The organism is Paraburkholderia sp. MM5384-R2 (assembly GCF_014201025.1).
Taxonomy (GTDB): Bacteria; Pseudomonadota; Gammaproteobacteria; order Burkholderiales; family Burkholderiaceae; genus Paraburkholderia; species Paraburkholderia tuberum.
Genome location: NZ_JACHDI010000009.1, coordinates 55,515 through 169,123, shown reverse-complemented (window position 1 = coordinate 169,123; position 113,609 = coordinate 55,515). Strand labels below are relative to the sequence as shown.

General features: G+C 63.8%; 107 protein-coding genes and 12 pseudogenes (2 of these 119 cut by a window edge). 61 read left to right on the top strand and 58 right to left on the bottom strand.

Annotated elements, in window-relative coordinates; all coding sequences use genetic code 11:
* Positions 1-329: the 5' portion of an IS91 family transposase gene (locus HDG37_RS17120; protein ID WP_184049641.1), read on the bottom strand. It extends 919 nt beyond the left edge of the window; the window shows 329 of its 1,248 coding nt (coding positions 1-329); it begins with the start codon at positions 327-329; its stop codon lies beyond the left edge, outside the window.
* A gap of 25 nt (positions 330-354) precedes the next feature.
* Between HDG37_RS17120 and HDG37_RS17115 the strand changes: the two are divergent.
* The 5 genes and pseudogenes from HDG37_RS17115 to tnpB (HDG37_RS17100) form a co-directional block, all read left to right on the top strand.
* Positions 355-574, top strand: a pseudogene (locus HDG37_RS17115) (IS110 family transposase); the annotation flags it as partial.
* Between the two features lie 35 nt (positions 575-609).
* A complete protein-coding gene (locus HDG37_RS39325) occupies positions 610-921 on the top strand; it encodes a reverse transcriptase domain-containing protein (RefSeq protein ID WP_260334907.1) in 312 nt (103 codons plus the stop codon).
* On the top strand, positions 921-1,178 hold the full coding sequence (locus HDG37_RS17110; protein ID WP_184049797.1) for a hypothetical protein: 258 nt from the start codon (positions 921-923) through the stop codon (positions 1,176-1,178). The genes HDG37_RS39325 and HDG37_RS17110 overlap by 1 nt, the downstream gene beginning before the upstream one ends.
* 29 nt (positions 1,179-1,207) lie before the next feature.
* Positions 1,208-1,723, top strand: a complete 516-nt coding sequence (locus HDG37_RS17105) for a transposase (protein WP_184049639.1) — start codon at positions 1,208-1,210, stop codon at positions 1,721-1,723.
* Positions 1,699-1,908 (top strand): IS66 family insertion sequence element accessory protein TnpB, encoded by a 210-nt coding sequence (gene tnpB, locus HDG37_RS17100; RefSeq protein WP_184049637.1) that lies wholly within the window; start codon positions 1,699-1,701, stop codon positions 1,906-1,908. Before HDG37_RS17105 ends, tnpB (HDG37_RS17100) begins: the two co-directional genes overlap by 25 nt.
* Positions 1,909-1,939: 31 nt before the next feature.
* On the opposite strand, the gene HDG37_RS17095 is transcribed toward tnpB (HDG37_RS17100), so the two are convergent.
* From HDG37_RS17095 to HDG37_RS40360, 3 genes are all read right to left on the bottom strand, one after another.
* Positions 1,940-4,033, bottom strand: coding sequence for a recombinase family protein (locus HDG37_RS17095; RefSeq protein ID WP_184049635.1), 2,094 nt, complete (start codon positions 4,031-4,033; stop codon positions 1,940-1,942).
* A 286-nt stretch (positions 4,034-4,319) separates the two neighbouring features.
* Positions 4,320-4,784: a helix-turn-helix domain-containing protein gene (locus HDG37_RS17090; RefSeq protein WP_120296684.1), complete on the bottom strand. Its 465-nt coding sequence runs from the start codon at positions 4,782-4,784 to the stop codon at positions 4,320-4,322.
* A 181-nt stretch (positions 4,785-4,965) separates the two neighbouring features.
* Positions 4,966-5,274 carry a DUF5372 family protein gene (locus HDG37_RS40360; RefSeq protein ID WP_409260161.1) on the bottom strand — a complete coding sequence of 103 codons (309 nt, stop codon included), beginning with the start codon at positions 5,272-5,274 and terminating at the stop codon, positions 4,966-4,968.
* On the opposite strand from HDG37_RS40360, the gene tnpB (HDG37_RS17080) reads away from it, so the two are divergent.
* From tnpB (HDG37_RS17080) to HDG37_RS40350, 4 genes and pseudogenes are all read left to right on the top strand, one after another.
* Positions 5,241-5,429: an IS66 family insertion sequence element accessory protein TnpB gene (gene tnpB / locus HDG37_RS17080; RefSeq protein ID WP_311541490.1), complete on the top strand. Its 189-nt coding sequence runs from the start codon at positions 5,241-5,243 to the stop codon at positions 5,427-5,429. The two genes, HDG37_RS40360 and tnpB (HDG37_RS17080), sit on opposite strands and share 34 nt — an antisense overlap.
* Positions 5,430-5,460: 31 nt before the next feature.
* Positions 5,461-7,041, top strand: a complete 1,581-nt coding sequence (tnpC, locus tag HDG37_RS17075; protein ID WP_184049631.1) for an IS66 family transposase — start codon at positions 5,461-5,463, stop codon at positions 7,039-7,041.
* Positions 7,042-7,098: 57 nt separating this feature from the next.
* Positions 7,099-7,271: pseudogene (locus HDG37_RS40355) on the top strand (group II intron maturase-specific domain-containing protein); the annotation flags it as partial.
* Between the two features lie 204 nt (positions 7,272-7,475).
* Positions 7,476-7,901 (top strand): HNH endonuclease signature motif containing protein, encoded by a 426-nt coding sequence (locus HDG37_RS40350; protein ID WP_409260160.1) that lies wholly within the window; start codon positions 7,476-7,478, stop codon positions 7,899-7,901.
* Positions 7,902-7,914: 13 nt separating this feature from the next.
* Here the strand turns inward: HDG37_RS40350 and HDG37_RS40345 are convergent, their stop codons facing one another.
* The 11 genes from HDG37_RS40345 to HDG37_RS17020 all read right to left on the bottom strand — a co-directional run bounded on the left by HDG37_RS40345 (position 7,915) and on the right by HDG37_RS17020 (position 14,408).
* The gene (locus HDG37_RS40345; RefSeq protein WP_409260159.1) at positions 7,915-8,226 is read right to left on the bottom strand and encodes a LysR substrate-binding domain-containing protein; all 312 of its coding nucleotides are present in this window, start codon (positions 8,224-8,226) and stop codon (positions 7,915-7,917) included.
* A 191-nt stretch (positions 8,227-8,417) separates the two neighbouring features.
* Positions 8,418-8,702 carry an HU family DNA-binding protein gene (locus tag HDG37_RS17060; RefSeq protein ID WP_184049627.1) on the bottom strand — a complete coding sequence of 95 codons (285 nt, stop codon included), beginning with the start codon at positions 8,700-8,702 and terminating at the stop codon, positions 8,418-8,420.
* Positions 8,703-9,021: 319 nt separating this feature from the next.
* Complete coding sequence (locus HDG37_RS17055) at positions 9,022-9,258, bottom strand: type II toxin-antitoxin system CcdA family antitoxin (protein WP_311541455.1); 237 nt, start codon at positions 9,256-9,258, stop codon at positions 9,022-9,024.
* 356 nt (positions 9,259-9,614) lie between these two features.
* Positions 9,615-10,127, bottom strand: a complete 513-nt coding sequence (locus HDG37_RS39320; RefSeq protein ID WP_260334893.1) for a DUF2442 domain-containing protein — start codon at positions 10,125-10,127, stop codon at positions 9,615-9,617.
* A 21-nt stretch (positions 10,128-10,148) separates the two neighbouring features.
* A complete protein-coding gene (locus HDG37_RS39315) occupies positions 10,149-10,277 on the bottom strand; it encodes a hypothetical protein (protein ID WP_260334892.1) in 129 nt (42 codons plus the stop codon).
* A gap of 118 nt (positions 10,278-10,395) precedes the next feature.
* Entirely contained in the window at positions 10,396-10,791 is a 396-nt protein-coding gene (locus HDG37_RS17045; RefSeq protein ID WP_184049625.1) for a hypothetical protein, read from the bottom strand.
* Between the two features lie 388 nt (positions 10,792-11,179).
* Positions 11,180-11,623 (bottom strand): hypothetical protein, encoded by a 444-nt coding sequence (locus tag HDG37_RS17040; RefSeq protein ID WP_184049623.1) that lies wholly within the window; start codon positions 11,621-11,623, stop codon positions 11,180-11,182.
* A gap of 26 nt (positions 11,624-11,649) precedes the next feature.
* Positions 11,650-12,069 carry a hypothetical protein gene (locus HDG37_RS17035; RefSeq protein WP_184049621.1) on the bottom strand — a complete coding sequence of 140 codons (420 nt, stop codon included), beginning with the start codon at positions 12,067-12,069 and terminating at the stop codon, positions 11,650-11,652.
* Between the two features lie 267 nt (positions 12,070-12,336).
* Positions 12,337-12,999 carry a type IV toxin-antitoxin system AbiEi family antitoxin domain-containing protein gene (locus tag HDG37_RS17030; RefSeq protein ID WP_184049619.1) on the bottom strand — a complete coding sequence of 221 codons (663 nt, stop codon included), beginning with the start codon at positions 12,997-12,999 and terminating at the stop codon, positions 12,337-12,339.
* A gap of 264 nt (positions 13,000-13,263) precedes the next feature.
* Positions 13,264-13,929, bottom strand: coding sequence for an AbiEi antitoxin N-terminal domain-containing protein (locus tag HDG37_RS17025; RefSeq protein WP_184049617.1), 666 nt, complete (start codon positions 13,927-13,929; stop codon positions 13,264-13,266).
* Positions 13,930-13,940: 11 nt separating this feature from the next.
* The gene (locus HDG37_RS17020; protein ID WP_184049615.1) at positions 13,941-14,408 is read right to left on the bottom strand and encodes a hypothetical protein; all 468 of its coding nucleotides are present in this window, start codon (positions 14,406-14,408) and stop codon (positions 13,941-13,943) included.
* Between the two features lie 151 nt (positions 14,409-14,559).
* Here HDG37_RS17020 and HDG37_RS17015 point away from each other — a divergent pair, with 151 nt between their 5' ends.
* The 5 genes and pseudogenes from HDG37_RS17015 (at position 14,560) to HDG37_RS17000 (ending at position 18,099) form a co-directional block, all read left to right on the top strand.
* Positions 14,560-14,937 (top strand): helix-turn-helix domain-containing protein, encoded by a 378-nt coding sequence (locus tag HDG37_RS17015; protein ID WP_184049613.1) that lies wholly within the window; start codon positions 14,560-14,562, stop codon positions 14,935-14,937.
* A gap of 263 nt (positions 14,938-15,200) precedes the next feature.
* A complete protein-coding gene (locus tag HDG37_RS17010; protein WP_184049611.1) occupies positions 15,201-15,569 on the top strand; it encodes an HTH domain-containing protein in 369 nt (122 codons plus the stop codon).
* Between the two features lie 56 nt (positions 15,570-15,625).
* A pseudogene (locus tag HDG37_RS40340) lies at positions 15,626-15,973 on the top strand (helix-turn-helix transcriptional regulator).
* Between the two features lie 681 nt (positions 15,974-16,654).
* On the top strand, positions 16,655-16,957 hold the full coding sequence (locus HDG37_RS17005) for a helix-turn-helix transcriptional regulator (protein ID WP_090806305.1): 303 nt from the start codon (positions 16,655-16,657) through the stop codon (positions 16,955-16,957).
* A gap of 83 nt (positions 16,958-17,040) precedes the next feature.
* Positions 17,041-18,099 carry an alkene reductase gene (locus tag HDG37_RS17000; protein WP_184049609.1) on the top strand — a complete coding sequence of 353 codons (1,059 nt, stop codon included), beginning with the start codon at positions 17,041-17,043 and terminating at the stop codon, positions 18,097-18,099.
* A gap of 91 nt (positions 18,100-18,190) precedes the next feature.
* Here HDG37_RS17000 and HDG37_RS16995 read toward each other — a convergent pair whose 3' ends face one another.
* Positions 18,191-18,718, bottom strand: a complete 528-nt coding sequence (locus HDG37_RS16995; protein WP_184049607.1) for a GNAT family N-acetyltransferase — start codon at positions 18,716-18,718, stop codon at positions 18,191-18,193.
* Positions 18,719-18,868: 150 nt separating this feature from the next.
* Here HDG37_RS16995 and HDG37_RS16990 point away from each other — a divergent pair, with 150 nt between their 5' ends.
* The 4 genes from HDG37_RS16990 (at position 18,869) to HDG37_RS16975 (ending at position 22,114) form a co-directional block, all read left to right on the top strand.
* On the top strand, positions 18,869-19,516 hold the full coding sequence (locus HDG37_RS16990) for a VTT domain-containing protein (protein ID WP_184049605.1): 648 nt from the start codon (positions 18,869-18,871) through the stop codon (positions 19,514-19,516).
* A 120-nt stretch (positions 19,517-19,636) separates the two neighbouring features.
* Entirely contained in the window at positions 19,637-20,089 is a 453-nt protein-coding gene (locus tag HDG37_RS16985; RefSeq protein WP_184049603.1) for a MarR family winged helix-turn-helix transcriptional regulator, read from the top strand.
* 45 nt (positions 20,090-20,134) lie between these two features.
* Positions 20,135-20,713, top strand: a complete 579-nt coding sequence (locus HDG37_RS16980) for an isochorismatase family protein (protein ID WP_184049601.1) — start codon at positions 20,135-20,137, stop codon at positions 20,711-20,713.
* Between the two features lie 51 nt (positions 20,714-20,764).
* Positions 20,765-22,114: an MFS transporter gene (locus tag HDG37_RS16975; RefSeq protein WP_184049599.1), complete on the top strand. Its 1,350-nt coding sequence runs from the start codon at positions 20,765-20,767 to the stop codon at positions 22,112-22,114.
* A gap of 43 nt (positions 22,115-22,157) precedes the next feature.
* Here the strand turns inward: HDG37_RS16975 and HDG37_RS39310 are convergent.
* Positions 22,158-22,419: pseudogene (locus HDG37_RS39310) on the bottom strand (LysR family transcriptional regulator); the annotation flags it as partial.
* A 230-nt stretch (positions 22,420-22,649) separates the two neighbouring features.
* Here HDG37_RS39310 and HDG37_RS16970 point away from each other — a divergent pair.
* The 3 genes and pseudogenes from HDG37_RS16970 to HDG37_RS39300 form a co-directional block, all read left to right on the top strand.
* A complete protein-coding gene (locus HDG37_RS16970; protein ID WP_184049597.1) occupies positions 22,650-24,053 on the top strand; it encodes an MFS transporter in 1,404 nt (467 codons plus the stop codon).
* A 51-nt stretch (positions 24,054-24,104) separates the two neighbouring features.
* Positions 24,105-24,260: pseudogene (locus HDG37_RS39305) on the top strand (Gfo/Idh/MocA family oxidoreductase); the annotation flags it as partial.
* Positions 24,251-24,337: pseudogene (locus HDG37_RS39300) on the top strand (3-dehydroquinate dehydratase); the annotation flags it as partial. The pseudogenes HDG37_RS39305 and HDG37_RS39300, both read left to right, overlap by 10 nt.
* A 37-nt stretch (positions 24,338-24,374) precedes the next feature.
* Here HDG37_RS39300 and HDG37_RS16965 read toward each other — a convergent pair.
* Positions 24,375-25,454 (bottom strand): hypothetical protein, encoded by a 1,080-nt coding sequence (locus HDG37_RS16965; RefSeq protein ID WP_184049595.1) that lies wholly within the window; start codon positions 25,452-25,454, stop codon positions 24,375-24,377.
* 119 nt (positions 25,455-25,573) lie between these two features.
* On the opposite strand from HDG37_RS16965, the gene HDG37_RS16960 reads away from it, so the two are divergent.
* The 3 genes from HDG37_RS16960 to HDG37_RS16950 all read left to right on the top strand — a co-directional run bounded on the left by HDG37_RS16960 (position 25,574) and on the right by HDG37_RS16950 (position 28,435).
* Positions 25,574-26,479 carry a LysR substrate-binding domain-containing protein gene (locus HDG37_RS16960; RefSeq protein ID WP_184049593.1) on the top strand — a complete coding sequence of 302 codons (906 nt, stop codon included), beginning with the start codon at positions 25,574-25,576 and terminating at the stop codon, positions 26,477-26,479.
* A 98-nt stretch (positions 26,480-26,577) separates the two neighbouring features.
* On the top strand, positions 26,578-27,252 hold the full coding sequence (locus tag HDG37_RS16955) for an HAD-IA family hydrolase (protein ID WP_184049591.1): 675 nt from the start codon (positions 26,578-26,580) through the stop codon (positions 27,250-27,252).
* A gap of 34 nt (positions 27,253-27,286) precedes the next feature.
* Positions 27,287-28,435 carry a DSD1 family PLP-dependent enzyme gene (locus tag HDG37_RS16950; RefSeq protein WP_184049589.1) on the top strand — a complete coding sequence of 383 codons (1,149 nt, stop codon included), beginning with the start codon at positions 27,287-27,289 and terminating at the stop codon, positions 28,433-28,435.
* Between the two features lie 9 nt (positions 28,436-28,444).
* Here HDG37_RS16950 and hpaR read toward each other — a convergent pair whose 3' ends face one another.
* Positions 28,445-28,852, bottom strand: a complete 408-nt coding sequence (gene hpaR / locus HDG37_RS16945; protein WP_184049588.1) for a homoprotocatechuate degradation operon regulator HpaR — start codon at positions 28,850-28,852, stop codon at positions 28,445-28,447.
* A 191-nt stretch (positions 28,853-29,043) separates the two neighbouring features.
* Here hpaR and HDG37_RS16940 point away from each other — a divergent pair, with 191 nt between their 5' ends.
* The 7 genes from HDG37_RS16940 to hpaI all read left to right on the top strand — a co-directional run bounded on the left by HDG37_RS16940 (position 29,044) and on the right by hpaI (position 35,059).
* Positions 29,044-29,817, top strand: a complete 774-nt coding sequence (locus HDG37_RS16940) for a fumarylacetoacetate hydrolase family protein (protein WP_184049586.1) — start codon at positions 29,044-29,046, stop codon at positions 29,815-29,817.
* Entirely contained in the window at positions 29,814-30,572 is a 759-nt protein-coding gene (locus tag HDG37_RS16935) for a fumarylacetoacetate hydrolase family protein (protein ID WP_184049584.1), read from the top strand. The genes HDG37_RS16940 and HDG37_RS16935 overlap by 4 nt, the downstream gene beginning before the upstream one ends.
* Before the next feature lie 40 nt (positions 30,573-30,612).
* Positions 30,613-32,070 (top strand): 5-carboxymethyl-2-hydroxymuconate semialdehyde dehydrogenase, encoded by a 1,458-nt coding sequence (gene hpaE, locus HDG37_RS16930; RefSeq protein WP_184049582.1) that lies wholly within the window; start codon positions 30,613-30,615, stop codon positions 32,068-32,070.
* An 82-nt stretch (positions 32,071-32,152) separates the two neighbouring features.
* On the top strand, positions 32,153-33,016 hold the full coding sequence (gene hpaD / locus HDG37_RS16925) for a 3,4-dihydroxyphenylacetate 2,3-dioxygenase (RefSeq protein ID WP_184049580.1): 864 nt from the start codon (positions 32,153-32,155) through the stop codon (positions 33,014-33,016).
* Positions 33,017-33,035: 19 nt separating this feature from the next.
* Entirely contained in the window at positions 33,036-33,434 is a 399-nt protein-coding gene (locus tag HDG37_RS16920; RefSeq protein WP_184049578.1) for a 5-carboxymethyl-2-hydroxymuconate Delta-isomerase, read from the top strand.
* Between the two features lie 7 nt (positions 33,435-33,441).
* Positions 33,442-34,245 carry a 2-oxo-hept-4-ene-1,7-dioate hydratase gene (gene hpaH, locus HDG37_RS16915; protein WP_184049576.1) on the top strand — a complete coding sequence of 268 codons (804 nt, stop codon included), beginning with the start codon at positions 33,442-33,444 and terminating at the stop codon, positions 34,243-34,245.
* A gap of 10 nt (positions 34,246-34,255) precedes the next feature.
* Positions 34,256-35,059: a 4-hydroxy-2-oxoheptanedioate aldolase gene (hpaI, locus tag HDG37_RS16910; RefSeq protein ID WP_184049574.1), complete on the top strand. Its 804-nt coding sequence runs from the start codon at positions 34,256-34,258 to the stop codon at positions 35,057-35,059.
* A gap of 21 nt (positions 35,060-35,080) precedes the next feature.
* Here hpaI and HDG37_RS16905 read toward each other — a convergent pair whose 3' ends face one another.
* Positions 35,081-37,402, bottom strand: coding sequence for a bifunctional diguanylate cyclase/phosphodiesterase (locus HDG37_RS16905; RefSeq protein WP_184049572.1), 2,322 nt, complete (start codon positions 37,400-37,402; stop codon positions 35,081-35,083).
* A 500-nt stretch (positions 37,403-37,902) separates the two neighbouring features.
* Between HDG37_RS16905 and bcsD the strand changes: the two genes are divergently transcribed.
* The 10 genes from bcsD (at position 37,903) to HDG37_RS16855 (ending at position 54,892) form a co-directional block, all read left to right on the top strand.
* Positions 37,903-38,358, top strand: coding sequence for a cellulose biosynthesis protein BcsD (gene bcsD / locus HDG37_RS16900; RefSeq protein WP_184049570.1), 456 nt, complete (start codon positions 37,903-37,905; stop codon positions 38,356-38,358).
* A 147-nt stretch (positions 38,359-38,505) separates the two neighbouring features.
* Complete coding sequence (gene bcsP / locus HDG37_RS16895) at positions 38,506-39,234, top strand: cellulose biosynthesis protein BcsP (protein ID WP_184049568.1); 729 nt, start codon at positions 38,506-38,508, stop codon at positions 39,232-39,234.
* Entirely contained in the window at positions 39,231-40,019 is a 789-nt protein-coding gene (bcsQ, locus tag HDG37_RS16890) for a cellulose biosynthesis protein BcsQ (protein ID WP_184049566.1), read from the top strand. The genes bcsP and bcsQ overlap by 4 nt, the downstream gene beginning before the upstream one ends.
* Positions 40,016-42,223, top strand: coding sequence for a UDP-forming cellulose synthase catalytic subunit (gene bcsA / locus HDG37_RS16885; RefSeq protein ID WP_184049564.1), 2,208 nt, complete (start codon positions 40,016-40,018; stop codon positions 42,221-42,223). The genes bcsQ and bcsA overlap by 4 nt, the downstream gene beginning before the upstream one ends.
* A 3-nt stretch (positions 42,224-42,226) precedes the next feature.
* The gene (gene bcsB / locus HDG37_RS16880; protein ID WP_184049562.1) at positions 42,227-44,791 is read left to right on the top strand and encodes a cellulose biosynthesis cyclic di-GMP-binding regulatory protein BcsB; all 2,565 of its coding nucleotides are present in this window, start codon (positions 42,227-42,229) and stop codon (positions 44,789-44,791) included.
* A 16-nt stretch (positions 44,792-44,807) separates the two neighbouring features.
* Positions 44,808-45,995: a cellulose synthase complex periplasmic endoglucanase BcsZ gene (gene bcsZ / locus HDG37_RS16875; protein ID WP_184049560.1), complete on the top strand. Its 1,188-nt coding sequence runs from the start codon at positions 44,808-44,810 to the stop codon at positions 45,993-45,995.
* Complete coding sequence (locus HDG37_RS16870; RefSeq protein WP_184049558.1) at positions 45,986-50,701, top strand: cellulose synthase subunit BcsC-related outer membrane protein; 4,716 nt, start codon at positions 45,986-45,988, stop codon at positions 50,699-50,701. Before bcsZ ends, HDG37_RS16870 begins: the two co-directional genes overlap by 10 nt.
* Positions 50,702-51,273: 572 nt before the next feature.
* Positions 51,274-53,934: a response regulator gene (locus HDG37_RS16865; RefSeq protein WP_184049556.1), complete on the top strand. Its 2,661-nt coding sequence runs from the start codon at positions 51,274-51,276 to the stop codon at positions 53,932-53,934.
* A gap of 209 nt (positions 53,935-54,143) precedes the next feature.
* Complete coding sequence (locus tag HDG37_RS16860; RefSeq protein WP_184049554.1) at positions 54,144-54,470, top strand: transposase; 327 nt, start codon at positions 54,144-54,146, stop codon at positions 54,468-54,470.
* A 155-nt stretch (positions 54,471-54,625) separates the two neighbouring features.
* A complete protein-coding gene (locus HDG37_RS16855) occupies positions 54,626-54,892 on the top strand; it encodes a hypothetical protein (RefSeq protein ID WP_184049552.1) in 267 nt (88 codons plus the stop codon).
* Between the two features lie 28 nt (positions 54,893-54,920).
* Here the strand turns inward: HDG37_RS16855 and HDG37_RS16850 are convergent, their stop codons facing one another.
* From HDG37_RS16850 to HDG37_RS16840, 3 genes are read right to left on the bottom strand one after another with little or no spacing between them, the layout of a single operon-like run.
* A complete protein-coding gene (locus HDG37_RS16850; RefSeq protein WP_184049550.1) occupies positions 54,921-56,294 on the bottom strand; it encodes an ATP-binding protein in 1,374 nt (457 codons plus the stop codon).
* Complete coding sequence (locus HDG37_RS16845; RefSeq protein WP_184049548.1) at positions 56,291-57,004, bottom strand: response regulator; 714 nt, start codon at positions 57,002-57,004, stop codon at positions 56,291-56,293. Before HDG37_RS16845 ends, HDG37_RS16850 begins: the two co-directional genes overlap by 4 nt.
* A 27-nt stretch (positions 57,005-57,031) precedes the next feature.
* A complete protein-coding gene (locus HDG37_RS16840; protein ID WP_184049546.1) occupies positions 57,032-57,325 on the bottom strand; it encodes an EF-hand domain-containing protein in 294 nt (97 codons plus the stop codon).
* A 247-nt stretch (positions 57,326-57,572) separates the two neighbouring features.
* Between HDG37_RS16840 and HDG37_RS16835 the strand changes: the two genes are divergently transcribed.
* Both HDG37_RS16835 and HDG37_RS16830 read left to right on the top strand, forming a co-directional pair.
* Positions 57,573-57,863, top strand: coding sequence for a hypothetical protein (locus HDG37_RS16835; protein WP_184049544.1), 291 nt, complete (start codon positions 57,573-57,575; stop codon positions 57,861-57,863).
* Positions 57,864-58,179: 316 nt separating this feature from the next.
* The gene (locus tag HDG37_RS16830; protein ID WP_184049542.1) at positions 58,180-58,458 is read left to right on the top strand and encodes a hypothetical protein; all 279 of its coding nucleotides are present in this window, start codon (positions 58,180-58,182) and stop codon (positions 58,456-58,458) included.
* Here HDG37_RS16830 and HDG37_RS16825 read toward each other — a convergent pair.
* Positions 58,447-59,697 (bottom strand): arsenic transporter, encoded by a 1,251-nt coding sequence (locus tag HDG37_RS16825; RefSeq protein ID WP_184049540.1) that lies wholly within the window; start codon positions 59,695-59,697, stop codon positions 58,447-58,449. The two genes, HDG37_RS16830 and HDG37_RS16825, sit on opposite strands and share 12 nt — an antisense overlap.
* Before the next feature lie 274 nt (positions 59,698-59,971).
* Between HDG37_RS16825 and HDG37_RS16820 the strand changes: the two genes are divergently transcribed.
* The 3 genes from HDG37_RS16820 to HDG37_RS16810 all read left to right on the top strand — a co-directional run bounded on the left by HDG37_RS16820 (position 59,972) and on the right by HDG37_RS16810 (position 61,857).
* A complete protein-coding gene (locus HDG37_RS16820) occupies positions 59,972-60,535 on the top strand; it encodes a cytochrome b (RefSeq protein ID WP_184049538.1) in 564 nt (187 codons plus the stop codon).
* Positions 60,536-60,651: 116 nt separating this feature from the next.
* Positions 60,652-61,227 carry a YceI family protein gene (locus HDG37_RS16815; RefSeq protein ID WP_184049536.1) on the top strand — a complete coding sequence of 192 codons (576 nt, stop codon included), beginning with the start codon at positions 60,652-60,654 and terminating at the stop codon, positions 61,225-61,227.
* A 48-nt stretch (positions 61,228-61,275) separates the two neighbouring features.
* Positions 61,276-61,857 (top strand): YceI family protein, encoded by a 582-nt coding sequence (locus HDG37_RS16810; RefSeq protein ID WP_184049534.1) that lies wholly within the window; start codon positions 61,276-61,278, stop codon positions 61,855-61,857.
* Between the two features lie 32 nt (positions 61,858-61,889).
* Here the strand turns inward: HDG37_RS16810 and HDG37_RS16805 are convergent.
* A pseudogene (locus HDG37_RS16805) lies at positions 61,890-62,405 on the bottom strand (EAL domain-containing protein); the annotation flags it as partial.
* A gap of 158 nt (positions 62,406-62,563) precedes the next feature.
* Between HDG37_RS16805 and dinB the strand changes: the two are divergent.
* The gene (dinB, locus tag HDG37_RS16800; protein ID WP_184049532.1) at positions 62,564-63,730 is read left to right on the top strand and encodes a DNA polymerase IV; all 1,167 of its coding nucleotides are present in this window, start codon (positions 62,564-62,566) and stop codon (positions 63,728-63,730) included.
* Here the strand turns inward: dinB and HDG37_RS16795 are convergent.
* From HDG37_RS16795 to HDG37_RS16770, 6 genes are all read right to left on the bottom strand, one after another.
* Positions 63,697-65,166 carry a heavy metal sensor histidine kinase gene (locus HDG37_RS16795; protein WP_184049530.1) on the bottom strand — a complete coding sequence of 490 codons (1,470 nt, stop codon included), beginning with the start codon at positions 65,164-65,166 and terminating at the stop codon, positions 63,697-63,699. The genes dinB and HDG37_RS16795 overlap by 34 nt on opposite strands.
* Positions 65,163-65,849, bottom strand: a complete 687-nt coding sequence (locus HDG37_RS16790; RefSeq protein WP_018424874.1) for a heavy metal response regulator transcription factor — start codon at positions 65,847-65,849, stop codon at positions 65,163-65,165. The genes HDG37_RS16795 and HDG37_RS16790 overlap by 4 nt, the downstream gene beginning before the upstream one ends.
* A gap of 106 nt (positions 65,850-65,955) precedes the next feature.
* Complete coding sequence (locus tag HDG37_RS16785; RefSeq protein ID WP_184049764.1) at positions 65,956-67,491, bottom strand: efflux transporter outer membrane subunit; 1,536 nt, start codon at positions 67,489-67,491, stop codon at positions 65,956-65,958.
* Positions 67,492-67,541: 50 nt separating this feature from the next.
* A complete protein-coding gene (locus HDG37_RS16780) occupies positions 67,542-68,768 on the bottom strand; it encodes an efflux RND transporter periplasmic adaptor subunit (RefSeq protein ID WP_184049528.1) in 1,227 nt (408 codons plus the stop codon).
* Positions 68,769-68,791: 23 nt separating this feature from the next.
* Positions 68,792-72,052 (bottom strand): efflux RND transporter permease subunit, encoded by a 3,261-nt coding sequence (locus HDG37_RS16775; RefSeq protein ID WP_184049526.1) that lies wholly within the window; start codon positions 72,050-72,052, stop codon positions 68,792-68,794.
* Between the two features lie 408 nt (positions 72,053-72,460).
* Positions 72,461-72,895, bottom strand: a complete 435-nt coding sequence (locus HDG37_RS16770) for a VOC family protein (RefSeq protein ID WP_008918388.1) — start codon at positions 72,893-72,895, stop codon at positions 72,461-72,463.
* A gap of 151 nt (positions 72,896-73,046) precedes the next feature.
* Between HDG37_RS16770 and HDG37_RS16765 the strand changes: the two genes are divergently transcribed.
* The 3 genes from HDG37_RS16765 to HDG37_RS16755 all read left to right on the top strand — a co-directional run bounded on the left by HDG37_RS16765 (position 73,047) and on the right by HDG37_RS16755 (position 75,231).
* On the top strand, positions 73,047-73,922 hold the full coding sequence (locus HDG37_RS16765) for a LysR family transcriptional regulator (protein ID WP_184049524.1): 876 nt from the start codon (positions 73,047-73,049) through the stop codon (positions 73,920-73,922).
* Positions 73,923-74,142: 220 nt separating this feature from the next.
* Positions 74,143-74,781, top strand: a complete 639-nt coding sequence (locus HDG37_RS16760; protein WP_184049522.1) for a LysE family translocator — start codon at positions 74,143-74,145, stop codon at positions 74,779-74,781.
* A 99-nt stretch (positions 74,782-74,880) separates the two neighbouring features.
* Positions 74,881-75,231 (top strand): hypothetical protein, encoded by a 351-nt coding sequence (locus HDG37_RS16755; RefSeq protein ID WP_184049520.1) that lies wholly within the window; start codon positions 74,881-74,883, stop codon positions 75,229-75,231.
* Positions 75,232-75,295: 64 nt separating this feature from the next.
* On the opposite strand, the gene glnA is transcribed toward HDG37_RS16755, so the two are convergent.
* From glnA to HDG37_RS16685, 14 genes and pseudogenes are all read right to left on the bottom strand, one after another.
* Positions 75,296-76,801, bottom strand: coding sequence for a type I glutamate--ammonia ligase (gene glnA, locus HDG37_RS16750; RefSeq protein ID WP_184049518.1), 1,506 nt, complete (start codon positions 76,799-76,801; stop codon positions 75,296-75,298).
* A 93-nt stretch (positions 76,802-76,894) separates the two neighbouring features.
* Entirely contained in the window at positions 76,895-77,098 is a 204-nt protein-coding gene (locus HDG37_RS16745) for a hypothetical protein (RefSeq protein WP_018424860.1), read from the bottom strand.
* A 312-nt stretch (positions 77,099-77,410) separates the two neighbouring features.
* Complete coding sequence (locus HDG37_RS16740) at positions 77,411-78,577, bottom strand: radical SAM protein (RefSeq protein WP_184049516.1); 1,167 nt, start codon at positions 78,575-78,577, stop codon at positions 77,411-77,413.
* 234 nt (positions 78,578-78,811) lie between these two features.
* Entirely contained in the window at positions 78,812-78,976 is a 165-nt protein-coding gene (locus HDG37_RS16735) for an FmdB family zinc ribbon protein (RefSeq protein ID WP_184049514.1), read from the bottom strand.
* Between the two features lie 121 nt (positions 78,977-79,097).
* On the bottom strand, positions 79,098-80,714 hold the full coding sequence (locus HDG37_RS16730; RefSeq protein WP_184049512.1) for a methyl-accepting chemotaxis protein: 1,617 nt from the start codon (positions 80,712-80,714) through the stop codon (positions 79,098-79,100).
* Positions 80,715-80,894: 180 nt separating this feature from the next.
* A pseudogene (locus HDG37_RS16725) lies at positions 80,895-81,459 on the bottom strand (phosphatase PAP2 family protein).
* A gap of 155 nt (positions 81,460-81,614) precedes the next feature.
* Positions 81,615-83,327, bottom strand: a complete 1,713-nt coding sequence (locus HDG37_RS16720) for a SulP family inorganic anion transporter (protein WP_184049510.1) — start codon at positions 83,325-83,327, stop codon at positions 81,615-81,617.
* 530 nt (positions 83,328-83,857) lie between these two features.
* Positions 83,858-84,910 (bottom strand): substrate-binding domain-containing protein, encoded by a 1,053-nt coding sequence (locus tag HDG37_RS16715; protein WP_184049508.1) that lies wholly within the window; start codon positions 84,908-84,910, stop codon positions 83,858-83,860.
* Between the two features lie 45 nt (positions 84,911-84,955).
* Complete coding sequence (locus HDG37_RS16710; RefSeq protein ID WP_184049506.1) at positions 84,956-86,116, bottom strand: ABC transporter ATP-binding protein; 1,161 nt, start codon at positions 86,114-86,116, stop codon at positions 84,956-84,958.
* A gap of 3 nt (positions 86,117-86,119) precedes the next feature.
* The gene (locus HDG37_RS16705; RefSeq protein WP_090806412.1) at positions 86,120-87,037 is read right to left on the bottom strand and encodes a carbohydrate ABC transporter permease; all 918 of its coding nucleotides are present in this window, start codon (positions 87,035-87,037) and stop codon (positions 86,120-86,122) included.
* A complete protein-coding gene (locus tag HDG37_RS16700) occupies positions 87,034-87,990 on the bottom strand; it encodes a carbohydrate ABC transporter permease (protein WP_184049504.1) in 957 nt (318 codons plus the stop codon). Before HDG37_RS16700 ends, HDG37_RS16705 begins: the two co-directional genes overlap by 4 nt.
* Before the next feature lie 8 nt (positions 87,991-87,998).
* Positions 87,999-89,237: an ABC transporter substrate-binding protein gene (locus tag HDG37_RS16695; RefSeq protein ID WP_184049502.1), complete on the bottom strand. Its 1,239-nt coding sequence runs from the start codon at positions 89,235-89,237 to the stop codon at positions 87,999-88,001.
* A 94-nt stretch (positions 89,238-89,331) separates the two neighbouring features.
* Entirely contained in the window at positions 89,332-90,750 is a 1,419-nt protein-coding gene (locus HDG37_RS16690) for a GH1 family beta-glucosidase (RefSeq protein ID WP_184049501.1), read from the bottom strand.
* Positions 90,751-90,817: 67 nt separating this feature from the next.
* A complete protein-coding gene (locus tag HDG37_RS16685) occupies positions 90,818-91,048 on the bottom strand; it encodes a hypothetical protein (protein WP_184049499.1) in 231 nt (76 codons plus the stop codon).
* 22 nt (positions 91,049-91,070) lie between these two features.
* Here HDG37_RS16685 and HDG37_RS16680 point away from each other — a divergent pair, with 22 nt between their 5' ends.
* Positions 91,071-91,457, top strand: coding sequence for an ester cyclase (locus HDG37_RS16680; RefSeq protein ID WP_184049497.1), 387 nt, complete (start codon positions 91,071-91,073; stop codon positions 91,455-91,457).
* 140 nt (positions 91,458-91,597) lie between these two features.
* On the opposite strand, the gene HDG37_RS16675 is transcribed toward HDG37_RS16680, so the two are convergent.
* Positions 91,598-91,753 (bottom strand): hypothetical protein, encoded by a 156-nt coding sequence (locus HDG37_RS16675; RefSeq protein ID WP_184049495.1) that lies wholly within the window; start codon positions 91,751-91,753, stop codon positions 91,598-91,600.
* 82 nt (positions 91,754-91,835) lie between these two features.
* A pseudogene (locus HDG37_RS16670) lies at positions 91,836-92,024 on the bottom strand (YbiU family protein); the annotation flags it as partial.
* Here HDG37_RS16670 and HDG37_RS16665 point away from each other — a divergent pair.
* From HDG37_RS16665 to HDG37_RS16650, 4 genes are all read left to right on the top strand, one after another.
* On the top strand, positions 92,023-92,223 hold the full coding sequence (locus HDG37_RS16665) for a hypothetical protein (RefSeq protein ID WP_184049493.1): 201 nt from the start codon (positions 92,023-92,025) through the stop codon (positions 92,221-92,223). The pseudogene HDG37_RS16670 and the gene HDG37_RS16665 overlap by 2 nt on opposite strands.
* Positions 92,224-92,403: 180 nt before the next feature.
* A complete protein-coding gene (locus tag HDG37_RS16660; protein WP_184049491.1) occupies positions 92,404-92,787 on the top strand; it encodes a nuclear transport factor 2 family protein in 384 nt (127 codons plus the stop codon).
* Between the two features lie 104 nt (positions 92,788-92,891).
* Positions 92,892-93,839 (top strand): lactate/malate family dehydrogenase, encoded by a 948-nt coding sequence (locus HDG37_RS16655; RefSeq protein WP_184049489.1) that lies wholly within the window; start codon positions 92,892-92,894, stop codon positions 93,837-93,839.
* A gap of 52 nt (positions 93,840-93,891) precedes the next feature.
* On the top strand, positions 93,892-95,367 hold the full coding sequence (locus HDG37_RS16650) for a DASS family sodium-coupled anion symporter (RefSeq protein ID WP_184049486.1): 1,476 nt from the start codon (positions 93,892-93,894) through the stop codon (positions 95,365-95,367).
* Between the two features lie 182 nt (positions 95,368-95,549).
* Here HDG37_RS16650 and HDG37_RS16645 read toward each other — a convergent pair whose 3' ends face one another.
* Positions 95,550-96,767, bottom strand: coding sequence for a DUF2252 domain-containing protein (locus HDG37_RS16645; RefSeq protein WP_184049484.1), 1,218 nt, complete (start codon positions 96,765-96,767; stop codon positions 95,550-95,552).
* A gap of 326 nt (positions 96,768-97,093) precedes the next feature.
* On the bottom strand, positions 97,094-98,053 hold the full coding sequence (ftrA, locus tag HDG37_RS16640) for a transcriptional regulator FtrA (RefSeq protein WP_184049482.1): 960 nt from the start codon (positions 98,051-98,053) through the stop codon (positions 97,094-97,096).
* A gap of 120 nt (positions 98,054-98,173) precedes the next feature.
* Here ftrA and HDG37_RS16635 point away from each other — a divergent pair, with 120 nt between their 5' ends.
* Positions 98,174-98,629 (top strand): rhodanese-like domain-containing protein, encoded by a 456-nt coding sequence (locus HDG37_RS16635; RefSeq protein WP_184049480.1) that lies wholly within the window; start codon positions 98,174-98,176, stop codon positions 98,627-98,629.
* A 152-nt stretch (positions 98,630-98,781) separates the two neighbouring features.
* Entirely contained in the window at positions 98,782-100,866 is a 2,085-nt protein-coding gene (locus HDG37_RS16630) for a bifunctional diguanylate cyclase/phosphodiesterase (RefSeq protein ID WP_184049478.1), read from the top strand.
* On the opposite strand, the gene dapA is transcribed toward HDG37_RS16630, so the two are convergent.
* A complete protein-coding gene (gene dapA / locus HDG37_RS16625; RefSeq protein WP_184049476.1) occupies positions 100,859-101,752 on the bottom strand; it encodes a 4-hydroxy-tetrahydrodipicolinate synthase in 894 nt (297 codons plus the stop codon). The genes HDG37_RS16630 and dapA overlap by 8 nt on opposite strands.
* Before the next feature lie 438 nt (positions 101,753-102,190).
* On the opposite strand from dapA, the gene HDG37_RS16620 reads away from it, so the two are divergent.
* Positions 102,191-103,483, top strand: a complete 1,293-nt coding sequence (locus tag HDG37_RS16620; RefSeq protein WP_184049474.1) for an aspartate carbamoyltransferase — start codon at positions 102,191-102,193, stop codon at positions 103,481-103,483.
* A gap of 19 nt (positions 103,484-103,502) precedes the next feature.
* Here HDG37_RS16620 and HDG37_RS16615 read toward each other — a convergent pair whose 3' ends face one another.
* From HDG37_RS16615 to HDG37_RS16605, 4 genes and pseudogenes are all read right to left on the bottom strand, one after another.
* Positions 103,503-104,363: an alpha/beta hydrolase family protein gene (locus tag HDG37_RS16615; protein ID WP_184049472.1), complete on the bottom strand. Its 861-nt coding sequence runs from the start codon at positions 104,361-104,363 to the stop codon at positions 103,503-103,505.
* Between the two features lie 146 nt (positions 104,364-104,509).
* Entirely contained in the window at positions 104,510-105,445 is a 936-nt protein-coding gene (locus HDG37_RS38795; protein WP_409260157.1) for an NAD(P)H-dependent oxidoreductase, read from the bottom strand.
* Positions 105,425-106,057 (bottom strand): annotated as a pseudogene (locus tag HDG37_RS38790) (acyl-CoA dehydrogenase family protein); the annotation flags it as partial. The pseudogene HDG37_RS38790 and the gene HDG37_RS38795, both read right to left, overlap by 21 nt.
* Positions 106,058-106,144: 87 nt before the next feature.
* Positions 106,145-106,303 (bottom strand): annotated as a pseudogene (locus HDG37_RS16605) (SDR family oxidoreductase); the annotation flags it as partial.
* A 383-nt stretch (positions 106,304-106,686) separates the two neighbouring features.
* Between HDG37_RS16605 and HDG37_RS16600 the strand changes: the two are divergent.
* Positions 106,687-107,099, top strand: a pseudogene (locus tag HDG37_RS16600) (LysR substrate-binding domain-containing protein); the annotation flags it as partial.
* On the opposite strand, the gene HDG37_RS16595 reads toward HDG37_RS16600, so the two are convergent.
* A complete protein-coding gene (locus tag HDG37_RS16595; protein ID WP_184049468.1) occupies positions 107,100-107,975 on the bottom strand; it encodes an aldo/keto reductase family oxidoreductase in 876 nt (291 codons plus the stop codon). It abuts the pseudogene before it with no gap.
* Between the two features lie 107 nt (positions 107,976-108,082).
* Between HDG37_RS16595 and HDG37_RS16590 the strand changes: the two genes are divergently transcribed.
* Entirely contained in the window at positions 108,083-109,009 is a 927-nt protein-coding gene (locus HDG37_RS16590; protein WP_184049466.1) for a LysR family transcriptional regulator, read from the top strand.
* 39 nt (positions 109,010-109,048) lie between these two features.
* Here HDG37_RS16590 and HDG37_RS16585 read toward each other — a convergent pair whose 3' ends face one another.
* Positions 109,049-109,513: a PleD family two-component system response regulator gene (locus HDG37_RS16585; RefSeq protein ID WP_260334890.1), complete on the bottom strand. Its 465-nt coding sequence runs from the start codon at positions 109,511-109,513 to the stop codon at positions 109,049-109,051.
* A 110-nt stretch (positions 109,514-109,623) separates the two neighbouring features.
* Here HDG37_RS16585 and HDG37_RS16580 point away from each other — a divergent pair, with 110 nt between their 5' ends.
* Complete coding sequence (locus HDG37_RS16580) at positions 109,624-110,844, top strand: sensor histidine kinase (RefSeq protein WP_184049465.1); 1,221 nt, start codon at positions 109,624-109,626, stop codon at positions 110,842-110,844.
* Positions 110,845-110,860: 16 nt separating this feature from the next.
* On the opposite strand, the gene HDG37_RS16575 is transcribed toward HDG37_RS16580, so the two are convergent.
* On the bottom strand, positions 110,861-111,667 hold the full coding sequence (locus tag HDG37_RS16575) for an oxidoreductase (RefSeq protein WP_184049463.1): 807 nt from the start codon (positions 111,665-111,667) through the stop codon (positions 110,861-110,863).
* A 35-nt stretch (positions 111,668-111,702) separates the two neighbouring features.
* Positions 111,703-113,609, bottom strand: the 3' portion of a protein-coding gene (locus tag HDG37_RS16570; RefSeq protein ID WP_184049461.1) for an efflux RND transporter permease subunit. The gene runs 1,234 nt beyond the window's last position; the window shows 1,907 of its 3,141 coding nt (coding positions 1,235-3,141); its start codon lies off the right edge, out of view; it ends in the stop codon at positions 111,703-111,705.

Here is a 113,609-nt window from a genome sequence, read left to right as displayed (position 1 = left end):
GCGAGAGCGGCGATGGATTCGGGAAGCGTGAAGACGACATGGAAATACTCGGTCGAGGGGAGGAGCTCCGCATGCCGGCGTTCGAGCCATTGCGCGCGGGCGAGTGACTGGCACTTCGGACAGTGCCGGTTACGACACGAGTCGTAATTGATGCGCTGATAGCCGCATGCATCGCACTGCTCGAGGTGGGCACCAAGCGCTGCGGTACGACACAGCTCGATGGCACTCATCACGCGTCGCTGCACACGACTGAGCCCCTCGGCATGGGATAGCCGGAAACTGGGCCCACACTGGCGGAAAATGTCCGCCACTTCGAGCGCCGGTCGCATGACTGCGCTCAGAAGTACTGGGGCGCAGCAGCCGGGCAAGGCGGTGGCGGTGAAAACCGAAGGGCAGCAGGCCGTGCTGGCACTGCACCGGATGCGACAACAACTGATCAAGTTCCGCACTATGCAGATCAACTCTTTGCGGGGTCTGCTTACCGAGTACGGTGAGGTGATGGGTAAAGGCCGGCCCGCGCTCGATAAGGCAATACCGGTTGCTCGCAACTGTCGCCGAGCGGCTGCCGGCGGTATTCGGGCATGTTTCGACGAGATCTCCCATTCCTGGTTGGTCACCAACGTCCCCACGGATACGGTGATCCTGCAGAAGTGGTTGAAGGCGGGATACATCGAAGATCGGCAGCTCTTCCCCACAAATGCAGGGCCCCCACAAGGTGGCATCATTTCACCAGCGATTTCGAATTGGGCGCTCGACGGCCTACAACATCGGTTAGCAGAGCGATTCGTCCGCCGCCGGGTTGATGGCAAATGGATTCGCCCCAAAGTCGGTCTGGTGCGCTATGCCGATGACTTTGTGATCACCGGTTACTCGAGAGAGTTGCTGGAAAACGAGGTGAAACCGCTGGTGAGGCCTTTCTGATGGAACGCGGACTGACGCTCTCCCCGGAAAAGACCAGAATCACGCACATCTCGCAAGGGTTCGACTTCCTCGGGCAGAACATTCGAAAATATCAAGACGGCAAGTTACTCATCAAGCCATCAAAAAAGAATGTTCAAACGTTTCTGACAAAAGTGCGTACCGTCATCAAGGGCAACGCATCGGCCAACCAGGTCAGTTTGATCGTAAGCGATCCACTATCGACGTCTACCCAACAGCACTCTGAGCGAGGAGCATAGGTGTCCACCTATTTGTGAGGTGGACACCTATGGCTGACAGAGACTCAGAGCTGAGAGTAGTTCGGCAAAGCAGCGACGGCCGTCGCCGCTACGATGAAAATGGCAAACGGGCATTGATCGAGGCGGCGTTACGCCCCGGCGTCTCGGTGGCCCGCATGGCGCAGGAGCACGGGATCAACGCCAACCTGCTGCGCAAGTGGATCACGAAATACCTGATGGAGCGCGAGAAAGGCGTCTCGCCGACGCCGCAGGATAACGGCGACGACTTGCCGCATTCGGGTGATGCGACTGACAGCCTGGCGATCGATCCTCCGAGTTTTCAGCAACTCGTCGTTGCCGCGGCACCACCACCTGCGTTCGTACCTGTCGTTGCGCTACCGCCTGCGTCCACACCGCCGCCACCGCCGATGACGCTCACGCTACATGTGCATCTCTCGAACGGTGTCGAACTCGAACTGGGCAAAGCCATCGCGACCATTGATGAACTGACAACCCTGGTTCAGATCCTTGGGAGGATGCCGTGTTCCGGTTCGACGACAATCTGAAGGTGTATCTGCACCGCGATCCTGTCGACTTCCGGTACGGCATGAACAGCCTGTCGATTCTCGTTGAACAGTCGATGCGCCTGAATCCGATGGACTCGTCGCTTTACATCTTCGGAAACCGGCGTCGCGACAGGATCAAGATCCTTGGCTGGGACGGCAGCGGTTTCTGGCTTATGACGAACTAACTGGGTTCATACTACAACTCCTTTTCTCGGATCAGAAGGTTTTGGATGCCGCGCTCCCTCGCAGCGCTGTCGCGCGGTCAGTGAGTCGATCCCATCTGCTGCTGTGCTTCACAGGCGGCTGGGAATCCGGGACTTCATAGAGGAACGCATAATCGTTATAGGCGTGTCGTTTGACAAGGCCGTATTCGACCCACCTGGTGAGGGTTGCTTCGTGGATGCCGAGTCGAGCCGCAGCCTCCAGTTTTGTGAGCATGCCGCGGTCGCGCAGTCTTTCGCGGCGGGATCGAAGTCCGTTCCGCTGTGCGATGTATGAGACGCGCAGAGCGTCGAACCGAATGTTGCTCTTACCTGGACGGACGCAACCGCCGGGACGGATGCCCCGATCATTAAGGAGCTGCGCAATCTGAGAGCATGTATGGTCATCGAGAAGCTTGTCGATGAGCTCGAGGACCTCTGGCTGAGTTTTGACCTGTTGTGCAGATGTTTTTGGATTCTGTGCCGTGAGCGTTTCAGTCTTGCCGGCCTTGAAGCGAACGTGAATCTTTGTTGTCCCTTCGTCTGGAAGTTTGACCAGTGTGATGTCCTCGACGATGTAGGCTAGCAGCCGCTTTCGCTCTCGATTCGCCAACGATGAATCACGCCACAGTGTTTTGAAGTCCGCTGTCATTGCGATGAGCCGGTCGCGGATCGCATCGTCGAGTATAAGACGCTCCTGCTGCTGGCTACGCTCCCTTTGTTCTCTCGCGTCGGCCAATATGCGCAGCTTGTCGTTCCATTCGTGCTCCAGTGTGTCGGCAACCAGTCGGTTGCTTGGGTCGACCAGCATGAAGCGTCGTTGCGCAAGATCTGCATCGAACCGGGCGCGTTCGATAGCGCGCAGGCGTAATCGATCGGCTTCATCGTGACGCGCTTCGATTTCCCTGCGTATCTCCCATGCCAACTCAACGGCAGCCGGAGTCATCGACGCGACGATCAATGCGCCAACTGCTTCATCAATCGGCGCTCCGGCAATTGACTGACAGGTAGGTTCGCCACGAGCGCCTTGTGCTCGATCGCAGACATACCAGGCTTCCTGTCGTCCGCGTCGCGTGGCGTATCGGAGCCGGAGATACCGGCCACAACGTCCGCAAACGGCGCGGCCCTGCAGAAGAGCAACTCCCTCGCGAGGTGGCGACGACCGCGCGACTTTATACCCGCGACCATTCGTCTCCAGAACAGCAAGGTTCTGCTCATACCGCTCCCAGGTAATGTATCCAGGATGGGCGTCCGGAATGCAAGCAAGCCAGTCATTGCGATCACGCTTTCTTGGCACTTTCCGCCCGTCTGCGAGTTTGCGATAGTGCCTCCGGCCGTAGGCGTAAGCGCCTGCGTAGCGCGGATTGTTCAACATGCGAAGTGCCGTCGACGCAGTGAGGTGCTGGAAAACCAGGAACTTCGCGTTGCGCATACGGGATGGAAACAGGAGGCCCTCCTTTTTGAAGACCTTGACTGTCTGGCTGGCAGAGCCGACTCGCAAGAACGTCTCAAAGAAGTATGTGATGGTCTCTCGGACCTGGGAATCTGGGTCAAGCACTACGTTGCCAAGGTCGTCATATACGAAGCCGGTCGGTAGCACGCACCGATACTCGCCTCGATTCACCTTGTTTAGAATGCCGCCTCGTAGGCGCGCTTTGAGAACATGAAGCTCCGCTTCACTCATTGTTCCTTTGAGCCCAAGCAGGAGCCGGTCATTGAAGCTTGCTGGATCGTATATCCCGTCTTCGTCGAGAATCAGCGTATCAGCGAGCGCGCAGATTTCCAGAAGTCGATGCCAGTCAGCATTGTTTCGGGCCAGGCGCGACACCTCCAGGCCCATGACGATGCCTGCGCGGCCCATGCCCACGTCAGTGACCAATCGTTGAAACCCCTCCCGCCAGGATGCCGATGCTCCAGACTCCCCTTGGTCGCTATCGATAGTGACGATTTGCTCGTCACGCCAGCCGAGCGCCGTCGCACGTCCACGCAGGGCATATTGTCGCTTTGTGCTCTCGACGTTCTCGAGAACTTGCCGCATCGACGACTGCCGGACGTAGAGGTAAGCGCTCCGTTCGAGGTGGTGAGGCTGAACTTTAAGGGACGCGTTCATGGTGTTCTCCGCTCATTGACCGTCACAGCCATGCCTGCAAGTACGCAAATAAAGCCTTGACGCTCGATGGGCTGAGCGTTCGGCGATGACCGAGTAACATTTGGTTCGGGCGGCGCACGCCCCGGAACCATCATGCGTGCCCACGCCCACATCCCTCGCGTAAGGAAGACGCTGAGTCCGCGCCGGGCTTCTACAGGCAAGGCCTGGCCAAGAGCAGCGGAACGCATCACCTCGTATTGCGCGGCGATCGGCGCCGACACGGTCGACGGCCAGGCACAGCATCCCGCTATTCCACCGTTTTTTTTACACCGAACGCTCGCTCGATCGTTCTCGGGTGTACATCCAGACCAAATTCTTTGCGAACCAGCTTTGCCAGTTCGCGCGCCCGAAGTGGTTCTCCGGGCGTGTGTTGTAACTTGAGGAACGCCAACACCTCGCCCTGGATCTTGTGCGGACCATGCGGCCCTCGTTTCCTCGGAACCAGCCCTGCAATTCCTCCTTGCTCGAAGTCCGTTCGCGCCTGATAGAAGGTTGGCCGCGAAACACCATATTCATCGGAGATCTGCGTTATGGAGGCCTTCTCGACAGAGACGCGACGCAACATCTCATATTTGACCTGCACGGCGTCATGGGGATCGAAGAATCCACCCTCGTGGAACTTGGCATCGAGAACGTTCGACGGCGTTGGATTCAGCGTACCGTCCTCCGCGAGGACATCCGTCTTCGAGCGCTTGCGTTCACTGGGCGGCACATTCACTCCAAATGGTTGCATTTCAGTGTAATTAAAATATGCCGCGACACAGGCTTTGTCAAGCTCAAGGACGTTCAGTTTTTAACCATCATTAAAGCCGCTGTATGTTCACAATTTGAGACGCGGCTTCGAGTCCAGCGGCGTTAATTATCTTACATCTGCGGCAAAAATCTCTTTACGGTCAAGTACCGATCCCGGCACGCCTGCACGAAAGACGTCTCACGAGTAGCGCAAGATCCATCAAGTCGCTGACCGTGAACAACGCGCGCTCTCGTCCCACAGAGATCTCGGGATCAGGCTCGCTCATATCGGTCCACTTCGGCGGAACGGAGCAATAACTCTTGTCGTCGATGCGCAGCAGAAGACGTCGGCCAGACCGGTTATAGCGCTCACCGACACAAAGAAGTTGCTGCCCCCTGAGCGGGTGGAACGGGTGAGTAACGCGGACAAGATGTTCTGTGGCAGCCCCAGAGCCTGTATTTCGAGGTATGTTACAAACGATTGGAGGCCAGCCGTTTCATCTGGCCCGACAACAAGGCTGAGGTCGTGACGATGACGACCAACGTGCTGCACGCGCTGCTCGATGGCGATGACATCACTACGATTCGACGACATCCGAAGCAGGAATATCTGCGTGTGAGCTGAACAGGCAGACGGTGTGCTGGTCTAACTCAGCATGCCGGTCAACGTCATGATCACCGCCGACGAACTGAAAGAGCTGCTCGCCGAACGCGATGCCGCTCGTGCGTTGCGAGAAGAACAGGAGTCGTTACGCGGCGCCCTGCGGCTCGTGACAGCGGAACGCGATCTCGCCGAGGAACGACTCCGGGCCTACCGTCACGAGTTGTTCGGCGCAAAGAGCGAGGCACGAGATTCGGATCAACCCAGCCTGTTCAACGAAGCCGAGGTGCTCGGCGCGAGCAGCTCACCTGCTCAGGAAGATACGTCAGAATCGACGGTCGGCGCGCATACGCGCAAGAAGCGGGGCCATCGCAAGCCGCTTGATCCCAACCTGCCGCGCGACGTGGTGCGGCACGAGCTGCCTGAGGCTGAACGCTTCTGCATGAACGATGGTCACGCGCTCGTCGAGTTTGGCGTGGAGATCAGCGAGCAGCTCGACGTAATTCCGGAGCAGCTTCGCGTGATCCAGCACCAACGCGTCAAATATGCGTGTCCGTGCTGCGATCTCGGCATCAAGGTGACGCCGGCACCGCCTCGCATCATCCCTCGCGGCCTGTTGAGCGAATCGGCGCTTGCATGGATCGCCGCCGGCAAGTATCAGTTCGGGATGCCACTGTATCGCCAGGCCGGTCTGCTACGTCGCTTCGGCGGCGACATCTCGTCGAACACGATTGCTGCGAGCATGGTCCGTGTGGGTCTCGGAACGCAACCCGTGATCAACCTGATGCGCGATGCGTTGCTCGATGCCGAACTGATCTACTGCGACGAGACGACACTCCAGGTGTTGAAGGAAAAGGGTCGTCGACCGCAAACGAAGAGTTATCTCTGGGCGCAGATGACCGATTCGGGCGTGCCCATCCGATGCTTCACCTATACACCGGGGCGTGGCACCAGGCTGGCCGACAAGCTGTTCACCGGGATCCGCGAGGGCGCGGTCATGATGACCGATGGCTACGAACCCTACAACGACATTGCCCGGCGTCACCAGCTCGTGCACCTTGGATGCTGGGTTCACCTGAGACGGTACTTCGTCAAAGCAGAGGACAGCGTACCAAAGGCTGCCCGAACGCCCGATCTGTTGGCGACGCGCTTCATCAAATTGATCGGCAAGCTGTTCGCGGCCGAGGCGCGCAGTACGACATGGACCTCACAACGACGACAGCGGTTGCGACGACGATACAGCGCGCGCGTACTCAATGCCATCCACGCGCTGATGCTCGAGCAATCGCCCGGCGTCGTACCGAAAAGCCTGCTCGGCAAGGGACTGACTTACCTGCGCGCGCAATGGCCCAAGCTCATTCGTTACGTCGAGAACGGCGACTGGCCTATTTCGAACAACGCTGTTGAGAATGCGATTCGACCATTCTGCGTGGGGCGCCGCGGATGGCTGTTCTCGGACACCGTCGGAGGCGCGAACGCGAGCGCCAATCTCTATACGCTCGTCGAAACCTGCAAAGCAAACAGCATCGATCCCTACCGGTACCTCACCTGGCTGTTCCAGCGCCTGCCTCTGGCGAAGACCGTCGACGACTACGACGCGTTGCTTCCCTGGAAAATGCCGGCCGACCTTCGCTGACCCGCATCACTACCACACCTCACGCGCTCCGCCACCTTACTCTGAGGGGCGTCGTTCGTGGATCGCATACGTTTGATCGGCCTGCTCAATCCGATCATCGATGGCTGGGCGAACTACCACAGACACGTCGTTTCGAAAAAGTCTACAGTGCAGTCGATACTGCCATCTGGCAGGCGTTGTGGCGGTGGTGCTGCAGGCGGCATCCGAGCAAGGGCGCACGATGGATCAGAGCACGATACTTCCACCGCGAGGCAGCGCGGCATTGGGTATTTGCTGCTCATACAGGTGAACTAACAGCAGAGGGAAAGCCAAGACGATTGAAGCTACGCAAAGCGTCCGACGTCCCAATTCGGCGACACACGCAGGTCCATGGCAATGCCAACCCTTTCGACCCGGCATGGGAGAGCTACTTCGAAGACCGTTACGGTTTGAAAATGGCGAACGCCCTGTCGGGTCGAGGAAAACTGATCCGCCTTTGGCTCGATCAGGACCGGGCTTGCATCGTATGTCAGCAGCGAATCACAGCGGTGACCGGATGGCACGTCCATCATATCGTCCGCCGCGTGGACGGCGGATCGGATGCGTGGTCAAACCTCGTCATGGTCCATCCTGATTGCCACCGACAGATCCATAGCCGTGGTTTAACAGTGATGAACCGGCTCCCAAACGGGGGCTTTGAAAGGCTTGAGCCGTGTGCATTAAAAGGTGCATGCACGGTTCTGAGGGGGCCGCTGCGCAGTAATGCACGGCGGCTACCCGACAAAGTCATATCAGTCCATTCGGTACTAGCGGCCTATCAAGGCGAATTTCTGGATCGGCCGAAATCCGGAAAGCAGACATGTCGACGTCCCGTCTCGTAGAGCCGGCAAGCTGCTATCTCAAACATTGCAAATTCCACCGTCGGAGAACGGAGTTAAGGGCGGGGGAGACGTTATCCTCAGGATAGGCAAGAACCAGATCAAGATTTAGCCTCTGGCCATTCAGTGTTCGTCCCACAACGCTCTTTGGCAAGACACTGGCAAAGTGGCTGGGAACAAGACTACAAAACCCTTTTGATGCAACCATTGAAAAAATGCTCAACAGTGTCTCAGACTCGCAATCGGGCACTTTTTCCACGCCAGCATTCAGAAAGAAGGCATCTAGCGCACGCCGAAATGCGGGAGCAACACGGTTCGGGCAGCACACCGGTTCCGCGTTCGTCGCCAGGGTGTTGGCACCGTATGTCCGGTAACGGCGCCAGCGGCGCAAGTCCCGACGAGGTAACCGGTGATGGGATGCGTGACCTAAGGCTACGCTGCTTAAGTCCTTTTCGCTCCCCGCAAAGCCTTGTCGCTACGTGGCCATTTGCGAAAATCAGGTACTTATTCAGCGTTGCCCTAACGCTTGCCAGCGTTAACCGCGTCCTTGAACGCCTTCCCGGCAGTGAATTTGACCGTCTTTGCCGCAGCGATCTGGATCTCTTCACCCGTCGCCGGATTGCGGCCCGTGCGGGCAGCGCGGGCGCCCTGGCTGAACGAACCAAAGCCGATCAGCTGCACGCTGTCGCCCTTCATGACGGCCTGCGTGATGGCGCCGATCACCGCATCGATCGCTTCGCCGGTGACGCCCTTGCCTGCACCCGTAGACGCCGCGACGGCGTCGATCAGTTCCTGCTTGTTCATCAGACATTCTCCCTATGAAGTTCAAGTAAATTAACCTTCCCGCCAACGTGAGACAGGAAGCGCACAGCACGACCGCATACCCTAACCTGGCCAGCGTGCCGGGCACAAGCGCCGACGTTCGATAATCATCGGGCGATCGCCAGAAGCACGCCCTTCTTTCCTGTGTCGCGCCGGAGCAGGGTCATTGCCATTGTCGTCCGGCGCAAAGTACAGGCGTGCGACCGCCGCGGCCGGAACCCGCTGCGCGAACGCGCGCAGCGCGGTGAGATTCGTACGCGTGTAGCCGCGCCTGCGGGTGAGGATTGGAACTGGTTGGCCATCAGAACATCCTGAACTCGTCGAGAGGCAGACCATTCTTCTCGATGTAGTCGTTGTAGCACGCGATCGCTTCGGCGTTCTCCTTCTGCCAACGAGCAGCCCGTTCATCTGCGCCAGTGGCGTTGACATCCGACGGGCCGCCTTCCTGCCCAGGCGTTGTCATGGGATTGTCTCCATCATTTTCGCGTCCGCGAAAATCATCCGGCCGTAAAGCCTTGATTGTTGCCGTCGTGCTCACGTGTCACTCGCTGTTTTCGCGTCCGCGAGAATCTCACGGGCGATGACTTTTCGGCATATCAAACCGGAACGTGGTCGAGCGCCGGGCGCTCATCGTTTGGCGAGCGCCGCAAGGACTTTCGCATGCGTGGCCATGACGCGCCGAGCCGCCGCCATCCATACGCGACGTCCCTCCGACCCGTTCAGGTCGATTTTGGCGGGCCTAACCGGCGGTCGCGGCGAAATCAGCCGGACGCCATACCTTTTCTCGATTTCCGCCGCTACCAGCCTGGGCATTTCCATTGTGCTCTCCTCGACCATCTTCCAAAAAACCTGCCGGCCACACAGAGCCGGCAGGAGCCAGAGCATCCTGGCCAATCAGTGACAGCTCTTGAGCCGCCACAGCGCGAGCATCGCGACGGGCCAGACACGCGGGTCGTTCATGGGCACGTCCTTCGTTCCGCTGTGCCCGACGGCGTCGGCGTTGCCCGGGGCCGGCGCCGCAACGCGGCTGCCAGAGCTATAGCCCCACGCCCCCTGGAATTTGGCCGTTTCCGTCAAATTAGAGGCAAACATCTGGAGATGCCTCGCTGGCACGCCGTGCAACTGCCCTGCCTCTCTGCATCCAGAAAGCGTTAATGCATTACTCTGGAGGCGCGACCGACGAGTCATGTCGCCACGACCGGCCAACAGCCCTTCAACGGAAATATCCTCGTCGATGGCTTCCCAGTGCAGGCCATAGCGGCCAATATCGCAAGCGGCTCGCTGCTCGGGTGTGGCGAGCAGCAGGCGAGGGAACCAGGCCAGCGGCACGCCGAGTGTGCGACCGTCGACCAGTTCCACCCACATGGTGCTGTCATCGAAACGGACTTCCCTAGCTGAGGTGCTCATTCTTGGCCTTCGCCGGTCTCGTTACCCGGGTTCAACTGGCTGTTTCGCGGGGGCGAGATCCTGCATGAACGTCGCCTCGTACTGCTCGATCAACCGCACGAGCGCCACCAGCTGGTCGCCATCCGGCGAGCCGCGCGCCGGATCGAGCAACCAGCATCGAGACGGTTCCGAGCGTGGCGATACTCATCGTCGTTTTCGATGTCATGCACGGTCATGGTTTGCCTTCGGGGAAAACACTGTAACTGTACTGTCCTGCGGCGGTCGCGCTTTACGGGAGATCCGGCACCCGCCCGTCGAGCCAGTCGGACCAGTCCCAGACATAAATGCAGTCGCCGCAGCCATCCGGATCGAACAATGGCAGGCCCCACATCCGCCACCACTCCCTCAGTTCGTCCTGTAAGGACTGGGGCACGTCGGCGATCCGCACGGCGTACGGCTCACCTGCGTTCTCAACAACAGGCACGACTCGCTGCAGAACCTGACGGTCGTCCCGGGTCAGAGGGGTGTGCAGGCCCAGCGCGAACCGCAGCCGCCGTCGTTCCCGTTCCGGCTGCAGGAACCGGTAAGCCCCGAGAGCGTCAGCGCTGCAGCCGCGCTTCGCCACCATCGTCCGTTGGGCGCCAGCGGGGAGATCCAGAACATGCTGCACCTCGTAGCGTTCCACTTCGCTCGCCAGCGCCAGCAGTTGGTCGTCCTCCAGCGTGCCGGGCGCCGGGGCAGGCGAACTAGATCGAGGAGCGTCTGCCGGGCTTTACGATATTCCAGGCCATTCTGGATGAGTTGCGCGGTCACGATGGTTCGCTCCGGGAAAATTTCTGCCAGTGGACCGGCCAGCGGGCCGTCTGGTGTTCATTACCATCTCTTCTGGGCGAGGTTCGCACGATCGAGTCAGCCCAGTTCAACGGCCCGCAAAGCGAAATCCGCGTCGTAATCGGTCGTAGCTCACCTGCAATTTTTTCGCGCGCGCGAAAAAATTCACGGGCAATGACTTCTCTTACCGAACAGAGAAGGTGTTGCCGTGAGAGCTCGCATCGGCTCGGCCGGTCGCCGATTCACCAGGACGTCTCGGGATCGCCCAGAAATTCCTCTCTTGCAACCTTGATCACGCGAATCGGGGCGTTCGCAAATACGTCCGCCGGCGTCTGCCCATCGAGCAGTGCATGCGACGAATAGAGCCAGAAAGCACGTCGCCAGCCTCCGCGATCGTCCTTGTTCGCCGGCAGGACGGCGAGGAGTTCAGCAACGTCCTTCCGGAGGGTGCCCGAGCGATTAAACTGGAAGTCCGGATAGATGAACCGATGCTGGGGCGCAGACCAGACACCGAGCAGAGCGCCTGTCGCTCGTGCCTGGATCGCGTACACCGTATCCTCCTGTTCAGGCGAAAGGCCCGCCAGTTCGGCAACACGACGAGCGTCGGGCCATCCTTTTCCAAGCAGCTCGTCGCGGAACCCGATAGCCACCGTCGTGGCCGGGTCATGCTCAGGATGGTCTGTCATGGAGCAATTCCGAAGGATCTTGACTTTCAGATCCCCAGCCGGGGACCGCGGCCTTGTTGGCGAATGACAAAAGTTTCAGCCTTGTTTCCGGGCCAGCGCGGCTGATCTTCGCGCGCCCACCAATCTCCTTCTACCCCAGACAACGGTAGCCGACCTAGCAGCTCCAACAAGTCGCTCTCCCCTTGCACGTTCCGATCTGCCACGTAGACATGCACCTCGCGCGGCTGCTCATTGAATGAGACGAAAACAAGCGGCACATCATCCACCCGAAGATACATCGCATCGCTATCCCGGTCGCGGAAAATAAGGTTGGCGCCCTTCCTTCCTACCGTCTCTGCGACGACGTTCGCAATCGCTTTCAACGATACCCGCAGAACAACAGCAGGCTCCATTTCGCCGGGCGCGGCGAGTTCCTCAGGACGAATCAGCCTATATGGATGGCCCATGGCGCAACCCCGACCACGCGAAGTGGAACGATCACAACATCATCGCCTGACGGCAAGGTAACAGCAGCCGTACCGCGGGTGCCGTCAGGTCGGACCAGACACGCTCACTTATGGTAAGCGTTCGATCGAACCGCTCACGCCACTGTCTGTAGCGATCCCAAAAGCCCGCAAATCAGGTTGACGCTCAAACGATCATACGAGCCCATCGCGGGAATTTCCAAGTGTGCCTCGGGACACGATCACCGCTGCCATCACACCACGGTCTGCTCAGACGCGCAACTGCTGAGCCCAACTCATGCCTTCATCTTCTGCGAGAAATTTCAGCCCCCATACTACGTCTCTTCGGAGACAGCAATCGGCCAGCTCCTGCAGGATGTTCAGCCGAATATTCCTCAGGCTCCCAATGAGATCTCTCACGTCTTCTATCAAGACCAGATCCAGCGAGACACTCACGTATTCGAGAATTGCGCGTTCCGGAACCGAAACAAGCACTTGTGGATGGCGCCACGCAAGCGGCTTCAATCCGTAGCTTTCGTCCATCCGCGTATCGAACAGAGGGTGGGAATGGTAGAAACACACAAGCCGCTCCACCGCCCAGGAAGGAATGCTGCAATATCCACGCCCCCACAAATCAATCCGGTCGCGAAAGCGCAGATGATGCATCATCCGGTGCCATTCCAGCGCTGTCCTTCCTCCCACGTGGAGATTCGAAGTGTATGCCTGCAAATAGGCAATCGTTCCATCGATGCCTGGCTGGTCTCCACGTAGCAGATAAGCGTCCTCGGACAGCTGTCGCAGCCACCCTTGTTTCACGAGTTCGCCAACCTGCCGTGCGTCAATTTCAAGCTCCGCGAAATAGCGCAAGCCCAGCGGCTGCGACCGCGGCGCGAAGTCCATCAGGAACTGTACGATTTCAGTTGCGTTCGGCATGTCGGATCATCTGTCGGTTACCCTTGACGGCACGCGATGCACTAACTGGTGCCTGGCCGTCCCCGAACAGTGCGTCCCGCTGCCGGTCGTACAGATGCTGCTCGGGCACGCTTCAGTTCAGACGGCTGCATCGTATGCAAGTATGGATATCTTCGAGGCTCGACGTTTTGTGGCGCGGAGCTTTACGCTGCCTCAGACAGGTTCGTCGCAGAACGGATTCGACCAGAAGCAGCTAATGGTCCATCGTTTTCACGGTGAAAAGTTTCAGCATACGAGCTGTTTCGCCCACTCGAAATCTTCATCTTCCCCGATAAACTTGAGCGCCCAGACAACATCGCGCCGCAGGCAGTGATTAACCAGTTTTTGCAGCACGTCGAGGCGGATGTTTCGCAGCATGCCCACGAGATTGACGTTGTCCTCGCGCAGCCTTTCATCATGCACAGAACCGGCCAGATATTCCAGGATGGCGCGTTCTGTGGCTGCCACCGGCATTCTCGCACTACGAGCGCGCAAGGCTGAAATCGCGAACGTCGCCGGCAAGGCATCGTCGAATAGGCGGTCGCGCTCGTACGTGAGCAACAGCAACTCTTTCGCCCACGAAGGAAACTCGAAGGGCACGGCGCCCCACAGATTGATCCGGAGGCGTGCGTACAGGTAATAGCGTATGCCTTGCATGTCCAGTGCGGCCTTGCCGCTCACATGAAGCCCGGGAACGCGTCGGGCAAAAAAGGCAACGGCGCCCTCGATAGTTGGCGAATCACCTCTGAGCAGGTAGGCGTCGTCAGAAAGTCGCCGCAGCCAGCCGCCTGTTACGAGATCCGACGCTTCGATCGACGTCACGCCGTACTCGGCAAGGAGGCCTAGATCGAGCGGCTCTCCGCGTGGCGCGAAATCCATCAGAAGCTGGACCAACCGGGTGATGTCCCCCATGTCGGATTCGACTACCTCGCGTCCACAACCGGCTCATTGCAATCCTGTGCGTCTAGGTTGAGTGCAAGCTGCAATGAGGCGTCGTTGGAAAGGCGATGCTGCAGCCGGGAGCAGGGATGCAGATTACCCTCTTCCGTCCTGTACCAGTAGTCATATGCCGGCGCGATGATTTGCTGCTGGGTCAGCAAGCCTGTCACGCGTTGCATTCGCGCAGATGGCCGATCCTCGGCGGGCGCATCCATGACGTACACGGAGAAGCTCCCTGGCGCCAGTTCACTCGCGATATCGAGAAGCGCCGCCGGGTCGACGACCAGCAACCCGTCGGGCAGTGCGTCGGTCCGGTCAGACTGGGGCGCGGGGAAAACCCAAAAACAGATCGTGTCGCCTGTCCATCCCACACACCGCCAAGGCTGGAACGGCTTCGCGATGGCGCGCCGGAACGCACTCGACTCGGCCCAGTTTGCATCTGTAAACAACATATCTCTCCCTTACGGTGACTCTGGAACGCAAAATACACGGCAAGACAACAATTGATGTTGCCTACCAATATAAAGCGATGTTATCAGATCGACACATTGAAGAGACCATTCCATGTTGAATGACAACATGAAATGGTGACTTTTGACTGCCGTGAACGAGCAGAAGACCGCAAAGCATTTGGGGCGCGCGCTGGCAGCGGCCCGAGCCGACGCAGAGCTAACGCAGGAGCAGGTGGCCGAACATCTTGGCGTTTTTGTCGAAACTGTAAGCCGCTTTGAGCGCGGCGCGCATTGGCCGACCATCCCGCGTCTGCTGGAGCTAGCGGAGCTCTATAAAATTCCGGTTGCGACATTGCTCAGACGCGCGTCCGACCGGCCAACAGATGTCAGCCTGGAGATCGCTGAACAACTCGAGCGGCTCAGCAGTGACGATCGCGCATGGGTGGGGACGCTGGTCAAGGATCTGTGCAACCGGTTGCCAGCCGTATATGAACACAAAGCGAGCAGCAAAGGCCGCGCGCGTCAGTAACGCGACTTTAGACGTCAACGCTGGATGCGATTAACCACATCAAATTGTCAAACCCGGGAGTGTTTTTTCGACATGCAATCGACCTCGTCAATACGATTCCGTGACATTATTGAACATCGCAACGCACGCTCCGATTTTGGGCGACACAACAACGATGCCCGCAACTCCGCCAGTAAGCAAGCCCCAAAGCGGCCACCGAAAATGGCGTCCACGGCAAGAAAAGCCGCGTCTCGAAGGTTAGCATCGAACGCATCGACAAGATCGTGCGTTTAATCCGCAAACGTGGCTCGGTATCGATGCCATTCCTGAAGAAGGAACTGGAGGTTTCGGAAGCGTCTGTCAAACGTGACATCGACTTCCTGCGGGATCGCTTGAACTGCCCGCTAGAATGGGACCCCAGCAAAAGTGGCTATGTGATACGTGACCAACTCGCGCCGGGAGGACGCTTCGAGTTAGCCGGCGTATGGTTCGAAGCTTCCGAGGTGCTCGCGCTGCTGACAATGCTGCACCTCGTCGAGGGCGTTCAACCGACTCTTCTCGAAGACCATGTAGGGCCATTGAAGAACCGGCTGCACAACATGCTTTCAGAAGGTACGAACTCACCGACGCCGATAGAAAAAAAGTCAAACTGATCCACTTTGCCCCGAGCAGGGTCGAGCCAAGGCACTTCCAGTTTATTGCTGGCGCGTTGCTCGAAGGTAAGCGACTTTATCTGCAGTATTGGAACCGCGACAAGCGGGAGCGGACCACGCGCAATATCTCCCCGCAGCGGCTGGTGCATTATCGGGAGAACTGGATCCTCGATGCATGATGCCACGAGAAGAATTCTCTCCGTACCTTTTCGCTTGAAGCAATCGAGGATGTTCAGGTACTCAGCGAAGCCGTCCTTGAAGTTGGAGAAAATGAATTGCGCGAACATTTTGAAAGTGGTTACGGCATCTTGGCCGGGCTGGCAAAGTATCGCGCGCGCCTGAAGTTCACCTCTTCCCGGGCATGCGGTACCACGTACATCAGCTTGGTCCACGGCTTCAGGTAGCGCCAGCTGTGACCAAACAACGTCCACGAACGGTGCAGCATCCAGCGCCCGTTCGACAAGCGGCCAACGGCACATCTTCTCCCCCGGAGAACAGACTGCCGGTGCAGTACCCCATCGATGTCCAAGAACAGCAGCAGACGCCCCCGATCGGGTAAGCCAAACCGCCCGGCCAAACCGTTTTCAAGGTCAAGCGTCAGGTCACTGCGCGTCGCCAGATGTCGCTTCTCTGTCGCTTAGCCGCACACGAGTCGCGTCGATGTACGAACAAATTCCCATCTGTCATACCAAACCAGGGTTTATCGAAACAATCCAGCAAAGCCGCATCCCTGCTAGCAAGTGCAGCCTTTTATTTCGCAAACCTAATTTATATTCTCGCACCCGGCGGATCGTGTGCTCAATATTAAATGTGTGAACCGCACGCCGCCCCCGGAGATTTATTCAATCAAAACAGACTTCTATGGACAAATTTCATAATGCGGCATGAGAAGTTCAGGCCTTTTTGTGCGAAATAAATTGTTCGACAGAGGTGCGGGCTTTTTTGCACGCCCAGACCTATCGCCCCATCCGCAGTAGTGTTTTCACCCATATCGTTAAGTTCCGATATATGATTCGTTCTGTAGCGATGCATGTCGCGCACGCCATGCGGCGTGCCGGTTGCCGAATCACCTGAAAACCATCCACATGACGCCCGATTTCGACGCGATCCACAAAGCGCTGGCCAACCCGGTCCGCCGGGAGATTCTCGGCTGGCTGCGCGAGCCGCACGCGCATTTTGCCGATCAGGAGTTGCCGCTCGACCACGGCGTGTGCGCGGGCAAGATCGACTCGCGCTGTGGTCTGTCGCAGTCCACCGTGTCGGCGCACTTGGCCGCGTTGCAGCGTGCGGGGCTCGTCACGTCGAAACGGGTTGGTCAATGGGTGTTTTTCAAACGCAACGAGCCCGTCATTCAGGCGTTCCTCGAATACATGAACGCGAAGCTCTGAGCGCCGCATTCGCATCGCCGCGCTTCCTTTTTCACGCAGTTTTTTGAGGCTCGGGCCTTGCCCGCCGCCAAAGGTGAACTCTTATGCCGACTCTTTTCGATCCGCTGCAAATTGGCGATATCACGCTGCCGAACCGCATCATCATGGCGCCGCTCACGCGTCAGCGCGCCGAGGAAATCCGCGTGCCGAACGCGTTGATGGCGCGCTACTACGCCGAGCGCGCGAGCGCCGGTCTGATCCTCAGCGAAGCGACGTCGGTCACGCCGCAAGGCGTCGGCTACGCCGAAACGCCGGGCATCTGGTCGCAGGAGCAGGTCGAAGGCTGGAAGCTCGTCACGCAGGCCGTGCACGACGCGGGCGGCAAGATCTTCCTGCAGCTCTGGCACGTCGGCCGTATTTCGGATCCGGTGTTCCTGAACGGCGAACTGCCGGTCGCGCCGAGCGCGATCGCGGCGGGTGGTCACGTGAGCCTCGTGCGTCCCGAGCGTCCGTTCGTGACGCCGCGCGCGCTCGAGCTCGATGAAATCGCCGGTGTCGTCGAAGCGTTCCGCAAGGGCGCGGAAAACGCCAAGGCCGCGGGCTTCGATGGCGTCGAAGTGCACGGCGCGAACGGCTATCTGCTCGACCAGTTCCTGCAGGACAGCACCAACAAGCGTACCGATGCCTACGGCGGCCCGATCGAAAACCGCGCGCGTCTGCTGCTCGAAGTCACCGACGCGTGCATCAGCGTGTGGGGCGCAAACCGCGTCGGCGTGCATCTCGCGCCGCGCCGCGACGCGCACACGATGGGCGATTCCGATCCGGCCGCAACGTTCGGCTATGTCGCGCGCGAACTCGGCAAGCGCAAGATCGCGTTTATCGCGGCACGTGAAGCGCTCGGCGACGACCGCCTCGGCCCGCAGTTGAAGGAAGCGTTCGGCGGCCCGTATATCGCGAACGAGAAGTTCACCAGGGAAAGCGCGCAGCAGGTGCTCGACTCCGGTGAAGCGGATGCGGTGGCCTGGGGTCAGCTGTACATCGCGAATCCGGATCTGGTGCGCCGCTTCGCTGAAGATGCGCCGCTGAACAAGCCGGTTCCGGCGACGTACTATGCGCGCGGCGAAGTCGGCTACACCGATTATCCGGCGCTCGAAACGGTGTAATCGGTAGCGACAGCGGCCTCATGTCCGCTGTATGAAATGACAAAGCGGCGGGCGTGACTGAATTCCAGTCACGCCCGCCGCTTTTTGTGCGCTAGACAAGCTCGCGCCGCATAAACACCCGTTTCGATTCATCGAGTCCGCGCGCGATATGCGCGTCGCGCCGAGCGAGCAACGCCGCGTCGAGCTCCGACGTGTCGAGATCGCGAAACCCGAGCCGCCGGTAATACGGCGCATTCCACGGCACGTCGCGATACGTCGACAGCACCAGCTGTGTCAATTGTCGCGCGCGCGCGATTCGCGCGACCTCTTCGATCAATGCCGCGCCGATGCGCCTGCCCGCGTGCGAGCTCAGCACATCGAGTTCCTGAACGTAGATGCGCGTCGGCTGCGGCTCGAACATCACGAAGCCCGCGCAGATCGTCTGCTGGTCGAGCGCGACGATGATCTCGCGCGCCTCGATCTTGCGCTCGACGACCTCGCGCGCCATAGGCGGCGCGTCGGCAATCCCGGTCATGCCGACGCTGACGAAACGCTGGCCCGCTTCGAATTCGATGGCACGAATCGTTTCGGCTTCGTGCGACGCGGCAAAACGGAAGGTGATGGCGGAGTCGTGCGACATGGCGTTGCGTCCGATGAAGACCGCCCGAGTTTGACATCGGCACCGCCACATCGACAAGCGGCAGATGGCATAAACTCGCGCAAGCGCCCTGCACGCACGCTCGCGGGACTACACTCACCACATCCGAACGCCGCCCGAGGCCACGCCAAGATGAACCTGATGAATGTGCTGCAGATCGCGCTGCACCTCGACCAGCACCTGAGCGCGCTGATCGTGCAGTTCGGCACGGCAATCTACGCACTGCTGTTTGTCGTCGTGTTCGTCGAATACGGTTTTCTGCCGCTGTTCTTTCTGCCCGGCGATCCGCTGATCTTCATCTGCGGCGCGCTCGCGGCCACCGGCGCGTTGAACGTGTGGATCATCGCGCCCGTGCTGTTCGTCGCGACGGTGGCCGGCAGCAGCGTCGGGTACGCGATCGGCCATGCGGTCGGCGACAAGGTCTATACCCGCAACTACTACTGGCTCAATCGCGATGCGCTGCGCCGCGCCCACGTGTTCAGCGAGACGCGCGGCCGCCTGACCTTCCTGCTGTCGCCGTTCATCGCCGTGGTGCGCACGTTCGCACCGTTCGCCGCGGGCGTGTCGCGCATGACGTTCTCGCGCTTCGTCACGTTCGTCACCGCGGGCGCGGCGCTGTGGGTGGTCTCGCTGATCGCGGGCGGCTATCTGTTCGGCAACGTGCCGGTGGTGCGCGAGCATCTGAGTTCGCTGGTGTTGCTGGGCCTCGCGCTCGGCGGTGCGATGCTCGTCGGAGGAGCGGTATGGCGCTTTTTCAACCGGCGCATGCGGGCGCGCTGAGGCCATCGTGGCGACGTCCCGGCGTACGGCCTCCCGCCACCTCAAAACTTGACCCGCGCGAGATACGAAGGTAACCTTATGAGGAAACCTTCACATCATGTCATTGCACGAGCTCATCGCATGAGCAAATCCCCTCCCCCAGTTACGCCGGAAGAGCTTCATACTCTGGCCGAAGATCTGCGCATGCTGGCGGGCAAGCTGCGCCGGCGTCTGCGCGAAGAGTCGCACGTCGGCGACTTCACGCCATCGCAGGTGCAGGTGCTGAGCCTGCTGGAACGCGAAGGTCCAACCACGCTCACCTCGCTCGCGCGTGCGCACGGCATGCGGCCGCAGTCGATGGGAGAAACGCTCGCGGTACTGAAAGCCGCGGGGCTCGTCAGCGGCACGCCCGATCCTGACGATGGACGGCAGACGGTTCTGTCGCTGACACCCTCCTTTCGCAAGAAGGTCAAGGCAAGCCGCGCGGCACGCGAAGACTGGCTGTACCGCACGATTCAAACGCGTTTCACGGCAGCCGAACAGCAACAACTCGCGACGGGCGTCGATCTGCTGAAACGCCTCGTCGATTTGTAACTCGCGATTCGCGCACACGCGTCTCGCCACTCGCAGGAGCACTTCATGGCACTCACGACTCTCGACGCCAAAACCGCACTGGTCGTCGTCGACCTGCAGCGCGGCATCGTCGCGCTGCCCACCGCCCCCCATCCGGCCAGCGAAATCGTCGAACGCTCGGTTACGCTGCTCGATGCGTTCCGCCGCCACGGCCTGCCCGTCGTGCTCGTGAACGTCACCGCCGGCGCACCGGGCCGCACCGACCAGGGTCGCCACTCCGCCGACTTCCCGCCCGGCTTCGCCGACCTTCTGCCCGAACTGAAGCAGCAGCCGTCGGACCATCTGGTCACGAAGCGCACGTGGGGCGCCTTCACGAACACGGACCTGGCCGCGTATCTGCAGCAGCAAGGCGTCACGCACGTGGTGCTCGTCGGTGTCGCGACCAGCATCGGCGTCGAATCGACCGCGCGCTTCGCGAGCGAGGCGGGCCTGAACGTCACGCTCGTCGTCGACGCGATGACCGATCTGAACGCCGACGCGCACACCAACAGCATCACGCGCATCTTCCCGCGCCTCGGCGAAACCGGCACGACGCGGGAAGTGCTCGATCTGCTCGAACGTTCGCGCGCTGAAAGCCTGAATTGAAGCGGGCCGCTACCCGCATGCGGCCCACCCCGCGTTGAGGAAACCCCTGCCGTGAGCACCACGTTCCGTTCGCTGCGCATATTCAACTATCGTGTCTGGGCGAGCGGCGCGATCGTCTCGAACATCGGCACATGGATGCAGCGCACGGCGCAGGACTGGCTCGTACTCACCGAGCTTACGCATCACAACGCGACGGCGGTGGGCATCGTGATGTCGCTGCAGTTCGGACCGCAGATGCTGTTGCTGCCGCTCACCGGCTACGCGGCCGATCACTTCGACCGCCGCAAGCTGCTGTTCGCGACCCAGGCGGCAATGGGTACGCTGGCGCTCGCGCTCGGTCTGCTCACGGTCACGGGGCTCGTGCAGCTATGGCAGGTCTACGTATTCGCGGGCCTGCTCGGCTGCGTGACCGCGTTCGATTCCCCCGCACGCCAAACCTTCGTATCCGACCTCGTCGGCGAACGCGATCTCGCGAATGCCGTCGCGCTGAACTCCACGTCGTTCAACGCCGCGCGCATGCTCGGGCCAGCGGTCGCGGGTCTGTTGATCGCGTCGGTGGGCAGTGGCTGGGTGTTTCTGATCAACGCGCTTTCGTTCGTCGCCGTGCTCGGTGCACTGCGCATGCTGCGGCTGGACCAGTTACATATCAAGCCGCGCAATGTGCGCTCGCGCGGCAGCTTCGTCGAAGGCTTCAAATATGTCTGGACACGCCCCGATCTGAAGGCGGCGCTCCTGATGCTGTTCCTGATCGGCACCTTCGGCCTGAACTTCCCGATCTTCATCTCGACGATGTCCGTCACCGCCTTCCGTGCGGGCGCGGGCGAGTACGGCGTGCTCAGCTCGACGATGGCGATTGGCTCGGTCACCGGCGCTCTGCTCGCCGCGCGCCGCGCGCGGCCCACCATGGGGCTGCTGCTTGGCGCCGGCGCGATGTTCGGCGTCGGCTGCATGGCGGCTGCGCTGATGCCGAACTACGTGCTGTTCGGCATCGTGCTGATCGCGATCGGCGTGTCGACGCAGACCTTCACCACCTCGACCAATAGCCTCGTGCAACTGACCACCGAACCGGCCATGCGCGGCCGCGTGATCGCGATCCTGCTCGCGATCGCGCTCGGCGGCACACCGCTCGGCGCGCCGGTGGTCGGCTGGGTCGCCGACCGTTTCGGGCCGCGCTGGGCGCTCGGCGTCGGCGCTGCATCGGGCTTCGGCGCCGCGCTCGTCGGACTTGTCTATCTGATGCGATACCGGCAACTGCGTTTCTATCGCGAAGGCTGGCGCCTGCGTTACAGCATCGAAGATCCGCGGCCCGTCACGGCCACCACGGTCGTTCCCGACTCCGTAACGACGGTTCAGCGTAGCGAGCTGGACGAGGCGGAAGAGGATACGGCTTCGAGCGTGTAACAGCGCAAGCGTGTGAGCACCGGATCCTGGCAGGCGCAGCCCAGAGTCCGCCCACGCCGCGCGTCACCCGTGCACACGGTCCGTGCGTCAGTTGCTCCCTGAGAAACTCGATGCACACCTGAATCCGCGCCGACGACGACAAGCGCTCGGCCGTCACCGCCCACACTCCCGTATCCCTCCTTCGCCCACTGCACGACGATGTCGCTCAGATTCGACGCGACCGTGCCCGTCACCTTCACGCTCCTTTCACCATGGGGCCCGCTCAGGCGCCAGACCCCGAAGCGGTCGTCGCGGCCGCGAAACAGTGGGGCAAGGGGCAGTCGCCTGAAGCCGGTTTGAATGCAATGCCCGGCGCACTCAGGCCGTGGTTAACCCGGAGTGCTCCGCGCCAGCTCGTGACACGCGTCGATCCATCCCGTTGTGCCGCACCGCGGCAACGAGACCAGGAAAATCCTGGCTTGCGCGGCGCCCGTTTAAAGGCGCCAATGATTCAGCCGTAGAAGCTGACAAAAACATTTCCCATTCAGGAGGCGTCATGCAAACGAACGCATCGGCAAGCAGCGGGCATAGCTCGCAGGCGCGCAAGGCTACCGCCAGCGGCTGGATCGGCTCGGCACTCGAGTACTACGATTTCTTCATCTATGCGCAGGCCGCCGCCCTGATCTTTCCTCAGTTGTTCTTCCCTTCCGGTAATCCCAGGATCGCGATCGTCGCATCGCTCGCGACCTACGGCGTCGGCTACGTCGCGCGGCCGATCGGCGCGGTCGTGCTCGGGCACTGGGGCGATACGCACGGGCGCAAGAACGTACTGCTCGTCTGCATGTTCCTGATGGGTCTGTCGACGATGGCGGTCGGTCTGCTGCCGACCTATCAGCACGTCGGCTTTCTCGCGCCGGTGCTGCTCGTCGTGCTGCGACTGATCCAGGGTTTCGCGGTCGCTGGTGAAATCTCGGGCGCCAGTTCGATGATCCTCGAACACGCGCCATTCGGGCGACGCGGCTTTTACGCGAGCTTCACGCTGCAAGGCGTGCAGGCCGGCCAGATTCTGGCCGCCGCGGTCTTCCTGCCGCTCGCCTATTTCATGAACGACGCCTCGTTCAATGCGTGGGGCTGGCGCATTCCGTTCCTGCTCAGCGCGGTCGTGCTGATCGCCGGGTACATCATCCGCCGCGAAGTCGAGGAAACGCCCGCGTTCGAGAAGGAGGACGCGAGCGGCGGCGTGCCGCGCTCGCCGATCGTCGAAGCATTCAAGTACAACTGGGGCGACATGCTGCGCGTCGTGCTGTGCTCGCTGATGAACGTGATCCCGGTCGTCGCGACGATCTTCGGCGCGGCGTACGCGGTGCAGCCGTCGTACGGCATCGGCTTTTCGAAGAGCCTGTATCTGTGGATTCCAGTGATCGGCAACATCGTTGCGGTGCTGGTGATTCCGTACGTGGGCAATCTGTCCGACCGGATCGGGCGGCGTCTGCCGATCATCGTCGGCTCGCTCGGCGCAGGGCTGCTGTCTTTCGCGTATCTGTACGCGATCAGCATCCACAACGTGCCGCTCGCGATGGTCGTGTCGATCCTGATGTGGGGCGTCATCTATCAAGGCTACAACGCGATCTTCCCGAGCTTCTATCCGGAACTGTTCCCGACCCGTTCGCGCGTCTCCGCGATGGCGATCGGCCAGAACATCGGCACGACGATCACCGCGCTGCTGCCGGCGCTGTTCGCCTACGTCGCGCCGCCGGGATCGCACAACGTGCCGCTGACGATCGGCGCGATCACGTTCGCCATCACGATCGTCTGCGCGATCGCCGCATGGAGCGCGCGTGAGAACTTCCGTGTGCGGCTTGGCGACCTCGGCGCAAAGAACGTCGTGCCGCTCGACAAGCTCAGCTACGACGCAATGCGCGCGCAGAGCATGGCCGACGCGAAAAAGGCCGCTGCTTGAGCCCGCTTGCCCTTTAACGCGTCTTGATCAGGACTTTCAGGGAACCCGCTCATGAACCGCACCCGGATCGCCGTCGCCGGCGCGGGGTACATCGGCCGCGCCCATCTGACGGTCGCGCAGCAAAGCGACGCATGCACGCTGTCGGCGATCGTCGACCCGTCGCCCGCGGCCGCCGCGCTCGCGGCCGAGGCGGGCATGCCGCTCTGGTCAAAGGACAGATTTGCGGCTTCGGCGTGGACAGCTATCTGCTCGGGCTGCGCGCGGCGGTATCGGCGGCGGGCTAGCCACGGGAACGCGCCGCGCGGCGCTGGCCTCGCACGGCTAGCGCCATGTTTCGGTCAACTCGTTGGCCAGCACCATCTTCTGGCGCACCGCCTCGACGAAGGCAGCGTCGAGGCCCGCCTGCGTCTTCAGGAATTTAAGCGCGGCGGAATGCACGGCGCGCAACGCGCCGCCGTCGATGCCCGTCATGCGCGCCGCGCCGCGACGCGTTTCCTCGACCAGATCGCGCGCGCTCGTGAAGTCGGGCGACAAGCCGCATTGCGCGTCGAACGCGGCGCGCAGACCGGCCGCGTAGTCGCGCGACTCGCCGAGCCGCTCCATATCGATCAGCAAATCGACGCCCTCGCCCATGCGCAGCGCGCAGAGGATCCACAACGCCATGAACGCGCGATACGCGTTGTCGCTGTCCACCGTGCGCGCGAATTGCTCGCAGGCGACGGCATACGCGTCATCGGGCATCGACGGTAGCGGCGGCAGGCGTACGCCGCACACACCGATCGCTTCGCGCACCAGCGGATCCATCTGATTCAGACCGAGCACGCGAAACGGCGCGGCGACAAAGAATGCATTGCTCCACTGCTGCCGCAGCATCCAACCCGATGCGAACTGCGATGCGGGATTGCGCAGCACGCCCACGTGCAGCGCCTCGGCAAACGCGCGCTTCAGCCACGGCAGACGACCGCCCGTGCGGCAAAACTTGAAGACGGGCACGCGGCCCTGCTCGATCGTGTGCTCGCTCAGCGCACGCAGATAGGCCTGCAGTGACGGGAATGTCGCATCGGGATCGCGCGTAAAGCGATCGATGCTGAAGCGCCGGTCGTAACCCGCCACGCCGCGCGCATCTTCGCGCAGAAACGGGCGGTATTCGTCGAAGTAGGGTGCGGCGAGCGGCGGGTGCCCCGAGGTCAAGGTCGGCCGCGAGGCGGGCACGTCGGCGGGTTTGAGATCGGCGAGCACATTGCTGAGCGGCTCGTAAAAACCGGCCGCGCGCTCGTGTTCGCGCAGCCGCGACCACACCCACGTGCCCGCGCTGCGCCAGCCCGTGTGCAGAAAAAACGCCTGTTTCAGCGGAGTATTGGGCGTGGCGCCGTACGCGGACGACTCATGAGGCAACGGCATGGGACTTCTCTTCCAATGGTTGGATCAATAGACTGGAAGCGCCACTTTACCCTGTGATCGATCCGGACGCATTATGCTGCGAGATTCCCCGCTCCCGCCATTGCTCCCAGCTCGCACCCATGAACGATTCGGCCGATATCCGCTTCCTGCTCACGCTGCGCGCGAGCGGCAGCCTGATCGCCGCCGCGCGCCGACTCGCGCTGTCGCCGTCGGCGGTCACGCAGCGCCTGCAGCAACTCGAAAAGAAGCTCGGCATGCAGCTCGTGAGCCGCAGCGCGCGCCGCCTGCAATTCACCGACGAAGGCCTGCTGCTGTGCGAGCGCGGCGCCGAACTGATCGAGCAGTTCGACGCCTTGTTCGACGATCTGCAAACGCGCCGCGGCGGCCTCGTCGGCACGCTGAAGATCAATGCGCCGCTCGGTTTCGGACGACGCCATCTGGCGCCGCTGATCGGCGAGTTCCAGCAGCAGAACCCCGACATCGACGTCGCGCTGACGCTGTCCGACCGGCCCTTGACCGAAACGCTCGATCGCTTCGATATCGTCGTGCATATCGGCGAGCTGCCGCCGTCGAACCTGGTCGGCTATACGATCGCGCCGAACGCGCGCTTCGTCTGCGCGGCGCCCGCGCTCGTCAGGCGAATCGGCCAGCCCGAATCGCCGGATGCGTTGAGCCGGCTGCCATGCATCGTGCTGCGCGAAAACAATGAGGACGTGTCACTGTGGCAGTTCAGCAAGGGCCGCACGCGCCGCGGCGTGCGCGTGTCCGCGCATCTGAGCTGCAACGACGGTGACGTGATCCGCCAATGGGCCTGCGAGGGACGCGGCGTGATTCTGCGCTCCGAATGGGACGTCGCCGAGGATCTTGCGAAGGGCAAACTCGTGCGTCTGCTGCCGGGCTGGAAAGCGCCGGACGCGAACGTGATCGCGCTCACGCATCAGCGGGCGGGACTGCCCGCGCGCACGCGCCATTTCATGCAGTATCTGCAAGGCCGCTTCAGGCCGTTGCCGCCGTGGCGGCGGTGATTCAGTCGATCTGAATCTAACAGTCAACCTATCTGAACGCTGAAGTACTATCGAAAACCTATAATTGACTCATCCTCAACAGCCGGCCCCATGCAATCATGACTGCCGCCGCCCATTCCACCGACACCCCCGCCTACCCCGACGCGGTCCTGTTCGACCTGCTAACCGCCCTGCTCGACTCGTGGACCTCATGGAACCGTGCGGCAGGCTCCGACGAAGCGGGCCGCGCATGGCGTGCCGCCTATCTGCGTCTGACATACGGCTGCGGCCGCTACGTTCCCTACGAACAACTGGTGCGCGAGGCCGCCACGCAAGTCGGTTTGTCCGAATCGGCCGCGAACGCGCTAGAGGCGAACTGGCTGAACCTGACGCCGTGGCCCGGCGCGCTCGGTGCGTTGCGCGCGCTCGCGCCGCACTGCAAGCTCGCGGTCGTCACCAATTGCTCGACGCGGCTCGGCTCGCAGGCGGCCGCGCTCTTGCCCGTGCGCTGGGACGTGATCGTGACCGCCGAGGAAGCCGGCGTCTACAAGCCGGACCCGCAACCGTACCGCCTCGCGCTCGACAAGCTCGGCGTCGAGCCGCGCCGCGCCGCCTTCGTCGCCGGCTCGAGCTACGACATGTTCGGCACCGCGGCCGTCGGTTTGCGGACTTACTGGCACAACCACGCCGGCCTGCCGCTCGTCACGGGAGCGCAGGCGCCCGAGGTCGAAGCGGCCTCGTTCGATGGGCTGGTGCCGTGGCTCGCAGGCTTTGGCCGCGATCGTCGTCACTGAATCTCCAACCTCACCTCGCTCCTCAGGTGCAAACATGAAACTCGAACAGATCGAAACCCCGGCCGCGCTGATCGACGTCGCGCGGATGCAGAAGAACATCGCGCGGATGCAGGGGCGGATGAATGCGCTCGGCGTCGCGTTCCGGCCGCACGTGAAGACCACCAAGTGCATCGACGTCGTGCGCGCGCAGATCGCCGCCGGCGCGCGCGGCATTACGGTGTCGACGCTGAAGGAAGCGGAAGCGTTCTTTGCGGCCGGCGTCGACGACATCCTGTACGCCGTCAGCATGGTTCCGTCGAAGCTGCCGCGCGCGCTCGCGCTGCGCCGCCAGGGCTGCGAACTGAAGCTCGTGGTGGACAATCCGACCGCCGCCACGGCGGTTGCCGCGTTCGGCGACCAGCACGGCGAAACGTTCGAGGTCTGGATCGAGCTCGATACGGACGGACATCGCTCGGGCATCCAGCCCGAACAGCAGACGCTGCTCGACGTCGGGCGGATTCTGCACGAGAACGGCGTGAAGGTCGGCGGCGTGATGACCCATGCGGGTTCGAGCTACGAGTTGAATACGCCTGAGGCGCTCGCCGCGCTCGCGGAGCAGGAGCGCGCGGGCTGCGTGCGCGCCGCCGAACGGTTGCGCGAAGCGGGCATCGCGTGTCCGGCCGTCAGCGTCGGTTCGACGCCGACCGCGCTCGCCGCGCGGCATCTCGAAGGCGTCACCGAGGTGCGGGCCGGCGTCTACGTGCTGTTCGATCTGGTCATGCACAACGTGGGCGTTTGCACGCTCGACGACATCGCGCTTAGCGTACTCGCGACCGTGATCGGTCATCAGGAAGACAAAGGCTGGGCGATTCTCGACGCGGGCTGGATGGCGTTAAGCCGTGATCGCGGTACGTCGCGGCAGTCGCACGATTTCGGCTATGGGCAGCCGTGTTTGCTCAATGGCACGTTGCTGCCGGACTATGTCGTGCGCGGCGCCAATCAGGAGCATGGGATTCTTGCGGCGGTTCCGGCCGATGCGCGAGCCGATGCACGGACCGACGACATCGCGCAGCGCTTTCCGATCGGTATGAAACTGCGCATCCTGCCGAACCACGCTTGTGCGACCGGCGCGCAGTTCCCCGAGTATCACGCGGTTGCGCCGGACGGCAGCAGCGTCGAATGGCAGCGATTTTACGGCTGGTAGGTCATCGCGTCACTCATCCTCTTCCGACAACCCCGCCAACAGATCGTCGACCGCGCGATACACGCGCTCGACGATCTCCGGTCCCACCTTGCGCTCGAGCTCGCGATAGTGCGCCTCGAGATCCTTCGCAATCACGCGCACCAGTTCGACGCTCGTATCGGTCAGCGACACGAGCACGCGCCGCTGATCCTCCGCGAAACGTTCTTTCGTCACGAGTTCCATGCTCTCCATGCGCGCGAGCACGCCGGCCATGCTCGGGCTCGAAATCGTGCAGATGTCGGAGATGTGGCGCGGCTCCATCGGGCCGTGCTCGTTGAGCGCGCGAATCACTCGCCATTGCTGCTCGGTGAGTCCATGCGCGGTGATCAACGGACGAAAACGCTCCATCATTTTTTCGCGGGCGCGTAACAACAGCATCGGCAAATTGCGGTGCAAAACTCGGGTGGACGCAGCGGACATAGTGGCAAGGAATCAGAAAAAAACAGCTGTCGAAGCTTACGGGAAAACCCGCGATCAACCGGCAGCCTATTGACCGTCGATGATATCAAGCGGGATACTACTAACATCTTAGTGTTTTCGCAAAACTTTCGCCACGAGGCTGCGCATTTATGTTTGCCCTTGCCGATCATCTGCTGCATCCCGAAGGCGACGCGCTGCCTCGCGACGTGGACGCCCACACCGCGGCCGCGTTGCTGGCACGCGGCGTTGCGTGTCGCGCGCCGGTCAGCGGCGTCGTGTACGGTGCCTTGCTGAACGATCGCGCCGCCTTGAACGCGCTGGGCGACGCAGTGCATGCGGCACCGTACAAGGCGCCGCCGAAAGCGCCGATTCTGTATCTGAAGCCGCGCAACACGCTGGCCGGGCATCGGGCGCGCGTGGTCGTGCCGGATAACACGCTCGGCGTCGAGGTCGGCGCGTCACTCGGCATCGTGATCGGCCGTACCGCGACGCGCGTCGGCGTCGAGCGCGCGGCGGACTACATCGCCGGCTATACGCTGGTCGGCGATCTGAGCGTGCCGCATACCAACGTGTATCGCCCGAACGTGCGACTGCGCGCACGCGACGGCTTCTGCGTGATCGGACCGGCGCTCGTCGCCGCGCGCCACGTCGCCGCGCCGGATCGGCTCGACATCGCCGTCTCGCTGAACCGCGCCGAACCGTTCACGGCAAGCACCGCAACCTCGGTGCGCAACGTCGCGCAATTGCTCGCCGACGTCACCGATTTCATGACGCTGAACGCGGGCGACGTGCTCACGCTCGGCGTCCGGCACGGCTCGCCGGTCGCGCACGTCGGCGATACGGCCACGCTGTCGATCGGCACGCTGCCGCCCTTGACCATATCGTTCATCGGCATGGATCAACACAACGGAGAACCGTCATGATGCGCGGCCGCGTCGCCTATGCGGGAGCGATTCACGAAGCGTATCCGCACGAGCAGGGTGTGCGCCTCGCCGACGGCCGCGTGCGTCGCGAGGACGAAGTGGTCTGGCTTGCGCCGATCGAAGTCGGCACGATCTTCGCGCTCGGCCTGAACTACGCCGAGCACGCGAAAGAATTGCAGTTCAGCAAACAGGAAGAACCGCTGGTGTTTCTGAAGGGGCCCGGCACGGTGCTCGGCCATCGCGGCCTCACGCGTCGCCCCGCCGACGTCACGTTCATGCACTATGAATGCGAGCTCGCGGTCGTGATCGGGCGAACCGCGCAAAACGTCGCGCGTGAAGACGCCATGCAGCACGTGGCGGGCTACATGATCGCGAACGACTACGCGATTCGCGACTACCTCGAAAACTACTATCGCCCGAATCTGCGCGTGAAGAATCGCGACGGCGGCACGGTGCTCGGCCCCTGGTTCGTCGACGCCGCCGACATCGCCGACGTCACGCAGCTCGAGCTGCGCACGTTCGTCAACGGCACGCGTCGGCAATGCGGCAATACGCGCGATCTCGTCACGGGCATCCGCGCACTGATCGAATACCTGAGCGGCTTCATGACGCTCGCGCCCGGCGACGTGATCCTGACCGGCACGCCCGAAGGCATCGTCAACGTCAACACGGGCGACGAAGTCGTCTGCGAAATCGACGGCCTCGGCCGTCTCGTCAACACGATCGCCTCGGACGCGGACTTCGGCCGCGCCTGATCGACAGCAAAGACCCACCGAACAGCGAAAGGACAAGGCGATGCCGATCGACCATCTGATCAACGGCGAGGCGTGCACCTCGAGCGACTATTTCGAAACCGTCAATCCCGCCACCCAGGAAGTGCTCGCCGAGGTCGCACGCGGCGGCGCGAAGGAGATCGATGCGGCCGTGCAAGCGGCCAAAGGCGCCTTCCCCGCCTGGGCCGCGAAACCCGCCGCGCAACGCGCGAAGCTGATCCGCAAACTCGGCGAGCTGATCGCGAAGCACGTGCCGGAAATCTCGGAGACCGAAACGAAGGACACCGGCCAGACGATCTCGCAGACGCGCAAGCAACTGGTGCCGCGCGCGGCCGACAACTTCAGCTATTTCGCCGAGATGTGCACACGCGTCGACGGCCACACGTACCCGACCGACTCGCATCTGAACTACACGCTGTTTCATCCGGTCGGCGTGTGCGCGCTAATCTCGCCGTGGAACGTGCCGTTCATGACGGCCACCTGGAAGGTCGCGCCCTGCCTCGCGTTCGGCAACACCGCTGTGCTGAAGATGAGCGAGCTGTCGCCGCTGACCGCCTCGATGCTCGGCAAGCTCGCGCTCGAAGCGGGCATCCCGGCGGGCGTGCTGAACGTCGTGCACGGCTATGGCAAGGAAGCGGGCGAGCCACTCGTCGCGCATCGCGACGTGCGCGCGGTGTCGTTCACCGGGTCGACCGCGACCGGCAATCGCATCGTGCAGACCGCGGGCCTGAAGAAGTTCTCGATGGAGCTTGGCGGCAAGTCGCCGTTCGTGATCTTCGACGACGCCGATATCGAACGCGCGCTCGATGCCGCGGTGTTCATGATCTTCTCGAACAATGGGGAGCGCTGCACCGCGGGCTCGCGCATTCTCGTGCAGCGCTCCATTTACGCGCGGTTTGCCGAGCGCTTCGTCGAGCGCGCGAAGCGTCTGACGGTGGGCGATCCGCTCGCGGACAGCACGATCGTCGGCCCGATGATCAGCCAGGGGCATCTCGCGAAAGTGCGCAGCTATATCGAGCTCGGCCCGAAGGAAGGTGCCACGCTTGCGTGCGGCGGGCTCGATACGCCCGAGTTGCCCGACGCCTTGCGTCACGGCAATTTCGTCACGCCGACCGTGTTCGTCGACGTCGACAACCGTATGCGCATCGCGCAGGAAGAGATCTTCGGACCGGTCGCGTGCCTGATTCCGTTCGACGATGAAGCCGACGCGATCCGTCTCGCCAACGATATTTCGTATGGTCTGTCGAGCTATATCTGGACCGAGAACTCGGGCCGCGCGTTGCGCGTGGCGGCCGCCGTCGAAGCCGGCATGTGCTTCGTGAACAGCCAGAACGTGCGCGATCTGCGCCAGCCGTTCGGCGGTACGAAGGCGTCGGGTGTGGGCCGTGAAGGCGGGACGTGGAGCTACGAAGTGTTCCTCGAACCGAAGAACGTCTGCGTGTCGCTCGGCTCGCATCATATTCCGCGCTGGGGCATTTGATCGCGACGTCAAACGAAATTGCTAAAGCATGGGACCGGAGTAAGAGCTGACGCTCTAACTCCGCTCGACACTGGAGACCGCGATGGGCAAACTCGCGTTGGCAGCAAAAGTTACACATGTGCCGTCGTTGTATTTATCCGAGCTCGACGGTCCGCACAAGGGTTGCCGTCAGGCCGCGATCGACGGACACCATGAAATCGGCCGACGCTGCCGCGAACTTGGCGTCGATACGATCGTCGTGTTCGACGTGCACTGGCTAGTGAATAGCGAATACCACATCAATTGCGCGCCGAAGTTCGAAGGCGTGTACACGAGCAACGAGCTGCCGCATTTCATCAGGAACATGCCGTACGCGTATCCGGGCAATGTCGGGCTCGGTCAGCTGATCGCGGACGTCGCCAACGAAATGGGCGTGAAAAGCCGCGCGCACAGCGAGACCACGCTCGAGCTCGAATACGGCACGCTGGTGCCGATGCGCTATATGAACGGCGATCAGCACTTCAAGGCGGTGTCGGTGGCGGGCTGGTGCATGTGGCACGACCTCGCGACCAGCGCGCGTTTCGGTCTCGCGGTACGCAAGGCCATCGAAGAACGCTACGACGGTACCGTGGCCATTCTCGCGAGCGGCTCGCTGTCGCATCACTTCGCGAACAACGGCACCGCCGAGCAGTTCATGCACAAAGTCTGGAGCCCGTTCCTCGAACAGATGGATCGCAGCGTGGTGCGCATATGGGAAGCCGGCGACTGGAAGACCTTCTGCGACATGCTGCCGCTCTACAGCGAGAAATGTTGGGGCGAAGGCGGCATGCACGATACCGCGATGCTGCTCGGTGCGCTCGGCTGGGATCGTTACGACGGCAAGGTCGAAGTCGTCACGCCTTATTTCGGCAGTTCGGGCACCGGCCAGATCAACGCGATCTTCCCGGTCACGCCGCTACCCGTCTGACACTCGCGAAGGAATCGCCATGCCTCACTTGACACTCGAATACAGCGCCAACCTCGCGGACGTGCAACGCCTCGGCGAACTATGCAAAGACCTCGCGCAGTGCCTCGACGCGCAGCGCGATAACGGCGAGCGCGTCTATCCGCTCGGCGGCATCCGCGTGCGCGCGCTGCGCTGCGACCAGTACTGCATCGCCGATGGGCGGCCCGACGCCGCGTTCCTGCACGCCAATCTGAAGATCGGCGCGGGCCGCCCGGAGGCCGTCAAGAAGGCGACCGGCGACGCGCTGTTCGCGCTGATCAAGCAGCGCTTCGCCACTGAGTTCGAACGGCAGGGGCTCGCGTTGTCGCTCGAAATCAACGAGTTCAGCGAAGCGGGCACCTGGAAGCACAACAATCTGCACGCGCGCTTCAAGGGCTGACATCATCATGCTAGACGAACAAACCATTCGCGACCTCGCCGCGCAACTCGATCACGCGGAAAAGACCCGCACGCAGCTGCGCCATTTTTCCGCGCAGTATCCAGAGATGACCGTACAGGACGGCTACGCGATACAACGCGAGTGGGTCAAGCTGAAACTCGCCGAAGGCCACGTAATCAAGGGCAGGAAGATCGGCCTGACGTCGCGCGCGATGCAGCGCTCGTCGCAGATCGACGAACCGGACTACGCGCCGCTGCTCGACAGCATGTTCATCGAAAGCGGCCAGGACATTCGCGTGGATCGCTTCATCGCGCCGCGCGTCGAAGTGGAACTCGCGTTCGTGCTGAACAAACCGCTGAAGGGCCCCGGCGTCACACTGTTCGCTGTGCTCGACGCGACCGCGTACGTGAGCCCGGCCGTCGAAATCATCGACGCGCGCATCGAGCAGTTCGATCGCGAAACACGCGCGCCACGCAAAGTCCATGACACGATCTCCGACTTCGCCGCGAACGCGGCCGTCGTGCTCGGCGGCCGGCCGGTGTGTCCGCTCGACGTCGACCTGCGCTGGGTCGGCGCGCTGCTGTACAAGAACGGCGCGGTCGAGGAAAGCGGGCTCGCGGCGGCGGTGCTCAACCATCCGGCCACCGGCGTCGCGTGGCTCGCCAACAAAATTGCTCCGTATGACGAATCGTTGAATGCGGGCGACGTGATCCTGAGCGGCTCGTTCACGAGCCCGATCCCCGCCCGCGCGGGCGACACGTTCCACATCGACTATGGCCCGCTCGGCGGCATCGGTTTGAATTTCATCTGAACGCATCGATATGTCTTTGCCGAAAAACTCCTTCAAACGCGCGCTCGCCGAAGGCAGACCGCAGTTCGGCCTGTGGGCCGCGCTCGCCGACGCCTACGTGACCGAGCTGCTCGCCACCGCCGGCTTCGACTGGCTGCTGATCGACAACGAGCACGCACCGAACGACGTACGCAGCACGCTGTCGCAATTGCAGGCGGTCGCCGCGTATCCGTCGCATCCGGTCGTGCGGCCGGTACGCAGCGACGCCGCGCTGATCAAGCAGTTGCTCGACATCGGCGCGCAAACGCTGCTGCTGCCAATGATCGACACGGCCGCGCAAGCGCTCGATGCGGTCGCGGCCACGCGTTATCCGCCGCAAGGCATTCGCGGCGTCGGCAGCGCGCTCGCGCGTGCGTCGCGCTGGAATCGCGTGCCCGACTATCTGGACACCGCCGCCGACGAACTGTGCGTGATCGTGCAGGCGGAGACCGTGCAGGGCCTCGACAATCTCGTGGAGATCGCGCATGTGGATGGCGTCGATGGCGTGTTTTTCGGGCCGTCGGATCTGAGCGCGTCGATGGGATTGCTCGGCAAGCCGGGCGACGCGCGCGTGCGCGACGCGATTCGCCACGGCATCGACACCGTGCGCACCGTTGGCAAGGCAGCGGGCGTGCTCGCCCCTGATCCCGCGCTGGCGGCCGAATATCTGGCGGCGGGCGCAACCTTCGTCGCGGTCGGCACGGACACCGGCTTGCTGAGCCGCGCGGCCGCGGACCTCGCCGGGTCGTACAAGAACCTGGCGGCGAGCGCGCCGCAGGTCAAAGGCGGGTATTGAAGCGAAAGCCTTTCACTTCCCTTACTCGCCCGCCGGCCAAGGCAAGCCTCGCGCCGACCAATCCAGCTCGACCCCCATCACACAGCGCCCGCTCGCCAGCTGCACGGCAAGTGTCACCGCGATGCACGGCCGCCCGCTCGCGAGCGACAGATAAGGGTTACTGGTGATCGCCTCGCCGGGCAGCAGCACCGCATTGCGGAAGTAAGGCCGATGATCCCAGCGCGCATCGCGCGGATTCGCGACCGGCTGCAGCGACGCGGCGTCCTTGCACCACGCCGGCCCACGCACCTCGTGACCGATCTGGCGGCCGGTGTCGTCGAGGATGAAACAGCTGATGCAACGCTTGAAGGTGGCGAGCAGCGCGAACGCATCGTCCATCATGGCGCCGGCGCGCAAGCCGTCGGCCGCGCGCCGCAGTTCGAGCCGGTACGGCTCCATTTCGGATTCGAACAACGCATGCTGATGCGCACGGCCCTGCGCGATCACGTCGAACGCATCGTCGATCTGGCGATGCACCGACTCGGGCGGCGCGATCTCTGCCGCGGGCCGCCCTAGCAGATAGCCCTGCGCGAAATCGACATTCGACTCGACCGCGAGAATCAGTTCGTCGGTCGTCTCGACGCCTTCGACGACCACCAGCATCCCCGCCTGGTGCAGCAGCGACACGAGTTTCGGCAGGATCGGCTGCTGCGTGCCGTACGTAGTCGCGCGAATCAGCTCGCCGTCGAGCTTGACGAGGTCCGGCCGGATCCGCAGCAGCCGGTCGAGATTCGACTGGCCCGCGCCGAAGTCGTCGACTGCGATCAGGAAGCCGTGCTGGCGATAGCGCGCCGCCGCGCGCGACATCTCGTCGACGCTGCCGCCATGCGATTCGAGAATCTCCAAAATCACGCGCTCGGGTTCGAGCCCCGCGGCGCGCACGATCTTCGTCAACTGGTCGGCGTAGCCTTCGGCGACGAAGGTGGACGGCAGGATGTTCAGGAACAGCCACGCGTCGCCGGGCAGCGCACGACGCGCGTTGCCGAGATGCACCGCGTGGCTCGCGCGGTCGAGCGCGCCTTCGTCGCTCGACGGCTTCGGCGCGAACATTACGACCGGCGGCACCAGCGTGCCGTCGTCATGCTCTCCGCGCAGCAGCGCCTCGAAGCCGACCTGCTTCTGATGCGATAGGCTGTAGAGCGGCTGAAAGTGCGAGATCAGATAGAAGTCTTCCCAGCGGTAACGCGCCGGGTCGGCGCTCGGATCGCCGAACGCTGACTGCAGCGCGTCGAACGGCAGCGCGCGCTCCGCGCAGACACGGTTGCGCCCCGTCTGCTTCGCGCGCAATAACGCTTCGTCCGCGCGATCGAGCAGCATCATGAAGCTTTCGCCGCGCCGATGCTCGGCGACGCCGAAGCTCGCGGTCAGATGGCCGTCCGGCCGTTCGATCGCGGCGATGTCGAGGCGCAGCCGCTCGGCGATCTGCAGCGCGCCGGTGAGATCATCGTCGAGCAGCAGCGCGAATTCCTCGCCGCCGATGCGGCTCACGCTTTGGTAGAGCGCAACCGCGTCCTTCAGCACCTGCGCGACCTGGAATAGCGCATGGTCGCCGACCGCGTGACCGAAGCGGTCGTTGAGCGACTTGAAGCTGTCGATGTCGAGAAAGATCGCGCTGATCTGCGCCCCTGGCGCCAGCGTCTCGAGGCGTCCCTGCGCGTGCTTGACGAACGAGCGACGATTTTGCAGCCCGGTCAGCGGATCGGTCGCCGCGAGTTGCGCGAGCTGGCTCTCGAGCAGAAAGTGATTGCGCCGGAAACGGTAGAAGCCGAAATGGAATACCACCGCCGTCGGCGCACCGATCGCGATGACCCACGTCCACACGGCCGCGTCGACCTCGGGCGCATGAGCTTTGCCGCGCAGCAGCGCGATGGCCGCCGCGTAGAACACCACGCTGCCGGTGACGAAATGCGCGGGCGTGAGCCATAGCGGCGCCGCGCAGATCGGTATCACCACGAATGCGGGCAATAGCCACGGCAACGGATACGCGAGGCCCTTCGCATTCAGCACGAGCCCGGCGATCAGCACCAGTTCGTACGCGACGCCGATCGCGCCGAACAGCGCCGTCGACTTCGCGCGCGGGATCGCCAGCACCAGCAGCGCGAGCAGGAGCGCGCATAGCAGCCGGTACGCGAGCGGCCCGGCCGGTGCGCCGACCAGTTCGCGCGCCGTTACCATGCACAGGAACGCAACCACCGTGAAGCCCATCGTCACGAGGGAAAGCGGCCGCTGATGGTCGAGCGAGCGCCGGTGAAAGCGCTCACGCATGCTTGGCTCGGGCAGGTGCTGCGTCGGGATGGCAGACATAGATGGCTGATCAGGGTTTCCGGTCACTCCGCCAATGGTTATCGGCAAACGTTCGATAAACATTTAGGGCTAACGTAACACGACGTATAAATTCGGCGCCTGCGTGCCGAACGACGCCGCGCCGATCTTTCGCGCGACTCACCATCCGCCGAATGCACGATTAAAAGACTAAAGCTCAAAGCAGGCCGGATTGCCGGCTAATACACCTATGGTTCCGCAAGCCTTTTCGCGCGCCAGGCGAAGATTAACCTTTCAATTTCCTTTAAGCAGCAAAAATTACGTAATTCATGTGGCTCGATTGCGCGCTTATTACCGTATAAGCCGAGCAATGGAGAGTGGCTAAAAGCCTGTGTCTTAAGTAGACTGCTTGCAATGTGTGCCGGGCACCCTGGACAACCCGGTAGAAATGACGTAATCGGCGCCCCATTGCCGAACGACTCCGATGCTCAATGGCTGTCACGTCCGCAATGTGCAACGGGCCGCGACCACTTCCGGGAAACATGGTCCCAATCCTCAACTATCTGCTCGAACGCCAAATCTCGCCGCAATGGCGCGGCATGCTGAGCGCGCTGGCGAGCGAGTTCGAAGCGCAAATCGGACACGACGAGCTGCGCCAGCTGATGCATCGCGTCGGCAGCCGTTTCGCGCTCGCGTATCCGCTGCCCGCCTGCGCATCGACGGCCGAGCTCGAGCAGGTGTTGAATTCTTACTGGCATCAGATGGATTGGGGTTACATCGCGCTCGCCGATGAGGCGGAGTCGCTGCGCATCATTCACTATTGCGCGCCGCTGCCCGCCTTCGGCGAATCGGCGCTCGCCTGGACGCCGGCATTTCTCGAAGGCGCCTATCAGACGTGGTTGAGCGCGTTGGGCGCGCAGGGTTTGTCGGTCGTGCAGACGAGCGCGTTCGGCGAGGACAGCTCGCTCGAATTCCGCCTCGGCCGTCACCCCGCCTGAGCACCAGCGGGCGCTGCACGCATACGTGCGAACGAGCGTGCGACGGCGATACAGCCGCCACGCAGAATCAGGGAACGCAGTTCAAATAAACAGCACCCCGAGCGGTCGGTTTGGGGCCATGCACGGTATGTAACTGACAACGGCATCATGAGTTCATCGAGCGACATCGAAAAACTGTTCGAGCAATTTGGCGGCGACGCCAACGCGTACCAGGAGATTGGCCGCGAGAACGACGCGCGCGCCGCGCGCACTCGTTGGCCGCTGCTCGTGACGCTCGATCTGACGCAACCGGCCATTCCGGCAATCGGCCAGCTTCGCGACGCGAAACCACAGCCGCCGATAACCGTGGCGCCACTGGCCGCCGTCCACGAGGACACGACACCGAAGGACATGGCATCCGTGACGCGCGCGAAGGCACCGCTGTTCACGCGCCCGCACCGGCGTGACATTCCACCGGTACCTGTGGCCGCAGCCCAGCCCGCGGCGCCGAGCGGCGCGTCACGCTTCCGCACGGCTGACGAACTCGACGAAGCGGCCGCGCAAACGATTGCGCCTGTCGCGCCAGGCAGGACACGCCCCGCCGCGCCCGCTTATGGCAGCGCGAGCACGGCACCGGCATCGTCGATGCCACCGCAAACAGCGCCGCAACCCACCTATACGGCCCAACCCGCGCAACCGGCCCAACCGCCGTCGATCCTCGGCAAGCTGTTTGCAGCGCAAACCCCGAGCGCGTCGCCGCAAGCGGCCGCGCCCGCGTCGCTGAACTCGGTGTTCGACCGTCTGCGCGGCACGTCCGCCCAAGGCACGCAAGCACCCGCCGGCACCGCGCGCGGCGGCTTCGCCTCGTGGCTCACCAACGGTCCGCGTCGCTCATGAAAGTCATTGCCGTGGTGTCCGCCAAAGGGGGGGTCGGCAAGACCACCCTCGCCGCCAATCTCGCTTCCGTGCTCGCCAACAGCGGCCGGCGTGTGATTGCACTCGATCTCGATCCGCAGAACGCCCTGCGGCTGCACTTCGGCGTGCCGCTCGACAGCATCGACGGCCTGTCGCGCGCGACTCTCTCGGGCAACCCGTGGCAAACGGTGATGTTCGACGGTATCGACGGCGTGACCGTACTGCCGTACGGCGCGCTGCTGGAGGACGACCGCCGCCGCCTCGAGGCGCAGATCGACCAGCATCCGCAATGGCTCGCGCAGTCGCTGCAGCACCTGCGGCTCGATGCGTCCGACATCGTGATCGTCGATACGCCGCCCGGCTCGTCGACCTACGTGCGAACCGCGCTGAGCGCGGCCACCTTCGCGTTGAACATCGTGCTCGCCGACGCCGCGTCGTACGCGGCGATCCCGCAGATGGAGCGGCTGATCGAAACCTACGCGGCGCCGCGCGCGGACTTCGGCGGCGTCGGCTACGTGATCAACCAGATCGATCAATCCCGCCAGTTGACCAAGGACGTGCTGAAGGTGCTGCGTCAGATGCTCGCCGGCAAGGTGTTCCCCGGCGTGATCCATCTCGACGAAGGCGTCAGCGAAGCGCTCGCCTGCGACACCACGCTGATCCATTACGATCCGCTGAGCCAGGCCGCCGCCGATTTCCGCGCATGCGCCGCGTGGCTCATGGCGGCGCTCGACGCGATCGCCGCCAAGCCAAGGAACGTCGCATGAGCAGTCCAGCCTCCTCGCGCGAGCCCGAGGCCGGCGAGCCGTCGCGGTTCCAACGCTTCATCGACGCAAGCTTCTGGAACAGCCGCATCGTCACCGGGCTCGTCACGATGCTCGCGCTGTACATGCTGTACTTCGTGTTCACGGTGCCGCTCGAGTTCTATCAGCAGTTGACCTTCGCGACCCTGTGCTTCGTGCTCGCGCTGCTGTTTCGCCGTCTGCCCGGCCGCTACGCGACGATGGTGATGATCATGCTGTCGATCGTCGCGTCGGGCCGCTACATGTACTGGCGGCTGACCGAAACGACGTACTGGGAGCATCCGCTCGACGCCGCCTGGGGTCTGCTGCTCGTGTCCGCCGAGCTCTACGCGACGATCGTGCTGATGCTCGGCTACTTCCAGACCGCGTGGCCGCTCAAGCGCAAGCCAATGCCGCTGCCCGCCAATCGCGACGAATGGCCGACCGTCGACGTGTTCATCCCGACCTACAACGAGCCGCTCGCCGTCGTGAAGCCGACCGTCTATGCGGCGCTCGCGCTCGACTACCCGGCCGACAAGATGTCGATCCACGTGCTCGACGACGGCCGCCGCGCCGAGTTCAAGGCGTTCTGTGAGGAAGTCGGGGTGAACTGGACGATCCGCACGCACAATCGCCACGCGAAGGCCGGCAACATCAACGAGGCGCTGAAGATCACGAGCGGCGAGTACCTCGCGATCTTCGACTGCGATCACATCCCGACCCGCTCGTTCCTGCAGATCGGCCTCGGCTGGTTCCTGCGCGACAAGCTGCTGTCGATGCTGCAAACGCCGCACCACTTCTTCTCCGCCGACCCGTTCGAGCGCAACCTCGGCACTTTCCGCAAGGTGCCGAACGAAGGCGAGCTGTTCTACGGCCTCGTGCAGGACGGCAACGATCTGTGGAACGCGACGTTCTTCTGCGGCTCGTGCGCGCTGCTGCGCCGGAGCATGGTCGGCGAGATCGGCGGCATCGCGGTGGAGACCGTCACCGAGGACGCGCACACTGCGCTGAAGCTGCACCGCCTCGGCTACACCACCGCGTATCTGGCGATTCCGCAGGCCGCCGGCCTCGCGACCGAAAGCCTGTCGGGCCATATCGGCCAGCGCATCCGCTGGGCGCGCGGCATGACGCAGATCTTCCGCATCGACAATCCGCTCACCGGCAAGGGGTTGAAGATCGGCCAGCGGCTGTGTTACCTGAACGCGATGATGCACTTCTTCTACGGCGTGCCGCGTCTCGTGTTCCTGACCGCGCCGCTGTCGTATCTGTTCTTCGGCGCGCATGTGATCGAGGCGGCGGCCGGCACGATCGCGATCTACGCGCTACCGCACATGATGCACGCGAGCATCACGAACTCGCGGATGCAGCGCCTGTTCCGCCATTCGTTCTGGGCCGAGGTGTACGAGTCGGTGCTGGCGTCGTACATCACCGCGCCGACGCTGCTCGCGCTGATCAACCCGAAGCTCGGCAAGTTCAACGTGACGGCCAAGGGCGGCGTGATCGAGAAGAGCTACTTCGACTGGTCGATCTCGCGGCCGTATCTGTTCCTGCTGCTGCTGAACCTGCTCGGCTTCCTCGCCGGTCTGGTGCACATCTACATGAACTGGCACGTGCGCAGCATCGTCGAGACCACACTGCTCAATCTCGCGTGGACCAGCTACAACATGCTGATCCTCGGCGCGAGCGTGGCCGCCGCGAGCGAGCGCCGCCAGATCCGCGCGGTGCCGCGCGTCGCGATGAAGATGCCGGTGATGCTGAAGTTCTCGACCGGCCGCACGCTCGCGTGCGAAACGATCGACTACTCGGAAGGCGGCGTCGGTGTCGCGCTGCCCAGCACCATCGAAGTGCCGATGCAGGAGCGCGTGACCGTGTCGCTGTTCCGCGGCGACGAGGAGTACGCGTTCCCCGCCACCGTCAGCTTTACTGAGCCGGGCCGCGTGGGGCTGCGCTTTTCGTCGATGTCGCGCGAACAGGAGTACGAGTTCGTCAAAACCACCTTCGCGCGCGCGGACGCGTGGACCGGCTGGGCCGAGGGGCGCGAGCACGACACCCCGCTGCGCGGTCTGTCGCACGTGCTGAAGGTCGGCGTGCGCGGCATCGCGGGGCTGTTCGAACATCTGTACGACGACTTGCGCAGTTCGATCAAAAGCCGTCCCGCGGACGTCAAGAAGCTAAAAACGAAAGACTGATCTATGGGCTACCGGATGGCCACGGACAATATCGAACGCCCGGCACACGGGCGCAACAGCATTGGACCCCAATCGCGCCTGTCTGCTTGTCACGGCTTGCGACACTCGCGGCGAATCCTGCGCGGCGTCGCCTGCTGGCTCGCGCTGCAGACCGCGCTGGCGTCGTTCGTGCCGCTCGCTCAAGCGGCCACCCCTGCCGCCGCCGCGGCCAAACCGGCGTCGGACGCGGCGGCACCCGCCGGCGCGCCGCAAACCCCGCAAGTCGCGACCGGTGTCGGCAACGTGCCCGCGCCGAGCGCGGCGGTGCCGTTCGATCCGAACGCGATCGCCCAGGGCCAGCTCGCCACGCCGACGCCCGCGCTCGCGGCGGCGTCGGTGAAGGCGCCCGGCATGCGCACGCCGACCACCGCCGAGCCCGGCACGCTGGTGCCCGGAGGCCGCCGCCAGACGCTGACGTTCGCCGACTTCGGCGCGCTCGACCCGCTGCAATTGCGCGGCGTCGACGGACAGAACGGCATCGCGTTCTCGGTGCGCGGCGACGAGGTCGTGACCGGCGCGACGCTGCATCTGATCTACAGTTATTCTCCCGCGCTGCTGGCGAATCTGTCACAGCTGAAGGTGCTGATCAACGGCGAAGTCGCGGCGACACTGCCGCTGCCCCACGAGCAGGCCGGCATGCTGGTCGCGCGCGAGATCACGATCGATCCGCGCTTCATCACCGACTTCAACCACCTGAACCTGCAGCTGATCGGCCACTACACGACGGCCTGCGAAGACCCCGCGAACTCGTCGCTGTGGGCGACGATCAGCAACGCGAGCTCGCTCGACCTGACCTACTCGTCGCTCGCGACGAAGGCGGAGCTGGCCGCGCTGCCGCAGCCGTTTTTCGACCGCCGCGACGTGCGCCGCCTCGAGCTGCCGTTCGTGCTCGCGCAGAAGCCGGGCAACGGCACGCTCGAAGCCGCCGGCATCGTCGCGTCGTGGTTCGGCTCGCTCGCCGGCTACCGCGGCGCGGTGTTTCCCACCCAGCTCGACAACGCGCCGCTGTCGGGCAATGCGGTCGTGTTCGCGACCAGCGACCAGCATCCGGCCGGCGTGACGATTCCCGAGATCACCGGGCCGACCATCGCGGTGGTCGAGCGCGACGCGAACGCGCGCGGCAAGCTGCTGCTCGTGCTCGGCCGCAACGAGGCCGAGCTGAAGACCGCCGCGAAGTCGCTCGGGATCGGCCATAGCGCGCTGTCCGGCGCGAGCGCCACGATCACGTCACTGAACGAAATTGCGCCGCGCGTGCCGTACGACGCGCCGAACTGGCTGCCGACCGACCGCGCGGTGCGCTTCGGCGAGCTCGCCGATCCGAAAGACCTGACCGTGTTCGGCTACGACGCCGACGCGGTGCGCATCAACATGCGGGTGCCGCCCGATCTGTTCATGTGGCACACGCGCGGCGTGCCGATCGATCTGCGCTACCGCTACACGGTGCGGCCGGTGCGCGACCGCTCGTCGCTGAACATCAGCGTGAACAACGGCTTCGTGCAGGCGCTGCCGATTCCGGCGCGCCCTGCGTCGGTGTTCGACCTGAGCCGCTACTTCAACCTCATCATGCCCGACGGCACCGCCGACGCGCGCCGCAACATCCGCATCCCGCCGCTGCTGATGACGCCGCGCACACAGCTGCGGCTGCACTTCTACTACGACATCCCGAACACCGGCGAATGCGCGGGCCGCCTGCTGCAGAACGTGGTCGGCGCGATCGATCCGAACTCGACGATCGACCTGTCGTCGTTCCCGCACTACATGGCGCTGCCCGATCTGGCCGCGTTCGCCAACAGCGGCTTTCCGTTCACGCGGATGGCGGACCTCTCCGAGACCGCCGTCGTGCTGCCGGACGACCCGGACGCGAGCGACTACAGCCTGTATCTGCTGACGATGGGCCGGATGGGCGAATCGACGGGCTATCCGGTCTCCGGCGTGAGCGTCACCCATGCGGCCGACGTCGAGCGCCTCGCCGACAAGGACCTGCTGGTGTTCGGCGCGCCTGGCAAGCAGCCGCTGTTGCAGCGCTGGTCGAAGTCGATGCCGTTCTCCAGCGACGGCGCCGCGCACACGTTCCAGCTCACCGACCTGGTGTTCAAGCTGCGGGACTGGTGGCACGGCGAGCGCGGCGTCGAGCGCACGCCCGCGCGTGCCGATCTGACGATGGTCAGCTCGAACGGCGCGGCGCTGCTAACCGGCTTCGAGTCGCCGCTGCAGCGAGGCCGCAGCGCGGTTGCGCTGATCAGCGCGGCCGGCCCGTCGGATGCCGATCTGTCCGCCGCGCTGCTCGACGCCGACGTGCTGCCGAAGATTCAAGGCGCGATGGCCGTGATCCATGGCCGCGCCGTCACCATCACGTCGAACGGCACCGCATACTACGTGGGCCGTCTGTCGCCGCAGGAGTATCTGCGCTGGGCACTGTCGTCGCATCCGCTGCTGCTGTTGCTCGGCGGCGTGCTCGCCGCGCTGATCATTGCAGCCTTGTTCTACCGGACGCTTCGCGCGATCGCCGCGCGTCGGCTGAAGGACTGATACGGATATGACTCGAATGCGGTTTCGGATCAGCAGAAGAACCTCTTTTGCGCTGGCGCTCGGTATCGGCATGACGGCGTCGGCCAGTCTGGCGGGTTTGAGCGGCGCCGCTCAGGCCGCGCAGAACGGCGCTGCATGCGGCGACTGGGGCGCCTGGCAAAGCTTCGTGCAACGCTTCGTCCAGGCCGACGGCCGCGTGATCGATTACTCGACGCCGGCCCAGCAGACCACCTCGGAAGGCCAGTCCTACGCGCTCTTTTTCGCGCTGGTCGCCAACGACCGCGCGACCTTCGACAAGCTGCTCGGCTGGATCCGCGCGAATCTCGCGGGCAACCAGTTCGACGCCCAGAACCTGCGGCTGCCCGCATGGCAATGGGGCAAGAAGCCGGACGGCTCGTACGGCGTGCTCGATCCGAATTCGGCATCGGATTCCGACCTCTGGATCGCCTACGATCTGCTGCAGGCCGGCCGCCTGTGGCACAACCCCGCCTACACGCAACTGGGCCAGGCACTTGCCGAGCGCATCGCGCACGACGAAGTCGCGAATCTATCTGGCCTCGGGCCGATGCTGCTGCCGGGGGCGCAGGGCTTCAGGAACGGCAACGTCACGCGTCTGAATCCGAGCTATCTGCCGCTGCCGGTGTTGCGCGCGCTCGCGCACGAGGTGCCGGACGGTCCGTGGGCCAAGCTCGCCGACAACGCTTATCAGTTCGTCAAAACCGTGTCGCCGCAAGGCTTCGCGCCTGACTGGGCGGGGTGGCAGAACGGCCGGTTCGTCGTCGATCCGAAGAACGGCGACGTCGGCAGCTACGATGCGATCCGCGTCTATCTGTGGGCCGGCCTCGCTTCGCCCGCCGATCCGCTCGCGAAGCCGTGGCTCGGCGCGCTCGGCGGCATGCGCGCGAAGGTCGCGCAGAACGGCTTCCCGCCGGAGAAGGTGTCGTCGACCACCGGCGCGGCGAGCGGCGAAGGCCCGCTCAGCTATTGGGGCGCGCTCGCGCCATACTTCAAGACACTGGGCGACGAGCACGGACTCGGCCTCGCGCGCACGCGGCTCGCCGCGCTCGAGGCGAATGTTCCGGGCCGTGAACCGGTGTACTACGATCGTGTGTTGGGTCTGTTCGGCAGGGGGTTCATCGATGGCCGCTATCGCTTCGATGAAGCCGGCGGTCTCGTGCCCGCCTGGAGGACCGCATGCGATTGAACGCCCTCGCCGGGTCGCTGCATATCGCGCTGTGCGTCGGCGCGCTCTTGTGCGCGGCCGCGGCCGCGCCCGATGCGCTCGCGCAGGCGAGCAAAGATCCGCTGACCGTGCTGATCGATCAGGGCAAGTACTGGCAGTCGCATCAGCGCGGCGACCTCGCCGAGCAGGCCTGGCAGAAGGTGCTCAGCATCGATCCGAAGCAGCCCGACGCCCTGTTCGGCATGGGCATGCTGCTGGCCGACCGCAAGGACGGCGCCGGCGCGCAGCAATACCTCGCGCGGCTGAAGGCGGCCGCGCCGAATTATCCGAATCTCGATGAGCTCGGCCGCCGCCTTGGCGAAACGAGCCCGCGCGACCAGACCATCAGCGAGGCGCGCCGGCTCGCGCAAGCCGGTCAGAGCGCGAGCGCGGTGCAGGAGTATCAGCGCGCGCTGGCCGGCAAGCCCGCCACGCCCCAGTTGCAGCTCGAGTATTACCAGGCGCTGTCGGCGACGCCGCAAGGCTGGGACGAAGCACGCCGCGGCCTCGAACAGCTCGCGCACGACAATCCCAACGACCCGCGCTTCGCACTCGCGTACGCGCAGCATCTGACCTATCGCGACGTTACGCGGCGCGACGGTATCGCGCGGCTGCAAAAGCTCGCCGGCGACACCTCGGTCGGCGCGGCGGCGAAAAAGAGCTGGCGCCAGGCGCTGCTGTGGCTCGACGCGCGGCCCTCGGACGCCGCGCTGTACGAGTCGTACTTCCAGACCGCCGGTGAAGATGCCGCCGTGAAGGCGCGCTTCGATTCGATGGTGCAGCAGGACAGCGCGGCGCGCGCCCGCGCGCAGGAAAACGCCGCCGCCGACGCGCGCGGCCGCGTGATCGCCGACGGCTTCGCCGCGCTCGACCGCGACGACATCGTGAGCGCGCGCGCCCGGTTCTCGTCGGTACTCGCGAACAGTCCTAACGATACCGACGCGCTCGGCGGCATGGGCATCGCCGCGCTGAAGCAGGAGCGTTTCGCCGAGGCGCGCAACTACCTCGAGCGTGCCTCGCGCGGACCGAATCCGGCGCGCTGGAAAACCGCGCTCGACAGCGCGACCTACTGGACCTACACGAGCGAAGCGATCGGCGCGCGCAGCAATGGCGAGTTCGCGAAGGCGAAGGCACTGTTCGAGCGCGCGATCGCGCTGAATCCGTCCGACGTGACCGCCCAGGTGCAGCTCGGTGAAATGCTGCTCACGACCGGCGACCCGGCCGGCGCCGAGCAGGCATACCGGATGGCATTGCGCCGCCAGGCCGACAACCCGGACGCGATTCGCGGCCTCGTCGGTGCGCTCGCCGCGCAGGGCCGTGCCGACGAGGCGCTGCGGTTCGCCAATCAGCTGAACGCGCAGCAACAGGCGAAGGTCGGCGGCATCGACCGTTTGCGCGGCGACGCGCAGGCAGCGCAGGCGCGCGCGGCCGAAGCGCGCGGCGATCTCGGCAGCGCGCGCAGCCTGTTCGAAGACGCGCTGCTGAACAAGCCCGACGATCCGTGGCTGCGGCTCGACCTCGCGCGCATCTACGTGCGCCAGGGCGCGGTCGCGAATGCGCGCAGCATGATGGACGGTCTGCTCGCCACGCATCCGGACATGACCGATGCGCTGTACGCGAGCGCGCTGCTGTCGGCGGAAACGCAGGACTGGTCGACCGGTCTCGCGCAGCTCGACCGTATTGCGCCCGCGCAGCGCACCGATGCGATGACGACGTTGCAGCATCGGCTGTGGGTGCATCGGCAGGCCGACCTCGCGACGCGCATGGCGAAGCACGGCCAGACGCAGCAGGCCATCGCGACCTTGCGCGCCGCCGAGCCGGTGGCCGGCAACAACCCCGAGCTGATCGGCGTGATCGCCGGCGCTTACCAGCAGGCCGGCGACCCGACCCGCGCGCTCGCACTCGTGCGCGGCGCAATGAGCGCGGCGCCCGGCAACACCGATCTGCTGCTGCAATACGCGAGCATTCTGTCCGCGGCCAACCAGCAGGCCGAGCTCGGCACCGTGATGCGCCAGTTGCAAGGCATGCAACTGACGCCGCAACAGCGGATTGACTTCAACAACCTGAATCTCGGCATCGTCATCCGACAAGCCGACGCGGTACGCCTGCGCGGCGATCTCGCGAGCGCCTACGACGTGATCGCGCCGTGGCTCGCCGCGATGCCCGACAACCCCGACCTGCAGGCCGCGCTCGGCCGCATGTATGCGAGCGCGGGCGACGACCGCAACGCGCTCACGAGCTTGCGTGTCGCGCTGCAGCGCCGCCCCGACGATCTGAATCTGCTGCAGGCGGCGATCTCGGCCGCGGCCGGCGCGAAGCAGTTCAGCTACGCCGAAACGCTCGCGAACCAGGCGCTCGCCCTCGCGCCCAACGACCCGGGCGTGCTCGCGACCGTGGGGCGCATGTATCGCGCCCAGGGCAAGCTGTCGCTCGCGTCGACCTATCTGCAACGCTCGCTGGTCGCGGCCAATACGCCGCTGGCGGCGAACGCGCCCCGCAACGCAGGCACCAACGTGCCGCGCGGCTGGGAAGCGGCGATGGGCCAGATCGGCGCGACGCCGCTGCCGGGCACCAATCCATTCGAAGGCAAAACGGCGATCGTCCCTTCGGGCGAGGCCGACAATGCCGCGCGTCCCGCGCTTCCGTTCCTGAATACGCAGTCTTCCTCGCCGACGCAGACCGTGCCGAACTATCCGCCGCCCCTTCAGCCCGCGCCGTATGTCGCGCCCTATACGGCGCCCGCCGCGACGCCTTATAACGCGCCTGCCGCACAGCCCGCGCCGGTCGCCGCACCGTACGGAGCGCCCCGCTCCGCCGCCGAGGTCGGCGGCTACGGACAGGAATCCAACGGATCGAGCCAGTCGGGCGCGCCGTTGCAGCCTTATCCGGGGCAAGGTCAGGCGCCCGGGCAGCCGATGCCGCGGCAGCAGTACGACGCGGGCTATGCGCAGCCGCAGCCCTATGCGCAGCAGCAAGCGTATCCGCAGCCACAGCCTTACCCGCAGCAGCAAGCGTATCCGCAGCAACCGGCGTACGGGCAACCGGCGTACGGGCAGCCGGCATACGGGCAGCAGCCCTACGGCGCGCAGGACGGCTATGCGGCCACACCGTGGCCTATGTCGCCGGCCGCGCGCCAAGCGCAGGCCAACGCCGCGTCGACGACGGCGCTGCCGTACGGATCGACACGCACGAGCACGCAGAAGAGCGCCAAGAAGAGCACGGCGAAAACGAGCCAACCCGCGCCGGTCTACGCGCAGCCGCCGCCGTATCCGCAGCAGCAGGGCTACGCGCAGCCGTATCAGCCGTACCCGCCGCAACAGCCCTATCAACAGCAGCCTTACCCGAACCAGGGCTACTACGCGCAGCAGCCGTACATTCCGCAACCGCCGGCCGGCTACGCGCAGCCGTACTACCCGCCCGGCAGCAACGCGCAGAACAACCCGCAGTCGAACGTCGCGAACGCGCAGACGCTCGGCGTCGCCGAGGAGCTTGCGCAGGTCAATCGCGAGCAGTCGAGCACCGTGTCGGGCGGCCTGATCTTCCGCAATCGCGTCGGCGAGGACGGACTGTCGTCGCTCACCGACATCGAGGCGCCGATTCAGGGGCGTATCAAGGCGGGCAACGGTCACGTGGTCGTGACCGCGACCCCGGTCACGCTCGACGCAGGCACCGCGTCGAACAGCACGTCGACGCTCGCGCGCTTCGGCGCGGGGCTTTCGACCGCGTCGTCGAAATCGGCGGCGCAGAACGGCACCAACAACTACGGCAGCCAGACCGCAAGCGGTGTGGGCCTGTCCGTCGGCTATGACAGTCGCAGCATCAGCGGCGATATCGGCGTGACGCCGATCGGCTTGCGCGAGACCAACATCGTCGGTGGCGCGAAATACAACGGCGGCATCACCGACAAGGTCTCGTACTCGATCGCGGTCGCGCGGCGCGCGGTGACGGACAGCCTGCTGTCGTACGCGGGCGCGCGCGATGCGGCCGCCGGCCTCGAATGGGGCGGCGTCACGTCGAACGGCGCGCTTGCCAGCCTCAGCTGGGACGACGGCACGAGCGGCCTGTACGTGAACGCGTCGTATCAGCACTACATGGGCACCAACGTGCCGAGCAACAACGCGGTCAAGGGCGGCGGCGGCGTCTACACGCGTCTGCTGAAAGACGCCGACCAGACGCTGACGGTCGGCGTGAACACGACGATCATGGGCTACAACCGCAATCTGTCGTACTTCACTTACGGCCAGGGCGGCTACTTCAGTCCGCAGCAGTACGTGATCCTGAATCTGCCGGTCGAATGGTCGGGCCGCGCGGGCCTGTTTACATATGACGTGAAGGGTTCGATCGGCGTGCAGCATTATCGCGAGGATGCGTCGAACTACTTCCCGCTGAACGACGGCTCGACGCGGCAAGGCGACGCGGCCGCCGCCGCGCAATCCCTCGGCAACGGTCTGACCGCCGTCTACCCGGGTCAGAGCAAGACCGGCGTGTCGTATTCGATCAGCGGCGTCGGTGAATATCAGCTCGCGCCGCAGCTCGCGGTCGGGGCGACCGCGTCGCTCGGCAATGCCTATGAATATCGCGAGTGGCTCGCGGCCGTGTACGTGCGCTACAGCTTCAACAAGCAGACCGGCTTGCAGCCGTTCCCGCCGGTGCCGTTGACGTCGCAGTATCTGTCGCTGTCCAACTGACGGACGCACTCGTTGGCTGAGGTCGCGGCTTGCATTCGATGAATCGCAAGCCTCGTCGCCCCCGCCCTCACTTTCGTTCGCACTCCGTCGCATAGCGCCGGCCATGCTCGAGATAGCCGGCCTCGTGGCTGCTCACGAGCTCGACGGCGGGTTTGGGGAGTGGATATCGTGTGATGTTTATCTTCGCCATCGTATGGTGCGTTCCATGAAGTTCGAAGCTCGCGCAGGAGTCGGGGACGGCAGCACGATTCGCACCTAACCGTGGGCACGACCACGCCTTACACCAAGGTATCGAGCCACGCCGGAAATGCGGGCACTTCTTCCGCTTTCGCCGCGCAGCAAACGCGCCTCGCGGTAAATGTCGCCCGCGCATCGAACGAGGTGCCAAATTGGTACGGTTTCGGACACGGGTGCTTACCCGGCAAAACCCCGAATAGCGTCTGCGATGCATCAACGACAAGGCGTTGTGCCCTACAATATTTGGGGTTCGCGAGGCTGCGCAACGCGCGCGAACCCTCGACGCTTCGGTCAAGAGCCAATCATTTTCGACGTGATTTCACGTGGAGCGCTGCATGCCTTTTCCGGCACAAGACTGCGGCTGCGCTGGCTGGCGCGGCGAGATGGCGCGACGCATCAGCGAATTCGACTGGCGCGCCACCACCCTCGGCGCGATCGAAAACTGGCAGCGCAGTCTGACCTCGACGGTCCAGATGATGCTCGCCTCGCCGGTGCCGCTCGTGCTGTTGTGGGGCGAGCCCGGCTACATGATCTACAACGACGCCTATGCGCTCTTCGCGGGCGGGCGGCATCCGTATCTGCTCGGCCGTCCGGTGGAAGACGGCTGGCCCGAAGTCGCCGATTTCAACCATCACGTGATGGTCACCTGCCTCGCGGGCGGCACGCTGTCGTATCGCGACAAGGCGCTCATGCTGCTGCGCGACGGCAAGCCGGAAGACGTGTGGATGGATCTGTACTACAGCCCGGTCGCGGGCGACAGCGGCGCGCCGGCCGGCGTGCTCGCGATGGTCGTCGAGACCACCGGGCGCGTGCTGACCGAGCGGATGCGCCAGCAAGCCGAAACCGAATTGCACGAGACCAACGAACGCCTGCAGCTCGCTCTGAACACCGGCGCGGTGCTCGGCACCTGGGTGCTCGACGTGCGCACCGGCGAGGTCACGGGCGACGAACGCTTCGCGCGGACCTTCCTGTTTGCGCGCGACAAAGCGTCGAAGGGCGTCGCGCGCGATGCCGTGACGCAGATGATCCACCCCGACGACCAGGCGCTCAACGACCGCCTGACCGCCGAAGCGATCCGCAGCGGCGAGCCGTTTCGCGCCGAGTACCGAATCCGGCGGCCTGACGACGGCTATATGTGGGTACAGGCGAACGGTCGCTGCCAGTTCGACGAACACGGCGAACCGACGCGCTTTCCGGGCGTGCTGATCGACATTCACGACCGCAAGATCGCCGAACAGCAGCTTCTTCAGTTGACCGAAACGCTCGAGCAGCGCGTCGCCGATTCGATCGCGGCGCGCACGCTCGCCGAGGAACAGCTGCGCCAGGCGCAGAAGATGGAAGCGATCGGCAGCCTGACGGGCGGCGTCGCGCACGACTTCAACAACGTACTGCAGGTGATCAACGGCAATCTGCAGATGCTCGCGGCCGACGCCGACGACGACCCGCTCACGCAGCGGCGTCTATCCGCCGCGACCGATGCCGTCAAACGCGGCGCGAAGCTCGCCGCGCATCTGCTCGCGTTCGCGCGGCGTCAGCCGCTGTCGCCGACCGTGCTGAATCCGCGCCGCCTGCTGACCGGCATGAGCGAGATGCTGCATCGCGCGCTCGGCGAAACGGTGCGGATCGACACGGTGCTCAGCGACGATCTGTGGAACGTGCAGGTCGACCGCAACCAGCTCGAAAACGCGCTGCTCAATCTCGCGATCAATGCGCGCGACGCGATGCGCGCCGACGGCGTGCTGACCGTGCGCGCGACCAACCGCACGCTCGACGCCGCGTTCTGCCGCGGCAAGCCGGAGTTGTCGCCCGGCGAATACGTGGAGTTCTCGGTTGCCGACACCGGCTCGGGCATGCCGCCCGAAGTGCTGCAACGCGTGTTCGAGCCGTTCTTCACGACCAAACCCGACGGCCACGGCACCGGCCTTGGCCTGTCCATGGTGTTCGGCTTCGCGCGGCAAAGCGGCGGGCATGTGTCGATAGAAAGCGAAGTGGGACACGGCACCACGGTGTCGCTGTTCTTTCCGCACTGCCGCGAGGCGGAGACGCCGGAGACCGTCGATGGCACCGCGGCACCGGTCGGCGGCGGCGAAACGATACTCGTCGTCGAGGACGATGCCGACGTGCGGCTGACCGCGGTCGAAATGCTCGCGCAGCTCGGCTACAAGGTGCTGACCGCGTCGAACGGCGACGCGGCGCTCGAATTCATCGACAGCGACATGCCGATCGATCTGCTGTTCACCGACGTCGTGATGCCCGGCAAGCTGAAGAGCGTCGAGCTCGCGCAACGCGCGGCCGCGCGCACGCCGCCGCTGCCTACGCTGTTCACGTCGGGCTATACGCGCGACGAAATCGTCCACCACGGCAAGCTCGACGCCGGTATCACGCTGCTGTCGAAGCCGTACCGGCGCGACGATCTTGCCCGTCTGGTGCGTAACGTTCTACGCGCGGGCGCCGCGCGCGCGGACCACGCGGCCGGGATGCGCGAAGCGCGTATCGCCGCATGCGTGCCGCCCGCCGCGTACGAAAGCGCCAACACGTGCGCCACTGCGAAGGGCCCGCGGAAAGCGTCGAACCAAGAGCCGAAGAAAAAGCCGCACAAGCCGATCCAGCCGCGTGCGGCCCACGAAGCCGCGCGCGTGCTGTTCGTCGAGGACGACACCGAATCGCGCGAGGCGCTCGGCGAACTGCTCGGCGCGTTAGGCCTCGCTTGCACCGCGGTCGCGAGCGCGGAAGCAGCGTTGCCGCTCGCGAACACGCAACGCTACGACGTACTGTTGACCGACCTCACGCTGCCCGGCATGTCCGGCCACGAACTCGCGCGCGCGGTGCGGCGCGTGCAGCCGGAGATACGCGTGCTGCTGGTGTCGGGCTACGGTCGCAGCGCGGAGATCGGGGCGGCGATTCCCGGTGCCCGGCTACTCGGCAAGCCGCTCGATATCGCGCAGTTGCGACACGAGTTCGCGCAATGGCTCGACCACACCGAAGCGGCGTCCTAGATGCTATGAGGGAGAGCAGCGTCAGCTCCTTCAACGTGGTCGCGGTAATCCCCGGCGCGTCGCAGATGAAGGTCAGGAACGCAACGCTAGCATCATCGGAAGCGAAGCAATCCGCGGTTCAGCGGGCCAAACCCCGTGTAAATCCGGAATTGGAAGGACCCGCCCAAACCGTAAGATCGACATAAACCGGTCAGGCAGGTGTTCGCGGCATGCTAGATCTTCCTCTTTCCGATGACGCCTGGGCGCGCATCAGTCATCTGTTCAAGCAGGACCCGAAGAAACGTCTGGGCCGGCCCGCGCGTCCTCCGCGCGAGATCCTGGACGCGATTCTGTGGGTCGTCACGCGCAACGAGAAATGGCATCGGCTGCCCGGCACGTTTCCGCCGTCGCAGACGTGCTACATCAGGTGGCTGCAATGGCGCCGCACGGGCTTGATGAGCGCGATTCTCGACGAGCTCGGCCTGAGCGGTTGCGCGCTTGCATCGGCGTCTCGAGCGGATTCGGCGCCTGCAGCGGGGTCGACTGCCGACGCCTGAAATCGCGGCCTGGAATGGCATATATTGTTGGTAAGGATGAGTACCGCAACGGCGCGGCCCCGATCTGCATCAGCCGCGCGGGTGCGGGTATGATGCCGGGCGCGGTGCCCGCCGCACCCGCTTCCGATGCCGCATTTTTTGCCACGAGAACCATCATGCCTGCCCAACACGACGAAGCACCCGGCGCTCACGACACGACGGACAAGCCGAAGCACAAGACGCTGTCCATGTCCGTGCGCAATCTCCTGATGGTCGCCATTGGCGTCGTGATGTTCACGATCGTGTCGGGCGTCGTGCTGTACAACCCGATCATGTACGGCGACGAGATCCCGAACTTCGGCATCATCCTGATGCTGACCGTGCCGGTCATCGCAGGCGTCGCGTTTCGGGTCGGGCTCGACGCGTGGCTCGATCGCGAGTGAGCGGCAAGAACGCCACGTCCTCATCCCATCATGCCGCCTTGACCGGCAATACGACCCACACTTCGAGGCCGCCGCCGTCGCGCGGATGAAACTGCAGGCCGCCGCCGTGCAGCCGCGCGATCCGATCGACGATCGACAGCCCCAGCCCCGTGCCGCCGCTATGCGCACGCGCATTGCGGCCGCGCTGGAACGGCGCCTTCAGCTTCTCCAACTCCTGCGCCGTCAAACCTTTACCGCGATCGCCGACCGCAACCGTGACCGCGTCCTGCGTTGCCCACGTGCGCACCGCAAGCCCGCTGCCGCCGTAGACGATCGCGTTCTGCATCAGATTCATCAGCAGCCGCATCATGCTGATCGGCCGATATCGAACGGCCGGCAAGCTGCCCAGCGACAGGTCGAACTCGTGCCCGAGCCCCGCGAAGTCGCCCGCGAGCCGTTCGATCAGCGCATTCAGATCGCCGGGCTGCGCTTCCTCGCGCTCGCCGCTGCCCGCGTAATCCATGAACTGCTGCAGAATCGTCTCGATCTGATCGAGATACGATTCGGCGGCGATGACGAAACTGCTGTCGGCCCCCTGCGGCATCGCCATCGCCATCGACAGGCGCAGCTTCGTCAACGGCGTGCGGATGTCGTGCGAGATGCCCGCGAGCATCAACGCGCGCGTCGCTTCGGCGTCCTGTAGCGCGCGCGTCATCTGATTGAAAGCGCTGCCCACGGCGGCGATTTCGGCGGGGCCGTCGGTGGGCAGCGGCGCGGGCAGGTCGCCGGCGCTGACGCGCCGCGCCGCTTGCGTGAGCTCGTGCAACGGTTCGTTCAGGTGCAGCTGGATCGCGTAGCCGGCGAGCGCGGCGAGCACGCCGAGACCCAACGACAGGAAGATCGCCGCTTCGAGGCCGCTGCCCTGCGCGTCCTCGGGAACCGGCAGCGCGATCCAGTATGGCGCGCCGGCCAACGAACCGGCCGCGTGGTCGGACCCGGCAGCCGGCGCATGCATGCGAATCCACAGCCGCTGCGCGCCGTCGGTCTGCCATCGCACGGGCATATCGGCGGGCAGATGCTTCTGCAGGCTGTCGATGAAAACGCCGCGCTGATAGGTGCTGTACACCCGCAACAGATCGTGCGGCGGTGTGTCGGTCGCTTCGGGCGGCAACTGCTCACGCGCGTCGAGACGCGCGGTCAGCGCCGCGCGCGAGGCGGGCGGAGTGGCCGCGAGCAGGTTGTCGAGCGTCGTCACGTAGGTCGCGAACACGGCCGCCGCGCGTTCGACGCGTGGCCGCTGCACGTAATGCAGCAGCACGACGATCGAGCAGATCTGGCTCAGCATCACGAGCGCGATCAACAGCGCGATATTGCGCGCGAGCAGCGTGCGCGGCAGCAGTGCGCGCGACAGTGAGCGCATCATGATTCGACATCGGCGACGAGCATATAGCCGATGCCCCAGACGGTGCGAATGAAACGCGGCTTCGACGGATCGTCCTCGACGATCTGCCTCAGCCGCAGCACCTGTACGTCGATGCTGCGATCGAGCGCGTCATGGTCGCGCCCTCGCGCACGCGCGAGCAGGTTGTCGCGGCTCACCGCACGATTCGGCGACGACGCGAGCGCGACCAGCAGCAGCATCTGCGCGGAATGAATCTCGAGCGGCTCGCCCGCGCGCGACAGCTCCTGCTTGCCGATGTCGAGCGTGAAGTCGCCGAAACGCACGCGCTGCGACGTCAGGGTGAGGTCGCCCGCGGCCATCTTCTGGCGGCGCAGCAACGCATTGATTCGCGCCACCAGTTCGCGCGGCAGAAATGGTTTCGCGAGGTAGTCGTCGGCGCCGGTTTCGAGGCCGGTCACGCGATCGAGCGGATCGCCCTTCGCCGTCAACATCAGGATCGGCAAGGTCTGCCCTTGAGCGCGCAGCTTCGCGCAGATCTCGAGGCCGTCCTCTTCGCCGATCATCAGATCGAGTATCAGCAGGTCGAACGGCTCGCGCTCCAGGTAGCGATTCAGGCGCTTGCCGTCCTCGGCCGCGCGCACGTCGAAGCCATGACCGCGCAGAAAGCGCAGCAGCATGTTGCGCAACTCGGCTTCGTCGTCGAGCACGATGATCCTGGCGGGGCGTTCCATCCGAAAGCTCCTCGATAACCGAGCCGCTCAGTGTGCGGCCCCGCGTTCCTGCATGAATGCCTCGATCTGCGGGAGCGTGATGTAGCCGGCCTTCTGCGTGTCGATCTCGTCGAAATGACGCGCGAGCAGCGGCATGCCGGCCGCTGCCTGGTCGCGCGTCAGCTTGCCGTCGTGGGTGGTGTTCGCGCTTGAAAAACGCGTTTGCAACTGCTGCTCCATGTGCTCCATCCGCTGCTGGCTGATACCTTGCGGCGCGGCGGCCTGGGCGAACGCGACGGTGGACGCGCAGCACAGCAGCACGGTGGCGAGCAACTTCTTCATGACTGACTCCTTCGGTTGGAACATCGACCGTCGCCTGCCTGGGTGCCGCGAGCCGTTTCGATGACAGGCCGAATTGTTGGCCAGACGCCGCGCGATCGCAATTCGAGAATCATGTCGAATCATGTCACGGCACCGGGTGCCGCTGCAGCGTGACATCGAATGAAATGAGTTCGCGGTTTCGTTTTGCGGGCCTGCTGCGTATCGTTCCGTCTGCCGTTCGTCGGCATTCACGTATCAGGAGTCCCAAATGACTATCCGTCTCGCCTGCGCCTCGACTTTCACCGCCATCGGTCTCGCCTGTTCTTCCGCTGCCTACGCGCGAGTCGTGGTGTATCTGCCCGCCGCCGTCGTTTACGCGCCGCCGCCGCGGCCGGTCTACTACCCGGTGCCGGTCAATCCCGTGTACGTATCGGCACCGCCTGTCGCCGTGCCAGTGGCGGCCCCGACCATCGTCGCGGCGCCGCTCGCACTCAACTATGCGGTGGTGCCCGCGCCGACGGTCAGCTATGCGCAACCGCTCGTGATCGCGCCGCGTTGAAAGCGCGCGCCGGGCCGTCGCGCGGGCGGTTTCGATCGCCCCGAGACCGACCCACGCCGTTGACTCAGCATAGGACACGCGCCTCGCGGGCACGCCTGGTGAATTCCCGTTGTCCCGTTGAAAGGTGGAGCGCCGCGTAAAGCTTGCATGGAGTTTGCCGCTTCTTACCATCGCGCACCGCGCCAGGCGCGCGCCCGATGTGGCGCCCTGCGCCGTCACGGCTGATATTGACTACATATAGGCGGGATGGAACGGACCTTGCGATCCCTGTCAGGTTCGCGCGCCCCTATCCCACCTTCTTTCCTGGACCTTTGTGATGAGCTACCAAGATATCGACAAGGAAATCGCCCACCTCGAAGTCGTTTTCAACGCACTTTCTGGGCGCGACCGTTTTCCGTTGTCGTACTGGCAGCGTCGGCTGCATGTGTTGAACCGTTCGTCGATGGTGCCCGCGCAACGCCAGCGCGTCGCCCGCCTCGAAGCAAGGCTGCGCTCGGTCGGCGCGCGACTGGACGAGCTCGCCGGCGCGACGCGCGTCGGTTCCTGCACAAGCCCGCTGATGGCGGGCGGGTCCGGCATCCGTTCAGCCAGTTAATATCCGTGCCCCAAGCGCCAGCACGAGCGCGGGCACCATCACCAGCGCGCCGACTTTCAGAAACTTCATGAAGCTGACGTCTTCGCCTTCGCGGCGAATCGCGTTGAGCCACAGGATCGTCGCGAGCGAGCCGGTGATCGACAGGTTCGGCCCGAGGTCGACGCCGATCAACAGCGCGTCGATCACACGCTCGGGGCTATGCGCCTGCATCACGGTCGAACTCGCGATCAAGCCGGCCGGCAGGTTGTTGATCAGATTGCTGAGGAGCGCGACGCTCGCGCCGGCCCACCCGGCCGCTTCCATTTCGTTGTGTTCGGTCGCGCGGCGCAACGCACCCGCGAACAGGTTGATCACACCGGTGTGATCGAGCATCTCGACCAGCACGAACAGTCCGGCGACGAGCGGCAACACGTTCCACGAAATTTCGCGCATCATCGGCAGCGGCGATCTGCGCTCCTTGATCAGCACGACGAGCGCGGTCAGCGTGCCGAGGATCGCGGTCGGCAGGCCGAGCTGGATGTCGTAGGCGGAGACCGTCAGCAGCGCGCCGGCCGTCAGCGCGATGCCCGCGAGCGCGACGCGCCCGCTCGCCGACAGCTCGACCGTGTCGAGATTTGCCTCGCAGACGCCAGCGAGCGCCTCGCGTTGCGTCCAGCGCAGCATCACGAAGGTCGCGGCAATCGACAGCACCGACGGCAGCGTGAAGCGCAGCATCCACGGTCCCAGCGGCGGCGTGTGATTGCCGTACAGCACGATGTTGGCCGGATTCGAAATCGGCAGCACGAAGCTCGCCGCATTGGCGACGAACGCGCAGACGAACAGCAGCGGCAGCGGCGGTGTCTTCGCTTTCTTCGCCGCCGCGAACACGGCGGGCGTCAGCACGACGGCGGTGGCGTCGTTGGAAAGAAACGCGGTGATCACCACGCCGAACAGATACACGAGCACGAACAGCTTGCGCGGCGAACTGCGCGCATGATTGACAGCGAGCACCGCGACCCAGTCGAACAGCCCTTCGCGGCGGCCGACTTCGGATAGCAGCATCATGCCGAACAGGAACAGATAGACGTCGGTGCCCTTGCCGATCGCTTCGACCGCGAGATGCAAGGGCAATAGGCCGAGGGCGACGAGCAGCACCGCGCCGGCGACGGCCCACACGGCTTCGGGCCATTTGAACGGCCGTATGATCACGCCGGCGGTGGCGAACGCGGCAATACTCCAGGAAAGAAAAATGGAATTCACGGCTTGACGCCTGGATAATGGGTTATGTGGGTGGCTGCGCAAAGCGCGCAACCTTGTTGTTCGGGGCAACAAATTACCACAGCGGTACCACGGCGAGCGCTCCATAGCAGCGTGCGTGCCTTCATGCGCGGACCTTTCAGCGCGCATATCTCTCGACACGATTAACATCACCGCGACAACGATCTGTTCCCGCCCACCCGCCTATTCAGTTTGAATGGGCATCCCTACTATCCGCATTCTCACGCGGCTTCTCGCGAGCAACGGATAGAACACGATGCAAACACACGCTTGCGCTCCCACGCGCTACCACGGCGCGGCGATCGCGCTGCACTGGCTGGTCGCCGCGCTGATGATCTGCGGCTTCTACATCGGCTGGATCATGACCGATATCCCCGGCTTTACGCCGACGAAGCTCAAGTACTTCTCGTGGCACAAATGGATTGGCGTGACCGTGTTCGCGCTGGCGCTGCTGCGGGTGCTGTGGCGCGCGACGCATCGCGCGCCCGCGCTCGATGCCGCGACGCCCGCGTGGCAGAAGGCCGCCGCGCATCTGGTGCACGGCCTGCTGTATCTGCTGATGCTCGCGATTCCGCTGTCCGGCTACTTCTACAGCTCGGCGGCCGGCATTCAGGTCGTGTATCTGGGCATCGTGCCGCTGCCGACGATCATCGGTCCCGATCAGGCGCTGAAGGCCGCGCTGCGCACGGTGCACGTGCTGCTCAACTACACGCTGCTCACGCTCGTGATCATGCACGTGCTTGCGGCGCTCAAGCATCAGTTCGTCGATCGCGACGGAATGCTCGCGCGCATGGTGCCGTTTCTGAAGACCCGCGCATAACGATATGACGGCTTGAAGAAAGCCAAAACTCCTGTCGATTGGTTACGACTGGTTGGCAATCAAATTCCTCGCGGTGTGCAATCAGGCCGCGAAGCTCGGATAGGATGCGTACCATCATGAAGACACCCTTTTATCTCTCCGCTCACCGCGCGACGCTCGCTTCTTTCGCGGCGCTTGCGCTGCTCGGCGCGAACCTCGCGCACGCCGACGTCGACCTCGCGAAAAGCAGCGTCATCGCCACGACCAAACAGATGAACGTGCCCGTCGACGGCAAGTTCAGGAAGTTCTCCGCGCAACTGAATTTCGATCCGGCGAAGCCTGCCGCGGGCAGCGCGAACGTGTCGATCGACACCGCGAGCTACGACCTCGGCGCCGACGACTACAACAAGCAGGCGCAAGGCAAGGAATGGTTCGACAGCGGCGCCTTCCCGAGCGCGACCTTCGTGTCGAGCTCGATCGCGCCGGCTGGCGGCAACCAGTACAAGGTGACCGGCAAGCTGACGATCAAAGGCAAATCGCAAACGGTCGTCGTGCCGGTCGTGATCGCGAGCCAGGGCGCCACGCAAACTTTCGACGGCTCGCTGCCGATCAAGCGCACGCAGTTCGACGTCGGCACCGGCGAATGGAAAGACACGTCGGTGGTCGCCGACGACGTCGTCATCAAATTTCATCTGGTCGCGGCGAAGAAATAACCCACCACGCCGCAGCACCGCCTTACCCTTCGACCTCTGGAGTCCACCTTGAAGCAATCCTTTCTGCTCGCCGCCGGCGCGCTCGCCGCTGCATGCTCGTTCAACGCGATGGCCGCCGCCGAAACCTACCTGCTCGATCCGTCGCACACGTCGCCGAGCTTCGAGACCGACCACTTCGGCGGCCTGTCGATCTGGCGCGGCAAGTTCCAGAAAAGCAGCGGCACCGTCGTGCTCGATCGCGCGGCGAAGACCGGCACGGTCGAGGCGACGATCGACCTGACCTCGGTCGGCATCGGCAACGACAAGCTCAACGAGGAACTGGTCGGCGACAAGTTCTTCGACACCGCGAAGTTCCCGACCGCGACCTACAAGGGCACGCAGATCCGCTTCGACGGCGACAAGCCGGTCGAAGTGATCGGCACGCTGACGCTGCACGGCGTCACGAAACCGGTCAACCTGAAGATCGAATCGTTCAAGTGCATCCAGCACCCGATGCTCAAGCGCGAAGTGTGCGGCACCGAATCGGTCGCGACGTTCAATCGCGACGATTTCGGCATCGACTTCGGCAAGGCGTACGGCTTCAACATGAAGACCACGCTGCATATCCAGGCCGAAGGCGTCAAGCAGTAAGCGCATCGCGCCCGGCACGGCCGGGCGCCGAACTACTGGATCGCGGGCTGCGCCGGCGCGTGCGACGCGCGGCGCGCTTCCAGCCACGCGACCAGCTCCTCGCGGCGCATGGCCTTCGCGAACAGCCAGCCCTGTCCGTACTGAACGCCTCGGCGCAGCAGATACCCGACCTGCTCGTCGCGCTCGATTCCCTCCGCCACGACTTCCACCCCCAATTCGTGCGCCATGTCGATGATATGCGGCGCAACGATGCTCGACGCCGCATCGCGGGCGATCGTGTCGACGAACGATTTGTCGATCTTCAGAGCGTCGATCATGAAAGTCTGCAAATAGGCGAGGCTCGAATAGCCGGTGCCGAAATCGTCGATATAAACCGGGTGGCCGGCGCTTCGGAAGGCCGCGATCGTCTGCCGGGTCACATCGGCGTTCAGGCAACTGCGCTCGGTCGCTTCGATCCTGATCTGCGCGGGACGCAGGCCGGTTCCGGCGAGCCTCGCGGTGATCAGGTTAAGAAAGCGCGGCGTGCGCAGATCCTCGCCGCTCACGTTGAACCCGCTTTTTCAACAACGCGTTGAACGACACGCGTGCGGCCGGCCGTGCCGGCCCTGACCGGCGGCGAGCGCGGCAAGGTACCATTACGGGCTGGCGGCGTCGCGACGCGCGCCGTCACCGCTTTCGTTCATTGCCATCGCCCGCTTCAACTCCCATGAATTCGCCAACCCGCCGCATCGCGCACCTCGACATGGACGCGTTTTACGCGTCCGTCGAACTGCTGCGCTATCCGGAGTTGCGCGGGCGCGCGGTGGTGATCGGCGGCGGGCGCAACAGCGCGCCGCAGGTGCTCGAAGACGGCAGCAGGCGCTTCGCGAAGCTGCGCGATTACGCGGGCCGCGGCGTCGTGACCACCTCGACCTACGAGGCCCGCGCGCTCGGCGTGTTTTCGGCGATGGGCATGATGAAGGCCGCCGCGCTCGCGCCCGACGCGATCCTGCTGCCGACCGACTTCGATTCATACCGCCACTACTCGCGTCTTTTCAAGGCCGCCGTCAGGACGTTCACGGACCGCATCGAGGATCGCGGCATCGACGAGATCTATATCGACCTGACCGACCTGGCGGGCGAACCGGCCGACATCGGCCGGCGCATCAAGGACGCCGTTCATCAGGCCACCGGTCTCACGTGTTCGATCTGCGTCGCGCCGAACAAGCTGCTCGCGAAGATCGGCTCCGAACTCGACAAGCCTGACGGCCTGACGATCCTGACGCCGGCCGATATACCGCTGCGCGTGTGGCCGCTGCAGGTACGCAAGGTCAACGGCATCGGCCCGAAGGCCGCGCAGAAGCTGACCACACTCGGCCTCGCGACGGTCGGCGATCTGGCCGCCGCCGACGCCGGTTTGTTGCAGGACAACTTCGGGCGCAGCTATTCCGCCTGGCTGATGCAGGTCGCGCAGGGTCACGACGAGCGGCCCCTGGTGGTCGAATCGGAGCCGAAGTCGATCAGCCGCGAGACCACGTTCGAGCGCGATCTGCATCCGCGCCACGATCGACCGGCGTTATCGAGCGCGTTTACGGGGCTGTGCGTGCGTGTCGCCGACGATCTCGTGCGCAAGGGCTACGTGGGCCGCACGATCGGCATCAAGCTGCGTTACGACGACTTCCACACCGTCACGCGCGACCTGACGCTCGACGAACCGACCGCCGACGCGAGCGAAATCCGCCGCGCGGCGACCGAATGTTTGCGACGCGTGGAGTTGAACCGCAAGCTGCGGCTATTGGGCGTGCGCATCAGCACGCTGACGTCGGCCAGCGAACAGGCGCTGAAGCCGCGCCTGCCGGTTCAGGCCGACTTGCCTTTCGCGAGCGACGAATAGGCGCTGTCGCCGGCGACGCCGGTCGCGTTCGCACGCATGGCCGGCACGTCGCCTGACGTGGACAGCGCCGACGCCGCCACCGAAAACGAGAACGTGTTGACGCCGTTGGCGCTGTGCGCGGACACGGTGCCGCGATGCATCTCCGCGATCGCCTTCACGATCGCGAGCCCGAGCCCGTGGTTTTCGCGGCTATTGGTGCGCGAGACTTCCGCGCGATAGAAACGGTCGAACAGATGTTCGAGGACGTCCGGCGCGATCGGCTCGCCAGGATTTGCCACGGCGACGCGCACCTGGTCGCGCATCGGTCCTTTCCCGCGCGCGATCGTCACGCTGATCGACGCGCCCGGCTCGCAGTGCTGGATCGCGTTCATCAGCAGGTTCGTGCACGCGCGGCCGAATAGCGACCGGTTCACGCGCGCAAACGCATCGCCGTGCAACTGCGCATGCACGCGCGCCTCTTCGAGCGGAATCTCCAGAAACTCGAGCGTATGCGCGAGTTCCGCCGCGAGCGACACCTCGACGAGCCCCGTCGCGCGTTCGCCCTGATCGGCGCGCGCGAGGAACAGCATGTCGTTGATGATCGTGCGCATCCGCTCGAATTCTTCGAGATTCGATTGCAGCGTGTGGCGCAGATCGTCGACCGAGCGGTTGCGGGTCAGCGCGACCTCGGTCTGGCCGATCAGGATCGTGACCGGCGTGCGCAGTTCATGCGCGACGTCCGCGTTGAACGATTCGAGCCGGCCGTAGGCGCCGTCGAGCCGTTCGAGCGCGCCGTTGAACGAGTTCGCGAGGTCGTTCAGTTCGAGCGGCAGCGATGCCGTATTGAGCCGCTGCGAGCGGTTGTTCGGGCTGACCGCCGATGCGTCGCGCGTCAGACGCGTGAGCGGTGCGAGACCGATGCGCGTGACCGAGTAGCTGAGCAGCAGCACCGCGAGACTGCCGAGCGCGGACAGCGCCGCGAGCGCCGAGCCGAACACGCGCATCGTGCGCAGGTTCGGTGAATAGCTCGACGCGACCTGCAACTGCACCGGCGGCCGCGCGGCGTTGGCGGGCAAGCTCACCGTCGCGGTCAGCATGTCGGGGCCGCCCGCCGGCGCGATGCGCGCATAGCCGCCCGGCCAGCTCTTCGTGACGGTGCCCTGCACCGGCGTGCCGAAGTGATAGCTCGGGTCCGCGCTCGTCACCGAGTACACGGTGCTGCCGTCGTGCGGCGTCATGTCGGTGAGTTTTTCGCGGCACATCCGCCATTTTTCGGGCGTCACCGCGTGATAGACGATGATGCGCGCGATCTGCGTGCGATCGTCGAGCGACTCGCGCAGATGATGTTCGAGCTGCGTGCGCAGCACCAGAAAGAGCCCCGTGCCGACGAGCGTAAACACGAACAGCGCGACCAGCGCGAACATCGACGCGAGACGGCGGGCAATCGAACGGTTCATGACGTCTCGGCCTCTTCGCGCACTTCGAGCACGTAGCCCATGCCGCGCACCGTGTGCAGCAGCTTCGACGGGAACGGGCCGTCGAGCTTCGCGCGCAGCCGCTTGATCGCGGTTTCGACGACGTTCGTGTGGCTGTCGAAGTTGACGTCCCACACGAGTTCGGTGATCGCGGTCTTCGACAGAATGTCGCCCTGACGACGCGCGAGCACGCTGAGCAGTTGAAACTCTTTCGCGGTCAGGTCGAGGCGTACGCCGTCGCGCGTCGCGCGGCGGCCGATCAGATCGACGAACAGATCGCCGACGGAAATCAAGGTGGACTCCTGCGAACGCGTGCGGCGCGCGAGCGCATGCAGACGCTCGACCAGTTCGAGGAACGAGAACGGTTTGGTCAGGTAGTCGTCCGCGCCTTCGCGCAGGCCGCGCACGCGGTCGTTCACGTGATCGCGCGCGGTCAGCATGATGACCGGCGTCGACTTGCGCATGCGCAGCGCCTTCAGCACGCTGAAGCCGTCGCGCTTAGGCAGCATCACGTCGAGGACGATCACGTCGTAATCGAATTCGGTGGCCAGATGCATGCCTTCCTCGCCGTCGAGCGCGACGTCGACGACCCAGCCCTGCTCTGTCAAACCGGAGCGCAGGTAGTCCACCACCTTGTGCTCGTCTTCAACGATCAGCAATTTCATCGGCGTCCCCATGCCACGTTTGGCGGTCAACTGTCCATTATACGAAACGCCCCTGATGCCTCGCGCCGATCCCACTGCCTCGGCATGCAAGCTCTGCCGGGGCGATTCAGTGTGCAGGAGCCGGCATCTCCTTCTGCTGCGCGCCGCCGGCTGGCGCTTGCTGCGGCGATGCCGTAGCACTGGCGACGTTCGCTGTCGCGTTCGTACGGGTAGCCTCGTTCCCGGCCATTGCGCCACCTTGCGCGCCGCCCTCCCAGCCGCCGCCGAGCGCCTTCACGAGCGCCACCGACAGCGTCAACTGCTGGCCGTGAATCTGCACGTCCGTGCGCTCGCTGGTCAGCAGCGACTCCTGCGCGTCGATCACGTTCAGATACGCGACGAGGCCGCCCGAATAGCGATCGTTCGCGAGCGACAGCAGCCGCTGCGCGTCCTCGACCGCCTCGCGCGACTGCTTCGCCGCGCCGTCGAGCACCGACAGTCCTGTGATGCCGTCCTGTACCTGCTGGAACGCGCTCAGCACGGTCTGCCGATAATTCGCCTCGGTCGCCTTGTAGCCCGCGCTCGCGTACTGGACGTTGGCCGCGCGCCGGCCGCCGTCGAAGATCACTTGACCGACCGTCGCGCCGAGCGTCCACATCAGCGTCGGCGCGCTCAGCAGATTGGCGAACCCGGTGCTCTCCCAGCCGATGCCCGGCGTCAGCGTGAGGCTCGGGAAGAACGCCGCCCTGGCCACGCCGATCTGCGCGTTGGCCGCCGCCATCGCACGTTCCGCCGAGGCGACGTCGGGGCGCCTTTGCAGCACGTCGCTCGGCACGCCGAGCGGTACGGTCGGCGGCTTGATGTCGAGCACCTTCGGCTCGATCGCGAACTGCGGTGCCGGCACGCCGACCAGCGCGGCGATCGCATGCTCGAACTGCGCGCGCTGATTGAGCAGCAGTTGCGCCTGCACGCGCGTCGAATCGAGCTGCGATTTCTGCTGCAGCACGTCGAGGCCCGATACCGAGCCGAGATCGTGCTCGGTGTTCACGTAGTCGAGCGCTCTCTGCTGCAGCTTCACCGACTGGTTCAGCACGTCGATCTCGCGGTCGAGTTCACGCAGCGTGAAGTAGTCGGTGGCGAGGTCGGTCGTCAGCACGAGCCGCGCGTTCGCGAGATCGTCCGCCGACTGTTCGGCCGACGCCTGCGCGCCCTCGACCTGACGACGGATGCGGCCGAACAGATCGGTGTCATAGCTGATCGTCGGCCCGAGCTGGATGCTGTTCTGCACCGTCGATTCGGTCGGCGTCGCGTAGTTCGTCAGCGGCCGGTCGTGCGAAATACGGAAGCGCGAGGCCTGTGCGTTGAAATCGACTTCCGGCACGCGCTGCGCGCTGGTGTTCGCGAGCGTCGCCTTCGCCTGCTCGTAGTGCGCGCTCGCCGCGGCGAGCGTCTGGTTCTGCGCGAGTGCCTGGGTTTCGAGCGTCGCGAGCGTCGGGTCGGCGAAGCCCGTCCACCAGTCCGGCGCGATCGGCGCATGCGACGGCGCGGCGACGCGCCAGAACGAATCGGTGTGCCATTCGGGCGGCACCTCGGCCTGCGGCCGCTGATAGTCCGGGCCGACCGTGCACGCGGCGAGCAGCGCCGCGCCGGCGCAAGCGCTCAGCGCGGTGAAGACGGTGCCACGCGTACGCGCCTGGCGTGAGGCCGCGAACGTCACGACGCCCCCTTGCCGTTCTTCTGCAGCGGCTGCACCTGCACGTGATCGCCATCGGCAATCGAATCGCTCGGGTTGACGATGATGCGATCGCTCGGCGAGATACCGCTTTCGATTTCGAGCTGCTGACCGAGGTCCACCGCGATCACGACCTTGCGCAGGCTCACGTTGCCCTTTGCATCGACGACCGCGAGGCGCGGACCCTCCGCGCGAAACAGCAGCGCGTTGCCGGGCACCGTGAGACGCGCATGCGCGGCGGCCGGCACCGCGACCTGCACGTACGCGCCGGGGCGCAGCTCGTCGTCGGGATTCGGCAGCGTCACTTCGATCTGCAACGAGCGCGTGGGCACGTCGATCGCGCCAGATATATGCGTGATCTTGCCGTTGAACTGCTGGCCCGGCAGCTCGGCCTGCGTGACCACGACCTTCTGCCCGACCGCGACGTTCTGCGCGTAGGCCTGCGGCAACTGCACATAGACGCGCAACGGGTCCGATTGAGCAAGCGCGAACAACGCACGGCTCGTGCCGCTGCCCGCGTCGATCAGATCGCCGACGTCGACGTTGCGCTGCGTGACCACGCCGGTAAACGGCGCGACGATCCGCTTGAACGATTCGAGCTGCTGCAGACGCTTGACGTTCGCATCGGCGGCCGCGAGATTCGCGAGATCCTGCGTGTAGGTGCTTTGCCGTTCATCGAGTTCCTGCTGCGACACCGCATCACGCTGGCGCAACTGCTGCCAACGGTCCAGCGAGCTCTTCGCGAGCGCGAGGCTCGAATTGATCTGCTGACGCTGTGCCAGAGCCTGCGCGAGTTCCTGGTCGATTTCCGGCGTATCGAGCTCGGCGAGCAGTTGCCCCTGCTTCACGTGGGTGCCGATGTCGGCGTACCAGTGCAGCAGATAGCCGGTCGCGCGTGCATAGATCGGCGACTCGACATAGCCGCGCAGCGTGCCCGGCAGCAGCGTGTCGCCGCCGCCCTCGGTCTGGGTCGGCGTGACGACGTTCACGTACTGCGTGGCATTCTGCTGCGCGATCGCCGCGACTTCGCGGTTTTGCAGCACGTTCGCGATCACGGTGCGAAGTGTGCCTGCCACGAGCAGCACGAGCACGATCACGACGGCGATCTTCGCGCGCTTCCATTCGCGATGGCGCGGCGGCAGCCGGTGCTCTCCTTCTTCGGTTTCCCGCGCGGGGATCGCTAGCGATGCATGAGTTTTTTCGGTCATCTCAGTCAACCATCGTTTAACTTTTACGCGAGCGTCGCCGCGCTGCTGGGTTCCGGTGCGGGGGTGTCACGATGGCCGCCACTGCCACTGCCACCGCCGTTGCCGCCAGCGTCGCCACCGCCGTTGTCGTCGTCGCCGCCGTTCTTATGACGGCGCGCGAGCCACGAATGAATTCCCGCAAACACGAGCGGCACGAAAAACAGCGTCGACACGGTCGCGAACAGCAACCCGCCGATCACCGCGCGGCCAAGCGGCGCATTCTGCTCGGCGCCCTCGCCGAGACCGAGCGCCATCGGAATCATGCCGATGATCATCGCGAACGCGGTCATCAGCACCGGACGAATCCGGCTCGCGCCGGCTTCGAGCGCGGCCGTGAGCGGCGGCGCGCCGGCCGACAGCCGCTGGCGCGCGAACGCGACCATCAGAATACTGTTCGCGGTCGCGACGCCCATCGTCATGATCGCGCCGGTCAGCGCCGGCACGCTCAGATGGGTGCCGGTCAGGAACAGCATCCACATGATCCCCGCGAGCGCCGCCGGCAACGCGCTGACGATGATCAGCGGATCGACCCACGACTGGAAGTTCACGACGATCAGCAGATACACGAGCACGATCGCCATCGCGACGCCGATGCCGAGCCCAAAGAACGAACTGCGCATCGTCTGTACCTGGCCGCGCACGGTGATCGTGCTGCCGCGTGGCAGCGAGCCGCGCACCTCGTCGACGATCTTGTCGACCTGATTCGCCACGCTGCCGAGATCGCGCTTTTCAACGCTCACATACAGATCGATGACCGGACGGATGTTGTAATGCGTGACTTCCGCGAACTGGCTCTTCGGCGAGATCTGCACGAGGTTGCCGAGCAGTTGCGTCGGCCCGTTCATCGTGGCCGAGACCGGGGTGCGCAACAGCTCGTCGATCGAAGACACCTGGTACTGCGGCGTCTGCACCGCCACCTTGTATTCCACGCCGTTCCTGTTGTTGACCCAGAAGCCCGGCGACGTCTGCGAGCTGCCCGATAGCGAAACGAGCACGTTCTGCGCGACGTCGTTCGCGGTCAGGTTCAGTTGTTGCAGGCGGGTGCGGTCCATGTGCAGATCGATCACCGGTTCGTCGAGCTTCTGCTGGATATGCGTGTCGACGGTGCCGGGAATCAGTCGCACCTGCTTCAGAAGCTTGCGCGCGACGTCGAGGTTGCCCTGCTGATTCGCACCCGAAATCTGCACGTCCACCGCGGCAGGCAGGCCGAAGTTCAGGATCTGCGTGACGATATCGGCCGGCTGAAAGAAGAACTCGACGCCCGGGAAACGCTGCGGCAGGATCGCGCGCAGCTTGTCCATGTAGATCTGCGACGGCTTGTGGCCTTCGTTCAACGCAATCTGGATCTCGCCGTCGAGCGTGCCCATCGTGCCCGCGTTGCTATACGACAGGTTGATGCCGCTATACGGCAGCCCGAGGTTGTCGAGAATCGTGCCCAACTCCCTGGGCGGCACGACTTCGCGGATCACCTTCTCGACCTCGTCGGCCAGCCGCGCGGTTTCTTCGATACGCGTGCCGGTCGGCGCGCGCATGTGCAGACGGATGTCGCCCGCGTCGACGCTCGGAAAGAAGTCTTCGCCGAGTGCAAAGAACAGGCCCATCGACAGCACGCAGAAACCGAGGAACAGCGCGCCGAACATCTTGCGACGCACGAGCAGGCTGCTCAGGATCATGATGTAAGTCGCGCGCATGCGCTCGAAGCCTGCGTCGAAGCGGTGATACAGACGCATGAACAGATTCGGCTTCGTGCCCGCCTTCGGCTTGTGCGCGTGGCCCATCAGCAGCATCGCGAGCGTCGGCACGAGCGTACGCGACAGGATGTACGAAGCGAGCATCGCGAACACCACCGCTTCCGCGAGCGGCACGAATAGATAGCGCGCGACGCCGGTCAGGAAGAACATCGGCACGAACACGATACAGATACACAGTGTCGAGACGAGCGCCGGCACTGCGATTTCGCCGGCGCCTTCGAGAATCGCATCGTGCAGATTCGTGCCCAAGTGCAGGTGCCGCTCGATGTTCTCGATCGTCACGGTCGCGTCGTCCACCAATATGCCGACCGCGAGCGCGAGGCCGCCCAGCGTCATGATGTTGATGGTCTGCCCGAGCGCGTGCAGCACGATCAGCGACGACAGAATGGACAGCGGAATCGAGATCGCGATGATGCAGGTGCTGCGCCAGTTGCCAAGGAACAGCAGGATCATCGCGGCGGTCAGCGCGGCGGCGGCCAGCGCTTCGCGCACCACACCCTGCACCGCCGCCTTCACGAATACCGACTGGTCGAACAGCGCGGTGATCTGCAAATCCGGCGGCAGCGCGGCGCGCGCGGCCGGCAAAATGCCTTTCAACGTATCGACGATCGACAGCGTCGACGCGTTGCCGTTCTTCAGCACCGAAATCAGCACGCCGCGATGACCGTTCTGCCGCACGATGTTGGTCTGCGGCGAGAAGCCGTCGCGCACATGCGCGACTTCACGCAGGTAGGTCGTCGCGCCGTTGACGGTGCGCACCGGAATGTCGTTGAGGCCTTCCAACGTCGGTGGCGACCCGTTCATTTCGATCGTGTATTCCTTCGGCCCGATCTTGGCCGTGCCGGTGGGCAGAATCAGGTTTTGCGCGTTGAACGCGTTGACCACGTCGGCAGGTGTCAGGCCCTTGGCCAGCAGCGCGCGCGTGTCGAGGTCGACCGAGATCAGCCGCGATTTGCCGCCATACGGATACGGCACGGCCGCGCCCGGAATCGTCACGAGTTGCGGTCGCAGGAAGTTCAGCGCAGTGTCGTTGAGATCCTGCTCCGAGAGTTTCGGACTCGACAGGCCGAGCTGGATGACTGGAATACTGGAAGCCGAGTAGCTGATGACCAGCGGCGCGGTGGCGCCCGGCGGCATCTGCTTCAATTGCGCCTGCTCGATGGCGACCGTCTGCGCGATCGCCGTCTGGATGTTCGCGTTCGGCTGCAGAAACACCTTCAGGATCGCGATGCCGGGGAGCGATTGCGATTCGATATGTTCGATGTCGTTGACCGTCGTGGTCAGACTGCGCTCGTTGACCGACGTGATGCGGGTGGCCATGTCTTCGGCCGACAGCCCCGTATACGTCCAGATGATGCTGACGACCGGAATGTTGATATCCGGCAGCACGTCGACGGGCATGGTGAACAGCACGAAGGGCGTCGCCAGCACGATCAGAATTGCCATCACGATGAACGTGTATGGCCGCTTAAGCGCTACGTTGACGATCCACATTGAAACGGGCCAGAGAAAATGCGGGTGGAGGGAGGGATTGAATCTGCGCTTATGCTAGATCGATGGCACCAACGCCTGCATGGCATGAAAATGGCGAAATCGTCAGGAAGCTTGTTGAAAGCAAATGTGCCATTTTTGGAGGCGAAGGGCTCTCGCCGAATTAGCTGCGAATTAGCCGCAAAGCAAACGTTTGTTGAATAAATTTACGCGCAGTTAATGAAACGTTTGCTGATACGCGGCATGTTTTTTGGCTGAATAATATGAAACATGCTTTCAGATTGATTCGCACGACGGGGCGATTTTGCTCCGTGCGGCCATCCCCTTCAACGAAAATAGGCCGGTCGACCTGAATGGTCGACCGGCCTTCATTTGCAGTTATCCGTATCCTGGCGTCAACGCCCGCGACGCTTATTTGGCGAACAGCGACGACATATCGGCGAACGCCTTGAACTCGAGCGCATTACCCGACGGATCGAGGAAGAACATCGTCGCCTGTTCGCCGACCTCGCCCTTGAAGCGCACATGCGGCTCGATGATGAATTCGATGCCAGCCTTCTGCAGTTTGTCCGCGGCGGCCTGCCATTGCTCCATCGACAGCACCGCGCCGAAGTGGCGCACCGGCACCGCGTCGCCATCGACCGCGCTGGTATGACGGTGACCGACTTCGTCCGGCGCCAGATGCGCGACGATCTGATGACCGTAGAAATTGAAATCGACCCATGCGTCCGAACTGCGCCCTTCCGGGCAGCCGAGCAATTCGCCGTAGAACTCGCGCGCGGCGGCGAGGCTATGAACAGGAAACGCCAGGTGGAACGGCGGCAAAGCGGTTTCGGCAACGCTCATGATAGAAAGACTCGCTGGGGTGGGAGTGAGGATGAATTACGACTGGCACGACTGGCAACCGGTTCAGTTGACGCAAAGTTTAATCATGAATAAAAATGTTGAGAAACGATATATATTTGACCTGACCATCACCAAAATCGATTGATCGATCATGCTCAGCGAGTTGAAAACCTTGATTGCCGTCAGCCAGTACGGCACGTTCTCCGGCGCGGGCGCGCGCATCGGGCTCACGCAATCGGCCGTCAGCGCGCAGATGCAGCGGCTCGAACAGGAACTCGGCTTTCGGCTGTTCGACCGCACCGGCCGCTCTGCGACGCTCAACGAGGCGGGCCGCGAAACGCTCGCGCTCGCCGAGGAAATGATGACGCTCTATGCGCGGCTCTCCGAGCGCAGCGGCGGCGCCGCCGAAAGCGGCATGCTGCGGGTCGGCGCGATCGCGTCCGCGCAGGTGTCGCTGCTCGCCGACGCGCTCGCGCGCTTTCGCGACGACCGTCCCGGCTGGCGGATTCGCGTGGTGCCGGGCGTGTCGCTGGGGCTGCTCGGCCAGGTCGACTCGGGCGAGCTCGATCTGGCCGTCATCATCAAACCGCCGTTCGCGCTGCCGTCGGAACTCGAATGGCGCACGCTCGTCGCCGAACCGTTCGTGCTGCTCGCGCCGAAACAGCTTGCGCGCGGCGGCCGCTCGTGGCGCGAACTGCTGCGCAGCGAGCCGTTCATCCGCTACGACCGCGCGTCGTTCGGCGGACGGCTCGTCGACCGTTTTCTGCGGCGCGCGCGCCTTGGCGTGCGCGATGCGGTCGAGCTCGACGAATTGCAGGCGATCGTGCAACTGGTCGCGCGCGGCATGGGTGTCGCGCTGATTCCGAATACGGCCGGGCTCGGCAAATGGCCAGCGAGCGTCGTCGCACTCGAACTCGGCGATGCGAGCTTCGAGCGCGAGATCGGGCTCGTGCTGCGGCCGCGGCATAGCCGGCCGGTGGTCGCCGATGCGTTGGCCGAGTGTATTGCGAGCGCGGCGCACGGTTGAGCGCTTTGCACGCCGCATTCGATGCGAGTTCGCTTCGGGTTCGCTTCGGGTTCGCTTCGGGTTCGCTTCGGGTTCGCTTCGAGTGTGCTGCCATACGTACGCGCAACTGTATCTGTGAGTCGCGCGCGACAGCGCGCAGAATCGTCGCTTCATTCAACCGGCTGTGTGGCACGTTGCATTGCATTGTCGAACACGCGCTCCGCCCTTACCTTTGCCCGCCATGATCGCCAGCCCTCTGCTCACCGCCGATGTCCTGATCGCCTACAGCGCCTATTTCGTCGGCACCGCGAGCCCTGGGCCGAGCAATCTCGCGATCATGTCGCTCGCGATGAGCGCGGGCCGACGCGCGGCACTGGTGTTCGCGCTCGGCGTGGTGTCGGGCTCGTTCTCATGGGCGCTGCTCGCGTCGCTCGGGTTGTCGGCGGTGCTCGCCGCCTACTCGGAATGCCTCGTCGCGATCCGGATCGCGGGCGGCTTGTATCTGCTGTGGCTCGGCTTCAAGTCCGCACGCTCGGCGTGGAGCGCCGGCAAGCCGGCCGCGAGCGCGGCGCGCGTCGACGAACCGCTCGGGCGACTCTATCTGCGTGGCCTTTTGCTGCATCTCACGAATCCGAAAGCGGTGCTGGTGTGGCTGTCGATCGTGTCGCTCGCGATGTCGCCGGTACACGGCGCCGCGCACGTGACGCCGGTCGTGCTGGGCTGCATGGTGATCGGCGCGACGGTATTCAGCAGCTACGCGGTGCTGTTTTCGACGGCGTCCGCACGCCGCGTCTATACGGCGATCCGGCGCTGGCTCGATGGCTCGCTCGCGGTGATGTTCGGCATTGCGGGGGTCAAATTGTTGACGTCGAAGAGTTGAGGTGGGTCGGGCGCGTCTGGGTCGCCCGAGGCCGCGCTCTGCGATACTGGCGGTTCGGCTCCATCAACGACGGCTGCTAACGCACCCACCCACGCAACGATGAACGGCAACGACCACGACGCACCTTCTTCCAACCAACGCTCGCCGCTGCAAAAGCGGCTCTATCTCACCGGCGCGGCGATCCTGGTCGTCAGCCTGATCGCCGCGGTGCTCATCTACGTGAGCGTGCCGCCGTCCGATAGCGCGGTCGCGATGTACGGCATCGTCGATCCGCGCTATCAGATCGAGCTACAGCAGATCGGCGGCAACGCGGCGGTACTGATGGCGCAGTTGCATCAATGGTTCGATAGCTTGTGGCACGGTGTCAGGCTCGCTTATACGGTCGCGGCGCTGGGCGCCGCGCTCGCGGCTGGCTGCATTTTCATCGGCCATTTTTTCGCGGACGATTGAGTCGCGAGGCGCTCGCATCGAGGCGCTCTCGTACCAAGACCGAGTCACCGCCTGCGTTGTTCTTCTAGATATCGAAGTACAGATAAAACTCCCATGGATGCGGACGCAATTTGATCGTGTCGATCTCGCGGCTGCGCTTGTAGTCGATCCAGGTCTGGATCACGTCGTCTGTAAAGACATCGCCTTTGCGCAGGAACGTGTTATCGGTTTCGAGCGCGGCCAGCGCCGCGTCGAGGGAGCCCGGCACCTGCCGTATATTGCGCGCTTCTTCGGGCGGCAGATCGTAGATGTTGCGGTCGAGCGGCTCGCCGGGATCGGTCTTGTTTTCAATGCCGTCGAGGCCGGCCATCAGCATCGCGGCGAAAGCAAGATATGCATTGGCCGACGGGTCCGGACAGCGAAATTCGACGCGCCGCGCGTTGGCCGAATCCGAATACATCGGAATGCGCGCCGCGGCCGACCGGTTGCGCTGCGACATCGCCAGATTGACGGGCGCCTCATATCCGGGTACCAGGCGTTTGTATGAATTCGTCGTCGGCGCGCAGAAGGCCATCAGCGCGGGTGCGTGCTGGAGCAATCCGCCGATGTACCAGCGGCACATGTCCGAAGTCAGCGCCCAGCCGCCCGCGTCGTAAAAGAGGTTCTGTTCGTCTTTCCACAGGCTCTGGTGACAATGCATGCCGCTCGCATTGTCGGCGAACAGCGGCTTCGGCATGAAGGTTGCGACCTTGCCGTGCCGACGCGCGACGTTCTTGCAGATGTACTTGTAGATCATCACGTTGTCGGCCATGCGGGTCAGCGTCGCAAAGCGCATGTCGATCTCGTTCTGTCCCGCGGTCGCAACTTCGTGGTGATGCACTTCGATCTGTACGCCCGCCTGCTGGAGCGTCAGCGCGATTTCCGAGCGGATCTCCTGCAGCGTGTCATGAGGCGGCACCGGGAAATAGCCCTCCTTGTAGCGCTGCTTGTAGCCGAGGTTGCCACCGCCGTATGCGCCTTCGTCGCGACCGGTGGTCCAGTCGCCCTCGCCCGACTCGACGTAGTAGTAGCCGCAGTGCTGATCCTGGCCGAAGCGGATGGAGTCGAAGATGAAGAATTCGAGCTCCGGCCCGAAATAACACGTCGTCGCGATGCCCGTCTGGCGCAGATAGTTCTCCGCCTTTTTCGCCACGTAGCGCGGATCGCGCGAATACGGCTGCCGCAGCACGGGATCGACGACGTCGCAAATGATCGACAGCGTCGGCGTGCCGCAAGCCGGGTCGACGAAGGCCGTTGCCGGGTCAGGCCGCAGCAGCATGTCGGACTCGTGGATCTCCTGAAAGCCGCGGATCGATGAACCATCGAAACCGATGCCGGCGCTGAACAGGTCGTCGTGAACCTCGGGAAGCGTGATCGAAAAATGCTGCCAGAGTCCGGGCAAGTCGGTGAATTTCAGATCGACGATCTGAATATTGCGCGCTTGCAGCAGGCCGATCACATCGCTTGCGCTTTGTGGTCGCGTGACGCGATAGCTGCCCGCTTCGACGGACACCGCAAACGGCGATCCGGTGGTTCCTTGCGTACTGGCCATGAACTTTGCCCTCTTCCGCCCCATTACCGCCCGTGTACTTATAGTCCAACGTTAGTACGTCCACGCGCGAAAACAAGGCGGCAGTGCGTGGACCTAGCGGTCTTGCTCCAGTGCCTTCAAATGAGCCTCGCCGGCATCTCTGGCAGCGGCCGAGGTCGCATACGTCTCGTCCGAAACGAGCGAGCGTTTGACCTCACGGGCCGCGAAGTCGACCAGCGTGATTACCCAGACATGCTCGCCGCCCTGCTCGGCCGTTTGCACGAAAGCGCGCACGTCGCCCTTGTCCTCTGATTTCATCGTGACCTCCTTGTCGAAAAGTCGCGCGGGAAAAGGGGAGCGCGACAATAAAGCCATTCGCGAGCCGCGGTGCTTACCTCACGGAGCGCGTAGCTTGATCTTAGGCAATGGAATCGGTCCGATGACAGTTTTCTCGCTTCCGATGCCGAGCACAGCCGATGGGTTCGGCGGTGAAAGCGGCTTGCCCGCAATCATCTAAAGCCCTCATCGACACCTTGTCGGGAGGCGCGGTTGCGCCGGTCGAGTAACGCGGACGGGCGTTCGAATGGGCGAGCCGTCTCCCCCCGGGGACCTCAGTCGCGGAAATCGAACTCATTCAGTTTGCGGCGTGGAATGGCGTTGGCCAGTCCGTCTTGCGAATGAGATGAGCGCCGCCCGAGGTAATTCTTCCACTGAAAGCGCCCACAGCGAATACGCAACGCTGCGCTGGAACAACAAGCCGACAGCAGCCCGAAGCTGCCCCTTGCCCAGCGCGTACACCGAGTCGGTCACGGCGACGGCACCGTGCATCAGAATGCTGGCATGCCGGTAGCATCCCATCATGCAGTCATTGCAGGGTTGCCGTTGATCGGGCAAGCGGTCGAGGTCGAAGACGGAGCCCATCGGCTCAGGCCACGCCTCGCAACGCCAAACATCGAGGTTCCAGTCGATGTAAAAGTACTTGCTGCCACCGATGCATGGAACCAGTTGCTGTTCGCCGCGCACGAAACGCGCGACCTCTGCCAGCGCAGCGCTCGGGTCCATGACACGGAAATGCTTCTTGAGGCGCGCGATTGCCCTCAACGCTTCGAGTAGTTCGTCGGTGTTCAGGTCGACGAGTTTCGATTCTTCGTCGTAAACAAGCGACGTAGATCCAAACGCCTCGCGCCGTGGATAGGAAAAAACGACGGCATCGAAGCCAAGCCGGTTGAGCGTCTCGGGAAGCAACTCGTAACGGACCAGTCGGCTCACCGTAATCGATGCGCAGACCTCGATGCCGAAGCTATGGGCCTGAGTGATGCCGTCGCGGATGCGGGCCTCGAGACCGCGCAGACCGCGATTGCGCTCATGCTCGCGCATGTCCGCGCTATCGATGGAAATCAGCAGACGCCTGAGGCCGGCGGCCGCCAGTGCCTTGATGTAGCGGGGAAGAAACCAGCCGTTCGTAATCACGCCGCACTGCATGCCGGCCTTGGTCGCCGAAGCCACGAGCGATGCGATCTCGGGATGAACCAGCGGCTCGCCTCCCTGCAGCGTCATGTAACGAATCCGGCGTCTGCGCAGGATCGGCAGTGCGCGCGCGAACTCATCAGGGTCGAGATAGCGACGTGGCCCCGCCAGATTTTTCTCGCGAGAGAACCCGCAGAAGTCGCATGCGGCGTTGCAAACGTTCGTCACCGATACGTCGCACACCGCGGGCAGCGGATTGCGAGGTTCGCTGCCGACACCGTCGGCATGCCGCTGATCGCGCCACTTGATGATCCGCTCTGTCGTATCCATGGGACCCTCACGGCCTGCCGACGAATTCGGCAAGAAGCTTCATAGAATACGCTCGACGCGCTGCGCGTGATCCATTCTTACGCCAGCCTACGCCCCGACCCGTGACGGTCAGCGGATGGAAACTACGCACCGTTGAAGTTAAACAACCGCATAACGGCAACCACGCGCAAATGACGTTGCCTATCATGCGTACCGCGCCGTCAATCTGGCAGCACGCACCCGATCAGACAGGTTTCAGCTCTTTCTGGAGGTTTTCGGCACAAATGGCGTGGGTGTGTGCAGAACCTTCTCGCTTCCGCACTTTGGGCAAGCCGGATGAGCGTTTTCATGTTCAGCAAGATGCTCGGCATGTTCGAACATCTCACCGCACTTCTCACACCTGTACCGGTAAGTCGGCATGGCATTCCTCCAACGAGAATCCCGCACGTCGGGCTGACCAGATACGTCTACGACGTCGGCAATAACCCATTCTAGTCCAGGAAAGTGCGAGAAGCGCCTGCGTGCACCTCGCGCGCAGCGCTCATCGTATGGGGCGAATGTCAGTTTGCCCATCGCCTACCAGCCGAAATACCTGCACGGCATCTTCCAATGTGGACGCCTGTTCTTGCATGCTGGCTGCCGCGGCTGCCACCTGCTCCACCAGGGCAACGTTCTGCTGGGTCATCTCGTCCATCTGCCCGATCGCGCGGTTGACTTCGCCGATGCCGGTACTTTGCTCGTTGCTCGCGTGGGTAATCTCACCCATCAAAGTGACCACACTATCGACAGCCGTGACGATTTCGGTCATGTCCCGGCCAGCCTGGTCGACCAGTTCGCCGCCTGCATTGACGTTGCCGACCGAGTCGGTGATCAGCGCCTTGATTTCCTTGGCGGCCGTGGCGCTGCGTTGGGCCAGGCTGCGCACCTCGGCGGCGACGACCGCAAAGCCGCGTCCCTGGTCGCCGGCGCGTGCTGCCTCGACGGCCGCGTTCAAAGCCAGGATATTGGTCTGAAAGGCAATTGAGTCGATCATGCTAATGATGTCGACGATCTTGTGTGAACTGCCGCGGATCAACGACATGGTGGTCACCACATGCCCCACCACGGTGCCGCCTTTGACCGCGAGATCGGAGGCCGAGGCGATGTGTTGGTTGGCGTCCGAAGCGCGTTCGGCATTAGCGCAGACCATCGCCGTCAATTGTTCCATCGTCGACGCGGTTTCCTCGAGCGAGCCAGCCTGCGCCTCGGTGCGGGACGAAAGCTCCGCGTTGCCGGCCGCAATTTCGCGCGCGCCCAGCGCGATCATATCGGAGGCACGTCGGACGTTGCCGACTACCGAGGCCAAACCGACACTGATGCCGTTCATTGCCTGCATCAACTGGCCCAGTTCGTCGCGCCGGCTGACATGAACTTGCGCGGTCAAATCGCCGGCCGCGAGTTTTTCGGCGGCGGCCTTCGCTTCGAGCAGTTGCATGCCGAGACCGCGCCGGGTCGTCACGAAGACCAGCGCGCCGACCAGCAGCGCGCCGAGTAGCCCGAAGCCGATCACCCCGGTTTGCAGGAAAGCTGGCAACGCCGCTCCCGGGCTCGCTCGGTCGGGGGGAATCACCGCCTCCAGCAGCCGACCATAGCCCAGCAGAAGTACGGTATTGGCGGCCAGGGTAAGCAGCGCGAGTCTGGCTCCGATCGACAGGTTCCACACCTCACTGACGTCGAGGCCGACATACAGCGCGCCGATTACCTCGCCAGAACTGTCCCGGATCGGCTCGTACCGTGTCATGTATTGCTTGCCGAATAGCGTCGCGTAACCGGTGTAGGGTTGCCCGCCGCGCAGCATCCGATAGCCGGGATGCGAGCGGTCGAGTACCGTGCCCACGGCCCGCTCGCCGGTTTGCCTTTTGACCGAAGTGGCGACGCGCACGAAGTCGTCGCCAATTGCGACGAATAAGGTGCCCGTCGCGCGGGTTTTGCCGGTGAAGCGGTCCACTTCGCCGTAGTTGAGGTTCAGCAGGGTATTCCCGTTCAGCAGCCCGGGGGTCATGACACCGAGGATGTCGACACTGCTTGATTCGTCGCGTGAAAATGGAGCTGGGAAATACCCGGCGAGCGTTCGCGCGTGACGGCGCACCTGGGCCTTGAGCGGCAGCAGAGAGTACATGAAGTGAACCCCGTCGACTAAGTCAGCGAGCCGAATGAATCGGACGTTTTATTCTGAATTCATTAGACAGAATATTGCATGAGATGGCAATAGAGTGTGCTCGCTAATCCCGGCTCACTGAAAGGCGGCGCCAGGGCGAATCTCGAGAATATCGGCATGCGCCGTGGCGCTCCGCGCGGGTCATAGATGTTTGAACACTCCGCACGCCAGAGCACGCAGTTCTTCGAATTGCGTGACGAGTTCGACACACAAAATGAAGATCGGTCGGATAGTGAAAGCCGAGATAGGCCCGCGGAACGCAAATGAAGAGCGCGGTATAGAGAAGCGCCAGCACGCCGATGCCCCGCCACACGAGGAAGATGCCGGTGGCGATGGCCATCCACAGCATAGCGTGATCGCTTGGGAACGAACTCCAGTCTGACAACTGCGCAGTCTGGGCCGCGCCGCTCGCGAACTGCAGATGAAGTTCGGCGCTATAGATGGGACGCACTCTAAATGGCAACCAGTGAGCCAGCAGCCTTCCGACGAAGAGCACCACGACACCGCTGAGAAGCGTCGCGAGAACTATTTCGCGCCGCCATTCGGGGCGCCCGTCTTGCTGAAACCAGATCCACCAAAGCACGGCAATCAGTACCAGGCCTTTAAAGGTGTAGAGGTCGGCGATGGCTTGTATCGATTGGGTCGCGAAATGACCGAAGTGTATGCTGGACAGGTATGTTTCGATGGTCGAATCGAAGCTGTTCATGTTCCTGTAATCGATATCTGCTCGTCGACGCGGAAGGTCAGAATAATCGAGGCAAGCGACAACAAATGAGGCGCTGACAACGTATGCAAGCAATTTGCCCGTCCGAGGCGGTGTTCGCGGCATGCGCCGCCTCAGTGCGAAGCTAGGGCTCCCCGTTATGGCGCCCCCTTAACCCGCTCATGCGGATTCTCCACTCCCGCCATGCTCAGCGCCTCATGCAGCGTGCCGAAAATACAGCGCTCCTCGACGATCGGCGTGATTCCATGCCGATCCATATCCGAGCGCAAATAGCGATTCACCCGCGCAAAGACCACCTCGATCCCACTGCGCTTGAGCGCCGAGCACAACTCGCCCACCGAGCGCGCCGCCGAATAATCGACATCCGTAATCGCGCTCGCATCGACGACGAACCAGCGCACGGCGTTCGGTGCGTGATCGATCAGGTGGCGCGTATCGTCGACGAAAAAATGATCGTTCGCGTAGAACAGATCGGCGCCGAAACGATAGACGATCAACCCCGGCGCGGTCTCCATGCCGGGCACGGCCGGCACCGGCACCCACATGCCGTCGCCGTTGGGCGCGAGCATCATCGTGTGCGGGCGGTAGCTGTGTCGCACGTGACGCAGCAACGACAACGCGACGGCGACCAGAATGCCGTGCTCGACGCCGATCAGCACGACCGCCGCCGCCGTGAACAACGCCAGCGCGAATTCGCCGGGACTTTCGCGGCGAATCGAAAAGAGCGACTGCAGATTGATCAGGCCGATCGCGATCGTAAACACGATGCTCGCGAGAATGCAGTGCGGCAGATACTGCAGATAGCGGCTGAAAAACAGCAGCACGACCACCACGACCGCCGCGAACACGAGCTGCGCGAACTGGCTGCGCGTGCCGGCGCGATCGGCCATCGCGGTCTGCGTCAGGCTGCCGTTGACGACGAACGCGCCGGAAAACGCCGCCGCCGCGTTGGCGGCCGCGATGCCGAGCAGGTCTGCGTTGATATCGACCGGCTCGTGATAGCGGTCGGCGAACACCCGGCTCGCCGCGGCGCTTTGCGCGACGATCATCACGAAGCACGACGCCGCGACCGGCATGAGATCGAGCATCTGCTGCCACGTCACCGACGGAATCCGCAGCGGCGGCAATCCGCCCTCCACCGGTCCGAGGATGGAGATGCCGTGCGCGGCGAATCCGAACACATCGCTCGCGGCAATGCCCGCGACGACCGCGACCAACGGCACCGGCAGGCGCGGCCAGAAACGTTTGCAGACGAGAATCGCGGTCACCACGAGCAGCGAGATCGCCAGGGTCGGCCGATTGATCTGCGCGGCGTCGCTCACGACGAGCAGCAGTTGTTTCACGCTGCTCGCCGCATGTCCGGGCACGCCGAGCATGTCGCCGAGCATCGCGATGCCGACTTGCACGCCGACGCCCGCAAGAAAGCCGACCAGCACCGTACGCGACAGGAAATCGGCGAGAAAGCCGAGCTTGAAGATGCGCGCGACGAACAGCAACGCGGCCGTCAGCAACGCGACCATCGCCGCGAGCGCCGCATACTCGGCGCTCGACGCGGGCGCCATCGTCGAAAGACGACTCGCGAAGATCGTCGCGGTGGCCGAATCGGCGGCCACGACCAGATGCCGCGAGGCACCGAAGAACGCGAAACTGACGAGCGGCAGGAACACCGTGTAGAGCCCGGTGACGGCCGGCATGCCGGCAATGCGCGCATAGCCGAGGACCTGCGGAATATCCATCGACGCAAGCTGCACGCCGGCCAGCGCATCGCGCGCCGCCGCAATCCGGCTCAAAGGAAGAACGCCCTTCAGCACGCTGGCACGCGCCGCCATTTTTTGCAGAGAATCTTGCATACGCGATGCTGACCTAAAACGAAAGTGATCGCGCATCGTGCCGCGAATCGGCGCGCCAAGGCAAGACTTATGAAAGGGAGAACGGGCTATTGACGAAAACGAAAACGAGAAAGCAAACCGAAAGAACGCAAACGATTGCTCCTTTCAAGCGCACAACGAACTAACGGACGTTAATCGCAAAGCGAAAATCTCCGCGGCGCAGCCGCCGAAGAAAACGCGCGAAGAAGATCTACCGTTTGAATTGCCCTGTCTGCGGGTCCACATGGCGCGCGAAACCGAACAGCGCAGCAATGCAGATCGGACAGGCGATCAGAAAGATGACCAGCATCACACTCACCCCGTAACAACTTGTTACCGGGAAGTGTAAAGAAATTTGAAGTAAGTTTAATGAGGGAAAACCGCAAAGCACTATTGCGCAGGATTACGGGAGGCTTAAAGAGATCGTCGATGCGTAAGTGAAAACGCGAATAGGCCGCCACGGCGCGCGTCCGCGCGCCAGGCATCACACCGCCACGATTAGGCAAACCCTTCTACCGCTTTGCGCCGCGCGTATTTTTCTTCGGCATCGGCGCTGGCCCGACCGATTCGCGCATCGTCACGCTGAGCGGAAACTCGCGCAAGATCTCCCAGGTGGTGCCGTAACACTGGTTGATGAGCCAGCGCACCGCGTTTTGCGTAAGTTCCCCGGTTGGAATATGCACCGACGTGAGCCCGGGCGCCGCGTAGGCGGCCGAGTAGTCGTCGTCGTAGCTGATCACGGAGATGTCGTGCGGCACCGAAATGCCCGCCTGGTGAAAGCGCGCGAGCACGCTGACCGCCATCGTGTCGTTCGCGCAGAACAGGCCGGTCACGCGCCGCTGCGTCTCGAGCAGCTTCTGCGCGGCCGCGTAGCCGCCTTCGGGCGAAAAGTCGGATTCGATCAGCGTGACGTCGTCGCGCGCAATGCCGGCTCGCGCGAGCTCGGCGAAAAAGCCGTCGATCCGCATCACGTTGTCCGACGCGGTAGCGGGCCCGGAAATCACCGCGATGTCGCGATGCCCGTGATCGAGCAGCGTGCGCGCCGCGAGTTCGCCGCCGCGCCGATGATCCGCGCTGAACGACGCTTCGGGCAACTGCTCGAACGCGCGATTCAGGAACACCATCTTCGGATGCATGCCATGCAGCATGATCAGGTCTTCGTCGTGCAGATCGTGGCTGATCACGACCACGCCATCGCAATCGCGGCCGATCAAAAAGCGCACTGCCTCGATCGCCTGCTCGCGCGGCGACACCTCGCCGCAACCGGTCGCGACCACGACATGGCGCCCCACCGCGCGCAGCTCGGTGTCGGTCTGCTTCAGGATCGTGCCGTAGTAGGAACCAAAGAAGGTCGGCACGAAGATGCCGATGATGCCGAGCTGCTGCGTCGCCATCGCCCGGCCGATCGACGAAGGGCGGAAGTTCAGCGCCTCGATCGCCGCCTTCACGCGCGCCGCGGCATCGGCGGAAATCGGTCCCTTGCCGGAAATGGCTCGTGAGGCGGTCGACATGCCCACGCCGGCCAGTTCCGCGACGTCCTTGAGTGTTGCCACGCGGTTCTCCATCAAGCCTGTCTCGACGAGCCGCTTCGCGCGTGACGCGCCGCGGCGTTATAAGCGCGCGCCGCTCGCTTCGTCGAATAGCGAGACATGCGCGGCGTCGAACGAGAACGCCACGGTGTCATCCTCCGCAATCGGCGCTTTGGTCTGATCGATCGACGCGATCTGTTCGCCATGATAGTCGAGCCAGATCACGCGGTGGTTGCCCATCGGCTCCATTAGCGAAACTTTCGCGCGCTCGCTGGCGCCTTCCGTGATATGCACGTCTTCGGCGCGCACGCCGAGCACGCAGCGCACGCCCTGCAAGGGCGCCCCCTTGAACGCGTACGCCGACACGTCGATCCGCACCTGCCCAGTGCAAAAGTGAAGCGCGCCGTCGCGCGTCTCGAGCGTGCCCTTCAGCAGATTCATCGCCGGCGAGCCGAGGAAGGTCGCCACGAACAGATTGTTCGGCCGCGCATAGACCTCGGCCGGCGTGCCGAACTGCTGGATCACGCCGCCGCGCATCACGGCCATGCGCGTCGCGAGCGTCATCGCCTCGACCTGGTCGTGCGTCACGTAGATCATCGTCGCGCCCAAACTGTGATGCAACTGCTTCAGTTCGCGGCGCAGTTCGGTGCGCAGCTTCGCGTCGAGGTTCGACAGCGGCTCGTCGAACAGGAACACGTCGGCCTCGCGCACGATCGCGCGGCCGATCGCGACGCGCTGCCGCTGTCCGCCCGACAACTGCGAGGGCTTGCGCTTGAGCAGCGGACCCAGTTGCAGCATCTCCGACGCGCGGGCGACACGCCGCGCGATTTCCGCCTTCGGCGTGCCGTTGATGCGCAGCGCGAACGACAGGTTGCGCTCGACGCTCATGGTCGGATACAGCGCGTACGACTGGAACACCAGCGCGATGCGGCGATCCTTCGGATCGGCCCACGTCATGTCTTCGCCGGCGATCTCGATGCTGCCGTCGCTGACATCGATCAATCCCGCGATGCTGTGCAGCAGCGTGGACTTGCCGCAACCCGACGGTCCCAGCAGCACGACGAACTCGCCGGCGAGCACGTCGAGATCGAGGTTCTCGATCACCGTGTTCGAACCGAGGCGAATCGTCAGATTGCGGACCGCCACATTGGCGGGATGCGTGAGCGCCGCGGCGTCGGAGTCAGCGTCAGCGCTTGCGCCCGGCACGCCGGCTGCATCGATCGTATTAGCCATGTTTGCCATGCCCTACCCCTTGACGGCGCCCGACGCAATGCCGCGCACGAACCAGCGGCCCGAAATGAAATAAACCGCGAGCGGCACCAGCGACGTCAGGATCGTCGCCGCCATATTGACGTTGTAGAGCCGCTCGCCGGTCGTCGTGTTGATGATGTTGTTCAACTGCACCGTCATCGGCAGATTCTTCGTGCCAGCGAACACGAGGCCCAGAATGAAGTCGTTCCAGATGTTCGTGACCTGCATGATCAGCGCGACGACGATGATCGGCGTCGACATCGGCAGCATCAGTTGAAAGAAGATGCGCCAGAAGCTGCCGCCGTCGATGCGCGCGGCCTTGAACAGCTCCTGCGGAATCGACGCGTAGTAGTTGCGGAACAGCAGCGTCATCACCGGCATGCCGAACATCGTATGGATCAGCACGATGCCCGGCAGCGAGCTGAACAGATGCACGCTCGCGAGCACGCGCACGAGCGGATAGATCATTACCTGCACCGGAATGAACGCGCCGACGAGCAGCACGCCGAACAGCAGACCCGCGCCGCGCGGCCGCCAGAACGACAGCGCGTAGCCGTTCACCGCGCCGACCATGATCGACAGCACCGTGCTCGGCACGACGATACGCACCGAGTTCCAGAAGCCGACGCGAATGCCGTTGCAATCGAGCCCGGTGCAGGCCGACTGCCATGCGGCGCTCCATGCGTCGAGCGTGAAATGCATCGGCAAGCCGAGCAGATTGCCGAGGCGGATCTCGCTCATCGGTTTGACCGACGTGACCAGCATCACGTAGAGCGGCAGCAGAAAGAACACCGCCGCGGTGAGCAGAAACGCGTAGATGCCGAGCCGCGCCGGCGAAAACGCCGAGCGGCGGGGGCGCGTGCGTGCGCGATGCGGCATGCCGCCTTTGAGCGTGGAATCGAGCGTATTCATCCTCTCTCCCCGCGCAGCGCCGCACGGCTGCGTGCATAGAAGAACGGCGCGAGCACCGCCAGCACCGTCGCGAGCAGCACGATCGATGCAGCCGACGCAAGGCCGATGTTCGCGCGCCCGAACAGATAGTCCATGATGAATTTGGCCGGTACTTCGCTCGCGGTGCCGGGGCCGCCCTGCGTCATCGCGACGACCGCGTCGTACAGCTTCACGACCATCACGAACAGCAGCACGAACGCGGTCGAGATCGACGGTCCGAGCATCGGCACCACGATGCTCGCGTACACGCGCCAGCGAGGAATGCCGTCGATGCGCGCGGCTTTCCACAACTCTTCGTCGATGCCGCGCAGGCCCGCGAGCAACAGCGCCATCACGAGGCCCGAAGCCTGCCACACGGTCGCGATCACGATCGTGTAGATGACCCAGTCCTGATCGACGATCCAGTCGAAGCGCGCATGCGCGAAGCCGAGATTGCGCAGCACCTGCTGCGCACCGAGCGCGGGATTCAGGATCCATTGCCACACGAGCCCGGTCGCGACGAACGACATCGCGTACGGATACAGAAACACCGTGCGCAACGCGCCTTCCGCGACCACGCGCTGATCGATAAAGATCGCCAGCAGCAAGCCGATCACCATGCACGCGATGATGAAACACGCGCCATAGATCACGATGTTCTGCAGCGACGTCAACCAGCGGTCGTTGTGAAAGAGCCGCACGTACTGCGTGAAGCCCACGAAGTCGTGCGACGGAAACGTGTGCGAATTGGTGAGCGACACGCGCGCGGTCCAGACCATCGTGCCCAGGTACGTGAACACGACGGTCAGGAGCATCGGCAGCAAGGCCAACCAGACCGCGATCGAAAACCGCCGGTTCAGCGGCTTGTTTCGCGGTTTGGGGTGCGACTTGCCCTGTGGTTTCGAACCCTCGGCTGGCAGCTTGAGCGCGTGCACGGCGAGGCCTAGCCCTTCAACGCGCTGGCGAACGCTTTCTGCGCGTCGTCGACGGACTCGTTCTTGTTCCAGAAGTTCGTCACGACGTCAGTCAGCGCACCCTGCGTATCGGGCGACAGCAGCATTTCCGGATTCGGCAACTGGCGCGACTTGTCCTTCATGATCGCGATGCCCTCCTTGGCGCAGACGTCGAGGCTGCTTTCGTCGACGTCAGACCGGATCGGAATCGAGCCCTTCTTCGCGCTGAACGCGACCTGCGCGGACGGCGAGGTCATCACCGTGGCGAGCAGATTCTGCGCCTTGATCGCCGACGCGTTGTCGGTCTTCGGGAACACGAAGACGTCGCCCGCGACCAGATACGGCGAACGCGGACCGAAGCCCGGGAAGCAGCCGAAGTCCTTGCCCGCCGTTTGATTCGCCGCGACGAACTCGCCCTTCGCCCAGTCGCCCATGATCTGAACCCCGGCCTTGCCCGAAGTCACGAGCGCGGTCGCGTCGTTCCAGTTGCGGCCAGGCGAGCCCGGATCGACGAAATCGTGCAGCCGCTTGAACGACACGAGCACCTTCTTGAACGCATCGGAGTTCACCGCCTTCTGATCGTGATCGCGATAGACCTTCATATACAGGTCCGGGCCGCCCACATCGGCGAGCACCGCGTCGAACGTGATCTTCTCCTGCCACGGCTGGCCGCCGAACGCGAGCGGAATCACGCCCGCGCTCTTCAGCTTGCCGAGATCGGCGATGAATTCGTCGTAGCTTTTGGGCTCGCTCGCGATGCCCGCTTTCTGGAACACCGGCTTCGAGTAGAAGAACCACGCCGGCATATGAATGTCGACCGGCGCAGCGTAGAAATGGCCCTTCACGCGGATACTGTCGAGAATCGACTGCGGGAAAATGCCGTTCCAGTTTTCTTTCGCGGCGACGTCGTCGACGTTATTCAGGAGTCCCTGGTCGATCAGATCGTGAAACTGCTTCGACGTATTGAACTGGGCGGCGGTGGGTGGATCGCCGCCGACGATCCGGTTGATCGCGGTGGCGCGCGCCTGATCTCCGCCGGCGACTGCGTTGTCGACCCATTGGCCGCCGGCCTTGTCGTACGCGACGGCAAACTGCCGAATCGCGGCCGACTCGCCGCCCGAGGTCCACCAGTGAATCACGTTAGCCTTGAGCGGTTCCGCATGCGCGACGACGCCATACAGCGCCAGTGCCGCAACTACGCCTCGCAAGACCATTCTGTTGCTGTTCATTCCGTCTCCTCCAGGCAGAGTGCCCGTGTGTCAAGTCGAAATACCAATCAGCTCCACCCGGTTTTACATCGTTGCTGCGTCGTTTTAATTGTGTTTATTGCGCTTGCGCGTTGCGATCCTGGAGGAATTTCGACACCAGCTCTGCGCTGCGCTTGACCGTACGCTTCTGCGTTTGATAGTCGACGTGCACGATGCCGAAGCGCCGCTCATAGCCGAAAGCCCACTCGAAGTTGTCCATCAGCGACCACAGGAAATAGCCGCGCACGTCGACGCCCGCCTTGATCGCCTGATCGACCGCGGCGAGATGGCGCTTCAGGAACGAGATGCGCTGCGTGTCCTCGACGCGGCCGTCGATCACCTTGTCGTCCGATGCCATGCCGTTCTCGGTGATGTAGATCGGCGGCAGATTGGCATAGGTATTCCTGAAACCGGTCAACAGATCGCGAAGACCGTCAGGGTAAACCTCCCAGCCCATCTGCGTGCGCTCGACACCCCCGAGCGGCACCTCCTTGAAACCGTGCCCACCGTCGCTCGCCACGTTGGTGCGGAAATAATAGTTGATGCCGAGAAAATCGAGCGGCGTATTGATCGTCTGCATGTCGCCTTCGAGCACGAGCGGCTCGCTGCCCGGCCACAACTCGAACAGGTCTTGCGGATACTCGCCCTTCAATAGCGGATCGAGAATCCACGCGTTGTGCTGAACTTCGAACAGCTCGGCCGCGCGACGGTCGGCGGCGCTGTCGCTATTCGGCGTGCCGCGCCCGACATTCGCGACGATGCCCTTGTGCGAGCGCGGATCGTTCGCGCGCAGCACCGGAATCGCGAGACCGTGCGCGAGCAGCAGATGATGCATGGCCTGCGCGGCGAAACGCAGGTTCGAGAGTCCCGGCGCGTGATGGCCGTTGCCGTAGCCGAGGTACGCCGAACACCACGGCTCGTTGAGCGTCGCCCACGCATCGACGAGGCCGTGCAGCTCGCGGCTCATCAGATCCGCGTAATCGACGAAACGGTACGCGGTTTCGCGATTGAGCCAGCCGCCGCGATCCTCGAGGTGCTGAGGCAGATCCCAGTGATAAAGCGTGACGAAAGTCGTGATGTTCTTCTCTTTGAGCCGTCCGAGCAGGCGCTTGTAGAAGTCGAGCCCCTTGCGGTTCGGCGTGCCGTTTTCATCCATCACACGCGGCCATGCGGTCGACAGCCGGTACGCTTCGAGGCCGAGGCCCGCGAGCAGGTCGACGTCCTGTTCCCAGCGATGGTAGTGATCGCACGCGACGGCGCCGGTGTCGCCGGCCAACACCTTGCCCGGTGTGGCCGAGAACGTGTCCCAGATCGACGGCAGGCGGCCGTCTTCGTTGACCGCGCCTTCGATCTGATACGACGCGGTGGCCGCGCCGAGCAGGAAATCCTGGCGCCACAGCGACGAATCGGCGGGCGGTGTGAATGGATCGGAATGCGGTTCGCCGTGAGCGGTTGGACGGGCAGCGTCGATGATTGCGGATGCGTCGTTTACCACGGATTCTCTCCTGCCAATGAGGTCGTTGAACCGGGTGTGGTGGAGCTCGAGGCGCTGGCGTTCGGACTTACTGTGAACGCTTAAGTGGAAGCGCTTCCACACTGTCCAGCGAACGATAGCAGCGGGGAAATCGGCGCAGCAATCCGGGTTTGTCTGGAGGGATTTCTGGCATGCGTGCGAGGGTGATGCGGCGCGCATCGAGGTTGTTCGACTGCAACGGATAGTTGCGGCTTCCGACGAAAATCCCTGGCAGCCGTGCAACGCAAAGTATCGGATCGCCGACAATCGGCTTATCCACTGAAGCATGGAAGACGATTGCGATGAGCGAATTCGATCTGTCGGAACTCTACCGCGGCTATATCGCCTGCCTGAACACGCAGGACTGGTCAAAGCTGCGAGACTTCGTTGGCGAAGACGTGAAGTACAACGGCCAACGAATCGGTTTGTCGGGCTATCGCGAGATGCTGGAAAGAGACTTCCGCGAAATTCCCGACCTGCACTTCGAGATTCAGATGCTGGTTTGCGAGCCGCCACATATCGCAAGCCGATTGCATTTTGACTGCACACCCATCGGCATGTTATTTGGGCTTCCCGTGCAAGGAAAACGGGTGCAGTTTTCCGAGAACGTCTTCTACGAGTTTGGTGACGGCAAGATCCAGCAAGTCTGGTCGGTCATCGATACAGCCGCGATCGAGAGTCAGTTGTAGCGGCTCAGGGACACGCCGCGCTCACACGCTCCTCTTCGGCATCAGCGCACCGCGTTCTCGGGTCCCTCGGTGTCGACCAGTCGCGCCGCGCGCTCGCCCGCATTTCACTTCGATTCTTTTTATCGGGCGAATGCGCTCGTCTATGGCTTGTCGTCCTCGCTATCGGGGTGGACGTCGGGATCGAGCGGCGGCTCATCCGGGTCCTGCGATGGACCGAGGTCGGGCAGATCCGTCTGCACGACGTCGGACTGATCCGGGCGGATCGGGTTTTCGTCCTTGTTCGGTGTGGTTGCCATGGCCGGTCCTCCTTAGGTCGTTGCCATGCTGAAGCGGCAGCAAGTTCCGCTCCCGATCCAGACGCGGCCATGCCCTGTCCGGTCACAAATCGAAGCCCATTTGCGCACGGCCAAGCTCGGTGAGATCGTCTGGCGTCGCGCGGCCGACGAAATCGACTTCGAAATGATCGGCCGGAAAATCCGGCCGGCTCCTGCCTTCGAGAAAGCCCGGCAGTTGCCGCTTCAGATACCCATCGTTCTTCGCGCAGCCCGGCAGCGAAGCGATATACATGAATTTCAACCGGCAATTCAAAGCCGCCAAGGACATGACGCCGGTTGAATTCAGGCAGCAGTTCGCGGGCGCGCGGCGGGCGGAGCAACAGATGTCGCCAATGCTCACCGAGCGCTCGCCTTCTCTGCAGAGACTTCGCAACAACGGCGACGGCGAGCGAATGTCTCGGCCCGCGCGTGCAGGCCGGCAGTCCGAATGACCGGACTACCCGGCGAGCAATCCCTGCAGGCGCCAGACATTTTTTGCACGTCCGGGGGAATACTTGCAGCAAGGGTGGGGCCAGGGATTTTATGGCGCAGACTATGCGCTGTCGGCGAAATTTCAACGCGACGGCAACGCGCGGTTGGTCGACTGCAACACCCGACTCTGGAGGCACTCCATGAACGAACAAGCGATACGTGAAGCCTTGAACGCACACTGGCGAGCGTCGGCGGACGGCGATCTCGACGCCGAACACGCTATCTACGCCGACGATGCGATCTGCGACTATCCCCAATCAGGCGAGCGAATTCATGGACGAACCAATTTGCAGGCTCTGCGCGGCCATCATCCCGGCAAGCCATCGGGTTTCGCGATCAGGCGAATTCAAGGCGAGGGCAATCTGTGGATCACCGAGTACACGATCAACTATCAGGGGCGCGTCGCTTACACGGTCAGCGTGATGGAGTTCCGCGAAGGCAAGGTCGTCCACGAGACGCAGTATTTTGCTGATCCGTTCGAGGCCCCGGATTGGCGGAGTCAATGGGTTGAGCGGACCGCGTGAAAAAACGCGCCGCGGCCGTGTAGGACCAAGGTCCGATTGATGGCAAACGCGCGCATGCGACTATGCTTCGAGGGGGCTGAAGCCCGAACTTGACGAGGTTCGCTATGCGGCAGGCCAAGATCGTTATCGTCGGCGCGGGGCTGGTCGGGGGATCGGCAGCGCTGTTTGTGGCGTTGGCCATTCCGAGCGCGAAAGTCGTCATCATCGACGTCGCGCGGGTGCGCGCTGAGGGACAGGTTCTCGATCTCGCCCACGCCGCGGCATTCTGGGGGCACAGCCGTTTTCGCGCAGGGGACTACGAAGACGCGCGTGACGCCGACATCGTCGTGATCACGGCCGGCGCCGGCGTCAAACCCGGCGAGACTCGCCTGCACCTTGCCAGAACCAATGCGGACATCGCGACCGAAATCGTCGGGCGGATCGCGCCGCTCGCGCCCGACGCCATCTATCTGATCGCGACCAACCCATGCGACGTGCTGACCGGCGCCGTTTACGACCAACTGCGTTGCGAGCGCGAGCGCGTCATCAGCACGGGAACCTCGCTCGATACCGGGCGGCTGCGCTCCCTGCTGTCCGAGCGGCTCGGCGTGGTGGCCTCCGCGATTCACGCCTATGTGCTCGGCGAGCACGGCGAATCGGCCGTGATCCAGTGGTCCGCCGCAACGGTCTGCGGCATGCCCCTCGAAACTTTCCTGACGCGCAACGGCAAGGAGCTGGGCCCCGCCAGCAGGGATCTGATCCTGCGCTCCGTCCACGAGGCGGCGAAGCTCATCAAGGAAGGCAAAGGCGCCACCCATTACGGCATCGCCAGCGCGATAGGAAGGATCTGCGAGGCCATCGTGCACGATACCGACCTGATCCTTACGGTTGGCATCGTCCAGCCCGAAGTGGAAGGCGTACCGGACGTGTGCGTGTCGCTGCCGATGGTCGTCAATGGCGCGGGCGCGCGGTTGATCGCCTATCCGGAACTCGACCCGATCGAGCGCGAAACCTTGCTAGGTAGCGCGCGCATCGTCAAGGACGCGACGCAAAGCGTGCTCCACGAGCGGTGACGCCTTCCCGCGCACTCCGAAAATACCCAACCACGCCGGCACGAGGTCCATCATGGCTCCTACACCTGCCAAGGTTTCACAGCCCACCAGCTCGCCTCCCGCCACGCCGAAGCCCTCGGTCGGACTGCCGGCCGGCGTCTGGAAATATCTGGTACCGATCGCGGTCGGCGTCGCGCTGTGGTTTCTGCCCGCGCCCGCCGGGCTCCAGCCGAAGGCGTGGCATATGTTCGCGGTGTTCGTCGCGACCATTGCCGGCATCATGACCGCCCCGCTGCCGATGTCGGTGGTTGCCATCATCGGCTCGACCATTGGCGTGCTCGTCGGCGTTCTGTCGTTTGCCGACGTCACCAAATCCACCGGCACCGACCTCGTATGGCTCGTGATGCTCGCGTTTTTCATTTCACGCGGCGTGATCAAGACCGGCCTTGGCCGCCGGATCGCGCTTCTGTTCATGCGATTGCTGGGAAAGCGAACGACGGGGCTCGGCTACGGGCTCGTGTTGACCGAACTCGTGATCTCCCCCGCGATGCCGAGCATCACCGCGCGCGCCGGCGGCGTGATGTTGCCGATCACGCGAGCCATTTCCGAAGTGCTGGGCAGTCACGCCGATCCGGAATCACGCGCGAAGGTGGGACGCTATCTGATTCTCTGCGCCTTCCACGCGAACATCATCACGGCGGGCATGTTCATCACTGCAATGGCGGGCAATCCGCTGGCGGTCAGGCTGGCCGCGGACCAGGGCGTGTCGATCAGCTGGCTCGACTGGGCGGTGGCGGCGTCGATCCCCGGTCTGCTGTGCCTCGCCGTGATTCCGATCGCCATGCTGTGGATCGCCCCGCCGCAGGTCAGACGCACCCCCGATGCCACCGACCTCGCGCAACGAGAGCTCACGACGATGGGGCCCATCTCGGTCAAAGAAATCATCATGGCGTGCATCTTCGTCGGCTTGCTGGTGCTGTGGGTGTTCGGCGACGATCTCGGCGTCGGCGCGACGCTCGCGGCGGCGATCGGCGTTTCGTTGCTGTTCATCAGCGGCGTGCTGACCTGGCAGGACGCGCTGAACGAGAAGTCCGCCTGGGACACGATGATCTGGATCGGCCTGCTCATCATGCTGGCCTCCAAGCTCAACGAATATGGCATGGTGAGCTGGTTCGGCAAGGAATTCGGCGCGCATCTCGCGGGCTTTCCGATGCTGGCGGTCTACATGATGGTGGCGGCGATCTACGTTTACATTCACTACTTTTTCGCCAGCGCCACCGCGCATATCAGCGCGCTGTTTCCGCTCTCCATGGCACTGATGGTCGCCGCCGGCGTCCCGCCCTTCGTCGCCGCAGTCTCGCTCGGGATTCTGAGCAATGTGAACGGCTGCCTGACGCAATATGGCATCGGCTCCGGTCCCGTCATGTTCGGCGCGGGCTACGTGACCCAGGGCGAATGGTGGAAGGCGGGATTTTTGATGAGCCTGTTTTACATGGTGGTCTGGCTGGTCGTTGGGCCGCTTTGGTGGAAGGTGCTGGGGCACGTATGAGACAACGCGACTTTCGCCGCGCGGCTCGTATGGCCCGCGCACAGGTGATCCTGCTCCGCTTCCCGCTTCGTCAATCGCGAGCGCATGACCCGCGCAACTTCCCCGGTCGTCATCGATCGCCGCCGATCACCGCGACGCCGTCCGCAGCCCTGACGCCCGCGCCGGCCCTCCAATGCAACGCTTCAGTTGCCCGTGCCGCTCGTCTCGAAGGTTCCCCGATCATAAGCTTCGCAATAAGCCTTCCAGTCCGCCGCGACCTGTGCCTCACACTGCGTCGCAAGATCGATCAACGGCAGTTGCCAATCGCGCCGACTGCCAAACGCGATCAGATCGTCCGCGATCGCCGACTTCTGCCGCCCTCCGCTGCGCAGATGCGCCCACGCGCTCAACTCGGCCATGCTGTTGATCACTGCCTCGAGCCGCGGCAGCTTGCCATTCCAGTCGGCAAGCGCGACGCGATCTTCCGATGGCTGCAAACTCCGCAGCACATAGGAGCGCTGGTTGAATTCCACCGCGTGCAAAAAGGCCTGCGAGACCGCCTGATTGCGCCGCTGCACTTCGACGACACGCTGCGCCTCGGTCTGCCACTTCGGCTGCGTCGCCGTCACGTGCGCACTCACCGATGACGGCAGCGCCTCTTTCAAATCGATCAGGTAGTTGCCATCGGGCGAGCCCTTGCCCTCGACCAGAATCACATAGCGATCGACACCGAGGCTGCCCGTCCCCGCAATGCGGCGCGCGACGTCGAGCGTGCGGTAGAACTCGGGATTCGGCTCCGTCACCGCGAATTGCTGCATGAACTGCGCGACCGCGGCACGCCGTTCATCGCTGACGGGCAGCGCTTTCTTGCCGTCGACCTTCAGCATGCGCGTTTTGCCCTTGAGCACCGTGCGACGGTCCAGATGCGCGGCGCGCGTGCGGCTCGCAAGCGCGACGAACAGATCGCGCACCATGCCGGTCGCGGTCTCCGCTTCGATCCAGCGCGACTTGCCGTACGCGAGCGCGGCGCCGTAGGCATCGAGAGTGGTGTGGCACAGGGCGAGCGCTTCAGCGCGGCTCAGCTTCAGGTTGGCCGCGCCGACCAGCACGCTCGCCAACAGACGCACGAGTTCGTACGGAACCGGCGCGAGACAGGCTTCGTCGAAGTCGTTGTTGTCGAAGTAGACGAGGCGATGGTCGCCCTTGTAGCTGCCGAAATTTTCGAGGTGCATGTCGCCGCAGATCCACACGTGCGGCGCGTCGTCGAGTACGTTCGCGCGCGGCAGACGCGCATAGAACAGATGGCAGGTGCCGCGCAGAAACACGAACGGCGAGCCGCGCATGGCTTTGTATTTCATCGCGAGTCGTTCGGGGTCTCGCCCGGCGTTGAAGTTGGCGATGATCTTTGCGATATCGGACATAGCGGGTTCCGTTGAATGGGCAAGCTCGACGTGAGCTCCATGCCTGCTGCTGTGACCTCGGGGCGTGCCGCGAATTCAATGCGGGTTCAACCCGGATGCAGTGACGTGGCTGTCGTTGCTTGTCGCGGCAGTGGCGATCGGTGGGCTGCTTGCCTACGGGTATCGCCAGTGGGCGCGCTCGACACGCTCGAACTTCGAGTTCTATGCGTCGTTGTTGGCGTTCAACGCGACCGCGCTCCTGTTGCTGACGAACGCGCTATGGTGGTTCGAATACATGTCCAATGTCATCAATGTGTCGCATCCATTGTGCTTACGATCTGCTGGACTCACCCCTGCCCACCGAACCTGCGCCGATACGCCCCCGGACTCGTCAACGCGATCCGGCGAAAATGCCGCCGCAACGACTCCTCTGACCCGAACCCCGCCAGCTCGGCGACGCGCGCCATCGGCAGCGGCGTCGCGGCTTCGAGCAACTCACGCGCAAGCGCGACGCGCTCCCTGACGAGCCATTCATAAGGCGCCATGCCGGTCGCGTCGCGGAACTGCCGTTGCAGCGTGCGCGGGCTCATCGCCGCGCGCCCGGCGAGCGAGCGCAGCGTATGCGGCTCGGCCGCATGGCTGCGCACCCAGTCCATCAGCTTCGCGATACGTCCGCTTTCGTCGGGCGGCATCGGGCGCGGCACGAACTGCGCCTGGCCACCCTCGCGATGCGGCGGCACCACGAGCCGTTGCGCGACGCGATTCGCGACCGCGCCGCCATGATCGCGCCGCACCAGATGCAGCAGCATGTCGAGCCCGGCAGCCGATCCCGCCGACGTGATCACCTGCCCTTCATCGACATACAGCGCGTCGGGCTGCACACGCAGTTGCGGATAGCGCTGCTGCAACTTGTCCGCGTAGCGCCAGTGGGTCGTCACGGTCTTGCCGTCGAGCACGCCGGCCGCCGCGAGCACGAACACGCCCGAGCAGATCGAGCAGAGCCGCGCGCCGCGCTCGTAAGCCGCGCGAAGCTTGCGCAGCAGCGCGGCCGGCGGCACCTCGTCGGCATCGCGCCAACCCGGAATCACGATCGTGTCGGCGCTCGCGAGCAGCTTCAGCGTGTACGGCGCGGCCAGCGTGATGCCGCCCGCCGCGCGGATCGGACCGGGCTCGCTCGCGCAGACCGCGAAGCGATACCACGGCACGCCGAGCTCGGGACGCTCGAGCGCGAACAGTTCGGTCACGCAGCCGAATTCGAAGGTGCAAAGCCGGTCGTAGGCCAGCGCGACGACGAGATGATTGTGCATGGCGCAATGTTACCGAAGATTGACGATCACGCCACTTACCGGGCGACCCGCCGCTCGTCACAATCGACCGTGCCTGAAACGCGCGCGCCCCACCACCCAATCAACTCACCCCTGCTTGCCATGACTCACGACAACCTCACCACCGTCCCGAACGCCGTCACCGCGATCCCCGCCGCCGACAGCGCCGCCGCGCTCGCGCACTTCCAGGCGTCGCTGCGCTTCGAAACCGATTGCACCGACGTCCACGCCGCGCTCGCGAGCGGCGCGCCCGGCTTCGTGCTGCTCGACGTGCGCAGTCCCGCGCTGTTCGCGCAGGGCCACGTGCCGGGCGCACTGAATCTGCCGCACGGCAAGATCGTCACGACGAAGCTCGCGGCTTATGCGCCGGACACGCTGTTCGTCACCTACTGCGCGGGCCCGCACTGCAACGGCGCGGCGCGCGGCGCACTGCGGCTCGCGCAGCTGGGGCGGCCCGTCAAGCTGATGGCGGGCGGCGTCACCGGCTGGCTGGACGAAGGCTTCCCGCTGAGCCGCGAGGACGCCGATCCGCCGTCCGATCCACGCTCCGATGCATAGCGTGACTCGCAATCCGACACGCGTTCCAGCGCGACATCCGCCGCCGTCCGCGCGCCGGTTTTGCCCCCTGTTCGCAAATCGCAAATAAGTTAAACAAAAGTTCGAAAAGTGCCGATAACATGTCCAGCCGGACTCTTCCCGGCGGACCCAATATGCAGAGTTCATATAATTTCTGGCTCGTCGCGATTTCGTTCGCGGTCGCGACCCTCGCGTCGTACACCGCGCTCGATCTGACGGGCCGCATCTTCCTGCTCGGCTCGACGCGCCGGCGGCACGCTTGGCGGCTCGGCGGCGCGTTCGCGCTCGGTGTCGGCATCTGGTCGATGCACTTCGTCGCGATGCTCGCGTTCTCGCTGCCTATCCCGCTCGGCTACGACCCGGCGACGACCGCCTGCTCGCTGGCCCTCGCGATCGGCGCTTCGTATCTGGCGCTCTCGCTGACGACCCAGCAGCGCCTGACGCCGGTCCGGCTGCTGATGGGCGGCGTGGCGATGGGGATCGCTATCGCCGGCATGCATTACACCGGGATGGCGGCGCTGCGCATGGCGCCCGCGATCCACTACCAGCCGGCATGGTTCGCGGCCTCGATCGCGATCGCGATCGGTGCGTCGAGCGCCGCGCTGTGGATGGCGCGCGCGCTCAGCAACGAAGACGAGCGCCATATCGCACGCAAACGTCTCGCCGCGGCACTGTTGATGGGCGTCGCGATCAGCGGCATGCACTACACCGGCATGGCCGCCGCCGACTTCGCGCCGGGCGCGATCTGTGGCGCGGCCAACGACATGAATGCGCAATGGCTCGCCACCTCGGTGGTCCTGCTCACGTTCGCGGTGCTGATCGTCACGCTGATGCTGTCGCGCTTCGACGTGCGCACCACCTTCCTGCTCGGCGCGGTGTCGCGGCTGAACGGCCAGATCGTGCGGCTCGCGACGCTCGACGCGCTGACGGGCCTGCCGAACCGCGCGACGCTGACCGAGCGGATCGAACGCGCGATCAGCGGCGCGCGCCGCCAGCGTACGTCGTTCGCGGTGCTGTTCATGGATCTCGACGGCTTCAAGACGATCAACGATTCGCTCGGTCACTCGGCTGGCGACGCGGTGCTGTCCGCATTCGCGCAACGCCTGCAGCAATGCGTGCGTTCGAGCGACACCGTCGCGCGGCTCGGCGGCGACGAGTTCGTCGTGCTCACGGAACACCTTACGTGCGGCGACGACGCGGCCGCGCTCGCCGACGGCGTGCTTCACCGGATGCGCCAGGGCACGTGGAGCGACGCACAACCGCTGCAGGTGATGCCGAGCATCGGCATTGCGCTCTATCCGCGCGATGGCGACAGCGTCGAGACGCTGCTCCAGCACGCGGACGCCGCGATGTACGAAGCGAAGCGCGCCGGCCGCGGCACCTACCGCTTCTTCGAGCGCAGCATGAACGAGGCCGCCACGCGCACGCTGCGGATCCAGCAAGTGCTGCACGACGCCTTCGCGAATGATCGTTTCTCGCTGCTGTTCCAGCCGAAGTTTGAGCGCGGCGGCGACGCGCTCGCGGGCGCCGAGGCGCTGATCCGCCTGCACGATCCGGAGATGGGCGCGCTGATGCCGGCCGAGTTCATCCCGGTCGCCGAGCGCTCCGGGCAGATCGTGCAGATCGGCTACTGGGTCGTGCGTGAAACCTGCCGGCGCATTCGCGGCTGGCTCGAACAGGACCTGCCGGCGATGAAGGTGGCGATCAACCTGTCGCCGCGTCAGCTGTTGCAACCGGACCTCGTCGAGACGATCCTCGACATCGTCAGGAGCGAGGGCGTCGCGTGCGAGCAGATCATGTTCGAGATCACCGAGACCGTAGCGATGCAGGATGCCGCGCGCACCATCGAAGTAATCCGCGCGTTTCAGGCGAGCGGCTTCGACATCTCGATCGACGACTTCGGCACCGGCTATTCGAGCCTCGCGTATCTGCAGCGCTTCCAGGTGAAGCAGTTGAAGATCGATCGCTTCTTCATCAACGGTCTCGACGCGAACGGCGCCGCGGGCAGCGCAATCGTGTCGGCGATCATCGCGCTCGCGCACTCGCTCGAAATGGACGTGGTCGCCGAGGGCGTCGAAACCCAATCGCAGCTCGACAAGCTGTGCTCGATGATGTGCGACGAAGTGCAGGGCTACCTGCTCGGCAAGCCGATCAACGCCGACGACTTCGGCGCAATGCTCCGCGGCAGAACGATGGCCGCAAGCGGAGTCTCTATCTGAGCAGCGTCTCCCCCAACGCCGCGAGCCGTTCGGTCAACGCCTCGCTCGCACGCGTCATCGGCAAACGCAATTCGTTGCGCACCCATCCCCTCGCCGCGAGCAGCGCCTTCACCGGCGCGGGATTCGGTTCCGCGAACGCGAGCTGGATCTGCGGCACGAGCGCGTGAAAAATGCGTCGTCCTTCGTCGAGCTTCCCCTGCGTCAACGCGCGATAAAGCGCGACGAAACGCTCGGGCCGCCAATGCGCCGACGCCGCGATCGCCCCGCTTCCACCCGCGCACACCGTCGAGAAGAGCTCGAGGTCGTTGCCCGCGAGCACTTGCAGACGGCCGTCGCGAATCAGCGCGAGCGTCGTGTCGAGCGAACCGGCGCAATCCTTGATCGCCTGAATTCGCGGATGCACGGCGAGCGTCAGCAGCGTGTCGAGGTCGAGCCGCACGCCGGTGCGTTGCGGAATATCGTAGAGCACGACTGGATGCGCGCTCGCGTCCGCGAGTGCGCTGAAATGCGCGACGATGCCGTCCTGCGAGGGCCGTGTGTAATACGGCGCGGCGATTAGCACGCCGGCAATCGGCAACGGATTCAACTGCTCGATCCGCGCGCGCATGCTCGCCGTGTGATTGCCCGAGACGCCGACCAGCACCGGCAACGCGCGCCGCTGCGGCGACGCGCTGACGGCTTGCACCGCGTCGAGAATCGTCGCGAGCACCGCGTCCTGTTCGGCGGCGTCGAGCGTGGCGGGCTCGCCGGTCGTGCCGAGCGCGACGAGCCCGGCCACGCCGGCCTCCGCATAGCGACGCACCAGCGCACGCAACGCGGCGTGATCGACGGTGCCGTCGGCGAACGGCGTGATCAGCGGAATCCAGATACCCGAGAAATCAGACATGTTTTCTACCTCGATGACGACCGTATCGATTCCGGGTCAGCGGTGCGAGGGAGAACAGAGGAGAAAGCCGCAGGCAGGCGGTCGACCGGTCGTTCCGTCGCACATCTGACGACGGAACAGCGTGCTCCGGTCAGATGAGCGGCTGTTTTTTGGCTTTGGCGCCGACGTTGCGCGAAACACCGATCGCGCGTGCGACCGCTGCGCTCGCCAGAGCGTCGCGGGCGAAGGTCGAAGAACGGAGCGGGAACGTGGGGCCGGAGTGCATGGACCGCAGTGTAACCGCGAAACCCGCGTCGCAGGGTCTTCGGCGCCTCGCGAACCAGCTCGCGGAGGAAAACGCTTGACTTCTACGCGCCGGAAACTAATATACGCACCGCGTACATAAACGCGTTTTGCTGCCTTACTCCCGCCGACCCCACTTTTGCGACAGGTGCCCTCATGAGCGTTCCGCAACAAGCCTTCCTACGCGATGCGATGCGTCGCCTGAACATGACGCGCGATACGTTCGCTAACCGCATCGGCGTGTCGCGCCGGGCGCTGGACACATGGCTGCTGCCGGACGACTCGCAGGAATCGCGGGCGATGCCGGAAATCGTCGAGCGTTTCGTGTCGGAGATCGTCGCGAACACGGAGCCGGGCGAAGGATATACGCAAAGCGTAGACTCGCAATCGCTCGCAAGCCAGATTCTGTTCGAGGGCAAGCCGCAGCTGCTGTCGGTCGATCAGTTTTCGCGCGACTCGGTCGAGGCGCTCTTTCGCGTCGCCGACATCATGCAGCCGATCGCCCGGCGCCGCAAAATCTCGCGCGTGCTCGAAGGCGCGGTGCTCGGCAATCTGTTCTTCGAGGCGAGCACGCGTACCCGTGTGAGCTTCGGCGCGGCGTTCTGCCGGCTCGGTGGCTCGGTGTGCGACACGACCGGCTTCACGTTTTCGTCGATGGCGAAGGGAGAGTCGATCTACGACACGAGCCGGGTGATGAGCGGCTATGTCGACGCGCTGGTGATCCGCCACCCGGAGCAAGGCTCGGTGGCCGAATTCGCGCGCGCGACCAACGTGCCGGTGATCAACGGCGGCGACGGTCCCGGCGAGCATCCGAGCCAGGCGCTGCTCGATCTCTACACGATCCAGCGCGAGTTTTCGCGACTCGGCAAGATCGTCGACGGCGCGCACATCGCGCTGGTCGGCGACCTCAAGTACGGACGTACCGTGCATTCGCTCGTGAAGCTGCTGGCGCTCTATCGCGGCATCAAGTTCACGCTGATTTCGCCGCCGATGCTCGAATTGCCGGGCTATATCATCGAGCAGATTTCGCGCAACGCTCACGTGATCGAACAGACGCACGACCTGCGCACTGGCTTGCGCGGCGCCGACGTCGTATACGCGACGCGCATCCAGAAGGAGCGCTTCACCGACGAATCGTTCGAAGGCTACACGCCCGACTTCCAGATCAACCAGGCGCTCGTCGATAGCGTGTGCGGCGCCGACACGCTGATCATGCACCCGCTGCCGCGCGACAGCCGGCCCGGCGCGAACGATTTGAGCACCGACCTCAATCACGATTCGCGGCTCGCGATTTTCCGGCAGACCGACAACGGCATTCCGGTGCGGATGGCGATTTTCGCGGTGCTGCTCGGCGTCGACAAACAGGTCCAGCATTCGATGCGCGATGCCGCGTGGCGCCCGCCGGTCTACCTGGGACCGGACGACGCGGTGTTTCACGGAATCGATTGACGCGGATAGCCGTCCGCCGTCAGGCCGCGGCCGCGGCGCGCGCGTCACGCATTTCGCGCGCCGCCTGCCTGAACGTGCCGGCAAAGAACAGCACCTGATATTTGACCGCGTTCGACCAGTACTTCCACGTATGGCCGCCGGGCCGCTCGGCGTAATCGTGCGGCACGCCGAGTTCGACGAGCCGCTCGTGCAGCAGCCGGTTCGACTGCACGAGCGAGTCGTTCACGCCGCAATCGATCGTCAGCGCGATATGGTCGCGGCCGAAATCCTCCGCACTCGCGACGATCGCCTTGCTGTTCCAGAAGTCCGCATCTTGCATCGGGTCGCCGAACACCCGCTCGATGCCTGGCTCGTCCTCGCTGCCGCGCGGGTCCACCGCACCGCTGATGCTGCCCGCCGCGCCGAAAGCGTCGGGCCGGTCGAGCGCAATGCGTAGCGCGCCGAAGCCGCCCATGCTCAGGCCCGTGATAGCGCGCGCCTGCTTCGTCGCGATCGTGCGGAAATGGCTGTCGATATAGGCCACCACTTCCGTACCCACGTAGGTTTCGTAGCGGCTGCGCGGATCGACGGGGCTATCGATGTACCAGCTGTCGCGGCCGCCGTCGGGCATCACGAGGATCACGTGATAGCGGTCGGCGAGCTTGCCGATATGCGAATTCGCGGTCCAGTCCGTGTAATCGCCGCCCGAGCCATGTAGCGCGTAGACGACCGGAAAGCGCGCGGTCTGATTGCCACGCGCGTATCGATCGGGCAGCACGATGGTTGCCTCGAACGTACGATGCATCGCCGCGCTCGGAATCGTGACGACGCGCGACTGGAACGCCCACGCCGGCGATGCGATCAGCATCAGAATGAGCCAGAACGTATGGACCGGATTCATGGTGAGTCGCCCCTTGCGCTTGCTTCCTGCTGCTTACGTTCGTCAGGCGTCCGAAGAAGAGCGCCCCGGCATGCCTCGGCCTATGTCCGCGAACGACTGTAGCAATGGCGACTTACAACCAAATTTCAGCGAAACATACGATCCAGTCAGGCTTCGGTCGCTTCATCGGCTTCAGTTGCCGTCGCTGCGCCCCGCATCTTCAACGTGCGCGGCAAACCCACCCGCCCCGGCGCCAGATCGTCCCGCAATTTGAGCGCCGGAATCTCATACGCGCCGCCGTTCTGCGGCAGGAACGCGATCGGCGCGGCCGTCCACAGCGTGTCGAGCCGTCGCCCGAGCGCCTCGCTGACCTCGGCATACTTCGCCTCGTCGACGCGGCTCGTGCGATAGACGACGAACGGCGGCAATACCTCGAAGCCGGGGTAATACAGCACACCGTGCTGGATCGGGAACAGCACGTCGTCGATCGGACCGTTGATGCCGCATGCGCTGTAGTGCGACTCCCAGCCGCCCGTCGTGACGATCAGCATCGCGCGCTTGCCCGCGAAACGGCCCTCGCCATAACGCCCGCCCCAGCGCGCATCGGAATGCTCGCCGACGCCATACGCGAGACCGTACGCATAGACACGCTCCACCCAGCCCTTCATGATCGCCGGCATCGAGAACCACCACAGCGGAAACTGCAGGATCACCGCATCGGCCCACTTCAGCTTGTCCTGCTCACGCGCGATGTCCTTGCTCTGCAGGCCGTTCTCGAACGCATGCTTCGATGCGAGCGACGCGAAGAAGCGCTCGCCGCTGTGACGCTCGCTGGTGTCGTGTGCGTCGAGCGACGCTTTCCAGTTCATCGCGTACAGATCGGACACCTGCACCGTATGGCCGGCGCGTTCGAGATGGCGGACAGTGAAGTCCTTCAGCGAAACGCTCAACGATTTCGGTTCGGGATGCGCATAGATGATGAGAACGTTCATGATGGGACCTTCGTGGCTGAAAACAGTCACGATAGGCATCGCCGAGGCATATTGGAAATGAATTCCCAATATGTCAGGTATTGCCGTGGTTACCCGAACATCGCGGAACACGATCTCGCAGTGCCCTTCCGGCGCAACGTGATTGACCACCGTTATGTTGCGCACGATCTCGACACCCGCGGTGTCCATGGGGACGAGAATCATGCTCTGCTGCCGGTGCGCCGGTGCCTGCTGGTCGGTCTTGCCCATCACGATGAACAACTTGCAATGAGGATGCGCGGCGTTCGTGATGAACCATTTGTGGCCGTTGATCACATAGTCGTCGCCGTCCCGGCGAATCGAGGTCGTAATGTTGGTCGCATCCGAAGATGCGACCTCAGGTTCCGTCATCGCGAAAGCCGAGCGAATCCTGCCATCGAGCAACGGCGTCAGCCACTGGTCACGCTGGGCAGGCGTAGCGAACATGTGCAGCAGTTCCATGTTGCCGGTGTCGGGCGCGTTGCAGTTGAAGACTTCCGACGCCCACGACACCCGCCCCATGATTTCCGCGAGCGGCGCGTATTCCAGATTGGTCAGCCGCGTGCCCGGCTCGTCGTCCCGCAGATGCGGCAGGAACAGGTTCCACAGGCCCTCGGCACGAGCCTGCTCCTTGAGCGACTCCATGAATGACACAGAATACTGCCCCTGGTTCACCTCATCGTGCCACTGCCGGATGCGCGGGACGCCTTGGGGGTATAGCCAAAATCTATGATGATTCTTCCTTGCAAAACGTCCGCTTGAAACGACTGAGACCGTGCCTGCCGCCAATGGCTAGATCGTCAAACCGCCGTCGACGACAATGCATTCGCCGTTCGTATAACTGGCCGCATCAGAAACCAGATACAGCACCGTTCCCGCCATCTCGCGGGGCTCCGCGTGGCGGCGCAGTGGAATCTTCGAGAGCCAACGATCATAAGTTTCCTGTCTGCTGGTCGCGTGGCTTTTTGAAAGCTGGGAATCGTTCTATTACCAATATAAGGAGGAACTAGACCCGGCTACTCGCCGTCGGAGAGGTTGTCCTCTGCATTCGCTGGTTTCGGATGGAATGCATAGCATTTCCTAAGAGCGGCAGTACCTCAACGAATCGCATTTGACAGAAACCGCGACAGTGATAACAAAATAGGAAACCGCCGTTGAAAGCAACGAGAAAAGTCTGCGAGCCTACGACCGCGCAGATCTGAGGATATCGGAACGAAATCGGTTGATCGCGACCGTGAGGCCGCTATTGGAATGGCAACTAAGATTTCATAGAGCTGGCCATCTGCCTTCAAATATTACATTTTTTGTTTTTCAATTTTTTTGTCGACAAGCAATTCGGCGATCCGCTGCTGTTGCCAGGACCGCGCGGCATGCGGCCCACCGCGAAAGCGCAGGCACTGCGCGAGCCATTGCGCGAAGCGCTCGACGCTGCAAGCTCGAACACGTGATCGTGTCGCCCGATGGCGGCGGCTTTTTCGGCGTCACCGACGAGACGCTCGCGAAGGTGGGTCTCGCGCGCAAGGTCGTGCTGTCGGTGCCGCACTTTCTGTTCATGCAGTCGGTGCTCGCGAGCACGGATCTCGTGGGGATGCTGCCCGCGCGTCTCGTGCGCGGCACGGACGCGCTGCGGATGGTCGAACCGCCCGTCGAGGTGCCGGGCTACGAGATGGCGATGCTCTGGCACGAGCGGGTGCATCGCGATCCCGCGCATCAACGGTTGCGGGAGTTCATCGCGGCATCGGTGTAATCAGCCCTTTTCAGCGCCGATCGCATCCAGTTGATCGAGTACCTCGTCGCTGAGCTTCAACCGCGCCGACTGCAGGTTTTCACGCAGATGAGTCACCGAAGACGTGCCCGGAATCAGCAGAATGTTAGGTGCCCGGTGCAATAGCCAGGCAAGCGCGACCTGCATCGGCGTCGCATCGAGCTTGCGCGCAAGCTCCGACAGCTCGGACGATTGAATCGGCGTGAAGCCACCCAGCGGGAAAAATGGCACGTAGGCGATGCCCTGCTCCGCGAGCGCATCGATCAACGCATCGTCGTCGCGATGCACGAGGTTGTAGTGGTTCTGCACGCACACGACCTTCGTGATGCGCTGAGCCTCGGCAATCTGCGCGGCCGTCACGTTGCTCAGGCCGACATGACGCACGAGCCCGCGCTGCTGCAACTCGGCAAGTGCCGTGACCTGCTTTTCGATCGAGCCCTCGCTCGGCTCGTGCACGTTGCCCATCAAGCGCATGTTGACCACGTCGAGCGCGTCGAGCCCGAGGTTGCGCAGATTGTCATGCACCGCGCGCTCGAGGTCGGCGGGCTCCTGCGCCGGCAGCCAGGCGCCGGCGCCGTCGCGCACCGCGCCCACCTTCGTCACGATCGTCAGATCGCGTGGATACGGGTGGAGCGCCTCGCGGATCAACTGGTTGGTCACGTGCGGCCCGTAAAAATCGCTGGTATCGATGTGATCGACGCCCGACGCGACCGCCTCACGCAGCACCGCGAGCGCCGCGTCGCGGTCTTTCGGCGGCCCGAACACGCCGGGGCCGGCCAGTTGCATCGCGCCATAGCCCATGCGCCGCACCGGGCGGCCGGCTAGTGCGAAAGTGTCGATGGAGCTGAAGTTCGGCATGACGATCTCCTTGTGAAGTGATGAGCGGCAGTATCGCCGGAATTGCGTTGTTGAATAAAGCGGTCTAACGTGTACGGGTTGTTCAAAATTCTGCACAATCAATCGTCATGGAACTGAATGATCTAGCCGCCTTCGTTTCCGTCGCCCGCGCCGGCGGCTTTCGCGACGCGGCGCGCGTGAGCGGCGTGTCGGCGTCGAGTCTGAGCGTCGCGGTGCGGCGCCTCGAAACGAAACTCGGGCTGCGGCTCCTGAACCGCACCACGCGCAGCGTCGCGCCGACCGAAGCCGGGCTGCGTCTGATCGAGAAGCTGACGCCGCTGTTCGGCGAAATGGAAGCGGCGCTCGACGTGCTGAACGGCTTTCGCGACAAGCCGACCGGCACATTGAAGCTCAACGTACCGTCGAGCGTCGCGCGCATCGTGCTGCCCGACGTGCTTGCGCGCTTTCTGAAGCAGTACCCGGATATTCGCGTCGAAGTGGTGGTCGAGGATGGTTTCGTCGACGTGCTATCGATCGGTTGCGATGCGGGCATTCGCTACGATGAACGCCTCGAGCAGGACATGATCGCGGTGCCGATCGGCGCGCGCGTGCAGCGCTTCGCGACCGCCGCGTCGCCCGCGTATCTCGACGCGCACGGCCGTCCGCAACATCCCGGCGAATTGCTCGCGCATGCCTGCCTGCGCGGGCAATTCGCCGGCGGCGCGATGCCGACCTGGTACTTCGAGCGCGACGGCGAGCTGCTGCAATTGAATCCGACAGGACCGCTGCTGGTGCGGCCCGGCGCCGCGATCGACCTCGCGGTCAGCGGCGCGGTCGCGGGCCTCGGCATCATTCACCTGTTCGAAGACATACTGCGCCCGCATCTGGACAGCGGCGCGCTCGAAGCGATTCTCGAACCGTGGTGGCAGCGCTTTTCAGGGCCTTTTCTTTACTATCCGGGCCATCGTCATGTGCCCGCGCCGCTGCGCGCGTTCGTCGATTTCCTGAAGGCCGACTCAGCAAGTGTGCCGGACGATGACGTGGCACGGCGTTGATGTCATCACACGGCGGTGAACGCGGCGACGCGTGCCATATCAGCAACGTGGCGCGCAGAGCTGCGCGATCGTGGTCAGAAAGAGATCCGCGCCGATCGGCTTCAGCAGGCATGCGCTGCAGTAATGCGCATCGCTGTCCGAAGGCGGCACCGCGGTATGGACCAGAATCGGTACGTTGACGGATAACGGCATCGATTTCAAACGGCGGCATAACTCCGCGCCGTCCATGACCGGCATCATCCAGTCCGTAACAATCAGGTCGGGAACGTGAGCGACGACACAAGCGAGTGCTTCGGCGCCATTGCTCGCGCAACTCACCTCATACCCTTCGCTCTCCAGAATCAACCGCCATGCGGCTAGAATTTCCGGTTCGTCGTCGACCAGCAATATCGAATACATCATGTTTTGCGGACAAAATTTGCCTTCTCGTCTGATCAGAGTCGCGCAAGAGATGTTCCACGAACGGCAATTGCGCGGATAATGACGCGGGTTGCCGGCGCGCATCGGTCGCCTGGCCGATCGGCAACGAAACAGGTTTGCGGTGCCCGCGCAAATCAAGGCGTTCGAACCGTTCGCGCGTTGTATGTTGTAGAAACTCCATTCCGGCATCCATCATGACCGACAGACGCGTGAGCCCGCTGCGCAACTTCGCCAACTTCATCCGCGCGGAACGGGGCGGCCTGACGCGGCAATGGATGCATGCCGTCTCCGCCGACGCCGATCTCGTCGAAGCGGACAAGCTCACTTATCGGCAACTGGCCGACCATCTGCCGGATATTCTCGACGAGCTGTGCCGGGCGCTCGATGCAGAAGATCTCGAGCGCGTCGAAACGTCGATCGAACGCGACGCGAAGAAGCACGGCAAGGTCCGTTGGCAGCAGGGCTACCGGATCGAAGAGCTGGTGCGCGAACTGGACCTCTTTCAGCAGGTGCTCTTCGAAGCGCTCGAAGAGTTCGTCGAACGCGACCGGACGTGCACGCGCCGTCACGAGAGCCGCGCGCGCCGCCTGATCGCCGAAGCATTCAACGTGGTCAGGTATGAGTCGATCAAGGAAGTGGTCGCCGAACGCGATCGCAAGATCGACGAATACACGGGACGGCTCGAACGCGCGAATCACGAATTGACGCTCGAGCAACGGCTGGTCGGCGATCTATATGCATCGCGGATGCAGATCACGCGCAGCGTCGTGCACGATCTGCGCAATTTCCTCAACGCGTTTTCGGTCGCGCTGCAACTGATCGAGCGAGCGCCGTCGAAAGCCGATACCGCATTGACGCTCGCGAACCGTCAGGCTGCCGACATGAAGCAACTGGTCGACCAGATGGTCGAGTACTCGGTCGTGCTCGGAGACTCCGCGCCGCTCGTGCTCGAAGACGTCGATTTGCGCAAACTCTTCGACGAACTCGTCGCGTCGACGCGACCGTCGATCGAGGCGAAAGGGCTTGCGTTGCGCAGCGCGTTCGACGCGGCGCTGCCGGTCGTCACGTCGAATCGGCTGAAGCTCAAGCAGATCGCGGTCAATCTGTTGACCAACGCGATCAAGTACACGAAGTCGGGGCAAGTCGAAATCCGGTTCGCGATGCATGGCGCCGAACACTGGGCGATTCGCGTCTCCGACACCGGCGTCGGCATTGCGCCCGCCGACGCGGAGCGCGTATTCGATGAGTTCGAGCGCGCGGCCTGCGACGAGATTCCGGGCACGGGACTCGGGCTCGCGATCGTCAGGGAGCTATGCCGCGTGCTCGATGGGCAGATCGAGTTTGCGTCGCGCGAGGGCGTGGGGACCACGTTCGAGATCCGGTTTCCGCTGCGCCGAACCTTGGCCGCAATATGATGCGTGGACGAGCGTTTCAACCAAGTCCGAATGTTTTCCTCAAGCTTGAATCGACGGGACCAGCAGGCATAAAGCGGCGCAACTTGCTCAGCAACGACGCCTGTCCGGCAGGTGTGCGACGCATCCGCCAGGCGCCAAGCGCCGCTTCGACAATAGTGTTTGCCACGCCCTCGGGCTCGGGGGCACCTTTGACACTGTTCACGACTGCGCTCATTGCAAGGGCACGCTCGCGGTCATAGTCGGCGATTTTCGAACCCGCCTGGGGCGCATTGATGTCGAGATTGGTCCTGGTAAAAGTCGGTTCGACCAGGGTTGCGCGTATGCCGAACTGGCGCACCTCATGATCCAGGGTTTCGGTCAGCCCTTCCACAGCGTGCTTGGACGCCGAATAGAGCCCCATGTAGGGCGCCGGGAGAAACCCGAGCACCGAACTGACATTGACGATCCTTCCACCGCGTTGTGCCCGCATGTGGGGGAGTACAGCCTGTGTCGCGCGCAGAATGCTGAATACATTGGTATCGAACAGAGACGAGGCCTCGGCAGTCGACGTTTCCTCGACCGCGCCAATCATGCTCGTTCCTGCATTGTTGACGAGCACGTCGATTCGCCCGGCGCGATCGATGACGGACTGGATTCCAGCCTGGACCGAAGCATCGTTGCGAACATCCATCTCGACAAGCTCGACTCCCGAGATAGGCGCCGCTTTTGCGATGCTGCGCACGGTGCCAAATACGCGGCACCCCCGCCTGGCAAACTTCTCTGCGGCGGCGCGTCCGATACCCGATGACACGCCGGTAACAACGACAACAGTGGAATTCGACATGAACAGCTCCCTTCAGGTGAATTGATGGTGTTTTTTTAACTGTCCGCGTCGAGCGCGTCCTGCAGCGTTTGCTCGGAAGGCTGCACCTGCTCATGCCGATCTTTGCGCAAGCCGGCGGTACGCTCGGGTCGAATCTTGAACCAGATCGAATACATCGCCGGCAGGAAGACGAGGGTCAGAATCGTCCCGGCGAACGTACCGCCGATCAGCGTGTACGCGAGGGTTCCCCAGAACACCGAATGGGTCAGCGGGATGAACGCGAGGATCGCCGCCATGGCCGTCAGGATCACCGGTCTGGCACGCTGCACGGTGGCTTCGACGACCGCATGGAACGGATCCAGCCCCGCCTGCTCGTTCTGGTGAATCTGTCCGATCAGGATCAGCGTGTTGCGCATCAGGATGCCCGATAGCGCGATGAGACCGACCAGCGCATTGATGCCGAACGGCTGCCTGAACAGGATCAACGTCGGCACCACCCCGATCAAGCCCAGCGGACTGGTCAGGAACACCATCACCATCGCGGAGATCGAGCGCACCTGGAAGATGATGATGATGAGCGTAACCGCCAGCATGATCGGGAAGAGCGGCAACATGGCTTTCGTCGCTTTAGCCGATTCCTCGATGGAGCCCGCCTCTTCGATACGGTAGCCGGTCGGAAGCCTGGCGATGATGGGTTGGAGCTGCCTGGTGATGGCCGTCGATACGTCCGGCGGCTGAAGGTTGTCGGCAATGTCGCCCCGTACCGTGATCGTCGGCACCCGGTCCCGCCAGCGCATGATTGGTTCCTCCATGCGCACGTCGACCTTGCCCACCTGCGACAGCGGAATGCGTTGCCCGTTCGCGCCAGCGAGCGTGAAGTCGCCGAGCCGCGCCGGGTCGAGACGAACATCGCCGGCCGAACGCGCGATGACCTGCACGGTTCGAATATCCTCGCGCACGGCGGTGACGGGCACGCCGGTTAGCAGGAATTGCAGTTGTTGCGCCACGGCGCTGGATGTCAGCCCCACCGCCTGCAGACGGTCCTGCTGCAACGTGAAGTGCAGCGTGGGCGTGCGCGTACCCCAGTCAGCGTTGACCGTGCGCATCATCGGACTGGCGTCCATCACCTGCTCGACTTCTCCCGCAATACCGCGCAGCTTGTCCGGGTCCGGACCAGAGATACGGTAGGCGACCGGGAACGGCGAATACGGACCGAACACGAGTTGCGTGACCCGCACGCGCGCCTCGGAGGCGAGACCGTTGGCGACTGCCTGACGCAGTCGCTGCTTCAATGCGTCGCGCTCATCCTGGCTGTCCGTGCGCACCACGATCTTGGCAAACGACGGATCGGGCAGTTCCGGCCCCATCGCCAGGTAAAAGCGTGGCGCGCCTTGCCCGATGTATGCGGTGACGATCCTGGCTTCCTTCTGCTTCGCGAGCCACGCTTCGACCTTCGTCGTGGCGGCGCTGGTTTGCGAGATCGACGTGCCATAGGGCATCTGCACCTCGACCAGCACTTCGGGACGGTCGGAGATCGGGAAAAACTGTTTTTTGACCACGCCCATACCGAGGATGGCCAGCACGAAGAGGCCCACGACCGAACCGGCGACCAGCCATTTGCGCGCGATGACGCGCGTGAGCAGCTGACGGAAGCGGTTGTAGCGCGGCGTGTCGTAGATCGCGTCGTGACCGCCTTCGACCTTTTTGAAGTCGGGCAGCATCTTCACACCCAGGTAGGGCGTGAAGACCACGGCGACGACCCACGATGCGATCAGTGCAATGCCGACGACCCAGAACATGTTGCTGGTGTATTCGCCGGCCGTGGAGCGCGCGAAACCATTGGGCATGAAGCCGACGGCGGTCACCAGCGTGCCCGCCAGCATCGGCGCGGCCGTATGGCTCCACGCGTAGGCGGAGGCGGCGATGCGGCTGTAGCCTTCCTCCATCTTTACCACCATCATTT

Bases quoted from the DNA above. Each gene is read 5' to 3' on its own strand.
- tnpC (WP_184049631.1), top strand. From the start codon at position 5,461: ATGCCGGTCAACGTCATGATCACCGCCGACGAACTGAAAGAGCTGCTC.
- HDG37_RS16715 (WP_184049508.1), bottom strand. From the start codon at position 84,910: ATGGAGAACCGCGTGGCAACACTCAAGGACGTCGCGGAACTGGCCGGC.
- HDG37_RS16655 (WP_184049489.1), top strand. From the start codon at position 92,892: ATGCGGCAGGCCAAGATCGTTATCGTCGGCGCGGGGCTGGTCGGGGGA.
- HDG37_RS16575 (WP_184049463.1), bottom strand. From the start codon at position 111,667: ATGTCGAATTCCACTGTTGTCGTTGTTACCGGCGTGTCATCGGGTATC.
- ftrA (WP_184049482.1), bottom strand. From the start codon at position 98,053: ATGCACAATCATCTCGTCGTCGCGCTGGCCTACGACCGGCTTTGCACC.
- hpaD (WP_184049580.1), top strand. From the start codon at position 32,153: ATGGGCAAACTCGCGTTGGCAGCAAAAGTTACACATGTGCCGTCGTTG.
- dinB (WP_184049532.1), top strand. From the start codon at position 62,564: ATGAATTCGCCAACCCGCCGCATCGCGCACCTCGACATGGACGCGTTT.
- HDG37_RS16845 (WP_184049548.1), bottom strand. From the start codon at position 57,004: ATGGAACGCCCCGCCAGGATCATCGTGCTCGACGACGAAGCCGAGTTG.
- HDG37_RS16595 (WP_184049468.1), bottom strand. From the start codon at position 107,975: ATGCCGAACTTCAGCTCCATCGACACTTTCGCACTAGCCGGCCGCCCG.
- bcsP (WP_184049568.1), top strand. From the start codon at position 38,506: ATGAGTTCATCGAGCGACATCGAAAAACTGTTCGAGCAATTTGGCGGC.
- HDG37_RS17020 (WP_184049615.1), bottom strand. From the start codon at position 14,408: ATGTTGTTTACAGATGCAAACTGGGCCGAGTCGAGTGCGTTCCGGCGC.
- bcsQ (WP_184049566.1), top strand. From the start codon at position 39,231: ATGAAAGTCATTGCCGTGGTGTCCGCCAAAGGGGGGGTCGGCAAGACC.
- HDG37_RS16665 (WP_184049493.1), top strand. From the start codon at position 92,023: ATGAATTTCAACCGGCAATTCAAAGCCGCCAAGGACATGACGCCGGTT.
- HDG37_RS16770 (WP_008918388.1), bottom strand. From the start codon at position 72,895: ATGAGCGTTGCCGAAACCGCTTTGCCGCCGTTCCACCTGGCGTTTCCT.
- HDG37_RS16630 (WP_184049478.1), top strand. From the start codon at position 98,782: ATGCAGAGTTCATATAATTTCTGGCTCGTCGCGATTTCGTTCGCGGTC.
- HDG37_RS16580 (WP_184049465.1), top strand. From the start codon at position 109,624: ATGACCGACAGACGCGTGAGCCCGCTGCGCAACTTCGCCAACTTCATC.
- HDG37_RS16695 (WP_184049502.1), bottom strand. From the start codon at position 89,237: ATGAACAGCAACAGAATGGTCTTGCGAGGCGTAGTTGCGGCACTGGCG.
- HDG37_RS16965 (WP_184049595.1), bottom strand. From the start codon at position 25,454: ATGCCGTTGCCTCATGAGTCGTCCGCGTACGGCGCCACGCCCAATACT.
- HDG37_RS16755 (WP_184049520.1), top strand. From the start codon at position 74,881: ATGAACGGCAACGACCACGACGCACCTTCTTCCAACCAACGCTCGCCG.
- HDG37_RS17040 (WP_184049623.1), bottom strand. From the start codon at position 11,623: ATGACAGACCATCCTGAGCATGACCCGGCCACGACGGTGGCTATCGGG.
- HDG37_RS16795 (WP_184049530.1), bottom strand. From the start codon at position 65,166: ATGAACCGTTCGATTGCCCGCCGTCTCGCGTCGATGTTCGCGCTGGTC.
- HDG37_RS16820 (WP_184049538.1), top strand. From the start codon at position 59,972: ATGCAAACACACGCTTGCGCTCCCACGCGCTACCACGGCGCGGCGATC.
- HDG37_RS40350 (WP_409260160.1), top strand. From the start codon at position 7,476: ATGGCGAACGCCCTGTCGGGTCGAGGAAAACTGATCCGCCTTTGGCTC.
- HDG37_RS16955 (WP_184049591.1), top strand. From the start codon at position 26,578: ATGACTGCCGCCGCCCATTCCACCGACACCCCCGCCTACCCCGACGCG.
- HDG37_RS16650 (WP_184049486.1), top strand. From the start codon at position 93,892: ATGGCTCCTACACCTGCCAAGGTTTCACAGCCCACCAGCTCGCCTCCC.
- HDG37_RS16835 (WP_184049544.1), top strand. From the start codon at position 57,573: ATGACTATCCGTCTCGCCTGCGCCTCGACTTTCACCGCCATCGGTCTC.
- HDG37_RS16860 (WP_184049554.1), top strand. From the start codon at position 54,144: ATGCTAGATCTTCCTCTTTCCGATGACGCCTGGGCGCGCATCAGTCAT.
- HDG37_RS16660 (WP_184049491.1), top strand. From the start codon at position 92,404: ATGAACGAACAAGCGATACGTGAAGCCTTGAACGCACACTGGCGAGCG.
- HDG37_RS16855 (WP_184049552.1), top strand. From the start codon at position 54,626: ATGCCTGCCCAACACGACGAAGCACCCGGCGCTCACGACACGACGGAC.
- HDG37_RS16790 (WP_018424874.1), bottom strand. From the start codon at position 65,849: ATGAAATTGCTGATCGTTGAAGACGAGCACAAGGTGGTGGACTACCTG.
- HDG37_RS16645 (WP_184049484.1), bottom strand. From the start codon at position 96,767: ATGTCCGATATCGCAAAGATCATCGCCAACTTCAACGCCGGGCGAGAC.
- HDG37_RS17105 (WP_184049639.1), top strand. From the start codon at position 1,208: ATGGCTGACAGAGACTCAGAGCTGAGAGTAGTTCGGCAAAGCAGCGAC.
- hpaE (WP_184049582.1), top strand. From the start codon at position 30,613: ATGCCGATCGACCATCTGATCAACGGCGAGGCGTGCACCTCGAGCGAC.
- HDG37_RS16830 (WP_184049542.1), top strand. From the start codon at position 58,180: ATGAGCTACCAAGATATCGACAAGGAAATCGCCCACCTCGAAGTCGTT.
- HDG37_RS16865 (WP_184049556.1), top strand. From the start codon at position 51,274: ATGCCTTTTCCGGCACAAGACTGCGGCTGCGCTGGCTGGCGCGGCGAG.
- bcsA (WP_184049564.1), top strand. From the start codon at position 40,016: ATGAGCAGTCCAGCCTCCTCGCGCGAGCCCGAGGCCGGCGAGCCGTCG.
- HDG37_RS16710 (WP_184049506.1), bottom strand. From the start codon at position 86,116: ATGGCAAACATGGCTAATACGATCGATGCAGCCGGCGTGCCGGGCGCA.
- HDG37_RS16950 (WP_184049589.1), top strand. From the start codon at position 27,287: ATGAAACTCGAACAGATCGAAACCCCGGCCGCGCTGATCGACGTCGCG.
- HDG37_RS16840 (WP_184049546.1), bottom strand. From the start codon at position 57,325: ATGAAGAAGTTGCTCGCCACCGTGCTGCTGTGCTGCGCGTCCACCGTC.
- HDG37_RS16960 (WP_184049593.1), top strand. From the start codon at position 25,574: ATGAACGATTCGGCCGATATCCGCTTCCTGCTCACGCTGCGCGCGAGC.
- HDG37_RS16585 (WP_260334890.1), bottom strand. From the start codon at position 109,513: ATGCGCGCCGGCAACCCGCGTCATTATCCGCGCAATTGCCGTTCGTGG.
- glnA (WP_184049518.1), bottom strand. From the start codon at position 76,801: ATGGCCAGTACGCAAGGAACCACCGGATCGCCGTTTGCGGTGTCCGTC.
- hpaR (WP_184049588.1), bottom strand. From the start codon at position 28,852: ATGCTGTTGTTACGCGCCCGCGAAAAAATGATGGAGCGTTTTCGTCCG.
- HDG37_RS16995 (WP_184049607.1), bottom strand. From the start codon at position 18,718: ATGTCGCACGACTCCGCCATCACCTTCCGTTTTGCCGCGTCGCACGAA.
- bcsZ (WP_184049560.1), top strand. From the start codon at position 44,808: ATGCGGTTTCGGATCAGCAGAAGAACCTCTTTTGCGCTGGCGCTCGGT.
- HDG37_RS17005 (WP_090806305.1), top strand. From the start codon at position 16,655: ATGACGCCCGATTTCGACGCGATCCACAAAGCGCTGGCCAACCCGGTC.
- HDG37_RS16705 (WP_090806412.1), bottom strand. From the start codon at position 87,037: ATGAATACGCTCGATTCCACGCTCAAAGGCGGCATGCCGCATCGCGCA.
- HDG37_RS16990 (WP_184049605.1), top strand. From the start codon at position 18,869: ATGAACCTGATGAATGTGCTGCAGATCGCGCTGCACCTCGACCAGCAC.
- HDG37_RS16590 (WP_184049466.1), top strand. From the start codon at position 108,083: ATGGAACTGAATGATCTAGCCGCCTTCGTTTCCGTCGCCCGCGCCGGC.
- HDG37_RS16935 (WP_184049584.1), top strand. From the start codon at position 29,814: ATGATGCGCGGCCGCGTCGCCTATGCGGGAGCGATTCACGAAGCGTAT.
- bcsB (WP_184049562.1), top strand. From the start codon at position 42,227: ATGGGCTACCGGATGGCCACGGACAATATCGAACGCCCGGCACACGGG.
- HDG37_RS16970 (WP_184049597.1), top strand. From the start codon at position 22,650: ATGCAAACGAACGCATCGGCAAGCAGCGGGCATAGCTCGCAGGCGCGC.
- HDG37_RS39320 (WP_260334893.1), bottom strand. From the start codon at position 10,127: ATGAGCACCTCAGCTAGGGAAGTCCGTTTCGATGACAGCACCATGTGG.
- HDG37_RS17110 (WP_184049797.1), top strand. From the start codon at position 921: ATGGAACGCGGACTGACGCTCTCCCCGGAAAAGACCAGAATCACGCAC.
- HDG37_RS17030 (WP_184049619.1), bottom strand. From the start codon at position 12,999: ATGCCGAACGCAACTGAAATCGTACAGTTCCTGATGGACTTCGCGCCG.
- HDG37_RS16920 (WP_184049578.1), top strand. From the start codon at position 33,036: ATGCCTCACTTGACACTCGAATACAGCGCCAACCTCGCGGACGTGCAA.
- HDG37_RS16760 (WP_184049522.1), top strand. From the start codon at position 74,143: ATGATCGCCAGCCCTCTGCTCACCGCCGATGTCCTGATCGCCTACAGC.
- HDG37_RS16985 (WP_184049603.1), top strand. From the start codon at position 19,637: ATGAGCAAATCCCCTCCCCCAGTTACGCCGGAAGAGCTTCATACTCTG.
- HDG37_RS17000 (WP_184049609.1), top strand. From the start codon at position 17,041: ATGCCGACTCTTTTCGATCCGCTGCAAATTGGCGATATCACGCTGCCG.
- HDG37_RS16620 (WP_184049474.1), top strand. From the start codon at position 102,191: ATGAGCGTTCCGCAACAAGCCTTCCTACGCGATGCGATGCGTCGCCTG.
- bcsD (WP_184049570.1), top strand. From the start codon at position 37,903: ATGGTCCCAATCCTCAACTATCTGCTCGAACGCCAAATCTCGCCGCAA.
- HDG37_RS16765 (WP_184049524.1), top strand. From the start codon at position 73,047: ATGCTCAGCGAGTTGAAAACCTTGATTGCCGTCAGCCAGTACGGCACG.
- HDG37_RS16615 (WP_184049472.1), bottom strand. From the start codon at position 104,363: ATGAATCCGGTCCATACGTTCTGGCTCATTCTGATGCTGATCGCATCG.
- dapA (WP_184049476.1), bottom strand. From the start codon at position 101,752: ATGTCTGATTTCTCGGGTATCTGGATTCCGCTGATCACGCCGTTCGCC.
- HDG37_RS16850 (WP_184049550.1), bottom strand. From the start codon at position 56,294: ATGATGCGCTCACTGTCGCGCGCACTGCTGCCGCGCACGCTGCTCGCG.
- HDG37_RS16740 (WP_184049516.1), bottom strand. From the start codon at position 78,577: ATGGATACGACAGAGCGGATCATCAAGTGGCGCGATCAGCGGCATGCC.
- HDG37_RS16775 (WP_184049526.1), bottom strand. From the start codon at position 72,052: ATGTGGATCGTCAACGTAGCGCTTAAGCGGCCATACACGTTCATCGTG.
- HDG37_RS16745 (WP_018424860.1), bottom strand. From the start codon at position 77,098: ATGAAATCAGAGGACAAGGGCGACGTGCGCGCTTTCGTGCAAACGGCC.
- HDG37_RS16780 (WP_184049528.1), bottom strand. From the start codon at position 68,768: ATGACCGAAAAAACTCATGCATCGCTAGCGATCCCCGCGCGGGAAACC.
- HDG37_RS16870 (WP_184049558.1), top strand. From the start codon at position 45,986: ATGCGATTGAACGCCCTCGCCGGGTCGCTGCATATCGCGCTGTGCGTC.
- HDG37_RS16675 (WP_184049495.1), bottom strand. From the start codon at position 91,753: ATGGCAACCACACCGAACAAGGACGAAAACCCGATCCGCCCGGATCAG.
- HDG37_RS16735 (WP_184049514.1), bottom strand. From the start codon at position 78,976: ATGCCGACTTACCGGTACAGGTGTGAGAAGTGCGGTGAGATGTTCGAA.
- hpaH (WP_184049576.1), top strand. From the start codon at position 33,442: ATGCTAGACGAACAAACCATTCGCGACCTCGCCGCGCAACTCGATCAC.
- HDG37_RS16815 (WP_184049536.1), top strand. From the start codon at position 60,652: ATGAAGACACCCTTTTATCTCTCCGCTCACCGCGCGACGCTCGCTTCT.
- HDG37_RS17060 (WP_184049627.1), bottom strand. From the start codon at position 8,702: ATGAACAAGCAGGAACTGATCGACGCCGTCGCGGCGTCTACGGGTGCA.
- HDG37_RS16730 (WP_184049512.1), bottom strand. From the start codon at position 80,714: ATGTACTCTCTGCTGCCGCTCAAGGCCCAGGTGCGCCGTCACGCGCGA.
- HDG37_RS16720 (WP_184049510.1), bottom strand. From the start codon at position 83,327: ATGCAAGATTCTCTGCAAAAAATGGCGGCGCGTGCCAGCGTGCTGAAG.
- HDG37_RS16905 (WP_184049572.1), bottom strand. From the start codon at position 37,402: ATGTCTGCCATCCCGACGCAGCACCTGCCCGAGCCAAGCATGCGTGAG.
- HDG37_RS16940 (WP_184049586.1), top strand. From the start codon at position 29,044: ATGTTTGCCCTTGCCGATCATCTGCTGCATCCCGAAGGCGACGCGCTG.
- hpaI (WP_184049574.1), top strand. From the start codon at position 34,256: ATGTCTTTGCCGAAAAACTCCTTCAAACGCGCGCTCGCCGAAGGCAGA.
- HDG37_RS16980 (WP_184049601.1), top strand. From the start codon at position 20,135: ATGGCACTCACGACTCTCGACGCCAAAACCGCACTGGTCGTCGTCGAC.
- HDG37_RS17025 (WP_184049617.1), bottom strand. From the start codon at position 13,929: ATGGGGGACATCACCCGGTTGGTCCAGCTTCTGATGGATTTCGCGCCA.
- HDG37_RS17095 (WP_184049635.1), bottom strand. From the start codon at position 4,033: ATGAACGCGTCCCTTAAAGTTCAGCCTCACCACCTCGAACGGAGCGCT.
- HDG37_RS17035 (WP_184049621.1), bottom strand. From the start codon at position 12,069: ATGGGCCATCCATATAGGCTGATTCGTCCTGAGGAACTCGCCGCGCCC.
- HDG37_RS16680 (WP_184049497.1), top strand. From the start codon at position 91,071: ATGAGCGAATTCGATCTGTCGGAACTCTACCGCGGCTATATCGCCTGC.
- HDG37_RS16635 (WP_184049480.1), top strand. From the start codon at position 98,174: ATGACTCACGACAACCTCACCACCGTCCCGAACGCCGTCACCGCGATC.